The 115,343-nt window shown below is 52.3% G+C and carries 106 protein-coding genes and 1 pseudogene (1 of these 107 running past the window's edge); 67 read left to right on the top strand and 40 right to left on the bottom strand.

Annotated elements, in window-relative coordinates:
• On the bottom strand, positions 1 to 158 hold the 5' portion of the coding sequence (locus AC07NP_RS11760) for a YciN family protein (protein WP_162383544.1). 94 nt of this gene lie to the left of the window's left edge; only the first 158 of its 252 coding nucleotides appear in the window; it begins with the start codon at positions 156 to 158; its stop codon lies off the left edge, out of view.
• A gap of 394 nt (positions 159 to 552) precedes the next feature.
• Here AC07NP_RS11760 and topA point away from each other — a divergent pair, with 394 nt between their 5' ends.
• From topA to acnA, 6 genes are all read left to right on the top strand, one after another.
• Entirely contained in the window at positions 553 to 3,150 is a 2,598-nt protein-coding gene (gene topA / locus AC07NP_RS11755) for a type I DNA topoisomerase (protein ID WP_203361026.1), read from the top strand.
• Positions 3,151 to 3,359: 209 nt separating this feature from the next.
• Positions 3,360 to 4,334: an HTH-type transcriptional regulator CysB gene (cysB, locus tag AC07NP_RS11750; protein WP_192612388.1), complete on the top strand. Its 975-nt coding sequence runs from the start codon at positions 3,360 to 3,362 to the stop codon at positions 4,332 to 4,334.
• A gap of 307 nt (positions 4,335 to 4,641) precedes the next feature.
• Positions 4,642 to 4,800: a YmiA family putative membrane protein gene (locus AC07NP_RS11745; protein ID WP_494660598.1), complete on the top strand. Its 159-nt coding sequence runs from the start codon at positions 4,642 to 4,644 to the stop codon at positions 4,798 to 4,800.
• A complete protein-coding gene (locus AC07NP_RS11740; protein ID WP_494660580.1) occupies positions 4,801 to 4,974 on the top strand; it encodes a YciX family protein in 174 nt (57 codons plus the stop codon).
• Between the two features lie 255 nt (positions 4,975 to 5,229).
• Positions 5,230 to 5,325, top strand: a complete 96-nt coding sequence (locus AC07NP_RS11735) for a hypothetical protein (RefSeq protein WP_238929220.1) — start codon at positions 5,230 to 5,232, stop codon at positions 5,323 to 5,325.
• A 190-nt stretch (positions 5,326 to 5,515) separates the two neighbouring features.
• Complete coding sequence (acnA, locus tag AC07NP_RS11730) at positions 5,516 to 8,191, top strand: aconitate hydratase AcnA (RefSeq protein WP_494660579.1); 2,676 nt, start codon at positions 5,516 to 5,518, stop codon at positions 8,189 to 8,191.
• Between the two features lie 81 nt (positions 8,192 to 8,272).
• Here acnA and ribA read toward each other — a convergent pair whose 3' ends face one another.
• A complete protein-coding gene (ribA, locus tag AC07NP_RS11725; protein ID WP_490470718.1) occupies positions 8,273 to 8,863 on the bottom strand; it encodes a GTP cyclohydrolase II in 591 nt (196 codons plus the stop codon).
• Between the two features lie 195 nt (positions 8,864 to 9,058).
• On the opposite strand from ribA, the gene pgpB reads away from it, so the two are divergent.
• The 5 genes from pgpB (at position 9,059) to yciH (ending at position 12,709) form a co-directional block, all read left to right on the top strand.
• On the top strand, positions 9,059 to 9,823 hold the full coding sequence (gene pgpB, locus AC07NP_RS11720; RefSeq protein ID WP_494660578.1) for a phosphatidylglycerophosphatase B: 765 nt from the start codon (positions 9,059 to 9,061) through the stop codon (positions 9,821 to 9,823).
• Between the two features lie 150 nt (positions 9,824 to 9,973).
• Positions 9,974 to 10,282 (top strand): lipopolysaccharide assembly protein LapA, encoded by a 309-nt coding sequence (gene lapA / locus AC07NP_RS11715; protein ID WP_203361031.1) that lies wholly within the window; start codon positions 9,974 to 9,976, stop codon positions 10,280 to 10,282.
• A gap of 6 nt (positions 10,283 to 10,288) precedes the next feature.
• On the top strand, positions 10,289 to 11,458 hold the full coding sequence (lapB, locus tag AC07NP_RS11710) for a lipopolysaccharide assembly protein LapB (protein ID WP_203361032.1): 1,170 nt from the start codon (positions 10,289 to 10,291) through the stop codon (positions 11,456 to 11,458).
• Between the two features lie 187 nt (positions 11,459 to 11,645).
• Positions 11,646 to 12,383, top strand: a complete 738-nt coding sequence (pyrF, locus tag AC07NP_RS11705) for an orotidine-5'-phosphate decarboxylase (protein WP_494660577.1) — start codon at positions 11,646 to 11,648, stop codon at positions 12,381 to 12,383.
• A complete protein-coding gene (yciH, locus tag AC07NP_RS11700) occupies positions 12,383 to 12,709 on the top strand; it encodes a stress response translation initiation inhibitor YciH (protein WP_203361034.1) in 327 nt (108 codons plus the stop codon). Before pyrF ends, yciH begins: the two co-directional genes overlap by 1 nt.
• Positions 12,710 to 12,819: 110 nt before the next feature.
• Here yciH and osmB read toward each other — a convergent pair whose 3' ends face one another.
• The 9 genes from osmB to AC07NP_RS11655 form a co-directional block, all read right to left on the bottom strand.
• Positions 12,820 to 13,038 carry an osmotically-inducible lipoprotein OsmB gene (gene osmB, locus AC07NP_RS11695; RefSeq protein WP_162383533.1) on the bottom strand — a complete coding sequence of 73 codons (219 nt, stop codon included), beginning with the start codon at positions 13,036 to 13,038 and terminating at the stop codon, positions 12,820 to 12,822.
• Positions 13,039 to 13,306: 268 nt separating this feature from the next.
• On the bottom strand, positions 13,307 to 14,059 hold the full coding sequence (yciT, locus tag AC07NP_RS11690; RefSeq protein WP_494660576.1) for a DNA-binding transcriptional regulator YciT: 753 nt from the start codon (positions 14,057 to 14,059) through the stop codon (positions 13,307 to 13,309).
• A 97-nt stretch (positions 14,060 to 14,156) separates the two neighbouring features.
• A complete protein-coding gene (locus AC07NP_RS11685) occupies positions 14,157 to 14,348 on the bottom strand; it encodes a YciZ family protein (RefSeq protein ID WP_192612377.1) in 192 nt (63 codons plus the stop codon).
• A gap of 177 nt (positions 14,349 to 14,525) precedes the next feature.
• A complete protein-coding gene (pdeR, locus tag AC07NP_RS11680) occupies positions 14,526 to 16,517 on the bottom strand; it encodes a cyclic di-GMP phosphodiesterase (RefSeq protein ID WP_494660597.1) in 1,992 nt (663 codons plus the stop codon).
• Positions 16,518 to 16,800: 283 nt separating this feature from the next.
• Positions 16,801 to 18,735 carry an exoribonuclease II gene (locus AC07NP_RS11675; RefSeq protein WP_203361038.1) on the bottom strand — a complete coding sequence of 645 codons (1,935 nt, stop codon included), beginning with the start codon at positions 18,733 to 18,735 and terminating at the stop codon, positions 16,801 to 16,803.
• 89 nt (positions 18,736 to 18,824) lie between these two features.
• Positions 18,825 to 19,979 carry a CMD domain-containing protein gene (locus AC07NP_RS11670; RefSeq protein ID WP_494660575.1) on the bottom strand — a complete coding sequence of 385 codons (1,155 nt, stop codon included), beginning with the start codon at positions 19,977 to 19,979 and terminating at the stop codon, positions 18,825 to 18,827.
• 223 nt (positions 19,980 to 20,202) lie between these two features.
• Positions 20,203 to 20,991: an enoyl-ACP reductase FabI gene (fabI, locus tag AC07NP_RS11665; RefSeq protein ID WP_203361040.1), complete on the bottom strand. Its 789-nt coding sequence runs from the start codon at positions 20,989 to 20,991 to the stop codon at positions 20,203 to 20,205.
• Positions 20,992 to 21,214: 223 nt separating this feature from the next.
• A complete protein-coding gene (locus tag AC07NP_RS11660; protein ID WP_494660574.1) occupies positions 21,215 to 21,841 on the bottom strand; it encodes a winged helix-turn-helix transcriptional regulator in 627 nt (208 codons plus the stop codon).
• Positions 21,842 to 21,933: 92 nt separating this feature from the next.
• The gene (locus AC07NP_RS11655) at positions 21,934 to 22,581 is read right to left on the bottom strand and encodes a helix-turn-helix domain-containing protein (RefSeq protein WP_494660573.1); all 648 of its coding nucleotides are present in this window, start codon (positions 22,579 to 22,581) and stop codon (positions 21,934 to 21,936) included.
• 438 nt (positions 22,582 to 23,019) lie between these two features.
• On the opposite strand from AC07NP_RS11655, the gene AC07NP_RS11650 reads away from it, so the two are divergent.
• From AC07NP_RS11650 to AC07NP_RS11635, 4 genes are all read left to right on the top strand, one after another.
• Positions 23,020 to 23,592: a fimbrial protein gene (locus AC07NP_RS11650; protein WP_494660572.1), complete on the top strand. Its 573-nt coding sequence runs from the start codon at positions 23,020 to 23,022 to the stop codon at positions 23,590 to 23,592.
• A gap of 24 nt (positions 23,593 to 23,616) precedes the next feature.
• Positions 23,617 to 24,363, top strand: a complete 747-nt coding sequence (locus AC07NP_RS11645; RefSeq protein ID WP_494660571.1) for a fimbrial biogenesis chaperone — start codon at positions 23,617 to 23,619, stop codon at positions 24,361 to 24,363.
• A gap of 29 nt (positions 24,364 to 24,392) precedes the next feature.
• Positions 24,393 to 26,930: a fimbria/pilus outer membrane usher protein gene (locus AC07NP_RS11640; RefSeq protein ID WP_494660570.1), complete on the top strand. Its 2,538-nt coding sequence runs from the start codon at positions 24,393 to 24,395 to the stop codon at positions 26,928 to 26,930.
• A 256-nt stretch (positions 26,931 to 27,186) separates the two neighbouring features.
• Complete coding sequence (locus AC07NP_RS11635) at positions 27,187 to 28,191, top strand: fimbrial protein (protein WP_494660569.1); 1,005 nt, start codon at positions 27,187 to 27,189, stop codon at positions 28,189 to 28,191.
• Between the two features lie 146 nt (positions 28,192 to 28,337).
• On the opposite strand, the gene sapF is transcribed toward AC07NP_RS11635, so the two are convergent.
• From sapF to pspF, 6 genes are all read right to left on the bottom strand, one after another.
• Positions 28,338 to 29,144 carry a peptide ABC transporter ATP-binding protein SapF gene (gene sapF / locus AC07NP_RS11630; protein ID WP_192612366.1) on the bottom strand — a complete coding sequence of 269 codons (807 nt, stop codon included), beginning with the start codon at positions 29,142 to 29,144 and terminating at the stop codon, positions 28,338 to 28,340.
• A gap of 1 nt (position 29,145) precedes the next feature.
• Positions 29,146 to 30,138 (bottom strand): peptide ABC transporter ATP-binding protein SapD, encoded by a 993-nt coding sequence (sapD, locus tag AC07NP_RS11625; protein WP_203361048.1) that lies wholly within the window; start codon positions 30,136 to 30,138, stop codon positions 29,146 to 29,148.
• A complete protein-coding gene (sapC, locus tag AC07NP_RS11620) occupies positions 30,138 to 31,028 on the bottom strand; it encodes a peptide ABC transporter permease SapC (protein WP_203361049.1) in 891 nt (296 codons plus the stop codon). Before sapC ends, sapD begins: the two co-directional genes overlap by 1 nt.
• Positions 31,015 to 31,980 carry a peptide ABC transporter permease SapB gene (sapB, locus tag AC07NP_RS11615; RefSeq protein WP_203361050.1) on the bottom strand — a complete coding sequence of 322 codons (966 nt, stop codon included), beginning with the start codon at positions 31,978 to 31,980 and terminating at the stop codon, positions 31,015 to 31,017. The genes sapC and sapB overlap by 14 nt, the downstream gene beginning before the upstream one ends.
• Positions 31,977 to 33,620 (bottom strand): ABC transporter substrate-binding protein SapA, encoded by a 1,644-nt coding sequence (gene sapA / locus AC07NP_RS11610; RefSeq protein WP_203361051.1) that lies wholly within the window; start codon positions 33,618 to 33,620, stop codon positions 31,977 to 31,979. The genes sapB and sapA overlap by 4 nt, the downstream gene beginning before the upstream one ends.
• Positions 33,621 to 33,732: 112 nt before the next feature.
• Positions 33,733 to 34,707, bottom strand: a complete 975-nt coding sequence (pspF, locus tag AC07NP_RS11605; RefSeq protein ID WP_494660568.1) for a phage shock protein operon transcriptional activator — start codon at positions 34,705 to 34,707, stop codon at positions 33,733 to 33,735.
• 169 nt (positions 34,708 to 34,876) lie between these two features.
• Here pspF and pspA point away from each other — a divergent pair, with 169 nt between their 5' ends.
• The 15 genes from pspA (at position 34,877) to AC07NP_RS11530 (ending at position 49,419) form a co-directional block, all read left to right on the top strand.
• Complete coding sequence (gene pspA / locus AC07NP_RS11600; protein ID WP_203361053.1) at positions 34,877 to 35,545, top strand: phage shock protein PspA; 669 nt, start codon at positions 34,877 to 34,879, stop codon at positions 35,543 to 35,545.
• A gap of 54 nt (positions 35,546 to 35,599) precedes the next feature.
• Positions 35,600 to 35,824: an envelope stress response membrane protein PspB gene (gene pspB, locus AC07NP_RS11595; protein ID WP_203361054.1), complete on the top strand. Its 225-nt coding sequence runs from the start codon at positions 35,600 to 35,602 to the stop codon at positions 35,822 to 35,824.
• A complete protein-coding gene (pspC, locus tag AC07NP_RS11590) occupies positions 35,824 to 36,183 on the top strand; it encodes an envelope stress response membrane protein PspC (RefSeq protein ID WP_192612358.1) in 360 nt (119 codons plus the stop codon). Before pspB ends, pspC begins: the two co-directional genes overlap by 1 nt.
• A 17-nt stretch (positions 36,184 to 36,200) precedes the next feature.
• Positions 36,201 to 36,431: a phage shock protein PspD gene (gene pspD / locus AC07NP_RS11585; protein WP_494660567.1), complete on the top strand. Its 231-nt coding sequence runs from the start codon at positions 36,201 to 36,203 to the stop codon at positions 36,429 to 36,431.
• Between the two features lie 164 nt (positions 36,432 to 36,595).
• Positions 36,596 to 38,305 carry a sugar phosphorylase gene (locus tag AC07NP_RS11580; RefSeq protein ID WP_494660566.1) on the top strand — a complete coding sequence of 570 codons (1,710 nt, stop codon included), beginning with the start codon at positions 36,596 to 36,598 and terminating at the stop codon, positions 38,303 to 38,305.
• A 13-nt stretch (positions 38,306 to 38,318) separates the two neighbouring features.
• Positions 38,319 to 39,611 carry an ABC transporter substrate-binding protein gene (locus AC07NP_RS11575; RefSeq protein WP_203361057.1) on the top strand — a complete coding sequence of 431 codons (1,293 nt, stop codon included), beginning with the start codon at positions 38,319 to 38,321 and terminating at the stop codon, positions 39,609 to 39,611.
• Positions 39,612 to 39,631: 20 nt separating this feature from the next.
• Positions 39,632 to 40,513 carry a carbohydrate ABC transporter permease gene (locus AC07NP_RS11570; protein WP_203361058.1) on the top strand — a complete coding sequence of 294 codons (882 nt, stop codon included), beginning with the start codon at positions 39,632 to 39,634 and terminating at the stop codon, positions 40,511 to 40,513.
• Positions 40,500 to 41,342 carry a carbohydrate ABC transporter permease gene (locus AC07NP_RS11565; RefSeq protein WP_203361059.1) on the top strand — a complete coding sequence of 281 codons (843 nt, stop codon included), beginning with the start codon at positions 40,500 to 40,502 and terminating at the stop codon, positions 41,340 to 41,342. The genes AC07NP_RS11570 and AC07NP_RS11565 overlap by 14 nt, the downstream gene beginning before the upstream one ends.
• A gap of 28 nt (positions 41,343 to 41,370) precedes the next feature.
• Positions 41,371 to 42,423, top strand: a complete 1,053-nt coding sequence (gene ycjQ, locus AC07NP_RS11560; protein WP_494660565.1) for a D-guloside 3-dehydrogenase — start codon at positions 41,371 to 41,373, stop codon at positions 42,421 to 42,423.
• A gap of 20 nt (positions 42,424 to 42,443) precedes the next feature.
• Complete coding sequence (gene ycjR, locus AC07NP_RS11555) at positions 42,444 to 43,232, top strand: 3-dehydro-D-guloside 4-epimerase (protein WP_276295000.1); 789 nt, start codon at positions 42,444 to 42,446, stop codon at positions 43,230 to 43,232.
• A 10-nt stretch (positions 43,233 to 43,242) separates the two neighbouring features.
• A complete protein-coding gene (gene ycjS / locus AC07NP_RS11550) occupies positions 43,243 to 44,298 on the top strand; it encodes a D-glucoside 3-dehydrogenase (RefSeq protein WP_494660564.1) in 1,056 nt (351 codons plus the stop codon).
• Positions 44,295 to 46,565: a glycoside hydrolase family 65 protein gene (locus AC07NP_RS11545; RefSeq protein WP_494660563.1), complete on the top strand. Its 2,271-nt coding sequence runs from the start codon at positions 44,295 to 44,297 to the stop codon at positions 46,563 to 46,565. The genes ycjS and AC07NP_RS11545 overlap by 4 nt, the downstream gene beginning before the upstream one ends.
• Complete coding sequence (gene pgmB, locus AC07NP_RS11540; protein ID WP_203361064.1) at positions 46,562 to 47,224, top strand: beta-phosphoglucomutase; 663 nt, start codon at positions 46,562 to 46,564, stop codon at positions 47,222 to 47,224. The genes AC07NP_RS11545 and pgmB overlap by 4 nt, the downstream gene beginning before the upstream one ends.
• 10 nt (positions 47,225 to 47,234) lie before the next feature.
• Positions 47,235 to 48,317 carry an ABC transporter ATP-binding protein gene (locus AC07NP_RS11535; RefSeq protein WP_192612347.1) on the top strand — a complete coding sequence of 361 codons (1,083 nt, stop codon included), beginning with the start codon at positions 47,235 to 47,237 and terminating at the stop codon, positions 48,315 to 48,317.
• A 190-nt stretch (positions 48,318 to 48,507) separates the two neighbouring features.
• Positions 48,508 to 49,419 carry an OmpG family monomeric porin gene (locus AC07NP_RS11530; RefSeq protein WP_494660562.1) on the top strand — a complete coding sequence of 304 codons (912 nt, stop codon included), beginning with the start codon at positions 48,508 to 48,510 and terminating at the stop codon, positions 49,417 to 49,419.
• Between the two features lie 31 nt (positions 49,420 to 49,450).
• Here AC07NP_RS11530 and AC07NP_RS11525 read toward each other — a convergent pair whose 3' ends face one another.
• On the bottom strand, positions 49,451 to 50,461 hold the full coding sequence (locus AC07NP_RS11525; protein ID WP_494660561.1) for a LacI family DNA-binding transcriptional regulator: 1,011 nt from the start codon (positions 50,459 to 50,461) through the stop codon (positions 49,451 to 49,453).
• 152 nt (positions 50,462 to 50,613) lie between these two features.
• Between AC07NP_RS11525 and AC07NP_RS11520 the strand changes: the two genes are divergently transcribed.
• The 3 genes from AC07NP_RS11520 (at position 50,614) to tyrR (ending at position 54,758) form a co-directional block, all read left to right on the top strand.
• Entirely contained in the window at positions 50,614 to 52,011 is a 1,398-nt protein-coding gene (locus AC07NP_RS11520) for a YcjX family GTP-binding protein (protein WP_494660560.1), read from the top strand.
• Complete coding sequence (locus AC07NP_RS11515; RefSeq protein ID WP_494660559.1) at positions 52,008 to 53,069, top strand: TIGR01620 family protein; 1,062 nt, start codon at positions 52,008 to 52,010, stop codon at positions 53,067 to 53,069. Before AC07NP_RS11520 ends, AC07NP_RS11515 begins: the two co-directional genes overlap by 4 nt.
• A gap of 147 nt (positions 53,070 to 53,216) precedes the next feature.
• Entirely contained in the window at positions 53,217 to 54,758 is a 1,542-nt protein-coding gene (gene tyrR, locus AC07NP_RS11510; RefSeq protein ID WP_203361069.1) for a transcriptional regulator TyrR, read from the top strand.
• A gap of 53 nt (positions 54,759 to 54,811) precedes the next feature.
• Here the strand turns inward: tyrR and tpx are convergent, their stop codons facing one another.
• On the bottom strand, positions 54,812 to 55,318 hold the full coding sequence (tpx, locus tag AC07NP_RS11505) for a thiol peroxidase (RefSeq protein ID WP_203361070.1): 507 nt from the start codon (positions 55,316 to 55,318) through the stop codon (positions 54,812 to 54,814).
• Positions 55,319 to 55,433: 115 nt separating this feature from the next.
• On the opposite strand from tpx, the gene ycjG reads away from it, so the two are divergent.
• Positions 55,434 to 56,399: an L-Ala-D/L-Glu epimerase gene (ycjG, locus tag AC07NP_RS11500; protein ID WP_494660558.1), complete on the top strand. Its 966-nt coding sequence runs from the start codon at positions 55,434 to 55,436 to the stop codon at positions 56,397 to 56,399.
• On the opposite strand, the gene mpaA is transcribed toward ycjG, so the two are convergent.
• On the bottom strand, positions 56,374 to 57,102 hold the full coding sequence (gene mpaA, locus AC07NP_RS11495) for a murein tripeptide amidase MpaA (protein WP_494660557.1): 729 nt from the start codon (positions 57,100 to 57,102) through the stop codon (positions 56,374 to 56,376). The two genes, ycjG and mpaA, sit on opposite strands and share 26 nt — an antisense overlap.
• 193 nt (positions 57,103 to 57,295) lie before the next feature.
• Between mpaA and AC07NP_RS11490 the strand changes: the two genes are divergently transcribed.
• Positions 57,296 to 58,909 carry a peptide ABC transporter substrate-binding protein gene (locus AC07NP_RS11490; protein ID WP_494660556.1) on the top strand — a complete coding sequence of 538 codons (1,614 nt, stop codon included), beginning with the start codon at positions 57,296 to 57,298 and terminating at the stop codon, positions 58,907 to 58,909.
• A 72-nt stretch (positions 58,910 to 58,981) separates the two neighbouring features.
• On the opposite strand, the gene AC07NP_RS11485 is transcribed toward AC07NP_RS11490, so the two are convergent.
• Positions 58,982 to 59,545 carry a DJ-1/PfpI family protein gene (locus tag AC07NP_RS11485; RefSeq protein WP_494660555.1) on the bottom strand — a complete coding sequence of 188 codons (564 nt, stop codon included), beginning with the start codon at positions 59,543 to 59,545 and terminating at the stop codon, positions 58,982 to 58,984.
• A 149-nt stretch (positions 59,546 to 59,694) separates the two neighbouring features.
• Here AC07NP_RS11485 and AC07NP_RS11480 point away from each other — a divergent pair, with 149 nt between their 5' ends.
• Positions 59,695 to 60,732, top strand: coding sequence for a ParB N-terminal domain-containing protein (locus tag AC07NP_RS11480; RefSeq protein WP_494660554.1), 1,038 nt, complete (start codon positions 59,695 to 59,697; stop codon positions 60,730 to 60,732).
• Here AC07NP_RS11480 and AC07NP_RS11475 read toward each other — a convergent pair.
• Positions 60,722 to 61,747: a mechanosensitive ion channel family protein gene (locus tag AC07NP_RS11475; RefSeq protein ID WP_494660553.1), complete on the bottom strand. Its 1,026-nt coding sequence runs from the start codon at positions 61,745 to 61,747 to the stop codon at positions 60,722 to 60,724. The genes AC07NP_RS11480 and AC07NP_RS11475 overlap by 11 nt on opposite strands.
• A gap of 244 nt (positions 61,748 to 61,991) precedes the next feature.
• Between AC07NP_RS11475 and AC07NP_RS11470 the strand changes: the two genes are divergently transcribed.
• Positions 61,992 to 62,252, top strand: coding sequence for a DUF2534 family protein (locus AC07NP_RS11470; RefSeq protein ID WP_192612335.1), 261 nt, complete (start codon positions 61,992 to 61,994; stop codon positions 62,250 to 62,252).
• 87 nt (positions 62,253 to 62,339) lie between these two features.
• Here AC07NP_RS11470 and uspE read toward each other — a convergent pair whose 3' ends face one another.
• The 3 genes from uspE to ogt all read right to left on the bottom strand — a co-directional run bounded on the left by uspE (position 62,340) and on the right by ogt (position 64,904).
• Positions 62,340 to 63,290, bottom strand: a complete 951-nt coding sequence (gene uspE, locus AC07NP_RS11465; protein WP_494660552.1) for a universal stress protein UspE — start codon at positions 63,288 to 63,290, stop codon at positions 62,340 to 62,342.
• 151 nt (positions 63,291 to 63,441) lie between these two features.
• Positions 63,442 to 64,194: a fumarate/nitrate reduction transcriptional regulator Fnr gene (gene fnr / locus AC07NP_RS11460; protein WP_015964308.1), complete on the bottom strand. Its 753-nt coding sequence runs from the start codon at positions 64,192 to 64,194 to the stop codon at positions 63,442 to 63,444.
• A 194-nt stretch (positions 64,195 to 64,388) separates the two neighbouring features.
• Positions 64,389 to 64,904, bottom strand: coding sequence for a methylated-DNA--[protein]-cysteine S-methyltransferase (gene ogt, locus AC07NP_RS11455; RefSeq protein WP_203361078.1), 516 nt, complete (start codon positions 64,902 to 64,904; stop codon positions 64,389 to 64,391).
• A 225-nt stretch (positions 64,905 to 65,129) separates the two neighbouring features.
• Between ogt and smrA the strand changes: the two genes are divergently transcribed.
• A complete protein-coding gene (gene smrA / locus AC07NP_RS11450) occupies positions 65,130 to 65,693 on the top strand; it encodes a DNA endonuclease SmrA (protein WP_494660551.1) in 564 nt (187 codons plus the stop codon).
• Between the two features lie 102 nt (positions 65,694 to 65,795).
• Here smrA and AC07NP_RS11445 read toward each other — a convergent pair whose 3' ends face one another.
• Positions 65,796 to 67,028, bottom strand: coding sequence for a GGDEF domain-containing protein (locus AC07NP_RS11445; RefSeq protein ID WP_494660550.1), 1,233 nt, complete (start codon positions 67,026 to 67,028; stop codon positions 65,796 to 65,798).
• Between the two features lie 67 nt (positions 67,029 to 67,095).
• The gene (locus tag AC07NP_RS11440; protein WP_494660549.1) at positions 67,096 to 69,210 is read right to left on the bottom strand and encodes a putative bifunctional diguanylate cyclase/phosphodiesterase; all 2,115 of its coding nucleotides are present in this window, start codon (positions 69,208 to 69,210) and stop codon (positions 67,096 to 67,098) included.
• A gap of 287 nt (positions 69,211 to 69,497) precedes the next feature.
• Here AC07NP_RS11440 and zntB point away from each other — a divergent pair, with 287 nt between their 5' ends.
• From zntB to dbpA, 3 genes are all read left to right on the top strand, one after another.
• A complete protein-coding gene (zntB, locus tag AC07NP_RS11435) occupies positions 69,498 to 70,481 on the top strand; it encodes a zinc transporter ZntB (protein WP_494660548.1) in 984 nt (327 codons plus the stop codon).
• Positions 70,482 to 70,747: 266 nt separating this feature from the next.
• Positions 70,748 to 70,930, top strand: a complete 183-nt coding sequence (gene ynaL, locus AC07NP_RS11430; protein ID WP_203361083.1) for a proline-rich small protein YnaL — start codon at positions 70,748 to 70,750, stop codon at positions 70,928 to 70,930.
• 29 nt (positions 70,931 to 70,959) lie between these two features.
• Positions 70,960 to 72,333 carry an ATP-dependent RNA helicase DbpA gene (gene dbpA, locus AC07NP_RS11425; protein WP_203361084.1) on the top strand — a complete coding sequence of 458 codons (1,374 nt, stop codon included), beginning with the start codon at positions 70,960 to 70,962 and terminating at the stop codon, positions 72,331 to 72,333.
• Between the two features lie 45 nt (positions 72,334 to 72,378).
• Here the strand turns inward: dbpA and ttcA are convergent, their stop codons facing one another.
• Both ttcA and AC07NP_RS11415 read right to left on the bottom strand, forming a co-directional pair.
• Positions 72,379 to 73,314, bottom strand: a complete 936-nt coding sequence (ttcA, locus tag AC07NP_RS11420) for a tRNA 2-thiocytidine(32) synthetase TtcA (protein ID WP_203361085.1) — start codon at positions 73,312 to 73,314, stop codon at positions 72,379 to 72,381.
• A 40-nt stretch (positions 73,315 to 73,354) separates the two neighbouring features.
• A pseudogene (locus AC07NP_RS11415) lies at positions 73,355 to 73,519 on the bottom strand (site-specific integrase); the annotation flags it as partial.
• Positions 73,520 to 73,659: 140 nt separating this feature from the next.
• Here AC07NP_RS11415 and AC07NP_RS11410 point away from each other — a divergent pair.
• On the top strand, positions 73,660 to 75,177 hold the full coding sequence (locus AC07NP_RS11410; RefSeq protein WP_494660547.1) for an EAL domain-containing protein: 1,518 nt from the start codon (positions 73,660 to 73,662) through the stop codon (positions 75,175 to 75,177).
• Positions 75,178 to 75,222: 45 nt separating this feature from the next.
• On the opposite strand, the gene uspF is transcribed toward AC07NP_RS11410, so the two are convergent.
• From uspF to nifJ, 4 genes are all read right to left on the bottom strand, one after another.
• Positions 75,223 to 75,657, bottom strand: coding sequence for a universal stress protein UspF (gene uspF / locus AC07NP_RS11405; RefSeq protein WP_192612324.1), 435 nt, complete (start codon positions 75,655 to 75,657; stop codon positions 75,223 to 75,225).
• Positions 75,658 to 75,737: 80 nt separating this feature from the next.
• Positions 75,738 to 75,953, bottom strand: a complete 216-nt coding sequence (locus AC07NP_RS11400; protein ID WP_494660546.1) for a KTSC domain-containing protein — start codon at positions 75,951 to 75,953, stop codon at positions 75,738 to 75,740.
• Between the two features lie 153 nt (positions 75,954 to 76,106).
• Positions 76,107 to 77,240 carry a porin OmpC gene (gene ompC, locus AC07NP_RS11395; protein ID WP_494660545.1) on the bottom strand — a complete coding sequence of 378 codons (1,134 nt, stop codon included), beginning with the start codon at positions 77,238 to 77,240 and terminating at the stop codon, positions 76,107 to 76,109.
• Positions 77,241 to 77,607: 367 nt separating this feature from the next.
• Complete coding sequence (nifJ, locus tag AC07NP_RS11390; protein WP_494660544.1) at positions 77,608 to 81,132, bottom strand: pyruvate:ferredoxin (flavodoxin) oxidoreductase; 3,525 nt, start codon at positions 81,130 to 81,132, stop codon at positions 77,608 to 77,610.
• 276 nt (positions 81,133 to 81,408) lie between these two features.
• Between nifJ and AC07NP_RS11385 the strand changes: the two genes are divergently transcribed.
• Positions 81,409 to 81,675: a putative hemolysin gene (locus tag AC07NP_RS11385; RefSeq protein ID WP_203361091.1), complete on the top strand. Its 267-nt coding sequence runs from the start codon at positions 81,409 to 81,411 to the stop codon at positions 81,673 to 81,675.
• Between the two features lie 11 nt (positions 81,676 to 81,686).
• On the opposite strand, the gene hslJ is transcribed toward AC07NP_RS11385, so the two are convergent.
• The 3 genes from hslJ to AC07NP_RS11370 all read right to left on the bottom strand — a co-directional run bounded on the left by hslJ (position 81,687) and on the right by AC07NP_RS11370 (position 84,842).
• Positions 81,687 to 82,109, bottom strand: coding sequence for a heat shock protein HslJ (gene hslJ / locus AC07NP_RS11380; protein ID WP_192612319.1), 423 nt, complete (start codon positions 82,107 to 82,109; stop codon positions 81,687 to 81,689).
• Between the two features lie 112 nt (positions 82,110 to 82,221).
• Positions 82,222 to 83,211, bottom strand: coding sequence for a 2-hydroxyacid dehydrogenase (locus AC07NP_RS11375; RefSeq protein WP_203361092.1), 990 nt, complete (start codon positions 83,209 to 83,211; stop codon positions 82,222 to 82,224).
• Positions 83,212 to 83,477: 266 nt separating this feature from the next.
• The gene (locus AC07NP_RS11370; protein WP_494660543.1) at positions 83,478 to 84,842 is read right to left on the bottom strand and encodes a sensor domain-containing diguanylate cyclase; all 1,365 of its coding nucleotides are present in this window, start codon (positions 84,840 to 84,842) and stop codon (positions 83,478 to 83,480) included.
• A 730-nt stretch (positions 84,843 to 85,572) separates the two neighbouring features.
• Here AC07NP_RS11370 and AC07NP_RS11365 point away from each other — a divergent pair.
• From AC07NP_RS11365 to AC07NP_RS11355, 3 genes are read left to right on the top strand one after another with little or no spacing between them, the layout of a single operon-like run.
• A complete protein-coding gene (locus AC07NP_RS11365) occupies positions 85,573 to 88,212 on the top strand; it encodes a YdbH family protein (RefSeq protein WP_494660542.1) in 2,640 nt (879 codons plus the stop codon).
• Complete coding sequence (locus tag AC07NP_RS11360; RefSeq protein WP_203361095.1) at positions 88,209 to 88,400, top strand: YnbE family lipoprotein; 192 nt, start codon at positions 88,209 to 88,211, stop codon at positions 88,398 to 88,400. Before AC07NP_RS11365 ends, AC07NP_RS11360 begins: the two co-directional genes overlap by 4 nt.
• A gap of 7 nt (positions 88,401 to 88,407) precedes the next feature.
• Positions 88,408 to 88,731, top strand: coding sequence for a YdbL family probable chaperone protein (locus tag AC07NP_RS11355; protein ID WP_494660541.1), 324 nt, complete (start codon positions 88,408 to 88,410; stop codon positions 88,729 to 88,731).
• On the opposite strand, the gene feaR is transcribed toward AC07NP_RS11355, so the two are convergent.
• Positions 88,732 to 89,640 (bottom strand): transcriptional regulator FeaR, encoded by a 909-nt coding sequence (gene feaR / locus AC07NP_RS11350; RefSeq protein WP_494660540.1) that lies wholly within the window; start codon positions 89,638 to 89,640, stop codon positions 88,732 to 88,734.
• A gap of 235 nt (positions 89,641 to 89,875) precedes the next feature.
• Between feaR and AC07NP_RS11345 the strand changes: the two genes are divergently transcribed.
• Positions 89,876 to 91,375 (top strand): aldehyde dehydrogenase family protein, encoded by a 1,500-nt coding sequence (locus AC07NP_RS11345; protein ID WP_494660539.1) that lies wholly within the window; start codon positions 89,876 to 89,878, stop codon positions 91,373 to 91,375.
• Positions 91,376 to 91,416: 41 nt separating this feature from the next.
• Here the strand turns inward: AC07NP_RS11345 and AC07NP_RS11340 are convergent, their stop codons facing one another.
• Positions 91,417 to 92,313 carry a LysR family transcriptional regulator gene (locus AC07NP_RS11340; RefSeq protein ID WP_494660538.1) on the bottom strand — a complete coding sequence of 299 codons (897 nt, stop codon included), beginning with the start codon at positions 92,311 to 92,313 and terminating at the stop codon, positions 91,417 to 91,419.
• A gap of 160 nt (positions 92,314 to 92,473) precedes the next feature.
• Here AC07NP_RS11340 and AC07NP_RS11335 point away from each other — a divergent pair, with 160 nt between their 5' ends.
• Positions 92,474 to 93,184 carry an HAD family hydrolase gene (locus AC07NP_RS11335; RefSeq protein WP_494660537.1) on the top strand — a complete coding sequence of 237 codons (711 nt, stop codon included), beginning with the start codon at positions 92,474 to 92,476 and terminating at the stop codon, positions 93,182 to 93,184.
• Positions 93,185 to 93,333: 149 nt separating this feature from the next.
• On the opposite strand, the gene tynA is transcribed toward AC07NP_RS11335, so the two are convergent.
• Complete coding sequence (gene tynA / locus AC07NP_RS11330) at positions 93,334 to 95,592, bottom strand: primary-amine oxidase (protein WP_494660536.1); 2,259 nt, start codon at positions 95,590 to 95,592, stop codon at positions 93,334 to 93,336.
• 293 nt (positions 95,593 to 95,885) lie between these two features.
• On the opposite strand from tynA, the gene AC07NP_RS11325 reads away from it, so the two are divergent.
• The 6 genes from AC07NP_RS11325 to AC07NP_RS11300 are packed head-to-tail and all read left to right on the top strand — an operon-like array spanning position 95,886 to position 101,469.
• Positions 95,886 to 96,491, top strand: a complete 606-nt coding sequence (locus tag AC07NP_RS11325; protein WP_494660535.1) for a CDP-alcohol phosphatidyltransferase family protein — start codon at positions 95,886 to 95,888, stop codon at positions 96,489 to 96,491.
• Positions 96,488 to 97,405, top strand: a complete 918-nt coding sequence (locus AC07NP_RS11320) for a phosphatidate cytidylyltransferase (protein ID WP_494660534.1) — start codon at positions 96,488 to 96,490, stop codon at positions 97,403 to 97,405. Before AC07NP_RS11325 ends, AC07NP_RS11320 begins: the two co-directional genes overlap by 4 nt.
• 6 nt (positions 97,406 to 97,411) lie before the next feature.
• Complete coding sequence (locus AC07NP_RS11315; protein WP_494660596.1) at positions 97,412 to 98,068, top strand: lysophospholipid acyltransferase family protein; 657 nt, start codon at positions 97,412 to 97,414, stop codon at positions 98,066 to 98,068.
• Positions 98,043 to 99,803 (top strand): bifunctional alpha/beta hydrolase/class I SAM-dependent methyltransferase, encoded by a 1,761-nt coding sequence (locus tag AC07NP_RS11310; RefSeq protein ID WP_494660533.1) that lies wholly within the window; start codon positions 98,043 to 98,045, stop codon positions 99,801 to 99,803. Before AC07NP_RS11315 ends, AC07NP_RS11310 begins: the two co-directional genes overlap by 26 nt.
• A complete protein-coding gene (locus tag AC07NP_RS11305) occupies positions 99,800 to 101,086 on the top strand; it encodes a phosphatase PAP2/dual specificity phosphatase family protein (RefSeq protein ID WP_494660532.1) in 1,287 nt (428 codons plus the stop codon). Before AC07NP_RS11310 ends, AC07NP_RS11305 begins: the two co-directional genes overlap by 4 nt.
• Positions 101,062 to 101,469: a hypothetical protein gene (locus AC07NP_RS11300; protein ID WP_494660531.1), complete on the top strand. Its 408-nt coding sequence runs from the start codon at positions 101,062 to 101,064 to the stop codon at positions 101,467 to 101,469. The genes AC07NP_RS11305 and AC07NP_RS11300 overlap by 25 nt, the downstream gene beginning before the upstream one ends.
• Positions 101,470 to 101,512: 43 nt before the next feature.
• Here the strand turns inward: AC07NP_RS11300 and paaZ are convergent, their stop codons facing one another.
• Positions 101,513 to 103,558 carry a phenylacetic acid degradation bifunctional protein PaaZ gene (gene paaZ / locus AC07NP_RS11295; protein ID WP_494660530.1) on the bottom strand — a complete coding sequence of 682 codons (2,046 nt, stop codon included), beginning with the start codon at positions 103,556 to 103,558 and terminating at the stop codon, positions 101,513 to 101,515.
• 284 nt (positions 103,559 to 103,842) lie between these two features.
• Here paaZ and paaA point away from each other — a divergent pair, with 284 nt between their 5' ends.
• The 13 genes from paaA (at position 103,843) to paaY (ending at position 115,034) form a co-directional block, all read left to right on the top strand.
• Positions 103,843 to 104,772: a 1,2-phenylacetyl-CoA epoxidase subunit PaaA gene (gene paaA / locus AC07NP_RS11290; RefSeq protein WP_203361106.1), complete on the top strand. Its 930-nt coding sequence runs from the start codon at positions 103,843 to 103,845 to the stop codon at positions 104,770 to 104,772.
• Between the two features lie 11 nt (positions 104,773 to 104,783).
• Positions 104,784 to 105,071, top strand: a complete 288-nt coding sequence (gene paaB / locus AC07NP_RS11285; RefSeq protein WP_162382198.1) for a 1,2-phenylacetyl-CoA epoxidase subunit PaaB — start codon at positions 104,784 to 104,786, stop codon at positions 105,069 to 105,071.
• 8 nt (positions 105,072 to 105,079) lie between these two features.
• Positions 105,080 to 105,826: a 1,2-phenylacetyl-CoA epoxidase subunit PaaC gene (gene paaC, locus AC07NP_RS11280; RefSeq protein WP_192612302.1), complete on the top strand. Its 747-nt coding sequence runs from the start codon at positions 105,080 to 105,082 to the stop codon at positions 105,824 to 105,826.
• Between the two features lie 13 nt (positions 105,827 to 105,839).
• Positions 105,840 to 106,337 carry a 1,2-phenylacetyl-CoA epoxidase subunit PaaD gene (gene paaD / locus AC07NP_RS11275; RefSeq protein ID WP_494660529.1) on the top strand — a complete coding sequence of 166 codons (498 nt, stop codon included), beginning with the start codon at positions 105,840 to 105,842 and terminating at the stop codon, positions 106,335 to 106,337.
• A gap of 7 nt (positions 106,338 to 106,344) precedes the next feature.
• A complete protein-coding gene (paaE, locus tag AC07NP_RS11270) occupies positions 106,345 to 107,415 on the top strand; it encodes a 1,2-phenylacetyl-CoA epoxidase subunit PaaE (protein ID WP_494660528.1) in 1,071 nt (356 codons plus the stop codon).
• Positions 107,412 to 108,179, top strand: a complete 768-nt coding sequence (gene paaF, locus AC07NP_RS11265; RefSeq protein WP_494660527.1) for a 2,3-dehydroadipyl-CoA hydratase PaaF — start codon at positions 107,412 to 107,414, stop codon at positions 108,177 to 108,179. Before paaE ends, paaF begins: the two co-directional genes overlap by 4 nt.
• A complete protein-coding gene (gene paaG / locus AC07NP_RS11260; RefSeq protein ID WP_203361270.1) occupies positions 108,179 to 108,967 on the top strand; it encodes a 2-(1,2-epoxy-1,2-dihydrophenyl)acetyl-CoA isomerase PaaG in 789 nt (262 codons plus the stop codon). The genes paaF and paaG overlap by 1 nt, the downstream gene beginning before the upstream one ends.
• A gap of 1 nt (position 108,968) precedes the next feature.
• Complete coding sequence (gene paaH, locus AC07NP_RS11255) at positions 108,969 to 110,396, top strand: 3-hydroxyacyl-CoA dehydrogenase PaaH (protein ID WP_494660526.1); 1,428 nt, start codon at positions 108,969 to 108,971, stop codon at positions 110,394 to 110,396.
• Positions 110,386 to 110,808 carry a hydroxyphenylacetyl-CoA thioesterase PaaI gene (gene paaI, locus AC07NP_RS11250; protein WP_494660525.1) on the top strand — a complete coding sequence of 141 codons (423 nt, stop codon included), beginning with the start codon at positions 110,386 to 110,388 and terminating at the stop codon, positions 110,806 to 110,808. The genes paaH and paaI overlap by 11 nt, the downstream gene beginning before the upstream one ends.
• Entirely contained in the window at positions 110,808 to 112,013 is a 1,206-nt protein-coding gene (gene pcaF / locus AC07NP_RS11245) for a 3-oxoadipyl-CoA thiolase (RefSeq protein ID WP_494660524.1), read from the top strand. The genes paaI and pcaF overlap by 1 nt, the downstream gene beginning before the upstream one ends.
• Positions 112,014 to 112,039: 26 nt before the next feature.
• Complete coding sequence (gene paaK, locus AC07NP_RS11240; protein WP_203361114.1) at positions 112,040 to 113,359, top strand: phenylacetate--CoA ligase PaaK; 1,320 nt, start codon at positions 112,040 to 112,042, stop codon at positions 113,357 to 113,359.
• Positions 113,360 to 113,502: 143 nt separating this feature from the next.
• The gene (paaX, locus tag AC07NP_RS11235; RefSeq protein ID WP_203361115.1) at positions 113,503 to 114,456 is read left to right on the top strand and encodes a phenylacetic acid degradation operon negative regulatory protein PaaX; all 954 of its coding nucleotides are present in this window, start codon (positions 113,503 to 113,505) and stop codon (positions 114,454 to 114,456) included.
• Positions 114,438 to 115,034: a phenylacetic acid degradation protein PaaY gene (paaY, locus tag AC07NP_RS11230; RefSeq protein ID WP_276295055.1), complete on the top strand. Its 597-nt coding sequence runs from the start codon at positions 114,438 to 114,440 to the stop codon at positions 115,032 to 115,034. Before paaX ends, paaY begins: the two co-directional genes overlap by 19 nt.
• Positions 115,035 to 115,343: the final 309 nt, after the last annotated feature.

The following is a 115,343-nucleotide window of genomic DNA, read 5'->3' as shown; positions in this document are numbered from 1 at the left end:
TCGTCTAAAAAGTAATCGCCACTGAAGACCAGTACGCCGTTTCGCTGTGTCACACCGGTGGCTACAATCCCCGCCAGCGTGTCCTCATGCTCACGAATGATTTTGTTGGCTTCTTTCAGCAGTGTTTCACGATCGATGGGTTGAGTGTCTTTGTGCATTTTTTACTCCTTAAACAAGGACATTAGTCTACGCCGAGCGCCGCTTATGGGCAAATATTCCATGAGGAAACCGAGGGCTTTATGACAAGGGCGTCACTGGCGAGATTTGTTTTTGCATGCTAATAAAGTTGCGTAACGGATTTTATCAGGTACAGTGTGACGCTTTCGTCAATCTGGCAACAGAATTGCTTGACATTCAACCACAATTCCGTCGTGCTATAGCGCTTGTGTGCTAAAAAGCCTGTTAACTCAGTCTCCTGACTATTTCGTGCACACAGTCAGTTTAAGGGGTTGATATCCGTCGTCGCAGAGACCATATCGGTGTCTCGTCGCCAGCGGAAGGTGAATCAACGTGCGACGCATTCTGGAAGAATCAAATTAGGTAAAGGTGAATATGGGTAAAGCTCTTGTCATCGTTGAGTCCCCGGCAAAAGCCAAAACGATCAACAAGTATCTGGGTAATGACTACGTGGTGAAATCCAGCGTGGGTCATATCCGTGATTTGCCGACCAGTGGCTCAGCAGCTAAAAAGAGCGCCGACTCTACCTCCACCAAAACGGCCAAAAAGCCCAAAAAGGATGAACGTGGCGCGCTCGTCAATCGTATGGGGGTTGACCCGTGGCATGACTGGGATGCGCACTACGAAGTGCTGCCCGGCAAAGAGAAGGTTGTCTCTGAACTAAAACAGTTGGCTGAAAAAGCTGACCACATCTATCTCGCAACCGACCTTGACCGCGAAGGGGAAGCCATTGCCTGGCACCTGCGGGAAGTGATCGGGGGTGACGACACACGCTACAGTCGTGTGGTGTTTAACGAAATTACCAAAAACGCGATTCGTCAGGCATTTGAAAAGCCCGGCGAACTGAACATTGACCGTGTTAATGCACAACAGGCGCGTCGTTTTATGGACCGCGTTGTGGGCTATATGGTCTCTCCGCTGTTATGGAAAAAGATTGCGCGTGGTCTCTCTGCCGGTCGTGTTCAGTCCGTTGCGGTGCGCCTGGTCGTTGAGCGCGAGCGCGAGATCAAAGCGTTTGTTCCTGAAGAGTTCTGGGAAATTGATGCCAGCACGACCACGCCGTCCGGCGATGCGTTACCGCTGGAGGTCACGCACCAGAACGATAAGCCGTTCCGTCCGGTTAACCGCGAGCAAACGCTGGCGGCGGTGAGTCTGCTGGAGAAAGCGCGCTATAGCGTGCTGGAACGTGAAGATAAACCGACCAGCAGCAAGCCGGGCGCGCCGTTTATCACCTCCACGCTACAGCAGGCGGCCAGCACGCGTCTGGGCTTTGGCGTTAAGAAAACCATGATGATGGCGCAGCGCTTGTATGAAGCGGGTTACATCACTTACATGCGTACTGACTCAACAAACCTGAGTCAGGATGCAGTATCCATGGTGCGTGATTACATCGGCGACAACTTCGGTAAGAAATATCTCCCGGAGAACGCCAATCAGTACGCGAGCAAAGAAAACTCGCAGGAAGCGCACGAAGCGATTCGTCCCTCTGATGTTTCCGTCCTGGCGGAAGTCCTGAAGGATATGGAAGCCGATGCACAGAAACTGTATCAACTGATCTGGCGTCAGTTTGTCGCCTGTCAGATGACCCCGGCACAGTACGATTCCACCACGCTGACCGTTGGCGCAGGGGATTTCCGTCTGAAAGCGCGTGGCCGTATCCTGCGTTTTGACGGCTGGACAAAAGTGATGCCCGCGCTGCGTAAGGGTGATGAAGACCGCACGTTGCCAGCTGTGAATAAAGGCGATGCGCTGACGCTGGTCGAACTGACCCCGGCGCAGCACTTCACCAAACCACCGGCACGCTTTAGTGAAGCGTCACTGGTGAAAGAGCTTGAAAAACGCGGTATCGGTCGTCCGTCAACCTATGCGTCGATCATCTCTACGATCCAGGATCGCGGTTATGTGCGCGTTGAGAACCGTCGTTTCTATGCAGAAAAAATGGGCGAAATCGTCACCGACCGTCTGGAAGAGAACTTCCGCGAGCTGATGAACTACGATTTTACCGCGCAAATGGAAAACAGCCTTGACCAGGTGGCGAATCACGAAGCCGAATGGAAAGGGGTGCTCGACAACTTCTTCAGTGATTTTACTCAGCAGCTGGATAAAGCCGAGAAAGATCCTGAAGAGGGCGGTATGCGTCCGAATCAGATGGTGCTGACCAGTATCGACTGCCCAACCTGTAGTCGTCAGATGGGGATCCGTACCGCCAGCACAGGTGTATTCCTCGGTTGCTCCGGTTATGCCCTGTCGCCGAAAGAGCGCTGCAAAACCACCATCAACCTGGTGCCGGAAAACGAAGTCCTGAACGTGCTCGAAGGCGATGATGCGGAAACCAACGCCTTGCGTGCTAAACGTCGCTGCCAGAAATGCGGCACGGCGATGGACAGCTATCTGATCGATCCAAAACGTAAGCTTCACGTGTGCGGTAACAACCCGACGTGTGACGGTTACGAAATCGAAGAGGGCGAGTTCCGCATCAAGGGGTATGACGGCCCGATCGTTGAGTGTGAGAAATGTGGCTCTGAAATGCATCTGAAAATGGGGCGTTTTGGTAAATACATGGCCTGCACCAACGACGAGTGCAAAAACACCCGTAAGATTTTGCGTAACGGCGAAGTGGCTCCTCCGAAGGAAGATCCAGTTCCGCTGCCTGAACTGCCGTGTGAAAAATCCGATGCTTACTTCGTCTTGCGTGACGGGGCGGCAGGTATCTTCCTGGCGGCGAATACGTTCCCGAAATCACGTGAAACACGTGCGCCGTTAGTGGAAGAGCTGTACCGCTTCCGCGATCGTCTGCCGGAAAAACTGCGTTATCTGGCCGACGCGCCACAGCAGGACGCCGACGGTAACAAGACCCTGGTGCGCTTCAGTCGTAAAACGAAACAGCAATATGTTGCTGCGGAAAAAGACGGAAAAGCCACCGGCTGGTCAGCCTTCTTTGTGGACGGCAAGTGGGTGGAAGGTAAGAAATAACCGTTAACTGACAGTTATTTGGTGTAAAAAGGTCGCGAAAGCGGCCTTTTTTATGGGCGGCTTATTATTTTTTCGCCACGTCTATACACTACAAATATAAATGATATAGTGGTTATAGTTATCGACTTTCTTATTATTAAATCGTATTAGCAACTCGGCGGAGTTTGCTCTCAAACGATGATCTGATGGCACAAATCTGGATGGCTAACATGAAATTACAGCAGCTTCGCTATATTGTTGAGGTGGTTAATCACAACCTTAATGTCTCCTCAACAGCAGAAGGACTTTACACCTCCCAGCCGGGCATCAGTAAACAAGTTCGTATGCTGGAAGATGAGCTTGGTATCCAGATTTTTGCCCGCAGCGGGAAACATCTTACGCAAGTCACTCCGGCAGGGCAGGAAATTATTCGCATCGCGCGTGAGGTGTTGTCAAAGGTTGATGCGATTAAGTCGGTCGCCGGGGAGCATACATGGCCCGATAAAGGCTCGCTGTATATCGCCACCACGCATACTCAGGCACGCTACGCACTGCCAAATGTCATCAAAGGATTTATCGAGCGCTATCCACGCGTGTCGTTGCATATGCATCAGGGGTCACCAACCCAAATTGCGGAAGCGGTTTCCAAAGGCAATGCGGATTTCGCCATAGCCACCGAGGCGCTGCATCTGTACGACGATTTGGTCATGCTGCCGTGCTATCACTGGAACCGGTCTATTGTTGTGACTCCGGAGCATCCGCTGGCGGCGAAATCATCGGTCTCGATTGAAGAGCTGGCGCAGTATCCGCTGGTGACTTACACCTTCGGTTTTACCGGGCGTTCTGAGCTGGACACCGCGTTTACTCGTGCCGGCTTAACCCCGCGTATTGTCTTTACTGCAACGGATGCGGACGTTATCAAAACCTACGTCAGGCTGGGGCTTGGGGTTGGGGTGATTGCCAGTATGGCGGTGGACCCTATTGCCGATCCTGACCTTGTTCGTGTTGATGCGCATGATATTTTCAGCCACAGCACCACTAAGATCGGTTTTCGTCGTAGCACATTCTTACGCAGTTATATGTATGATTTTATTCAGCGTTTCGCACCGCATTTGACGCGTGATGTGGTAGATACCGCAGTGGCATTACGTTCTAATGAGGAAATCGAAGCCATGTTTAACGATATTAAACTGCCTGAGAAGTAATCGCGAAGGTGCTGTTTTTGGTATCTCCTGTTAGTGGGGGATACCAAAATAATGCCGGATATATCGGCCTGGAAATTGAATCAACGATCCTGAAAATAGTAACCGCATAATATTCAAGGTAATGAGGTCGTAAAGTAGTTATAAATTCCCTGCCTCGCAAATTTCACCCTTCAAATATTTATTTCGTGTCAAAAGATTGATTTATTCACTGGAAACGATGCGTAAATTCGCTGGATTTCTGACTAAAGTTTCTTTAGGATTTGTCTCATCTGATGATTAGTTGCATCAATCGTTTGGTGCTAAAACAATAAGTGATGTCGATTGTATGAGGTTAGCAATGCCGTCTGGAAACCAGGAACCACGCCGAGACCCTGAGCTGAAACGCAAAGCCTGGCTCGTGGTTTTTGTTGGCTCAGCACTGTTCTGGGTTGCGGTTGCGCTGTTGATCTGGAAAGTGTGGGGATAAATGATGGTCACACAAGAACAGCAGTCAGCCTTGTCAAAACAACTTCCGCATTGTGATGACGAGAAAGAAACAGCAACGGGATGCGTGACGCAAATTCCGGAGTCCTGGAATCTGACGCAACAGCAGCAGGCATTTATTGATTCATTTGCGGATGATGAGCAACAGAAAAAATAATCGATAAAATTCTTATTCTCACTTTTTAGTTCAGATTATTAATAGCCTGAGCTGTCATTATTTCTGCACCACAGCAATATCGCGCTGGGAGAATCTCAGTTAATTTTACCGGGTTCGAATTACCGTATCGCGGCAGATGAGAGAAGCCCTGGGGTTTACTACCGTCGGTGTCTGAGGTGGGTAAACGCGGTCGCAGCGCAGGTCGCTTGAAGTACGACGAGCATATTATTCTCTGAACAAATGCAGGTGTCGCTTATGCAAACAGGCAGTGTTAAATATTGGTCATGGCTAAGCACGTTCTTCGTCTCACTATTATTCTGGGCCTCATTGTTGGGGTTCGTGATCCGTTAATTTCCTTCTTCTCAATGCCCGATAGCGCCATGCTGTCGGGCATTATCTTGTGTTGACTCCCTCTTGCAACGTTCTTCCTCTTTTATCAATTCGGGTTGTTATCAAAACGTTACATTTTGTTTGTGTTATCTTTAATACTAACCCTGAGGAGAATCAGAGGTATCGCAAACCCTGTCATTAAGGAGGAGCTATGTCGTCAACCCTACGAGAGGCCAGTAAGGACACGCTACAGGTCAAAGACAAAACGTTGCATTACTACAGCCTGCCGCTGGCAGCTAAATCTTTGGGTGATATCACCCGTTTACCCAAATCATTAAAAGTTCTGCTCGAAAACCTCCTGCGCTGGCAGGATGGAGACTCGGTCACGGAAGAGGATATCCGGGCGCTGGCGGGCTGGTTGAAAAACGCCCATGCTGACCGTGAAATTGCCTATCGTCCGGCCCGTGTTCTGATGCAGGATTTTACCGGTGTGCCGGCGGTGGTCGATCTCGCCGCTATGCGCGAGGCGGTCAAACGTCTGGGAGGTGATACGGCCAAAGTAAACCCGTTGTCTCCCGTTGATCTGGTGATTGACCATTCGGTCACGGTCGATCATTTTGGCGATGAGGGCGCGTTTGAAGAAAACGTTCGACTGGAGATGGAGCGTAACCACGAACGCTATGTCTTCTTGCGCTGGGGGCAGCAGGCATTTAGCCGCTTCAGCGTAGTCCCCCCAGGAACCGGAATTTGCCATCAGGTGAACCTGGAATATCTGGGTAAAGCGGTCTGGAGTGAGTTACAGGATGGCGAGTGGGTGGCGTATCCGGATACGCTGGTGGGAACGGATTCACATACCACCATGATTAATGGACTGGGGGTATTAGGTTGGGGTGTCGGAGGGATCGAAGCGGAAGCGGCGATGCTGGGCCAGCCCGTGTCGATGCTGATCCCTGATGTGGTGGGATTCAAACTGACCGGTAAATTGCAGGAAGGTATTACCGCCACTGATCTGGTGCTGACGGTCACGCAAATGTTGCGTAAGCATGGTGTGGTGGGCAAATTCGTTGAATTCTACGGCGATGGGCTGGATTCGTTGCCGCTGGCCGATCGGGCAACTATCGCCAATATGTCGCCTGAATATGGGGCAACGTGTGGCTTCTTCCCGATTGATGCCGTCACCCTGGATTACATGAAATTAAGCGGACGTAGCGACGAACAGGTGGCGCTGGTGGAAGCCTATGCGAAAGCGCAAGGCATGTGGCGCAACACGGGCGATGAACCGGTGTTCACCAGTTCGCTGGAATTAGACATGGGCGAGGTTGAAGCGAGCCTGGCGGGACCGAAACGTCCGCAGGACCGGGTCGCTCTGGGCGATGTACCGAAAGCCTTTGCCGCCAGTAGCGCACTGGAACTGAACACGGCGCAGAAAGACCGGCAGCCTGTTGATTATGCTCTGAACGGTCATCAATATCAGTTGCCGGATGGCGCGGTCGTGATTGCCGCCATCACCTCCTGTACCAATACCTCAAACCCTAGCGTATTGATGGCCGCAGGGTTACTGGCGAAAAAAGCGGTGACGCTGGGACTGAAACGCCAACCCTGGGTTAAAGCCTCGCTGGCGCCCGGTTCAAAAGTGGTCTCCGACTATCTGGCAAAGGCGAAGCTTACGCCGTATCTCGACGAGCTTGGATTCAACCTGGTGGGCTATGGCTGCACCACCTGTATCGGTAACTCCGGCCCGTTGCCCGATCCTATCGAAACCGCCATTAAAAAAGGGGATTTGACCGTTGGGGCAGTGCTTTCAGGCAACCGCAACTTTGAAGGTCGAATCCATCCGCTGGTGAAAACCAACTGGCTGGCGTCACCGCCGCTGGTGGTAGCCTATGCGCTGGCCGGGAATATGAACCTTAATCTGGTGAAAGATCCGCTGGGTCATGACAAAAAAGGCGATCCGGTCTATCTGAAAGATATCTGGCCGTCGGCACAAGAAATTGCCCGCGCCGTTGCACAGGTCTCAACGGAGATGTTCCGCAAAGAGTACGCGGAAGTCTTTGAAGGCACGCCGGAATGGAAAGCCATTGAGGTTGAGCGCTCAGACACCTATGGCTGGCAGGAGGATTCGACGTATATTCGCCTGTCGCCCTTCTTTGACGAGATGCAGGCACAACCTGATCCGGTTGAAGATATTCATGGGGCGCGTATTCTCGCCATGCTGGGCGATTCTGTCACTACCGACCACATTTCCCCCGCCGGGAGCATCAAACCGGATAGCCCGGCAGGGCGCTATCTGCAAGGGCGTGGCGTAGAACGTAAAGACTTTAACTCCTACGGTTCGCGGCGTGGCAACCATGAAGTGATGATGCGAGGCACATTTGCCAATATTCGTATTCGTAACGAAATGGTGCCAGGAGTCGAAGGCGGCATGACGCGTCATTTACCGGGCTCCGACGTTGTGGCGATCTACGATGCGGCGATGCAGTATCAACAGGAGAAAACCCCGCTGGCGATTATCGCCGGGAAGGAGTACGGCTCAGGATCTAGTCGTGACTGGGCGGCAAAAGGGCCACGGTTACTGGGGATCCGCGTGGTGATTGCGGAGTCCTTCGAGCGTATCCACCGTTCGAACCTGATTGGGATGGGGATTTTGCCTCTGGAGTTCCCGCAAGGCGTGAGCCGTAAAACGCTTGGGCTAACCGGTGAGGAAATCATCGATATTGCGGATCTGCAAAAGCTGAAACCAGGCGCGACGATTCCGGTCACCCTGACCCGGACGGATGGCAGCACAGAGGTGGTTGCTTGTCGATGCCGCATTGATACGGCGACCGAGTTAACGTATTACCAGAATGATGGCATTCTGCACTACGTGATTCGTAATATGCTGCACTAAACGATCAAAAAAGCCTGCGTGAGCAGGCTTTTTCCCCCGGTAAGAGGGCGTTTTACTTACCGGACCGCGCAAGGCGGGCATTTACTCATCCAGCAAATGGCCCATTTTGGCGGCTTTGGTATCCAGATAGTGCGCATTTTTCGGGTTACGCCCGACAATCAACGGCACACGCTCAACGATATTGATGCCGGCTTCGGTCAGGATTTCGACTTTCTTCGGATTGTTGGTGAGCAGGCGAACTTCATCCACCCCCAGCAGCTTGAACATATCCGCACAGAGGGTAAAGTCACGCTCATCTGCAGCAAAACCTAACTGGTGGTTGGCTTCAACCGTGTCATAGCCTTGATCCTGCAACGCATACGCGCGAATTTTATTGAGCAGACCGATATTACGTCCTTCCTGGCGGTGATACATCAGGATACCGCGACCTTCTTCCGCAATGTGCGAAAGCGCGGCTTCGAGCTGAAATCCGCAATCACAGCGCAGGCTAAACAGCGCGTCACCCGTTAAACATTCAGAATGGACTCGTGCCAGGACCGGTGTATTCCCTGAAGTATCGCCATAGACCAGCGCGACGTGATCGTGTCCGGTTGCCAGTTCTTCAAATCCCACCATCAGGAAATCGCCCCATGGGGTTGGCAGTTTGGCTTCTGCCACACGTTTAAGCTGCATGTATTTCTCCAGATTATGCTGGCACCTGACGTGCCGTCGCCTGTTGGCTTCTGTATCGGTCTATTTTGCCATAAGCCGACGGACTTCACCTAATCACTGTCGTGTGTTCGAATTTGGAATGGCACAAATTTGTCAATTTCCCCGACCTGCGTCATTTTCGGTTATGATTGCGAGACTTATCAAAGGGGAGAGTTCATGCTTTCTATCGCCAAACGTACCACTGTCGGTGCCGCATTGTTACTTGCCATGCCTGTTACCGTATGGATATCGGGCTGGACCTGGCAACCGGGACACAATGTCTGGTGGTTAAAAGCCCTATACTGGGTAACTGAAACAGTCACTCAGCCCTGGGGAATTATCACCCATGTGATTCTGTGCGTCTGGTTTCTTTGGTGTTTACGCTTTCGCCTCAAAGCGGCCATTATGCTATTTGCGATCCTTGCGGCGGCGATTATGCTGGGGCAGGGAATAAAATCCTGGGTCAAAGAACGCGTACAGGAACCCCGTCCGTTTGTCATTTGGCTGGAAAAAACGCACCATATTCCTGTTGATGAGTTCTACACTTTAAAGCGTAAAGAACGTGGTAACTTAGTGAAAGAACAGCTGTCCGGACAGCATGATATTCCGAGCTTTTTACGCAAACACTGGCAAAAAGAGACGGGTTTCGCATTTCCTTCCGGACACACGATGTTTGCGGCCAGTTGGGCATTGCTGGCCGTGGGGCTGTTATGGCCCCGCAGACGAACCCTGACGATTGCGCTGTTATTGGTTTGGGCGACTGGCGTGATGGGGAGCCGGATGGTATTGGGGATGCACTGGCCTCGCGATTTAGTGGTGGCGACCGTGATATCCTGGCTTCTGGTTACGCTGGCGACCTGGCTGGCGCAACGGTTGTGCGGGCCTTTAACGCCGCCAGTGGAAGAGGTTCGTGAGATAGCTGAACGTGAACAAGAAGACTGATCGTGGTTGATTTTCCGTAATTTGCCCTTAAATCATTTGTTGGCAGGGCGCTTTTCCATTTCGCACTCGTCGTGAAAATGGTAATTTAACAGGATGAATGCGGTAAGTTGAACACGATTTATTCGCTCAAACCACATAACGGGAAGTAATGTGAAATATTTACTCATTTTCTTACTGGTGTTGGCGATTTTTGTTATTTCGGTAACATTGGGTGCGCAAAACGATCAACAGGTGACGTTTAATTATCTGTTGGCTCAGGGCGAGTATCGTATCTCTACCTTGCTTGCCGTCTTATTTGCCGCAGGTTTTGCCATTGGTTGGCTGATTTGCGGTCTGTTCTGGCTGCGTGTTCGCGTTTCGCTGACGCGTGCAGAACGTAAAATTAAACGACTGGAAAACCAGCTTGCACCTGCGACCGACGTTGCGGTAACTCCCGATTCGTCGGTTGCGAAGGAATAATCATTTATGTTGGAGTTGTTGTTTCTGCTTTTACCTGTAGCGGCAGCGTATGGCTGGTATATGGGTCGCAGAAGTGCGCAACAAACAAAGCAGGATGAAGCTAACCGCTTGTCTCGCGATTATGTCGCTGGGGTTAACTTCCTCCTGAGTAACCAACAGGACAAAGCGGTGGACCTGTTCCTCGATATGCTAAAAGAGGATACCGGCACCGTTGAGGCTCATCTCACCCTCGGAAACCTGTTTCGCTCACGTGGCGAAGTCGACAGGGCTATTCGTATTCACCAAACCTTGATGGAAAGCGCATCGCTAAGCTATGAACAGCGTCTGCTGGCGATTCAACAGCTTGGCCGTGATTACATGGCGGCAGGGCTGTACGATCGTGCTGAAGACATGTTCACCCAACTGATAGATGAGACCGACTTTCGTATCAGCGCGTTGCAGCAGTTGCTGCAAATCTACCAGGCGACCAGCGACTGGCAAAAAGCGATCGACGTGGCGGAACGGTTGGTGAAACTTGGCAAGGATAAACAGCGTATTGAGATTGCCCATTTCTACTGCGAGTTAGCACTGCAACAGATGGGCAGTGACGATATGGATCGTGCTATGGCGCTGTTAAAGAAAGGTGCCGCGGCAGACAAAAATAGCGCCAGAGTCTCGATTATGATGGGGCGGGTCTACATGGCAAATGGCGACTATGCCAAAGCGGTTGAGTGCCTGCAGCGCGTCATCTCTCAGGATAAAGAGTTGGTAAGCGAAACGCTGGAAATGCTGCAAACCTGCTACCAGCAGCTCGGGAAGAATGACGAATGGGCTGAGTTTTTACGTCGGGCAGTAGAAGAGAACACCGGCGCCGCTGCGGAATTAATGCTGGCTGATATTCTGGAAGGGCGCGAAGGCAATGATGTCGCTCAGGTCTATATCACCCGTCAGTTGCAGCGTCATCCTACGATGCGCGTATTCCACAAACTGATGGATTACCACCTAAATGAAGCAGAAGAAGGGCGCGCCAAAGAGAGTCTGATGGTGCTGCGCGATATGGTCGGCGAACAGGTGCGCAGTAAACCCCGTTATCGCTGCCAGAAGTGCGGCTTCACGGCGTATACGCTGTACTGGCACTGTCCTTCCTGCCGTGCGTGGTCGACCATCAAGCCTATTCGCGGTCTTGACGGCCAGTAGTTTTAAAAAAAATCTCATTTTAGTTACAACATCCTTGTTGTTTTTCATCCCGCAACCTCCGGCAATCGTGCAACGGGGTCTGGCAGGAGCGTAAACGAGTCTGTTAATTTGAGCCTCTCGCGGGTAGAATGCACGCCGTTTACCTATTTCGCGCCACCCCCGGCGCCCATCATAAGAAGGTCTGGTCATGACGTTTACTGCTTCATCTTCTTCTCGCGCTGCTACTGATTCTCCTGTCGTTGTTGCCCTGGATTATAATAATCGTGATAAAGCGCTGGCTTTCGTCGACAAAATCGATCCCCGTGATTGCCGCCTGAAAGTGGGCAAGGAGATGTTCACGCTCTTCGGGCCGCAACTCGTTCGTGACTTGCAACAGCGTGGGTTTGATATCTTTCTCGACCTGAAATTTCACGATATTCCCAATACCACCGCCCATGCGGTTGCTGCCGCAGCAGAACTTGGCGTGTGGATGGTCAATGTGCACGCTTCGGGTGGGGCGCGAATGATGACCGCCGCACGTGAGGCATTAACACCTTTTGGCAAAGACGCGCCATTGCTGATTGCGGTAACCGTGTTGACCAGTATGGAAGCGAGCGACTTGCTTGATCTCGGCGTGACGTTGTCACCTGCAGAGCATGCAGAACGGCTGGCGCGTTTAACGCAAAACTGTGGTCTGGACGGTGTAGTCTGTTCAGCGCAGGAAGCCGTACGCTTCAAGCAGGCGTTTGGTCAAGCGTTTAAACTGGTGACGCCGGGTATCCGTCCTCAGGGGAGTGATGCTGGCGATCAGCGTCGTATTATGACCCCGGAACAGGCGATGTCTGCGGGTGTGGATTATATGGTGATTGGCCGTCCGGTGACGCAGTCAGAAGACCCTGCGCAAACCCTGAAAGCCATCAACGCGTCTCTGAAACGAGGAGCATAATGAACGATTCCAACAGTCGTCTGGTGTATTCAACAGACACTGGCCGTATTAATGAGCCAGAGGTGGCGCCTGAGCGTCCTAAAGGTGATGGCATTGTCCGTATTCAGCGTCAGACCAGCGGTCGTAAAGGTAAAGGCGTTTGCCTGATTACCGGTATTGATATGGATGATGCTGAGCTGACAAAACTGGCCGCTGAACTGAAGAAAAAATGTGGTTGCGGCGGTGCGGTGAAAGAGGGTGTCATTGAAATTCAGGGTGATAAGCGCGACCTGATTAAATCGTTGCTGGAAGCCAAAGGAATGAAAGTCAAATTGGCTGGCGGCTAAAGAAAAAAGCCACGGTATTTTCCGTGGCTTCAAATGCAGCGGTAAATATTATTTTAAGTCAGACCAGGTCAGAAATAGTGTATTTTTGTATCGAGCCGGTCAACCGTAAATTACTTACCCACCTGGTGGCCGATAATACCACCCACAGCAGCACCACCCAGCGTACCCAGCGCGCTGCCGTCAGTTAAGACCGCGCCGCCGACTGCACCAGCGCCTGCACCAATTGCCGTGCTGCGGTCTTGTTTTGACCAGTTAGAACATGCGCTCAGAGACATCGCAAGGGTAATTGCCAGAACCGCGGCGGTCATTTTTTTGCTCGTTGCAAACATAATACTTTCTCCTGAATTAATGATTCACGGAAGCAAGTCTCTTTAACTATAGCTAAAATAGAGGCCATCAAAGAAGCATTCCGTAAAACCGTGTTGCGCAGGTGTGTAGTCTATTATCACGCAGGTGATAGTCACTTCCTGTTATATCGCTAACATTAATTTTACGACTTTGATTCATTTACTAAAGGTAAATAGTCTTAATTGGCTGATCGGAAAAATCTCAGAGAGAGGCGATGATTTGCCGGGCGGCAAATCATCTGAAAAGCGGTCAGGCCTGGGATTCAATGATGTTCACCGTCAACCCGGCGAGCTCCAGTTCCTGTTGGTCGGTAGCGCTGATTTTTGAATCAGTAATCACACGGTTGAACCTGGATAATGGGCCGAGCGTATACGGGTGTACGGTGCCAAATTTAGAACTGTCGGTCAGCACAATGGCCTCTGCCCCTTTTTCGAGAACCGCATTGACCACATCAGAACGCATCATATCCCGTCCCGTAAATCCGGTTTCAGGCTGCCAGCCATCAATCCCGATGAACGCCTTACTGAAGTGAACCTGTTGGATGAACTGTCGGGTTAAGGGGCCGACCATACTTTCACTTTTTTTCTGATAGATCCCACCCAGCAGGATCACTTCGCAGTCCGTTTCCTTCAGCAAATGTGCAATGTAGCTGCTGACGGTAATAATCGTAACGTCTTTTTGTTCAGCCAGCGTTCTGGCCAGCAGCGCGTTACTGCTGCCGTTTTCAATAAAGACCGATTCTCCCGGGTTGACCAGAGAAGCCGCAAACTCGGCGAGCTGATGTTTGAGGGTGTAGTTAGTCATCATGCGCGTTTCAACATCTTCACTGTCCAGTGAAACGGCAAAACCATGAGCGCGGCGCAGATAGCTCTGTTTCTCGAGCGTGTTGAGATCCTGTCGAATCGTCACTTCAGAAACACCGGTGATTTTTGCCAGCTCGGCCACACTCATGCGGCCTTTATCAATCACCATTTGTAAAATAGATTGTTGTCGGGAATTCATAGCTTTAATTTTTATAATGGTATCCATACCGTGGAGTAAAAGAATGCTACGTAGTCTGAGTCAGGTTATGCCCGACGTCAGATGGAGCCCTGTATTGTTAGATCTCCCAAGGAGACCTGGGGTGTTTTGACGACGATTCCACATCGTCTTTCACCTGGCTTAACAACTCAGCCTTCAGTATTTCAAGGTTATGAATGGCAGAGTGGTAATCGCCAGCGACAAGGATATCCAGCACGGTATCAATTCGCTCAGCGACACGTTGTGCGTCGATATCAGACATGGTTGTCATCCTTACGTCGGAATGTATTTGATTTTAATGATGCAGAAAATCATCGCAAAAGAGAAGGGAAAAATAGGATTACTCGCAACCCGTGAGAGATATCATATCTTCTGTCATTACAGACAGATAGGTTTGCGCTGAAATGACCTTTATTCTGTACGGTCAACGTCTCCTTGAGCGCCAACGCTAGCGTCTTTTTTTGTTCAGATACCGTTTATACCAGCGTTCAAATGCGGCGGCGGGCATCGGTTTGGCAAACAGAAAACCTTGCCGTTCGTTGATGCCATTCTTGGTTAAGAACGCATCTTCCTTCGTGCTTTCAACCCCTTCAGCAATCACCTGCAGATTCAGTGCCTGCGCCACTGCAACGATGGCGCGGACCAGCGATTGCGAGATGGACTGCTTGTGTATGTCTTTGACGAAGGTGTGATCAAGTTTGATGGCGTCAATCGGGAATCGGGCAAGCTGCGACAGGGAGGAGTACCCGGTCCCAAAATCATCCAGATGTATTTGCGCGCCCAGTTGGCTAAATTGTTGGATGACGGATAACGCAAGTTCTTCATTTTCAATCAAACAACTTTCCGTCAATTCGACATCAATGGGGCAATACTCAAAGTTAAGCTTATTAAGAACCTGCTTCAGGTCAGTAAAAATCGTCTGATCGGCGAGCTGTCGGGCAGAAATGTTAACCGCGACACGCAGATGAATCCCTTTATCGCGCCATTCGGCAACCTGTCGGACGACCTCGAGGATCACCCAGCGCCCCAGCGGAACAATTAAGCCAGACTCTTCAGCATACGAGATAAATTCACTGGGAGGGATCAGCCCGCGCTCGGGGGATTGCCAGCGCACCAGCGCTTCCAGGCTGCGAACTTCGCCTCGCCAGGTCAGTTTGGGCTGGTAGTGAATCAGCAGTTGATCGCTTTCGAGGGCTTTACGCAGATGGGTATCCAGCCACAGATATTCGAAAACCCGTTGGTTCATTTCGGGGGAGAAAACGCAAAACTGACCGCGTCCGCCTTCTTTGGCGGTGTACATTGCCGTGTCAGCGTTGCGGATCACGCTTTCGCTGTCGTGGCCGTGCTGAGGGGCCATCGCAATGCCAATAGAGCATCCGGTATGCACTTCGATCAGGCCGATACGGAAGGGCTGGCGTAAACGCGTTAAAATGCGGGAAGCAACGGCCTCAAGTGAACCCTGAGAAGTGTGGGTGGCAAGAATGATAAATTCATCACCGCCCAGGCGGGCCAGTAGCTGATTCTCCTCCAGACAACTGAGGATCGCCAGTGACACGGCCTGCAATAACTGATCGCCAAACATATGTCCGTAGGCGTCGTTCACTTTTTTGAAATTATCCAGATCGAGATAAACAATACCGACCTGACTTTCCCCGGTGCTATCAATGGCGTCATCGATCAGCTCATGAATGGCATTACGATTGGGGAGTCCGGTAATCGTGTCGGTATTGGCTAGCACCCGCAGGCGTTCCTGTGCGCGGCGTTCTTCGGTGATGTCGGTCCCTGAGCAGATCAGATAGATTTCATTTTTTCCGCTACCGCTATGAACAAACTTATTACGAAACAGAAACAGGCGTTGGCCTTTCCGGGTCTTTACCCAGCGCTCAATTTCGTAAGAGTTACCGTTACGGAAAAAACCGTCAATGTTACGCCGTGAGGCGGCGGCTTCGCGGCGGCTCATAAATAACTTAAAAATGCTTTGCCCGATGACTTCGTGCTCTTTCAGGCCGGTATACTCTTCGCAGAGACGGTTAAAGCGCTGAATATTGCCCCGGCTATCGAGGATCACAATGGCGGAATTGGCTTCGGAGACGACCTGTTCGGCAAAGGATAATCCTTGCACCAGATCGCGGGCGACGGAAGGGGTATCGTGCCAGGCGGATGCGCTGCCTGCCCATTTACGTTTATTGATTTTTCGACCCACCAGATGCACTGACAGATCGTAATCGTCGATGGGCAGCGTCATCATCAGGCTGGAGGTAATCACGGTCATTTCCCGAATGCGGTTGGCTTGTTCGGGCGTGAGTTCGACGGACTGATCCGACTGTGCCGTCTCGGTGACCGATAAGTGCAGGATGTTGCAATCTTCCGACAAGTGCCAGTAAGGGCTGTGCGTCCCCAGGTAGCTAAACAAAGTGACCTGTCCCTGAATGTTTTTCATCATGCATACCGTCCCGTTTAAAACACTACAGCCTTCAGGCGAAAGGTTAGCCATGAATCCTGTATGGTAACTATGGCTGAACATCTTGTTTTATTTATATTTTAATTTGTAATCCAGATTTAGAAAAATGCATACTCATTACAGTGAAATAACCAAAAAAACGTAATGAATATTTAAAGTGTAGTGTGCGTGGGCGGTTCAGACGGGAAAAAGAAAACGGCCTTTCCTTATCGGGAAAGACCGTTCTCGTTGTCATACTTCACGTTGCAGGTACGGTGGTACGTTATGCGACCGGGCGAGCAATGACGCTACGGGTTTCCATGCGCACTTCGGCAATCGTTACGTCGATAACGTCAGTCACTTTATAAACCACTTCGCCTTTAATCTGTACGGTTCCGTTTTCCTGGCTACAGACCATTTCGTCACGAACTGCATGCAGGAACGGCGCAGGGATAAAAGCAACGGCGCCGTTATCGACCAGACGAACACGCATTCCACCACGGCTGATATCAATGATTTCTGCCGCGAAACGCGTATCTGTACCGGCTTTGTCACTCAGGAAACGTGCGTACAGCCAGTCGCCGACATCACGTTCCGCCATACGGTTCAGGCGACGGCGCTCTGCCATTTGCAGGGTCGTTTCATCCTGCGGACGCGCAACGGACTCACCCTTGATGATAGCTTTCAACAGGCGGTGGTTGATCATGTCGCCATATTTACGGATAGGCGACGTCCAGGTGGCGTAGGCCTCCAGACCAAGACCAAAGTGCGGGCCTGGTTCGGTGCTGATTTCGGCGAACGACTGGAAGCGACGAATTCGACTGTCCAGGAAGCCAGAAGGTTGCGCATCCAGCTCCCGACGGAGTTTGCAAAAACCCTCCAGCGTCAGGACTTCTTCGGCATTAACGTGCATACCGTGCGATGACAGCAGCGCCGCCAGGGCGTCGACGTTCGCCGGATCGAAGCCCATATGGACGTTATAAATACCAAAACCTAATTTGTCGCGGAGTACGCGAGCGGCGCAAATATTTGCGGCGATCATGGACTCTTCCACAATACGGTTGGCAATGCGACGAGGTTCCGCAACGATATCGAGGACTTCGCCTTTCTCACCCAGGACAAAACGGTAATCCGGACGGTCTTTGAACACCAGCGCGTGGTTGTGACGCCATTCGCCACGGCTCAGGCAAATACGTTGCAGCAGTCGGATTTGCTGGGCAATGGCTTCGCTCTCTGGCTGCCAGGTTCCGGTGTTTTCCAGCCAATCGGAGACATTGTCATAGGCCAGTTTTGCTTTTGAAATGATGGTCGCGGCGAAGAACGTGATGTCGTCTTCAAGGGTTCCATCAGCAGCAATGGTCATCCGGCAGGCGAGAACAGGGCGAACTTCCTGCGCGCGCAAGGAGCACAGATCGTCAGAGAGTTCACGCGGCAGCATTGGGATATTGAAACCCGGCAGATAGTTGGTAAACGCACGGACTTTCGCCGAGTTATCCAGCTTGCTACCTTCGGCAATCCAGGCGGTAGGATCGGCAATGGCGACGGTGAGTTGCAGTTTACCGTCTGCCAATTCTTGTGCGTATAACGCATCGTCCATATCTTCGGTGCTGGCACTGTCGATCGTGACAAAATCCAGCGCCGTCAGATCCTGACGTTCAAGGCCTTCATCCAGCATTTCAGTAGCGACGCCGTTAGGGGCTTCTTTTTCGAGGTTATGACGCGCCAGTGTGACCCACCATGGCACGAAGTGATCGTCGCCAAAGGTGATGAACTGGGTTAATTCGGCGTAAAACGTACGATCGCCTTTCAGGGGATGACGGCGCATCTCAGCGACTGCCCAGTCACCCTCTTTAAATTCATGTTCCACACCACGCGCCGCGCGGCACGGGATGGCGTCTTTCAGCAACGGATGATCCGGCACGATGGACAGACGATCGTTCTTGCCCTGAACTTTGCCCACGAAACGGGTCAGGAAGGGTTCAATCAGTTCTTCTGGTTCAGCAGATTCGCGTTCTTTTTCCGTGTGGATTACCGCGACAATGCGGTCACCGTGCATCACTTTTTTCATCTGCGGTGGCGGGATGAAATAACTTTTTTGCGCGTCGACTTCCAGGAAGCCAAAGCCTTTTTCCGTGGCTTTTACCACCCCTTCAGCGCGTGGCGTCTGGGAATGCAGTTGCTGTTTAAGCTGCGCTAGCAGCGGGTTGTCCTGAAGCATAATTGTCTATTTTCGTGGCCAAAAGAGCGGCTGACAGTTTTACGCGATTCTGCCTGACGCTTCAAGCGCTCTTTAAGCAAATGGATGGGTTAGTGGGTCTCACCCAGCGCGATTTTTAGGCGGTTTAACCATCCGCACAATCCGCTCCAACTGAGTAAGTTGATCGCCTGTTCAGAGGAAAAATCGAGCCCGGATAACGCGCTGAACTGGACGTCGCTAAAACGATCGGGCGCCCTCGTGAGCCATTGTATCGCTTGCAACGTAATGCGCTCAACCGGATGTCGCCGTTCCCACTGCTGTATTTCGCGTTCGTCCTGACGAAGTGCATCAATGAACGCGGCATATTCCGGGGAACGTTGCGCCTGCTCATTAAAGCAAGCGACGCTGCCATTAATACGAGCAGAGAGCAAGGTGGCAAGTCCAAAGGCGTTCTGCGGCACCTCTGTGCGTAATGCGCTTGTTATCAGAGCGGAAAGGAGTGAGAGCAGCGCGGGTTCGTGCGCCAGTACGGGCGCCAGCCGCTGTAACTCTGCGACTGGCGGGTGGGACAAACACGCCTGTTGTTCGGCGTTAGCCAGATGGAACGCAACGGCGACATGCGCCGGAGACCATGTCGCCGCGACGGCCGCAAAAGGGAGGGCCGGGGCGAACGGCTGCATGTCGAGTCCGGGCACCCAACGCACCGGCTGGCCGAGAAAAGCCTGGAAGACGGCGACCACCCGCGCCTGAAAACCGACAAAGCCCACGATCTGGCTTATCAGAACACTGTCCCACACCGTCAGCCCAACATCATCCAGATGTTGCCGGGCGCGGGCATCAATCACCGCAGGAGAACTGGCTAACTGACGGGCATACTGGGTTATTTGTGCAAGCCGATGGTTACTTTCCCGGGAGGAGTCCGGGCCAGGGAGCGGCGCCAGACGAGCCGCATAGTGGTTGCACAACCGCTGAACGCCACAGACCTGCGCGACAGTCAATGCGGTGCTCATGCGTTCATAGGCGCTGAACGTATTCATATGATTTTGTTGAACATGAGCGGGAAACAGAAGGTGAGCAAGTTGACGGGCAGGGTGCAACCAGGACTGAAAGGGGAAAATCGCGTCTTCAGGAATCGGCAGATCGAGTAGAAAACGGTCCTCTACGTGCGCCGCCTCGGGCACCAGCGGCAGGACATCTTGTGTCCAGGCGTTGGACTGTGTTTCATGATACCAGTGGCTTTTGCCTGCAATTCGGCGTTGTTCCATGGGCGTTCCTTGATCTAAAAGTGGCGACCCGGACACGTCGTCGAAACACAGCGGGTCGTTTTCGCTGCATTATCCTGACGTAAGCAAGAGGTGGGATGAAAGATTGTTACGTGATAATAAATATCGGAAAGCTATATGCTGCGCGGGAAATGCATAAGGAGAGGGGAAAGCAGGCCGAGATCGATGGGCGACGAACGCCGCCCATACCAGGATCCTGAAACGATTATTTCAGTTCCAGCTCGTTCATTGCAGCGATGCTAAAACCGCCGTCAACGTGAACCACTTCACCAGAAATACCGGCAGACAGATCGGAGCACAGGAAGGCTGCAGAGTTGCCGACATCTTCAATGGTAACGGTACGACGAATCGGAGTAACCGCTTCACAGTGAGCCAGCATCTTACGGAAATCTTTGATGCCAGATGCAGCCAGCGTACGGATTGGGCCAGCGGAGATACCGTTGACGCGCACGCCTTCCGGACCCATCGCATTCGCCATATAACGCACGTTGGCTTCCAGAGACGCTTTCGCCAGACCCATGACGTTGTAGTTCGGAATTGCGCGCTCTGCGCCCAGGTAGGAGAGCGTCAGCAGCGCAGAACCTGGGTTCAGCATGGAACGGCATGCTTTCGCCATCGCAACGAAGCTGTAGGAGCTGATGTCGTGAGCGATTTTAAAGCCTTCGCGGGTGACTGCATTCACGTAGTCGCCGTCCAACTGGTCGCCAGGTGCGAAACCGATGGAGTGTACGAAACCATCGAATTTCGGCCATACGTTACCCAGCTCAGCGAACATTGCGTCGATGCTGGCATCTTCAGCCACATCGCACGGCAATACGATGCTGGAATCCAGTTGAGCGGCAAATTCTTCCACACGGCCTTTCAGTTTGTCGTTCTGGTAGGTGAACGCCAGTTCAGCACCTTCGCGGCGCATAGCTTGCGCGATACCGTAGGCGATGGACAGTTTGCTGGCAACGCCAGTCACCAGAATGCGCTTACCGGAAAGAAAACCCATAGCTTTAATCCTTATGTCATTGCTTATTTTTGGCTTTATATTCATTTATTTACAACGAACGGAGCCAGAATAATAGAGATAGCAGGCCGAAATTATAGCCCACTATACGCATGAATTGTCACGTGATTTTTACATAGCGCAGAAAGTGGCGAGCGCCAATGAGTAGAAAACCAACACTTTTCTATTATACCAGCAGCCGCGGTCTGTACTGATCCAACCTCATTCAATACTTTTGCGGTAAATGATGGATAGCAACAAGCCGTCCATTTTCGATGCTGATATAACCGCCCGTTTTGAGATCGGCAAGGATTTTCATGATGCTGCTGCGGGACAGATGGGTTCTGTCACGAATGAAGCGTTCAGCGGACAGCGTCTCACGCAAGGATTCGGACTCATGCATCAGCTCAATCAGTTGACTGCAAATCACTTCATAGGCGGTGGGCGCGCTCAATTGTCGACTGTAAGAAAACAGTTTACTGCTCACCACGACCATATGTTTAGCCAGTACTTCCCACAACCCCAGTTCCTGAATGTGCTGATGCACCTCCGCTAAAGGAAGGGTCGCGATCTTGCAGGGTTCTGCGGTAACAATATAGCTGCCGCTGACGCCCAGGCCCAGGATAGTAAAAGATGGGGCTCGAACCACGAGCAGATGGTCTGCGATACGATGCACCTCAACAGAGCCGCTGATAATTAATCGACAAACCGGGGTGTCAGCTTCAAGAAAATCAAGCCGAATCCCCTTTCGATATGACTGAGGCGTGGCGAAGGGCAATAATGCCTCGACCAACGTTTTTGACCATGGGTGGGGGGTGTTGAGTGCCGGTGGAGTTAATGCTTTTTCATCCATAAAACAGTTATACCGAATGACATGTCTCTTTGATAAGTATAGACAAAGAGTTGCAAAACGTCACAACAAAGCTCACCAGATCATGCTTAAGCTCAAAACTTTGTCGGTAAATAATTGATTGAAAGTAATTTCCCGTTGCTTATTTCAATGTAGTTCCCCCGGCGTAAGGTTGAAAGGACCGCCATAATCCCGCTGCGAGACAAGAAACAACGGCTTTGGATGTAATTCACCACCGATTCCGATTTTCTGAACTCTTCTGACTCCAGCGAAAGTTCAAACAGCAGATAGCGTATGGCGCCGTAAGCCCCAGGCTGGGACAAACGCGTGCAATGCGTAAAAATGCGAGACGAAATATGTACCATCACATGGGAAAGCGGCTCCCAGAGTGCGTGCTGCTGGATAAGATCCATGGCCAGGCCAAGCGGAAGTCGGCTCACGACCGCATCTGCTGACGTGCATAATGTTAACCGGCAAGGATTGTTGCTCAACATGCTAAAACCAAAGATAAAAGGCGCGGTTTCAGAGTTTAACGACAACCCATCAATTGTGCGGTTGATCACCACATGCCCTTTATGTAGCAAATAACAGTAATTTATCTCATCGGTTGCATACGGTAGTAGCGTTCCCTTGCGTGTCAGTAGGGGAATAGCCTGAGTATTCAGTGCAGTGAGCAATTGCCGGAAGGATTGTTCAGGCTTATTTTCACGCAAGAAAATGTCAATGGTCGGTGAATCTGACATGGTGAGGCTGAATCCTGGTAATGAAAATGAAATAGAATAACGTCGGAATTATGACGTATTCGAGTCTGTAACTGGATCCAGAATAAGTGTCTAAAATTACACCGCGGAGTTATTGCAATTTGTAATTAAATGGCGTGAGGGGGTGTGTAATTTTGGATTACGGCTATATTGCGTTTAATTGTTCCTATAAATACAATCTTCCTTGTCATTGAATAGCCAGGTTTTTGTGATAGACATTTTCACTCATGTTTTCTATTAAAACCGTATAGGCGATATAGAGGTTAAATGAGATGGTTATTAATTATTGATGGAAGGAATGGTTCACAGCGGTGAATATAACGCCATTGTATTTCCCCTTCTTTTTATAATTAAATAAAGCTATCTCAGAAACAACTATGGACTTGCAGTCAGGGCATCATTCTATTTTTAGGAACGAAAATGAAACTATCTGTGTTTTGTAAAGTGGGGCTTATTGCATCCGCGTCTGTGGGTATGGTGAATGCCGCCTATGCCGCTGGAGCATCAAGCGGCACAATTACCTTTGAGGGTAAAATTACCGCCTCTACCTGTGAGGCGACAGTCAATGGTGTTGCTGCCGACGGGACCGTAACATTGCCGCCCGTTGCCATCTCTGCGTTTCATACTGAGACCGCCGGGCGCACACCATTTACCATTGAACTGGCGAACTGTGAGCTGGATGATCCTGATACTAAGGTTGGGGCTTATTTTGAACCCAACGGTGTCTGGGTGGATGCCGATACGGGGCATCTGAATAATATTGCAGCAGGAGGTGCAACCGGGGTAAGCCTGCAATTGTTAGATGCTGCGGATAACAAAGCCATTCTTGTTGGCGATGCGGGGCAGTCAGGCGTTGCGCAATATGTGGTGCCTGACACCACGAGTAAGACGGGGACCCTTTCTTACTTTGTGGAGTATTACAAAGTCTCAGGCGGCACTCTTGCCGCCGGTGCGGTACAAAGCAAAGTCACTTACGACCTTATTTACAAATAACCTACTTAAGAGTGTTATGACCAAATGTTTATTCCTATGATTCTGTCCAGACGTAACGTAAAGTTTTTATTAGTAGCGCTATCAGGGATGACGGCATCATGTTATAGCACTCTTTCTTGTGCTGGTATTGTATTAAGCGGAACTCGCGTTATTTATCCTGCGGAGCAAAATGAAGTCACCGTGAACATGAAAAATTCCGGTAAAGCCCCCGTGCTGGCACAAAGCTGGATTGATGATGGTAATCAATCCGCAACGCCGGATAAAATCACATCTCCGTTTGTTTTAACGCCGCCCATTAATCGGGTAGATGCCGGAAAGGGGCAGACGTTAAGGGTCAGTCTGGTTGATGGTAAGGGGATTCCGACAAATAAAGAATCCGTTTTTTATCTGAACGTACTGGAAATCCCTGCAAAGTCAAAAAATGCCGCTGAGAATAACCATCTTAGTATCGCGTTTAGAACCCGGATAAAGCTATTTTATCGTCCGCAAGGTTTAAGCGGAAGTGCGGGTGAAGCACCAGACGCATTGCAGTGGTCAATCAGTAACGGTGGTGTAAAAGCCACAAATCCTACGCCTTATTATATTACTCTCGGGACAGTGACCTATACCCAGGGTGGAAGTAAACATGTTGAAGATGGAAAAATGATCGCACCTGGAAGCAGTGCTGACTTTCATTTTAAAAATGTAAGTGCGATTAGTGATATTCACGCAATTACTTTTACGTCAATTAATGACTATGGCGCTGCGGTCAAACATAACCAGGGCAAATAGTCTTAAGCTCTGCCTCTGGTGGAAATATAATGATTATCTTGTTTCCCATTATTTTATTTTTGATATTAAACATTCTCATTGTGCAATGTTCGGTGGCTGCCACGGTGGATATGCCGACTCCACCGGCAGAGGATCAAGTGGAGTTTGATTCTGACTTTGTGAAACAGCCAGCGGGACAGTCCGTAGATTTAGCCCGTTTCTCCAACGGGGCTAACGTGCTGCCGGGTGTTTATAAAATCGCTGTAGCGTTGAATCAGCAAACGCTGACAGTGACGGAAGTTGAATTTAAGGCGGCAGATAACAAAAATGTCATCCCTTGCATTCCGCTGAGTGTACTCAATTTGATTAATTTCAAAAAAGATCAAATTAATTTCACTCAGTGGGATTCCCTCACTGAAAATACGGAATGTATCAACCTTAAGGCGATCATTCCTGAAGCGGAGCTGGATTTTGACAACCAGGATCAGCAGTTAAACATTTCTATACCGCAAATTTATATCAATAAGCAGCCACGAGGGTCAGTGCCTGCCTCTATGTGGGACAGCGGTATTCCGGCGATGATGTTGAGCTACAACATGAACGCGTATCAATCTAAAAGTAATGGCTATGATTCAAAGTCGTTTTATACCGCGATTAACAGCGGATTGAATATTGGCTCCTGGTATTTACGTCATAATGGTTCGTATAACTGGGCTGATACGACTGGTGGGCGTTACAGCGTCCTGAATACTTACGTTCAGCACGATTTACCGCGCATTTCCGGCCGTCTGGTGATGGGGCAGACCAACACCAGCGGTCAGCTGTTCGATACTGTACCGTTAACCGGCGTTCAGGTCGCCAGCGACGAGCGTATGCTGCCGGAATCACAGCGTGGTTATGCGCCTGAAATTCGCGGCATAGCGAAAACCAATGCGAAAGTCACGGTGAAACAAAGCGGGCAAACCATTTATGAAACCACTGTTTCGCCTGGCGCTTTCGTCATCAACGATCTTTATCCCACCGGTTACGGCGGTAACCTGGATGTCACCATTGAAGAGGCCGATGGTTCGCAGCAGAATTTTTCGATTCCTTATGCATCAGTGACCCAGCTATTACGCCCTGGCAGTCAGCGTTACAGCCTGAGCTTAGGTAAGTTGCGTAGTGACAGTGTTTCCAGCGATCCGAAATTGGTCGAAGCGACTTTCCAACGCGGTTTCTCTAACCTGATTACCGGCTATGCCGGTTTGCAGGCGAATAAAGATTACCAGGCGGTAAAAGTGGGGACCGCACTGGGGTTGCAAATTGGCGCGATCGCTTTTGATGTCACCCAATCGAAGACGCATTTACCGTCGCCAGATGTGCAGGATATCTCCGGACAAAGCTATCAGGTCAGCTACAGCAAGCTGATTAATGAAACCAACAGTAATATTACCCTGGCGGCATACCGTTTTTCGAGCAGCGGTTATATGGATTACATGACCGCAATGGAAAGTATTCAGGCGGTTAAAGACGGTGAAGACAGAAACACCATTCAGCGCGAAAAAAACCGGTTTACGGTCACGATAAGCCAGGGACTGGCTGACGACTGGGGACAGCTCTATCTCAGTGGTTCTTTGCAGGACTACTGGGGACAAGATAATTATGAACGCCAGTATCAGTTTGGTTACTCGAATCACTATAAACAGCTGAACTACAGCATCAACGTAACCCGTAGTCAGGATGCCTGGGGCGAATCGCAGACCAGCTACTATCTGAATCTGTCATTCCCGCTGTGGGAGAACCACGACAGCAACTATGCGCCACAGATGAGTCTGAGCTACAACCAGGACACTAATGGTCGTTCGGGTGAGCAGGCGATGATTTCAGGGAGTGCGGGAGAGGACAACCAACTGTCCTGGAACGCCAGCGGTATGCATGACAGTGAGGCAGGGACGTCCGCGAGCTTTGGCGGTTCGTATCGGGGCAGTGTGGCACAGATGTCAGGCAGTTACAGCCAGGGGCCGGACTATCACAGCACGTCTCTGAGCATGTCCGGTGCGATGGTTGCCCACTCTGGCGGCCTGACCCTCTCACCGTATAACAGCGACACCTTCACGCTGGTGGAAGCGAAAGGTGCGGAAGGGGCGACAGTACCGTCATATCCGGGGATTAAGATCGATAGATTTGGTTATGCGTTGTTGCCGGCTTCCAGTCCGTATCAGCTGAACGATGTCTCGATCGATCCAAAAGGCACATCCCGGAATGTTGAGTTAGATAATACGTCGCAAAAAGTAGTCCCTCGTTTTGGCGCAGTCGTGAAAGTGAAGTTCAATGCTGAGAAGGGCACGCCGATTTTAATTGCCTCGTCTTACTCAGGCAACGCGCTGCCGTTTGGTGCTGAGGTGTATGACGAAAAAGACCATAGCGTCGGTACGGTTGCGCAGGGAAGCACGATCTATGCCCGTGTCGCGGAACCGAAAGGAACGTTGAAGGTGAAATGGGGTGAGGATGGCGCATCACAATGTTCTGTCAGCTATATGCTTGCGCCAGGTATCGAAAACGACACTCAGCAAACGGCTATTCAGCGGTTTAGTAATGAATGTCGTTAGTCACAAATTATTAATTAAGCGTTTCTCTTTTATTCACGGTTTGGTAATGCCTCCAATTAGTAGAACATGTATTTTTCAATAAAGGCTCCGATAATTCATGACAATTCAACTAATTGGAAGCGTTACTCAAGTTTTGTCTATTTTTACACCCGTAATAAATATGCGCATAGCATAATAGATATTATAATCCCCCCAGTTCAAACCGTGACAGATTCAAACACTCACCCCCTACTAACAATATCTTAACAGCGAGATTATGAAAGAAAAAAATATTATTTTCATACTGATCAGCATCTTTATTTCACTGTTGACACTCACCGGCTCAGCGCATGCCAGTTGTTCAGGTACCACCGGGGTTATGAATATTGACATCGGCACGATCACTATTCCAGGTGATGCGGATAACAGCACCAGCATTGAATATAAAGATTTACTTGGAACCAAGGCTGATGCCAAGACCGCAGCAGCGATATCCTGCTCGGGTTATTTTACTTACGTAGGGAAAATAACCAATCCCGTACCGGGCACCAACAATCTTGAAAAAGCGCTGTTATCGGATGGTTCCTGGAGTGGTCTTGGTTTTAAGTTTTATACCAGAGCCTATGACGGCTGGTATGAATCATTGCACAATGCCTCGCCTCCGGTCACGATTGCCGCCTCATGGAATAAATTCTGTATGCAATCTGAATGCTGGAACCCACAAAGTCACCAAGGCATTATTATGATAGGTGCCCTTAGTGTATACGGCGGCGGTGTCCCGGCAATGCCTGGTATCATTAATACAACCGTTACACCTTTCACTACGGATGGCTATTCCGCCATCACCTACCATATTACCGGTACCGTGGTTGTCCCCAGCTGTAGTGTCGATGCTGCCACGCCTTCACGTGTTTTGCTCAAACCGGTCAGTGCCAACGACCTCTCCCATAAGGGAAGTACGGCTGAGGATACGCCGTTTGAGATTTCACTGAAGTGCAATAGTAACGTCTCTGTCAATTTGCTGCTTGATGGCACCGAGGACACTGACGCACAGGACGATGGTGTGCTGGCTTTAAATGGCAACTCAACGGCCTCGGGGGTCGGTGTCCAGCTGTTGGTCAATAATAACCCGGCGAAACTGAATGAAACCTTTAAGGTAGGCGATGCCGTTGCAGGAAATACCGCCATAACCATGACGGCTCGTTATTACCGAACCAGCAATGCGGCAGTTAAAGCGGGCTCCGTTTCTGCCACCGTAGTTTATAATGTAACGTATAAATAATAATTTCGCCGGAAGTGAAACATTATTTTTCAGATGATGGTTTCCGTGTGTAAAATCTGTGATGACGTATAATTTAACCTATAAATAAAAACATTATGTGTCGTCACGGGGTTAAGAAAAGGCAGAATAATTTCTGCCTTTTCTCTTTACCGGTCCTTCCGCCACGCATCTGCCGTTAACGCCTCACCAAAATGCCCGGCAATCAGCCGTTTGGTCAGCTCATGCAACGGCGAGGCAAGCACGTCGGAGGTGCTGCCGCGCTCGACGACTTCGCCCTGGTGCATAACTAAAACCTGATCGCTGATATGTTTCATCATCCCAATATGCTGAGTGACATAAATATAAGAGATACCCTGTTTCTCTTGTAATTCCAGCATCAGATTAATGAGCTGCGAACGCATCGACATATCCAGCGACGCCAGCGCTTCGTCTGCGATGATCACCTTCGGGCGCAAAATCAGCGCACGGGCCAACCCCAGACGTTGTTTTTGCCCTGGCGCCAGCATGTGCGGGTAATAACTGACATGATCGGGCAGCAAACCGACCATCCGCATGGTTTCCACAATTTGCTTCTGGCGCTGCTCAGGCTCGAGATCCGTGTTCAGACGCAGCGGAAAATCGAGGATCTGCGAGATACGCTGGCGTGGATTGAGCGACGTCGACGGGTCCTGAAAAATCATTCGAATACACTGGCTACGAAACGAATAATCGCCGTAGTGCAGTGGATGATCGTCAATCAGCAGCTCGCCGCTGGTGGGTTCAATCATGCCCGCCAGCATTTTCGCCAGCGTTGATTTGCCGGAACCATTCTCGCCAATAATGGCGAGGGTTTGCTTTTCGCGCAGGGTAAAACTCAGTGGTTTTACCGCCTCAACGGTCTGACGGCGAAACCAGCCTGTACGATAGCGAAAGGTTTTGCTCAGATTGCGGACTTCAAGCAGCGTTTCCACCATGTCACTCTTTCTCCATATTCAGCGGGAAATGACAGGCGTAGAGATGATTCTTTACCCCGGTCAGGCGCGGGGTTTCAATACATTCTCGTTGAGCATACGGGCAGCGAGGCCCCAGACGACAACCTATCGGTAATTGTTCAAGCAAGGGGATCGCCCCAGGCATCGTATTCAGGCGGCTTTTATGCGGCATGGCGCTGCCAAAGTCGGGGATCGCGCGGATCAACGCCTGGGTATACGGATGGTGCGGGGTCGTCACCAAATCTTTGCTGAGCGCGGTTTCCACCGTTTGCCCGCAGTACATCACGTTGATTTTGTCTGCCCACTGACTCAACATCTGCAGGTCGTGGCTGATCAGCAAAATCGTGGTGTTGCTGTTCTGATTCAAACGGGTCAGCAGGCGAAAAATTTGCGCCTGCGTGGTGGGCTCCATCGCGTTCGTCGGTTCGTCGGCAATCAACAAACGCGGCTGGTTAGCCAGCGCGATGGCGATCATCACTTTCTGGCACTCACCGTCGGTCAGCTCATAGGGAAAACTGCGCATCGCATCTTTGTGATCTTTAATGCCGACACGGTGCAACAATTCAATGGCGCGGCGTTTGCGCCAGCCAATCCGCTGCCACCAGCGTCCTTTGTAGGTCCAGGCCGGAATATTTTGCATCAACTGGCGACCCACGCGCTCGGACGGATCAAGACAGGACTGTGGCTCCTGAAAGATCATCGACACGTTGTGGCCGACCAGCTTACGGCGCTCACGTGAGGAGAGACGCAACAGGTCGATGTCATCAAAGCGCATACGGTCGGCGGTGACGCGCCAGTTATCTTTCGCGACCCCGCAAATCGCTTTGGCGATCAAACTTTTTCCAGACCCTGATTCACCCACCAGACCACGGATTTCGCCTTCGTTTAAGGTCATGCTGATCCGATCGACGGCTTTTACCCATCCTTCGTCGGTTCTGAATTCAATGGTGAGGTTACGAATATCCAGTAATGGCATTATTCCACCCCCGCAATAATCGCCCGGCGCAGGCCATCGCCAAGCAGGTTAACCAGCAGCACACTGATCATAATGGCACCGCCGGGCAGCATTACGGTCCACGGCGCAACATAAATCAGCTCCAGCGCGTCTCCGAGCATGGCTCCCCACTCGGGAGAGGGCAGCTGCGCGCCAAGATCCAGAAAACCCAACGCCGCAATGTCGAGGATCGCCATCGAAAGCGCACGGGTGATTTCGGTGATCAAACCGGCCGTGATGTTGGGCAGGATGGCAAACCAGAGAATATTCAGCGTGGTGGCGCCATCCAGACGAGCGGCGATCACGTACTCTTTTTCCAGTTCATCATGCACCATGCTGTAGACAGAACGCACCATACGCGGCAGTAACGCCAGCCAGACCGCAAACATCGCATGGCTTAAATGCGGACCCGCAAACGCCACCACGATAATCGCCAGCAGCAGCGACGGAATAGAGAGCAGCGTATCCAGAATGTGATTCAGTACGGCGGAGCGTAAGCCGTGGGTCGCCCCGGCAACCACCCCAAGCACCAGACCGCAAATCGTGGCGGCGAGCGTCACCACAAATGCGCCGCCGACGGTGGGCGCTGCGCCACTCAGCAATCGGCTTAAGACGTCGCGCCCCAGATCGTCGGTGCCGAGAAAGAACGACACTTCGCCGTAGCGAGACCAGGAAGGCGGCAAAAGCTGATAGCCGAGGAACTGTTGATCAATACCGTAGGGGGCAAACCAGCTGCCAAAAATGCACAATAGCACCAGTCCCGCGCAGCCATACAGGCCGACCATCGCAGTGGTATCGCCATAAAATTTCCGCCAGGCCGTGCGTAGCGTACCCGGTGGGCGTTTTTCGCTGTATACGCTATCGTAGGGCATACCATTCCTTATGTTTCAGCGGGTTAGCCATGGCACCCAAAATATCAGATAACACATTGACGATGATGACCAACGAACCAATTACCATCACGCCAGCGGAAATGGCGGCATAGTCTTGTTGGCGAATGGCGTTGATCAACCAGCGGCCGAGTCCTGGCCAGCTAAAGACCATCTCGGTGATCATTGCCAGCGTTAACATGGTCGAAAATTGCAAACCAAGACGGGGGATCACCGGAGGCAGCGCGTTGTGCAGCACGTGACGGCGCAGAATTGTCAGACGTGATAAGCCTCGGGTGGCCGCCGCTTTCACATAGTTCTGGTCGTACACGTCAATCGTGCTGATCCGCATTAAGCGAATCACCTCTGTGGTAGGCGCGACCGCCAGCGTCAGGACCGGTAATACCATGTGGCGCAATGCGCTCATCACCATCTCGTCACGCCAGGGCGAGTCAGAAATCCACGCATCGATAATAGCGAATCCAGTGACGGGTTTGACTTCATAAAGCAGATCAAATCGACCAGACACCGGCAGCCAGCCGAGCGTCAGCGAAAAGAACAACGTCAGCAGCAGTGCCAGCCAAAACACGGGAATAGAAAATCCCAGCAAGGCGAGGGCGCTGATAACGCGATCGGGCCATTTATTGCGCGTTACGCCAGCCACCATTCCGATCGGGATGCCGACCATCAGGGCAAAGCCGAAGGCGAGAATACACAGCTCCATGGTGGCGGGAAACACCTCTTTAAGCTGCTCAGAGATTAACTGACCATTAATGCTGGAAACGCCGAAATCCCAGTGGATCAGGCCATTGAACCAGAATACCCAGGCATTCCACAACGAGGCGCCCTGAAGCGGCGCGTGCGGCGTAAAGTAACTCAGACTGAAGCCGATAAACGTCAGGAAAAAGAGCGTGACCAGCAACAGCAAAAAACGACGCAGGGTGAAGATAATCATGGTTTTTTCACCTCTTTGGCTTTTTCCCGCGAGACACCCGCAAAAGAGGCGTTGCCAAACGGACTGAGCACTAACCCTTTGATGTCATAGCGATAAGCCTGCAGACGTAACGATGACGCCAGCGGCAGGATCGGCAACTCTGTCGCCAGGATATTTTGCGCTTCATCATACGCGTCAATGCGCGAGGCAAGCTGCTGAGAAGAAAGCGCTTTACGCAGAACGTTGTCAAACTCGGGATGACACCAGTGGGCGAAGTTCGTTTGCGAGTTAATGGCGGCGCAACTTAACAGCGGACGGAAAAAACTGTCCGGATCGTTACTGTCCGTTGCCCAGCCGGACAACGTCAAATCATGGTTCATGTCCATCAACCGCGCCTCCTGGAAACGTCCCTCTACCGGAACAATCACCACTTTTACCCCCACCTGCGCCATATCCGCCTGGATCAGTTCAGCCGTTTTCAGCGGGCTTGGGTTCCATGCCTGAGAACTGGTTGGCACCCACAACTTCAGGGTTAAATTCTCCAGCCCCAGCGCTTTTAACTGCTCGCGGGATTTGGCGGGATTGTATTCTGTAATTTTAGCCTCGTTGTCATAGGCCCACGAGGCGCGAGGTAAAATAGAGGCGGCGGTTTCCGCCGTGCCGTAGTAGATCGACTGCATCAGACGCTGGTTGTTGATGGCCAGCGCCAGCGCATGCCGCACTGCGGGGTTATTCAGCGGGGGCTTATTGGTATTAAACGCCAGATAGGCGATGTTCATTCCCGGGCGTAGCGTGAGTCGCAGGCGAGGATCGTCGCGTAAAATCGTTAACTGGCTGGCGGCAGGCCAGGCCAATACGTCACACTCGCCGGTCAGCAGTTTAGATAACCGTCCGGTACCGCCAGACCCTAAATCGACGACAACCTGAGGCATCAGCGGCGTACCCCGCCAGAATTCGCCATGCCGTTGTAGACGAATGTATTGTCCTGAACGGTATTCAGAAAGCTGGAAAGGACCGGTACCGACAGGCTGACGATCCAGTAATTCCTGGTGATCCTGTTTGGCCAGGTTCGCCGCATATTCTGCAGACATCACCGAGGCGTAATGCGTCGCCAGATGCCATAGGAATGATGCATCAGGCTGCGTCAGACGGAACTCGACGGTGTAATTGTCCAGTTTGCGCACGCTTTCTACGTTATCGGCAAACTGCAGGCTGTCGAAGTAGGGGAAATTTCCGCCATTGACGTAATGCCACGGATGATGACGGTCAAAAATACGCTCGAAGGTGAACACCACGTCATCCGCATTCAGTTTACGGGTGGGGGTAAACCAGGCCGTTTTTTGAAACGGAACGTCCCGGCGTAGGTTAAAACGGTAGGTTGCTCCGTTGTCGAGCACCTCCCAGCTTTCCGCCAGCTCAGGCATCAGGCGATAGGTATAAGGATCCACATCCAACAGCCGGTCGTACAGCTGGGCGGCAAGCGTGTCGACAATCAGACCGCTGCTCGCCTTTTGCGGATTAAAGGTGTTGACCTGCCCGCTGACACAGTAGACAAAGCCGCTCTCGCGAATATCAGCACGCGGGGGCTGTTCAGGCGCAGCTGCAGCCTGACCACTGAGAAGTCCAGCTATCACTACCAGAGACGATAAAACCAGGCGCATAATTTTTAAGGTTTTTAGATTCGATCTACAAAGTGTATCGCACTACGACCCACCAGGTAAAAATGTCTGCGGGTAACTGGTGCAAATGTCATCAATTCTGGTGAAGGAATCACTAAATCTGATGTTTTTTGAGCAATGCACGCAGTTGATGGTAGGTCAGACCCAATAATTCAGCGGCGCGTTTCTGATTAAATTTTGCCTGCTGCAGACTGCGTTGCAGTAAATCTCTCTCCTGCTGTTGCTGAAATTCACGTAAATCCACCGGCAGTGCAGGGGAAGCAGCAGGAGATTCCGTGTTCTCAACGGCAACGGTATGTCGCTTAAACGGATTGAGAATGATCTCGTCGAGCGGGTAATCGCTGGTGCCGTGCCGGTACACTGAACGTTCAACCACATTTTTCAGCTCACGAATATTGCCTGGCCAGCGGTAGTGCAGCAGGGCCTCTTTTGCACGCTCGCTAAATCCGGGGAAAAGCGGTAGACGGATTTCACGGCACATCTGAATCGCAAAATGTTCCGCCATTAACATGATATCGGTCTGGCGCTCACGAAGCGGTGGGAGCTGCACCACATCGAAAGCCAGCCTGTCCAGCAGGTCGGCACGAAACGTCCCTTCATCAACCATCCGGGGCAGATCGGCGTTGGTGGCGCAAACCAGGCGCACATTGACCTGCAGCGGCTGACTGCCGCCTACGCGATCCAGCTCACCGTATTCGATGACCCGCAGCAGTTTTTCCTGCACCAGCATGGGGGCCGTCGCCAACTCATCGAGAAACAACGTGCCGCCATCGGCGCGCTCAAAACGGCCTGGATGGCGCTTTTGTGCGCCGGTAAATGCACCCGCTTCATGGCCAAATAATTCCGTGTCGAGCAGGTTTTCATTAAGCGCGGCGCAGTTCAGCGAAATAAACGGTCCCTGCCAGCGAGAAGAGAGAAAGTGCAGGCGGTTGGCGATGAGCTCTTTCCCCGTCCCGCGTTCACCAATAATCAGCACCGGTTTATCCAGCGGCGCCAGATGAGAAACCTGCTCCAGCACTTCAATAAAACTGTTGGCTTCACCGAGAAGGTTATCTTTGTATTCTGTCATGATGAAATTCACCACTTGTTAGCGTTATTCACCACTTTAACCTGAATTGCCTCCGAGGTAAAATTATACATATTATTATTAATCAATAGCTTAAAAAGTTGGCACGTGAATTGTATTAGAGCTACAGCAGGGCATAGCCCGACATCAGAAAAATTGTGAGGATTGAATTATGGGTATTTTTTCTCGTTTTGCCGACATCGTGAACGCCAACATTAACGCGCTGTTGGAAAAGGCTGAAGATCCGCAGAAACTGGTGCGACTGATGATTCAGGAAATGGAAGACACCCTGGTTGAAGTGCGTTCCAACTCTGCGCGGGCACTGGCAGAAAAGAAACAGTTGTCCCGTCGCATTGAGCAGGCCGTAGCCCAGCAGACAGAGTGGCAGGAGAAAGCGGAACTGGCGCTGCGTAAAGAGAAAGACGATCTGGCGCGCGCCGCGTTAATTGAAAAGCAGAAACTGACCGATCTGATCGCCACCCTCGAACATGAAGTGACGTTGGTGGACGACACGCTGACGCGCATGAAGAAAGAGATTGGCGAACTGGAGAACAAGCTCAGTGAAACTCGTGCCCGTCAGCAGGCGCTGATGTTACGTCACCAGGCCGCAAGCTCCTCCCGTGATGTGCGCCGTCAACTGGACAGCGGCAAGCTGGACGAAGCCATGGCCCGCTTTGAATCGTTTGAGCGTCGTATTGATCAGATGGAAGCGGAAGCGGAAAGCCATAACTTTGGCAAACAGAGAACGCTGGATCAGCAGTTTGCCGACCTGAAAGCAGATGATGAAATCGGCGAGCAACTGGCGCAGTTGAAAGCCAAAATGAAGCAAGATAATCAATAATAACCGCAGGCGGCGTCTGAGTACGCCGCCGCTCATCACCTGTAAGGAGTACTCATGAGCGCGCTATTTCTGGCCATTCCGTTAACCATTTTTGTGTTGTTTGTGTTGCCGATTTGGTTATGGCTGCATTACAGCAACCGTTCCAGTCGTGGGGAACTGTCGCAAAGTGAGCAGCAACGTTTGGCGCAATTAACCGACGACGCGCAACGAATGCGCGAACGCATTCAGACGCTGGAAGACATTCTTGATGCTGAACATCCGAACTGGAGGGATCGCTAATGGGAGGGATTAATTTGAATAAAAAGCTCTGGCGCATTCCGCAGCAGGGCATGGTGCGTGGCGTCTGCGCCGGGATCGCAAACTACCTTGATGTGCCGGTGAAACTGGTGCGGATCCTGGTGGTGCTGTCGATTTTCTTCGGGCTGGCGTTCTTTACGCTGGTCGCGTATATCATTTTGACGTTTGTGCTTGATCCACTGCCGGACAACATGACCACGGGCGAGCAATCCCCCTCAAGCGGTGAATTGCTGGATGCCGTCGACAGGGAACTGGCCGCGGGCGAAAAGCGTCTGCGTGAAATGGAGCGCTATGTTACGTCCGACACCTTCACGCTGCGTAGCCGTTTCCGTCAGTTGTAATGAAGAGAGCTCATAAGATGAATACACGCTGGCAACGCGCCGGGCAAAAGGTGAAGCCGGGCTTTAAACTCGCAGGGAAACTGGTTCTGCTGACCGCGTTACGCTATGGCCCGGCCGGTGTGGCAGGGTGGGCTATTAAATCCGTCGCTCGTCGCCCGCTGAAAATGTTGCTGGCGTTGGCGCTGGAACCCCTGTTAAGACGCGCGGCGGCAAAAATCTCCCGCCGCTATGGTGGCAGCCATTCCTGATCACAGGACTGCACATAAAAACAAACAATTTATTCACAATCGACTGGCGAATTTGCGGCAGCTCACAAATACGATTTTTGGGCTGCTGAAATCCTTTTTTTTACCCCCTCCAAACCCCCTTGCTTGATTGACAGCTTATTTTCTGCAAGGTAGTCTCCCTATCCATGGGACCGCTACCACGGAAAATGAAAGTGAACCAAAAAATCAAACATTACCTGACAGAAGTTTACGGAGATACATTTACATCCCGTCACTATGGTGTGTTGTCTGACCGCATTAAACGATCGCAATCATTAATTAAAAAAACACGTAAACCACACTGGGATGAGAACGATGTGGTTCTCATTACTTATGCCGATCAGTTTCACAGTTCTTCAGCAAAACCGCTTCCAACGTTTAACCAATTTTATCATTACCGGTTAAAAACAATTTTTTCCCATGTTCATTTATTACCTTTTTATCCCTGGTCTTCTGACGACGGTTTTTCCGTTATCGATTATCACCAGGTTGCGAAAGAAACAGGGGAGTGGACAGATATTGCTGAACTGGGTCAAGCCAGCCAATTAATGTTTGATTTTGTCTGCAATCATATGTCGGCGAAAAGTGAATGGTTTAAAAACTATTTACAGCAAACGCCTGGCTTTGAAAATTTCTTTGTTGAAATGGACCCGAATACCGATCTTTCGGCAGTAACACGCCCGCGGGCTTTACCGTTACTGACGCCATTTACCCTGTCGGATAATTCGGTTCGCCATTTATGGACAACGTTTAGCGATGACCAGGTCGATCTTAATTACAGCAACCCGGATGTTCTGCTGGCGATGGTCGATGTTTTGCTAAATTACCTTGAGCAAGGCGCGGATTATGTGCGTTTAGACGCCGTGGGTTTTATGTGGAAGGAGCCTGGCACGTCATGTATTCATCTGGAGAAAACACATACTCTGATCAAACTGTTTCGTGCGATTACGGATGAAGCGGCGCCGGGCACCGCGATGATTACTGAGACCAATGTTCCGCATAAAGACAATATTTCCTATTTCGGTGATGGGCATGATGAAGCCCATATGGTCTATCAGTTCTCGCTGCCACCGCTGGTGCTGCATGCCATTAAACGCCAGGATGCCTCCGCCCTGTGCCAGTGGGCGCAGTCGTTGGCATTGCCTTCGGAAAAAACGACCTGGTTCAACTTCCTGGCGTCGCACGACGGCATTGGTCTGAACCCGTTACGTGGGCTCTTGCCAGAAGAGGAGATCTTAGCGCTGGTCTCTGAGCTGCAGCAAGAGGGCGCACTGGTCAACTGGAAGAACAATCCTGATGGCAGCCGCAGTCCTTATGAAATCAACGTCACGTACATGGATGCGTTGAGTACGCGTGATAGCAGCAACCAGGAACGGCTTGCCCGATTTACGCTGGCGCATGCCATTTTATTAAGTTTTCCGGGTGTACCCGCTATTTATATTCAGAGCATTCTGGGTTCACGTAATGACTATGACGGCGTTGAAAAATTAGGTTACAACCGGGCTATTAACCGTAAAAAATATGATATTGATGAGATTGAAGCGGAATTAAGTTCGACGGAGACGTTACGCTATGACGTTTATCGCGCGCTGTCACGCCTGATTAAATTGAGACGCGAACATTGCGCTTTCCATCCCGACAGCTGTTTTGACATCGGTAATATCACGCCATCTGTAATGCAAATTACCCGTACGGCTGAGAATGGCGAGGTCATTATTGCGCTATTTAATATTAGCGAAAAATGTCAGACGATATCCGATGATGCAGTGACCGGTTTTGATTTGATTTCTGAAAAAGAAATCAATACGAAAGAATTAACCCTGGATCCATGGCAGGTTATGTGGATTAAAAAATAAAAAGGAGCATCTAATGCTTAAATCAAAAATTGTGCTGTTATCAGCACTGGTTTCCTGCGCCCTGATTTCCGGATGCAAAGAAGATAAAAAAGAAAACGTCTCCATTGAATTTATGCATTCTTCTGTGGAACAGGAACGCCAGGCCGTTATTTCAGCGCTCATTGCTCGCTTTGAAAAAGAAAACCCTGGCATTACGGTTAAACAAGTGCCGGTTGAAGAAGACGCCTATAACACGAAGGTGATTACCCTGGCGAGAAGTGGTTCTTTACCTGAGGTTATTGAGACCAGCCATGACTACGCCAAAGTGATGGATAAAGAACAACTTATCGACCGCAAGGCGGTGGCGAATGTTATCCAGGCGGTAGGTGAGAACGCGTTTTATGACGGCGTGTTGCGTATTGTTCGTACGGAAGATGGTTCAGGATGGACCGGCGTGCCCGTCAGCGCGTGGATCGGCGGTATCTGGTATCGCAAGGATGTGCTGGCAAAGGCCGGGCTGGCAGAGCCGACAAACTGGCAGCAATTGCTGGTGGTCGCCAAAACGCTCAACGATCCGGCGCACAAAAAATATGGCATTGCGTTGCCAACGGCTGAAAGCGTGCTGACGGAACAGTCCTACTCGCAGTTTGCGCTGTCGAACAAAGCGAACGTCTTTGATGCCCAGGGGAAAATCACGCTGGATACGCCAGAAATGGCGCAAGCGCTGGACTATTACCGTGAGCTGGCGGCGTACACCATGCCCGGCTCCAACGACATTATGGAAGTCAAAGACGCCTTTATGAATGGCACGGCACCAATGGCGATCTACTCGACGTACATTCTTCCGGCGGTCATTAAAGAGGGCGACCCGCAAAATGTTGGGTTTATGGTGCCAACAGAACAAACGTCGGCGGTGTACGGCATGCTGACCTCTCTGACTCTGACCTCGGGTCAGAAAGAGGAAGAAACCCAGGCGGCAGAGAAGTTTGTCACCTTTATGGAGCAGGCGGACAACATCGCGGATTGGGTCATGATGTCGCCCGGTGCGGCACTCCCGGTGAATAAAGCGGTTGTGAACACGGCAACATGGAAAGACAACAGCGTTATCAAGGCGCTGGGGGAATTGCCGAACCAGCTCATTGCCGAACTGCCGAATATTCAGGTGTTTGGTGCGGTAGGGGATAAAAACTTTACCCGCATGGGTGATGTCACCGGTTCAGGCGTGGTGAGTACGATGGTACACAACGTCACGGTAGGCAAAGCCGATCTCTCTTCAACAATCAAGGAAAGCCAGAAACAACTGGATACCCTGGTTGAGCAGCGTTAATGCGGATGTGGAAAGCAGTTATGAATAGGTTTTTTTCCGGTCGTTCCGACATGCCCTTTGCCATGCTGCTCCTGGCGCCCAGCTTGTTGCTGCTGGGCGGTCTGGTCGCCTGGCCGATGATATCGAATATCGAAATCAGCTTCCTGCGGTTACCGCTGAACCCGCGCATTGAGTCTACCTTTGTCGGACTTGAGAACTACATGCGTATCCTGACCGACCCGGGTTTTTGGCATTCGCTCTGGATGACGGTCTGGTATACCACGCTGGTGGTGGCGGGGAGTACGGCGCTGGGACTTGGCGTGGCGATGTTCTTTAACCGCGAATTTCGCCTGCGTAAGACCGCGCGCTCGCTGGTGATCCTCTCGTACGTGACGCCATCGATCTCGCTGGTCTTTGCATGGAAGTACATGTTCAACAATGGCTACGGCATTGTGAACTACCTGGGTGTCGATTTACTCCATCTCTACGACCAGGCGCCGCTGTGGTTTGACAACCCCGGAAGCAGCTTTGTTTTAGTGGTGCTGTTCGCCATCTGGCGTTACTTCCCTTACGCATTTATTTCGTTTTTAGCCATTTTGCAGACCATTGATAAATCGCTGTATGAAGCGGCAGAGATGGACGGCGCTAATGCCTGGCAACGTTTTCGTATCGTCACATTGCCCGCCATTATGCCCGTGCTGGCGACGGTCATTACGTTACGCACCATCTGGATGTTTTACATGTTCGCCGACGTTTATCTGCTGACGACCAAGGTGGATATCCTCGGGGTGTATCTCTACAAAACAGCATTTGCATTTAATGACTTAGGTAAAGCAGCCGCAATCTCTGTGGTGCTCTTTATCATCATCTTTGCCGTCATTTTGCTGACCAGAAAACGGGTGAATCTCAATGGCAACAAATAAACGCATACTGGGTCGTATCGGCTTTTACTGCGGCCTGGCGCTGTTCCTTATCATCACGCTGTTTCCTTTCTTCGTGATGCTGATGACGTCGTTCAAGAGCGCGAAAGAAGCCATCTCCCTGCACCCGACGCTGCTGCCGCAGCAGTGGACGCTGGAGCACTACGTCGACATTTTTAACCCGCTCATCTTTCCGTTCGTGGATTACTTCCGCAACAGTCTGGTGGTGTCGGTGACGTCATCCGTCGTAGCGGTCTTTTTGGGGACGCTGGGGGCGTATGCCTTGTCGCGCCTGCGTTTTAAAGGGCGTATGACCATCAACGCCAGCTTTTATACGGTGTACATGTTCTCCGGGATTTTGCTGGTTGTTCCGCTGTTCAAGATCATCACGGCGCTCGGTGTTTATGACACAGAGATGGCGCTGATCATCACCATGGTGACGCAAACGCTGCCGACCGCCGTCTTCATGCTGAAAAGCTACTTCGACACCATTCCGGATGAAATTGAAGAAGCGGCGATGATGGACGGGCTGAACCGTCTGCAAATCATCTTCCGCATCACGGTGCCGCTGGCGATATCGGGGCTGGTGTCGGTATTTGTTTACTGCTTTATGGTGGCCTGGAACGACTATCTGTTCGCATCTATTTTCCTCTCCAGCGCCAGCAATTTCACACTTCCGGTGGGGCTGAACACCTTGTTTAGCACGCCTGACTATATCTGGGGACGCATGATGGCCGCCTCGCTGGTTACGGCATTGCCTGTCGTCATCATGTACGCGCTCTCCGAACGTTTTATTAAGAGTGGTTTGACCGCGGGTGGCGTGAAGGGCTAAAGCGGCCAGTTCAATAAAGGAGTTGTAAATGAAAAAGTTAATTGCCACTGAACCGCGCGTTGCGGCGCTTGTGGAGTATGAAGACCGTCCGGTTTTGGCGAACGAAGTGAAAATCCGGGTGTTGTTCGGCGCGCCGAAGCATGGCACTGAAGTGGTCGATTTCCGCGCCGCCAGTCCGTTCATTGATGAAGATTTCAATGCCGAGTGGCAAATGTTTATGCCGCGTCCGGAAGGCGCGCCACGCGGTATCGAATTCGGCAAATTCCAGCTCGGCAATATGGTGGTGGGCGACATTATTGAATGTGGCAGCGACGTGAGCGATTACGCAGTGGGTGACCGCGTCTGTGGATACGGTCCGCTCAGTGAGACCGTCATTATCAATGCCGTGAATAACTATAAGTTACGCAAGATGCCGGAAGGCAGTTCCTGGAAAAATGCGGTCTGCTATGACCCTGCGCAATTTGCCATGAGCGGCGTGCGTGATGCCAACGTGCGTGTGGGTGATTTTGTGGTGGTTGTCGGCTTGGGGGCGATTGGCCAGATTGCCGTTCAGTTAGCGAAGAAAGCCGGGGCCTCGGTGGTGATTGGTGTTGATCCTATCGCTCACCGCTGCGATATCGCGCTGCGTCATGGCGCCGATTTCTGTCTGAATCCTCTGGGCACCGACGTGGGCATGGAAATTAAAAAGCTCACAGGGAAGCAGGGTGCTGACGTGATCATCGAAACCAGCGGTTACGCCGATGCGCTGCAGTCCGCGCTGCGTGGCCTGGCGTACGGCGGCACGATCTCCTATGTGGCATTTGCTAAACCGTTCGCAGAAGGGTTTAACCTCGGCCGCGAAGCGCATTTCAACAACGCCAAAATTGTCTTTTCTCGCGCCTGCAGCGAACCGAACCCGGATTACCCGCGCTGGAGCCGCAAACGTATTGAAGAGACCTGCTGGGAATTACTGATGAACGGTTATCTCGATTGTGAAGAGCTGATCGACCCGGTTGTCACCTTTGCCAACAGCCCGGAAAGCTACATGCAGTATGTAGACCGTCACCCGGAGCAGAGCATCAAAATGGGCGTCACGTTTTAATTCGAAAGGAATGTAAAAAGATGAAAATCGGAACACAGAATCAGGCGTTCTTCCCGGAAAATATTCTGGAAAAATTTCGTTATATCAAAGAAATGGGATTTGATGGCTTCGAAATTGACGGCAAATTACTGGTCAATAACCTTGAAGAAGTCAAAGCGGCGATTAAAGAAACCGGCCTGCCGGTGACGACCGCCTGCGGTGGATATGATGGCTGGATTGGCGATTTTATCGAAGAGCGCCGCCTGAACGGACTAAAGCAGATCGAGCGCATTCTGGAAGCGCTGGCAGAGGTCGGCGGTAAAGGCATTATCGTCCCGGCGGCGTGGGGCATGTTCACCTTCCGTCTGCCGCCGATGACCTCTCCGCGCAGCCTGGAAGGCGATCGCAACGCGGTGAGCGACTCGTTACGGGTACTTGACAAGGTTGCGCAACGCACCGGCACCGTGGTGTATCTGGAGCCGCTCAACCGCTATCAGGATCACATGATCAACACGCTCGCGGATGCCCGCCGTTATATCGTTGAAAACGATCTGAAACATGTACAGATCATCGGCGATTTCTATCACATGAATATCGAAGAAGACGATATGGCGAAGGCGTTGCATGACAACCGCGATCTTCTCGGTCATGTGCATATCGCGGACAACCATCGTTATCAGCCGGGTTCCGGCACCCTGAACTTTGGCGCGCTGTTCGATCAACTGCGTCAGGATAATTATCAGGGCTACATCGTGTATGAAGGTCGGGTCAGGGCAGACAACTTGCCGGAAGCCTACCGTCAGTCATTGGCCTGGCTGCGTACGTGCTAAGAGGATCTCTGTGAAGAGTGCAACGACAAACTCGCCCCTGCGTGTCGCCATTATCGGCGCCGGTCAGGTGGCGGATAAAGTTCATGCGTCGTACTACTGCACCCGTGCTGATCTTGAACTGGTGGCTGTCTGTGACAGCCACCTGTCTCAGGCGCAGATGCTGGCAGAAAAGTACGGTAATGCGCAGGTATGGGACAACCCGCAGGCCATGCTCGATCAGGTCAAGCCCGATGTTGTCAGTATCTGCTCACCAAACCGTTTTCATTATGAGCACACCATGATGGCGCTCAACGCCGGTTGCCACGTGATGTGCGAAAAGCCGCCGGCCATGACACCGGAAGAAGCGGAGGAGATGTGCAGAACTGCCCGTCGAATGGGTAAGGTGCTGGCTTATGACTTCCACCACCGATTTGCACTCGATACCCAAATGCTCCGTGAACAGGTGACGGCCGGGGTATTAGGTGAAATTTATGTGACCAACGTTAAAGCGCTGCGTCGCTGCGGTGTGCCGGGGTGGGGCGTCTTTACAAACAAAGAATTACAGGGCGGCGGCCCGCTGATTGATATCGGTATTCATATGCTGGATGCCGCGATGTATGTACTGGGGTTTCCGGCGGTCAAACGCGTCCATGCCCACAGTTTTCAAAAGATTGGCACCCGCAAAAATAGCGGCCAGTTCGGTGAATGGGACCCGAGTACGTACACCGTTGAAGATGCGCTGTTTGGCACCGTTGAATTCCACAATGGGGGCATTTTGCGGCTCGAAACGTCCTTTGCGCTCAATATTGTCGAACAGTCGGTGATGAACGTGAATTTCTGCGGCGATAAAGCTGGCGCGACGCTGTTTCCTGCGCAGGTTTATAACGATCAGAACGGGGAATTAAACATTCTGTTTAAGCGCGAGCTTGCGGATGACAATCGACATTTTCGCAGTATGGACGCGTTTGTGAATCACGTTCAGGGGGCGCCAGTCATGATTGCTGATGCTGAGCAAGGATTTGTGATTCAACAACTGGTCGCTGCGTTATACCAATCCGCCGAAACAGGAAAAAGCGTGGAATTATGACTAAGCCTGTAATGCTAACTGACGGCGCATTTTGCCTGCACAGCCTGAATAAATACGCATCGTTGATGACGACAGGCAATGGTTACATGGGGATCCGTGCCACCCATGAAGAAGATTACACGGTTCAAACCCGCGGTATGTACCTTGCCGGGATTTATCATCGTGCGGGGAAAGGCGAGATCAACGAACTGGTCAATCTTCCCGATGTTGTCGGGGTACACATAACGCTGAATGGCGAGATTTTTTCTCTGCAAAGCGGTGTGGTTGAAGACTGGCAGCGTGAACTTGATCTCGCCAGCGGGGAGTTGCGTCGCTCTCTCCTCTGGCATGCGCCAAAGGGCGGACGTTTTCGTATTGAAAGTCGTCGTTTTGTCTCGACGGAGTCATTACCTCTGTTCGCGATGGAGCTCTCGATTACCCCGCTGGACGGTGACGCCGCGATCACGCTGTCAACAGGCATTGATGCCACGGTCACCAATCATGGTCGCCAGCATCTGGATGAAACACAAGTCCGGGTATTCGGTCAGAATCTGCTGCAAGGGGTTTACACCACCCAGGATGGCCGTACCGATATTGTGATTTCTGCGGCCTGTCGTGTGGATGGCGAGGTGCAGCGCTGCTTCACGGCGAAAGACCGCCGCCTGATGCAACACAACAGCGTGCAGGCGAGCGCAGGACAGCGTATCACGCTGGAAAAACTGGTCTGGATTGAATGGACCAGCGAGCGCAGCACCTCGATTGAAAATTGGGCAAGCCAGTCGCTGAATCAACTGGAAAGCTGTGCCGGACAGGGCTACGCGGCGTTGAAAGCGCATTCAGATACAAACTGGCGCAACTGGTGGCAGCGTCACCGCGTCGTGCTTGAAAGCACAAATGAGGAGGATCAGCGCGCGCTGGACTTTGCCCTCTATCACTTGCGCATTATGACGCCGTCGCACGATGAGCGTAGCAGCATTGGCGCGAAAGGCATGACCGGCGAAGGTTACAAAGGCCACGTATTCTGGGATACCGAAGTCTTTTTGCTGCCATTCCATCTGTTTACCGATCCGGCAATCGCCCGTGGGTTGCTGCGATATCGTTGGCACAATTTACCAGGCGCGAAAGAAAAAGCCCGTCGAAATGGTTGGCAGGGCGCGCTGTTTCCCTGGGAAAGCGCACGCAGCGGTGAAGAAGAGACACCGGAATTCGCGGCGATCAACATTCGTACCGGTCTGCGGCAAAAAGTGGCCTCCGCGCAGGCAGAGCACCACCTGGTGGCGGATATCGCGTGGGCCGTTGTGGGCTACTGGCAGGTGACAGGCGACATCGATTTCATGAAGCGTGAAGGGATGACGCTGTTGCTGGAAACCGCAAAATTCTGGTTAAGCCGCGCCACCGAGATTAATGGTCGGCTGGAAATCCATGATGTGATCGGGCCCGATGAGTATACCGAGCATGTGAATAACAATGCCTTCACCAGTTATATGGCCTATTACAACGTCGAACAGGCGCTCCATTTTGCCCGTATGTTCGGTAGTGCTGATGAAGCCTTTCTTCACCGTGCTGAGAACTTCTTGCAACGGTTGTGGCGTCCGGAAGTTCAGGAAGATGGTGTGCTCGCACAAGATGATACCTTCCTCAGCAAGCCGTGTATTGAACTCAGCAAGTATAAGGTAAAGGCAGGAAAACAAACGATTTTACTCGACTATTCGCGTGCCGAAGTCAATGAGATGCAGATTCTCAAGCAGGCGGATGTGGTGATGCTGACCTATATGTTGCCTGAACTTTTCAGCCCACAGTCATGTCTGGCAAACCTGCGTTTTTACGAACCGCGAACCATCCATGACTCCTCTCTGAGCAAAGCGATACATGGCATTGTGGCTGCTCGCTGCGGCGACCCGGCGCTGGGCTACCGCTTCTGGCAAGAGGGAACGCAGATCGATTTGGGCGAGGATCCGCACAGCTGTGATGACGGTATTCATGCTGCGGCGACGGGAGCTATCTGGTTAGGGGCGATACAGGGATTTGCCGGTTTAAGCCTGTATCAGGGGGCATTGCATCTCGCGCCGCGTTTACCTTCCGGCTGGAAACGCCTCTCTTTCCCGCTCATTTGGCAGGGCAGCGAAATGCACTTTTCCATCACCGCGGATGAAGTCAGCGTCACCAGTGCGACTGCCGTTCAGTTCTGGCTTAACGGACATTTGATGACGGTACAGGGCCAGCACATTTTGAAATTAAATGATTTTATTGCACCCAAATTTGGGACCGCTACCATGGAGGCGGAATGAAACCTCAAGCTATCATCTTTGACCTGGACGGTGTGATTACCGATACCGCGCATCTCCACTTTCTGGCCTGGAAGCAGATTGCTGATGAAATCGGGATTCAGATCGATGAGGTTTTTAACGACAGCTTAAAAGGCATTAGCCGGATGGATTCGTTGCGACGCATTCTCCAGCACGGCGGCAAAGAAGGGGCGTTCAGCCCTGAGGAATGTGTTGCACTGGCGACCCGTAAAAATGCGCTTTACGTTGACTCCCTGCGCGAGTTGACCTCCCGCTCAGTGTTGCCGGGGATCCGGGAACTGTTGGGTGAGTTGCGCACGCAAGGGATCCCGATTGGTCTGGCATCGGTATCGCTGAATGCGCCGGTCATTTTGCAGGCTCTGGACATTGAGCACTATTTTGATTTCTGCGCGGATGCCGCAAAAATTACCTTATCAAAGCCGGACCCTGAGATTTTTATCGCAGCGTGCCGTGGATTAGGTGTCACTCCCGCAGAGTGTATTGGCATTGAGGACGCTCAGGCTGGCATTGATGCGATCAACGCCAGCGGTATGCGCTCCATCGGCATTGGTTCTGGCTTAACCGGCGCTGGAATGCTACTTCCTTCAACGCAATATTTGACGTGGCCGTGCTTATCGGCTTTCTGGCAAAACGAAAAGTAAGGGAATCAACATGGCACAGCTTTCGTTGAAACATATTCAAAAGATTTACGATAACCAGGTCCATGTGGTTAAAGACTTCAACCTGGAAATCGAAGATAAAGAGTTCATTGTCTTTGTCGGGCCATCAGGCTGCGGCAAATCGACCACACTGCGCATGATCGCCGGACTGGAAGAGATCAGCGGTGGAGAACTGCTGATCGACGGCAAACGCATGAACGACGTTCCGGCCAAAGCGCGCAATATTGCCATGGTTTTCCAGAACTATGCGTTGTATCCGCATATGAGCGTGTACGACAACATGGCGTTCGGGCTGAAAATGCAGAAAATTGACCCAGGTGTTATTGATGAACGTGTGAACTGGGCAGCGCAAATACTGGGTTTACGTGACTATCTGAAGCGCAAACCGGGGGCGTTGTCCGGCGGTCAGCGCCAGCGTGTGGCGCTGGGGCGTGCGATTGTCCGTGAGGCAGGGGTGTTCCTGATGGATGAACCGCTCTCTAACCTTGATGCCAAACTGCGTGTTCAGATGCGAGCCGAAATCAGCAAGCTTCATCAAAAACTGAACACCACGATGATCTACGTAACCCATGATCAGACTGAAGCGATGACCATGGCGACCCGCATTGTCATTATGAAAGACGGGATTGTTCAGCAGGTTGGCGCCCCCAAAACGGTATATAACCATCCTGCCAATATGTTTGTGGCCGGATTTATTGGTTCACCGTCAATGAATTTTATTCGTGGCGCGATTGATGGGGATAAATTTGTTACTGAAACGCTAAAGTTAACCATCCCAGAAGACAAACTCAGCATTTTGAAAAAACAGGGGTATGACCATAAAGCCGTTGTCATGGGGATTCGTCCTGAAGATATCCAGCCTGATGCATTATCTGATAATAATGTTGCGGCGCGGGTAAGCGTGGCGGAATTAACCGGGGCTGAATTTATGCTTTATACCACGGTAGGGGGGCACGAAATGGTGGTACGTGCTGGCGCAATGAATGACTATTCGGCAGGAGATAATATCACCATACATTTTGATATGGCTAAATGCCATTTCTTTGATGATGAAACGGAAATTGCGATCCAATAAAGCTCACAAAATAATTTGAATGGCGATAGTGCTGAAAGTGCATTAATCCAGAGGGGATGCCGATGGTATTCCCTTTGGAGACATTAACTGCCAGAAGTCGTCTCAATTTAAAAATGACGAGTTTACATATATCGGGGGATTCCTCCCGGTTGTAATTGCTTTTTTGTTAGACTTTTAACAAGGAACATAAATGAAAACCTTACTGTCCTCTACAGCGCTGCTGATGTGCGCCGGGATGGCCTGCGCGCAGGCTGCTGAAAACGATGACTGGCATTTCAATGTGGGTGCCATGTATGAAATAGAAAACGTAGAAGGCCATGCCGAAGATATGGACGGTTTATCAGAACCGTCAGTCTGGTTTAATGCCTCGAATGGTCCGTGGGAAATCTCACTGGCTTATTATCAGGAAGGTCCTGTTGATTACAGTAGCGGTTCTCGTGGTACCTGGTTTGATCGTCCTGAATTAGATATTCGTTATCAGATTACTGAAAGTGATGATTTCTCTTTTGGTCTGACGGGCGGATTACGTAATTATGGTTATCATTTTGAAGATGATCATGGCGGCGATGCAGGTACAGCAAATATGCAACGCTGGAAAATACAGCCCGACTGGGATGTTAAACTGAATGATGACTGGCGCTTCAGCGGCTGGTTCTCTATGTACAAGTTTGTCAACGATCTGGATGAAACGGGTTATTCGGATAGTCGCGTGGAAACAGAAACCGGTTTAACGTACAGAATCAATGATACCTTTTCTGTTGTGGCCAACTACTATTTAGAGCGTGGCTTTAATATGGACAGTTCGCGCAATAATGGTGAATTCTCCACGCAGGAAATCCGTGCATATTTACCTATTTCATTAGGTAATACCACGCTGACGCCGTATACCCGTATCGGTCTCGACCGCTGGTCTAACTGGGACTGGCAGGATGACATCGCACGCGAAGGGCATGATTTCAATCGTCTTGGTATGCTCTACGGCTATGATTTCCAGAATGGACTGTCAGTGTCGCTGGAGTATGCGTTCGAGTGGGAAGATCATGATGAAGGTGAAAGCGATAAATTCCATTATGCTGGCGTAGGATTCAATTACGCCTTCTAATGGGGAAGGGGCATGAAAATGCCCCTTTTTTTTATTTAATTGTCTTTGGCAACGATATTTGTGTGGCAACCGTGATATTTTGTAATTGTTTTTGACCAGCGATCAATTTAAACAGGAGATCGCAACTTTTTTCACCCAACGCTTGTGTAGGTACATCAATACCGACCGGCGGTGGGGTCAAAATAAACGAAAGCATTTCATTGCTGTAACCCACAACGGCCAGTTTATCCGGAATGACAATATTTTTTTCTGCAGCTACGCGATAGATGCTCATCAGTTTAAGACTGTCTGTGGCGAATACCGCATCCGGAAGCGACTCTTGACTTAATAATTCCCGTGCGGCAGTTAATGCACTCTCGTGGGTATATCCACCATCGACGATCCATTCTGGTCGGGTAGGGAGTGCATGTGCTTGCAGACTGTATTTATATCCGTTAACGCGATCAATGGAAACATGATAATCAAGCGGGGCGTGCAGACAGGCAATATTTTTATGACCGCTTTCAATGAGGCTATTCGTCAGCGCAACACTATCCTGAAAGTTATCCGTATCAACGGAATAAACATGCGAATACTGCCCTTCAACTTTCCCAATGACCACTACCGGGATTTCGTATTTATTCAGGCGAGCAAAGAAGGTTTCATCTGCCGGAGAACTCAGCATGATAATCCCTTTGATCATTTTTTGTTTTATCTTGCTTTCACATTTTTGTAAATCATCTTCGGTATTTCTTGATGTTTGTAAGATGACATCAAAACCTTCCTCTTCGGCACTGGCCGTGATCACGTGCAGTACTTCAGAGAAAAAGGGGTTTCCGGCGGTGGTTTTAGCAGAACGGGTTGAAATAACCATTATTGCATCAAACCCGGAAGAGGTTAGAGCACGCGCAAGTTTATTTGGCTGATACTGCAGTTCATCAATGGCGCGTAATACTTTCTCTCGCGCCTCTGGTGAGATATTGGTTTGCTTATTGAGAACGCGTGACACTGTTGATTTTGAAACGCCAGCGACACGCGCAATATCATATATGGTAGGAGACATGTACCCCGAGCCCGTCCGAGAGTTAATGACGCACATCTTATGGAGTTAACTGGCGAATGACAACACAAGGCAGTTGATTATCAACAGCCTGACCCCACATTAATACGAATACGTTATAATTTTTTCGGGTCTTCAGGCACAACGGGATGGCGATGAAGCGATTTAAAAACGAATTCAATGCGCTGGTCAATCGTGGGGTCGACAGACATCTGCGCCTGGCGGTGACCGGACTGAGCCGCAGTGGCAAAACGGCGTTTATCACGGCGATGGTGAACCAACTGCTGAATGTGCATACCGGCGCTCGCCTGCCACTGCTCAGCGCCGTGCGGGAAGAACGCCTGCTCGGGGTAAAGCGGGTGCCGCAACGTGATTTTGGTATTCCGCGTTTTACCTATGATGAGGGGCTGGCCCAGCTTTATGCTCAGCCGCCTGGCTGGCCGACGCCGACGCGCGGCGTAAGTGAAATTCGCCTCGCGTTACGTTACAAATCTAATGATTCCCTTCTGCGCCATTTCAAAGATACGTCCACCCTGTATCTGGAGATTGTGGACTATCCCGGCGAATGGCTGCTCGATTTACCGATGCTGGCACAGGATTACCTGAGCTGGTCACGGCAAATGACAGGGCTGCTACAGGGCAAACGGGGCGAGTGGTCAACCAAATGGCGTCAGTTATGCCAGGGCCTGGATCCGCTGGCGCCCGCCGATGAAAACCGTCTGGCTGACATTGCGGCTGCGTGGACTGATTATCTGCATCAATGCAAACAAGAAGGTTTGCATTTCATTCAACCGGGACGCTTTGTGTTACCGGGGGATATGGCGGGGGCACCGGCCCTGCAATTTTTCCCGTGGCCGGATGTGGATGCGTTTGGCGAATCGAAACTGGCGCAGGCCGACAAACACACTAATGCTGGAATGCTGCGCGAGCGCTTTAATTACTACTGCGAAAAAGTGGTAAAGGGGTTCTACAAAAACCACTTCCTGCGCTTTGATCGTCAGATCGTATTGGTGGACTGTTTGCAGCCGCTCAACAGCGGGCCGCAGGCGTTTAATGATATGCGTCTGGCCTTGACGCAACTGATGCAGAGCTTTCATTACGGTCAGCGTACGTTGTTCCGGCGGCTTTTTTCGCCCGTTATCGACAAACTGCTGTTTGCCGCCACCAAAGCGGATCACGTGACCGTCGATCAACACGCCAATATGGTTTCTTTGCTCCAGCAACTGATCCAGGATGCCTGGCAAAATGCCGCCTTTGAGGGGATCAGTATGGATTGTCTGGGGCTGGCGTCCGTACAGGCGACGACCAGCGGGCTAATTGATGTGAATGGCGAAAAAATCCCTGCGTTGCGTGGAAATCGTCTCAACGACGGTAAACCCCTGACCGTCTATCCTGGGGAGGTGCCCGCGCGTCTGCCCGGACAGGCGTTTTGGGACAGCCAGGGGTTTCAGTTTGAAGCGTTTCGCCCCCAGGTGATGGATGTCGACAAACCGCTGCCACACATTCGTCTGGATGCCGCGCTGGAGTTTTTGATAGGAGATAAATTGCGATGACCGAACCGTTGAAACCGCGTATCGATTTCGCCGGGCCGCTGGAAGCAGAAGTACGTCCGACCTTTAAGTCGCAACAGTCCTTCAGCGAAACAGAGGCGCAGACCTTCGCGCCAGCGAAGACAGAAGAGCCGCTGGAGGACGAAGGACAAGCAGAAGCGGTCATTGATGCCGCATTACGCCCGAAACGCAGTCTGTGGCGCAAAATGGTGATGGGCGGCCTGGCGCTGTTTGGCGTGAGCGTCGTCGGTCAGGGCGTTCAGTGGACAATGAATGCCTGGCAAACCCAGGACTGGGCCGCGCTTGGCGGCTGTGCGGCAGGTATGTTGATTATCGGCGCGGGCGTTGGGTCGGTGTCGACCGAGTGGCGGCGGCTGTGGCGGTTACGCCAGCGCGCGCATGAGCGTGATGAAGCGCGTGAGCTGTTACACAGTGTCGGTACCGGTAAAGGGCGCGCGTTTTGCGAGAAACTGGCGCAGCAGGCGGGTATTGATCAGTCACATCCGGCGTTACAACGCTGGTACGCGTCGATTCATGAGACGCAAAATGATCGTGAAGTGGTCAGCCTGTATGCCCATCTGGTGCAACCCGTGCTGGACGCGCAGGCCCGGCGAGAAATCAGCCGCTCGGCGGCGGAATCGACCCTGATGATTGCCGTCAGCCCGTTAGCGCTGGTGGATATGGCCTTTATTGCCTGGCGTAATTTACGCCTGATCAACCGCATCGCCACGTTGTACGGCATTGAACTGGGCTATTACAGCCGCTTGCGGTTATTCCGCCTGGTACTGCTGAACATTGCGTTTGCGGGTGCCAGTGAACTGGTGCGTGAAGTCGGAATGGACTGGATGTCGCAGGATCTGGCGGCACGTCTGTCCACCCGCGCCGCGCAGGGGATAGGCGCCGGGTTGTTGACGGCTCGCCTGGGGATTAAAGCCATGGAGCTTTGCCGTCCTTTGCCGTGGATTGATGATGATAAACCGCGGCTGGGGGATTTTCGGCGCCAGTTGGTGGGTCAGCTCAAAGAGACGTTGCAAAAAAACAAATCTTCCCGCGAAAGTTAAACCTGATCAGGGTGCTGACCGTACAGCTTTACGCGTCAGCGCCCAAATTTCCACCATGCTGTCAATATTTGTTGACAGACTCCTTCCTGCTAACCGAATAGTGGCTTATCATCTGTTTAATAGTTCATTGATTAGGTGAAGGTTCCCATGCGTCTGGAAGTCTTTTGTGAAGATCGTCTAGGTCTGACCCGTGAATTGCTGGATTTACTGGTACTTCGCAGCATTGATTTACGTGGTATTGAGATTGACCCCATTGGGCGGATTTACCTTAATTTTGCTGAACTGGAGTTCACCAACTTCAGCAGCCTGATGGCGGAGATTCGTCGCATCGCGGGCGTCACTGATGTGCGCACCGTGCCGTGGATGCCGTCCGAGCGCGAGCATCTGGCGCTTAGCGCCTTGCTTGAGGCGCTCCCGGAGCCGGTTCTGTCGCTGGACATGAAAAGCAAAGTGGAGATGGCGAACCCCGCGAGCTGTCAGCTTTTCGCGCAAAACCCGGAGCGCATGCGCAATCACACGGCGGCGCAATTGATCAATGGTTTCAACTTCCAGCGCTGGCTGGAGGGCAATCCGCAAGGCTCCCACAACGAACATGTGGTGATCAACGGTCAGAATTTCCTGATGGAAATTACGCCGGTCCATCTTCAGGGCGAGAACGACGAACATATGCTGACAGGCGCGGTGGTGATGCTGCGTTCCACCCTGCGGATGGGGCGTCAGTTGCAGAACCTCAACACCCAGGATCTGAGCGCCTTTAGCCAGGTGATTGCCGTTAGCGCCAAAATGAAACATGTGGTTGAGCAGGCTCGTAAGCTGGCAATGTTGAGCGCGCCGCTGTTGATCACCGGGGATACCGGGACAGGGAAAGATCTCTTTGCACATGCCTGTCATCTGGCGAGCCCGCGCGCAGCAAAACCGTATCTGGCGCTGAACTGCGCGTCCATCCCGGAGGATGCGGTTGAAAGTGAGCTCTTTGGCCACGCGCCGGAAGGCAAAAAAGGGTTCTTCGAACAGGCGAACGGCGGCTCGGTGTTGCTGGATGAAATTGGCGAGATGTCGCCGCGTATGCAGACGAAACTGCTGCGCTTTCTCAATGACGGTACGTTCCGTCGGGTGGGCGAAGATCAAGAAGTTCACGTGGATGTTCGGGTGATTTGCGCCACCCAGAAGAACCTGGTGGAACTGGTGCAAAAAGGACTGTTCCGCGAAGATCTCTATTACCGCCTGAATGTTCTGACGCTCAACCTGCCGCCGCTGCGCGATTGTCCGCAGGACATTATGCCGCTCACCGAGCTGTTCGTGGCGCGTTTTGCCGATGAGCAGGGTGTGCCAAGGCCTAAACTGGCGGCCGATCTTGGAACGGTACTCACCCGTTACGGTTGGCCCGGCAACGTGCGTCAGCTCAAAAACGCCATTTACCGTGCGTTGACTCAACTGGAAGGTTACGAGCTGCGCCCACAGGATATTTTATTGCCGGATTACGATGCCGCGACCGTTGCTGTCGGAGAAGATGCGATGGAAGGGTCACTGGATGATATTACCAGTCGTTTTGAGCGTTCCGTATTGACGCAGCTTTATCGCAATTATCCCAGCACGCGTAAGCTGGCGAAACGGCTGGGGGTGTCACACACCGCGATTGCCAATAAATTGCGTGAATATGGCTTGAGTCAGAAGAAGAACGACGAGTAACCGCAAAAATGAAAATGCCTCCAAATCTGGAGGCATTTTTGTATCCGCGACGATTACGCTTTCAGGACGTCCAGCGCGGCGGTGTAGTCAGGTTCGTTGGTGATTTCATTCACCAGCTGGCTGAAAATGACGTTGTCGTTTTCATCGACCACCACCACGGCGCGTGCCGCCAGGCCCTTCAGAGGACCTTCGGTGATTTCCACACCGTAGTTTTTCAGAAAATCACTGTTACGCAGCGTGGAGAGGGTGATAACGTTGCTCAGGCCTTCCGCGCCGCAGAAACGAGACTGGGCAAACGGCAGGTCGGCAGAAATGCACAGCACCACGGTGTTGTCGATTTCTGTCGCGAGTTGGTTAAACTTACGTACCGATGCCGCACATACGCCGGTATCAATACTCGGGAAAATATTCAGCACTTTACGTTTGCCAGCAAACTGAGTCAGTGCGACGTCAGACAGGTCTTTTGCCACGAGGGTAAAAGCCTGCGCTTTGCTACCAGCCTGAGGAATGGAGTTGGCGACTGCAACGGGGTTGCCCTGGAAATGAACGGTTTGTGACATGGTTATCTTCCTGTTTACATATAGTTAACGTCGCGGTTAGTTTATGCCATCAGTAGTTAACACAGCAAACGCTATTTGTGGTGAATCGCACACCGCCGCAACATAAGGAGCACGAATGAGATCGGTGAAGGTGTATGAGGAAGCCTGGCCACTGCATACCCCCTTTGTTATTGCGCGAGGGAGTCGGAGCGAAGCGCATGTGGTGGTTGTGGAGCTGGAAGAAAACGGTGTGAAGGGGACGGGCGAGTGTACGCCTTACCCACGATATGGCGAAAGCGATGCCTCGGTGCTCGCGCAGGTCATGAGCATTGCCCCGCAACTGGAAAAAGGGTTAACCCGCGAAACCTTACAGCAGTTGTTACCTGCTGGCGCGGCACGTAACGCGGTAGATTGTGCATTGTGGGATTTAAGCGCCCGTCAACAGCAGCAAACACTGATCGAGTTCGTTGGTATCGAGTTGGATTCACCGGTGATTACGGCGCAAACCGTGGTGATTGGAACGCCAGAACAAATGGCGGCCAGCGCGGCGGCCCTGTGGGAAAACGGGGCGACACTTCTGAAAGTGAAGCTCGATGATCATCTGATCAGCGAACGTATGGTGGCGATTCGTTCGGCGGTTCCTGAGGCGACGCTGATTGTCGATGCCAATGAGTCCTGGCATGCGAGTGGTCTGGCGGCCCGCTGTCAGCTACTGGCCGATTTGGGTGTGGCGATGTTGGAGCAGCCATTACCGGCGCACGATGATGCCGCGCTGGAGAATTTCGTTCACCCGTTGCCCATTTGCGCAGATGAGAGTTGCCATACCCGTAGCAGCCTGAAATCGCTGCAAGGGCGCTATGAGATGGTCAACATTAAGCTGGACAAAACCGGAGGGCTGACGGAAGCATTAGCATTAGCAACCGAAGCCAAAGCGCAAGGTTTCGGTTTAATGCTGGGCTGCATGTTATGCACGTCGCGTGCGATCAGCGCAGCGCTACCGCTGACGACGCAGGTGAGTTTCGCCGATCTTGATGGCCCGACCTGGCTGGCGGTGGATGTCGAGCCAGCACTGCATTTTACGACCGGAAAACTCCATCTTTAGGATGCCAGCGAAGCAGATTCGACATTGCCAGCAGATACGTCTCGCTGGCTTCGTCGGAAGAAATAGGCGGAAACTCAGCGGTGATGCAGTGCAGGTTGAGATCGGCACACCAACTGCCAAAGGATCCTGGCGTCTCGTAACCTACGCTTGTCACCAGTGGCAATTCGAACATCTGCGCCAGCCACGCACCCAATTCACTGTTTTTTGGATCTTCAATGCAGGCCAGCGGATCGTGGAATGACACGACCCAGGCAGGGTGAATACGGTGTATGAGCTGGCACAACGCCTGGGTTTCCGGCTCCGACCCCGAATGTTCTCCGGTAAGTAACACAACATCGCGCTCTTCTGCGGCGCTGTTCCAGCGATACACCGTTTCGCCCGCCCTCCAGTTTGCCGCCGGAAAGTTACGATTTAAATCGACACCGTTGGCATTGGCGCGCAGCCCGAGCTGGCAACCATCCGGATTGACGGCCAGCACCACATGATGACGACGTAAAGACGGGGTGAGGGTGCGCAGCGCGCAGGAGAGCGTGACCATCGATGAATTTTCATCACCGTGGGTGCCCGCTAAAATCAGACCGCTTTCACGATCGGCGGCAGGAGCCGGGAACCAGATCAACGGCGCCCCTAAGAGTGAACGTCCATAGTGTTCTGTGCCAGGCGGAAATGCGCCGCGTTCGGCGCGAGGGCGAGTAACGGTCATAAGCGTCTCTGAATGCTGGAGTTATTATTCGCAGTGTTGTGCAAATTTCGCGGATAATCAAATCGTTTTCATAGACTTCTTATTCTCGTTGTAATATCAATTTTGTGTGGGAAGTTATTTGCTTTTCCCATAGTTAAAACAAATAATTACGCCGTCATTTTATTCAGGATTAACTTATCGATTGGGGTACCTTATGAAGCTCTCTGTTTCAGTAACCTGTTGTGCGCTGTTGGTTAGCAGCATTTTTCAGACACATGCTGCCGATGTTCCCAACGGAACGGTCCTGGCAGAAAAACAAGAGCTGGTGCGCCATATCAAAGATGAGCCTGCGTCGCTTGATCCGGCTAAAGCCGTTGGATTACCAGAAATTCAGGTGATTCGTGACCTGTTTGAAGGCCTGGTCAATCAAAACGACAAAGGTGAAATTATTCCGGGTGTCGCCACCCAGTGGAAGAGCAATGACAACCGTGTCTGGACGTTTACCCTGCGCGACAACGCCAAATGGGCCGACGGAAGCCCGGTTACGGCACAGGATTTTGTCTATAGCTGGCAGCGTCTGGTGGATCCGAAGACACTGTCACCGTTCGCCTGGTTTGCAGCGCTGGCGGGAATTAATAATGCGCAGGCCATTATCGATGGGAAAGCCACGCCCGATAAACTGGGCGTCATCGCCGTTGATTCGCGAACGTTAAAAGTCCAGCTGGATAAACCGTTACCCTGGTTTGCGAATCTGACCGCCAACTTTGCCTTTTATCCGGTGCAGAAAGCCAACGTAGAGAGTGGAAAGGACTGGACTAAGCCAGGCCATTTGATCGGCAACGGCGCTTACGTTTTAAAAGATCGCGTGGTCAATGAAAAGTTGGTCGTCGAGCCGAATACGCAGTACTGGGATAATGCGAAAACCGTCATCCAAAAAGTGACGTTCCTGCCCATCAACCAGGAATCATCCGCGACCAAACGCTATCTGGCAGGTGATATTGATATCACGGAGTCCTTCCCGAAAAATCTGTATCAGAAATTGATGAAGGATATTCCCGGCCAGGTTTATACCCCGCCGCAGCTGGGGACGTATTATTATGCCTTCAACACACAAAAAGGACCTACTGCGGATTCTCGTGTGCGCCTGGCATTAAGCATGACCATCGACCGACGTATTATGGCTGAAAAAGTGTTGGGCACCGGGGAAAAACCGGCCTGGCATTTTACCCCGGATGTGACGGCCGGATTTACACCTGAACCTTCACCGTTTGAGCAAATGAGTCAGGAAGAACTGAATGCGCAGGCCAAAACGTTACTGCGGGCGGCAGGCTATGGTCCGAATCGTCCGTTAAATCTGACGCTGCTGTATAATACGTCTGAAAATCATCAGAAAATTGCGATTGCCGTGGCATCGATGTGGAAGAAAAACCTCGGTGTGGATGTGAAACTGCAAAACCAGGAATGGAAAACCTATATTGATAGCCGTAATACCGGTAATTTTGATGTGATTCGTGCTTCCTGGGTCGGGGATTACAACGAACCGTCTACTTTCCTCTCGCTGCTGACCTCAACGCATTCCGGTAATATTTCTCGTTTCAACAACCCGGCATACGATAAGGTTCTGACTCAGGCAACCCTGGAAAATACCGCGCAGGCACGTAATGCGGATTACAATGCCGCGGAAAAAATCCTGATGGAGCAGGCGCCGATTGCGCCAATTTATCAGTACACCAACGGCCGTTTAATTAAACCGTGGCTTAAAGGTTATCCCATCACCAACCCGGAAGACGTGGCCTACAGCCGGACCATGTATATTGTGAAACACTGATATACCGTCAACAATAAACCCAACGCTGGCGCGATTATAGCGCCAGCGTCTCTTTATCCGTTCAACCTTTGACTACTGTAATAGTTCGGCAAATTTTGCTAACCATTGTGGATGTGCAGGCCAGGCGGGGGCGGTGACCAGATTGCCGTCAACATGTGCCTGGTCAATGCCGATGTCAGCATACTGCCCGCCGCTGAGCCGGACTTCCGGCGCACAGGCCGGGTAGGCACTGCAGGTGCGTCCTTTGAGTATTCCGGCGGCCGCCAGCAATTGGGCACCGTGGCAAACGGCGGCAATAGGTTTACCCGCCGCGTCAAACGCCTGCACCAGTTTGATGGCTTTATCATTTAAGCGCAGATATTCCGGCGCCCGCCCACCGGGGATCAACAGCGCGTCATAATTCTTTTCTTCCGCCGCCGCAAAGTCGGCGTTGAGCGTAAAACGGTGACCGGGTTTCTCGCTGTAGGTTTGGGCACCATCAAAATCATGAATCGCCGTCATGATATAGTCGCCTCTGGTTTTGTCAGGGCAGACCGCATCAACCTGATGACCAATCATCTGCAATGCCTGAAACGGTACCATGGTTTCGTAATCTTCAGCGTAATCACCCACCAGCATTAGAATTTTCTTGCCCATCCTCACCACCCCTGTATGAATAAAGATGTCTAAGATATAGCCTGGAGGACGCGGGAATGCGAACCTTCACCGCTTCTCAGGGCTGGTGTTAGCGCCTATGTTTAACTTATCATCCAGGCTGTATCGCCGGGCTTTCAGGGAAGAGGGAAATGACAGGATATTGGTGGAAAGACCTTGTTGACCGAAATAACCACTGGCAGGGTTTAACGCTGACGGTGCGGGAAGATTCGCGGGCAGTACAGGCAGTCGAAATACTTAGTGGTCATCATGGCCGGATAGCGTTCACCCTTTATGGTGAGACACTGTTCTGGGCCGCCATGCTCAAAGATCATTCTGGCGTTTGGGTGATATTGAATACCGATTACGCCGGACGGCGGGATTTATTACCTCCTGTGGCATCGGAAGATGTCGAGTTCATCAAACGCAAGCCGCAGGAGAACTGGACTGGCGAGTGGTGTCGCTATTTTGCCCGTCAGTTGATGAATACGCCTGTTCCACTCCTGTCGCCACGTCGTTGGTTGCTAAGGCCAATGTCAGCCGCCAGATGCACAGCGCCTTATTCCCGTCAGCAACCCGTATCAGTGAAAGACTGGCGATTTGACTCGCCGGAGAGTAGCGGGAATTTCGGCTGTCAGTGGCGTCTTTACGGTGACGATTTTCCCGATCTGGCCAATCCCAACCGCGTCACATTGGTCGACTGGTGGTGGGGCGGTAATTTGCTGCTCGGACGTTATCCCCTAAAACCCGCTGCCGGGCGCCTGAAATGGTGGCGTAAAAAGTGCCGTGAGGGGACATTGCCGCCGATATTGGTCTGGTACATTGCAGGGTTGGGATCGTATGTGATCCTCGATGGCCATTATCGCCTGCAGGCTGCCATTGAAGAGGGGATGCCTCCCGACTTTCTGGTACTCAGTGAGCTTAATGAGCGGGAATTGTCATCGGCTCCTGAAGAGCGAACGCGTATTGTTCGGGCACTGGAAAAACAGCAGCAAAACCCGGGCTGTAATACAGAAGGGATAAATCAGACGCTGATTAATCTGTACGATACCCGGTATCTGTACGCGGCAACCCACAGCCGTGCGATTCTCGGGGAAGGTGCCGCGTGGGCAAAAGAGCTGGAAGACTATTTACGTAGGCATAAGCTCGACGCGTATCTGGCGAAAATAACAGACCGGGTTAATGACTGATTTTTTCTGGCTCGTCAATATAAAGCGTCTGGCTGGGAAACGCGAAATCAGCGCCGTGGCTCTGCACGATATCAATAATGTTCAAATAAACATCTTGCTGGACTGCGAGCCATTCTTTCCATACCGTGGTTTTGCTAAAACAATAGACCAGAATATTCAGTGATGAATCGCCGAACTCGTTGAGATACACCAACAGCGTCTGCTTTTGGTCAATATCTGGATGGTGTTGAAGCATGCTTCTAACCGCCCCAACAATATCGCGGACTTTCCCGGCATCCTCATAACGTAACCCGATCACCGTTTTGATGCGTCTGTTAGTCATTCTGCCCGGATTTTCTACGCTAATTGAAGAGAATATCGAGTTCGGAACGTACAGTGGACGGTGGTCGAAAGTATTAATTTTGGTGATCCGCCAGCCAATTTCAGCCACTGTGCCTTCGATGTTTCTGTCGGGAGAACGGATCCAGTCGCCGATGCTAAACGGTCTGTCGAAATAAAGCATGATGCCTGAAAAGAAGTTACTCAGAATATCTTTACCCGCCATCCCGACAGCGATACCGCCGATCCCACCAAAGGTGAGCAGACCGGATAAACTCATGCCAAAATGTTCGCCGTACAGTAAAACGATCGAAATAATAATTGTGATCTTGATAATACGCGACACGATTCGGGCGCTGGTCAAATCCCGGCCTTTATCGATCTGCGCTTTCTCAAATTGGTTGATCACTAAAAACAGTTTGGTCGTCAGGATCAGCGCAATCAGCGAGGTGCAGATAAAGTCGATCACGCTGGCTGAAATGAACGTCAGCCTGTAGCTCTCGATGGCGTTATTGATGATGCAACCCACCGTGCCGATGATGATCGCGCAAATAAAGAATTGGGCAGCATGAAAAATAAACCCTTTCTGCCATTTTAATTTACGGCAAAGCCAAAATCGCATCATTACCAGTGCGGCGCTACAACTGAAAATCACTGCCAGATTGAATGAATTTTTTAAAATGAGATCCGCAGTCATAGGTATCGTTGTTGTTCCTGGAGGAGTATTTATGCATTACGGCTAACCTGAAGGGATGATATTTTATCCAGCACAGACGCATAGTGGATAATGGAATGGGCGAAAAAAATAGCGCATTTGGCTACAATTTCAGAAGAGCGCCGTTAATGTGAACGTAATGTCACGGTTTCTCGGGCAGACAATCGTGTATTGTCATGGTATTGTTACGCGCAAGTAACGGATTCATCTGCAAAAGGACGATACTATGATCATGACAACGCTGAAGACAGCAAAGGGGAAGAAGTTTCTGTTGTGCCTGCTGGGGGTATTTATCATCGCGGCGTCAGTGGTGACGCGAGCGACCATCGGAGGGGTGATAGAGCAATACGATATCCCGCTGTCTGACTGGACGACGTCAATGTATGCCATTCAATCTTCGATGATTTTCGTCTACAGCCTGGTCTTTACGATCTTGCTGGCGATTCCGTTGGGGATCTATTTCCTGGGCGGTGAGGATAAACACTGAGCAGAAAAAGGCCCGACGCATCGGCCGGGCCTTGATAGCAGGCCGGAAAGGGTGTTTACACCGCCATCCGGCATTTTCATTAGCTAATTAATCGTCTTCTTCGTCGTCCAGCTCAACCGGCGTCTGATACTGATCGGGTTTGATGACCAGCAGGTCACAGCGCAAATGGTCGATGACCTGTTCCGCCGTATTACCGAGGAACGCTGCGGAGAGCCCCGTGCGTCCGACCGTACCCAATACCACAATCCCCGCTTGCAGATGTTCTGCTAAATCAGGAATCACTTCTTCCGGCAGGCCTTTTTCAACGTGCGTGACATCCTCATTAATACTGAATTTCTGACGCAGCGCCTTCATCGCCAGCAGGTGCTGTCCGCGGATCGCATCGTTATAAACGCTCGGATCAAATTCAGGCAATTCAATGGCAATATTGATAGGCGTAACAGGATAAGCGCCAACCAAATGCACTTCGGTATGGTTGACCTGCGCTGCGAGTTGTATCGTCTCTTTGACCAGTTTTTCGTTCAACGCATTATGGTACGGTTCTTCACTTGCCAGATTTACCGCAACCAGTGCCTTGCCACCTTCTGGCCAGGGCTGATCTTTCACCATCCAGACCGGACTTGGACATTTCCGTAACAGATGCCAGTCAGTAGGGGTAAAGATGACGGCTTCCAGTCGGTCGTGCTGGTGCGCCATTTTCAGAACCAGGTCGTGCTTGTTACTGACGACTTCCTGGATAATCGCCTCAAAGGGACGGTTGTGCCAGACCACTTTAATATCAACAGGAATGCCTGCATCAATATAGTATTTTGCTTGTTCACGTATCCATGCTGTTCGCTGGCTGATGACGCCCTGACGCATTGCCGTGCGCTCATCAGGCGACAGCAGGGTAGTCATCTCATAGGAAAAGTCATAGATCGGCAGAAAGGCTTTGATTGTTCCACCAATCCGTTGATGCAAATAAACAGCTCGCCGTAATGCTGGTTGATCGTCCTGGTTCGGATCGATGACCACCAGCATGTTTTGATACATAGCCATACAGGGTCTCCTTACAACTGTCACCGCAGTTTGTATTTAAAAGAGTAACCCATATATGCTAATTGAAACAGGGAAGAACCTTCTGCCAGATCAATAAATCGGGGAAATCTACCGATTTGACAGAAGGATAACTGACACGTTTGCGAAATGATTAGGCAACGTTACGCGTATGACCCGCCAGAACTGCCAGCGCATCGCTGTTTTCGATCGTAATGTATTTACCTTTGACCGCCAGCATGCCGCTTTTCTGAAAACGCCCCAGCAGACGGCTAATGGTTTCAACCGTTAACCCAAGGTAATTACCGATATCGCCACGCGTCATGGTCAGGCGGAATTCACGCGGTGAGAAGCCACGTTGCGCAAACCGGCGAGACAGATTGTAGATAAAGGCCGCCAGACGTTCTTCCGCATTTTTCTTCGACAATAACAGGATCATGTCCTGATCGCCTTTGATCTCGCCACTCATCAGACGCATCATCTGTTGACGCAGATTCGGCATTTTTCCCGACAGGTCATCCAGCGTCTCGAACGGGATTTCGCATACCATTGAGGTTTCCAGCGCCTGAGCGAAACTCGGGTGATGACCGGTACCAATGGCGTCAAAACCGACCAGATCCCCTGCAAGATGAAAACCGGTGATCTGCTCATCGCCTTGCTCGGTGATGGTGTAGCTTTTAATTGTGCCGGAACGGATAGCATAGAGTGACTTCAGCTCATCACCTGCTTTGAACAGCGTCTGGCCTTTTTGAATAGGCTTTTTACGCTCGATGATATTATCAAGCTGGTCAAGCTCATGCTCGTTAAGTGTGAACGGGATGCAAAGCTGGCTGATGCTGCAATCCTGGCAATGGATAGCACAACCGCCAGACTGAATGCGCCGTATAATTCGCTTTTCCGGGATCATAGGTCTGCTCAAGCCGTAATTGATATTTGTCAATTTTAACATCTTTTTGGTGAGCACGTAAGTCTGCGCTACTCCCAATAGGGGATAATTCAGACATAAGTGGAGTGAATATTTATATCTCTTTGAAAAACCTTAAAATATCTGCAGTTACTTTACAGTAAACTGTGAAGTAGATGGCACGAATTGCCTGGATTTTAAAGTAGCAGGTAACCTTCATGGCGCAGTAGCCACTCTTTTCGCTGCACGCCGCCGGCATACCCGGTCATCGTGCCATTACGTCCAATGACGCGGTGGCAGGGCACAACAATGCTGACGGGATTCGCGCCATTGGCGGCACCGACAGCGCGTGCGGCGCCAGGACGACCTAACTGTTCGGCTAACTGACCGTAATGCATGACATGTCCGCACGGAATGGACCGTAGCGCCCGCCACACCTCACGTTGAAAATCGGTGCCGCCGGTGGCGGTTTCCAGCGTATCGATAATGCTGAGATTGCCCTCAAAATAGTCAGCGAGTTTATCGCTCAGGCCGCCGGGATTTTTGGCGACAACACGCTCGTACCCTTCGCTGCGGTAGTGAATATCCAGCAATTGCTCCATACGCTCGCTGTGCTGCTCCCACTCGATAGCGCGCAGGCGAAATTGTTCATCGCAAATCACCCACAGCGGCCCCAGCGGGGTCGCAATGTTGTCTTGAAGTAATTTCAGCATCCGTTTCCCTTATTCTGAACGGGGATATCACCGACACGGTCGGTAAAAAAGACAAGATATCATGCGACGATGATCGCCATCTATACCCTAAAAAGAGAAGGTGGGGTCGCTCTGCGCCCCACACTGCGGTGCATCCAGACCTGTTATTGGAAACAACTGTAAAGCGTTGTCGGCATAATACCGTGCGGTTATGATAGTACAGAGGCTAAAGCTGGAGGATGAATCATGAACCTTGACGACACATCGCTATTTCTTGACGCCATGGAGGATGTCCAGCCGCTAAAGAGTTGCACGGATATACACTGGCAGCCCACGCGTAATCAGCGCGCCCCGCAGCGTCTGGATACGCTCCAGCTTGATAATTTTCTCACCACCGGTTTTTTGGATGTTATCCCGCTCAGTCAGCCACTGGAATTTCGCCGGGAAGGTTTGCAGCAAGGGGTAACCGACAAACTGCGTTTAGGTAAGTACAGCCAGCAGGCGAGTCTGAATTTGTTGCGCCAACCGGTTGAAGAGTGCCGCAAGATGCTGTTCAGTTTCATTTTACAGGCACTGCAGGACGGCTTACGTAATGTACTGATTATCCACGGTAAAGGACGGGAAGACAGTTCACATGCTAATGTTGTTCGCAGCTATGTCGCCCGATGGCTGACAGAATTCGACGATGTACAGGCCTATTGTTCGGCGTTACCGCATCATGGCGGTAGCGGTGCATGCTATGTTGCGCTGCGCAAAACCGCGCAGGCGAAACAAGAAAACTGGGAACGTCACGCCAAACGCAGTCGCTAGCGATATCACGGTAAAAATGCGCCTGCGCCGCCAGGGGCGGGCCGCAACGTCAGGACAGAATAACCAGCGTCTTCCATGACGCGTCAACAGTTTCACGCGACGTCAGGCGGCGAGTACCCTGTTACGTCCGTCATTTTTAGCTTTATATAGCGCATCGTCCACGCGTTTAAACAGCTCATCGATACTTTCATTCTGTTCATGTCGCGCCACACCAATACTGACCGTAAAACGCGGTAAGCCAGCGATACTGATTTTGGCGACACTGGCGCGCAGGGTTTCGGCGATGGTCATTGCCGTATCCAGTGGTGTTCGCGGCAACAGCAACACAAACTCCTCGCCCCCCCAGCGAAAAACCAGATCGCCTTTACGGGCGTGGGCTTCAAGCGTGCGTGAAAGGGCACACAACACCTCATCGCCTTTCAGATGGCCATAAAGATCGTTAATGCTCTTAAAGCGATCGGTGTCGATCAGCAGCAAGCTGTAATCCTGCGTCAGCGCTAAATGGGGGGTCTGGCTCTGCTCGGTAAGCTGGTAAAATTGCCTTCGGTTCAATAAACCGGTGAGCTCGTCATGCATTGCAGCGCGTTCAAGCTCCTGCTCAAGCCGCTTTTGTTCGGTGATGTCGTGGATGATGCACAACATCAGCCGTTCGCCGTAGATTTCGATTGGGCCGGCATACGTTTGTACATGACGGGTGGAGCCGTCAGCCAGTTTGTGCACGAAATTGAGCGGCTTATGCCCTCCGGGCAGGCGCGCGACTTCATGCATAACAGGCAACACATGACGGCCTAATTCATTAATTTCCCACGTATGCTTTTGGCATATCACCTCGTGGCTGTAGCCGTAGAAGTTCATGGCCGCCAGGTTAGCATCCACAATCAGCCCCTCACGTGAAGGATCGATAAGCAGCATGGGCGCGGTGTTCGTCTGGAAAAAACGGGCATAGAAGCCCTGTTTCTTGCGTTGATAGTTTGCCGAACGGCTAGCCTTGAGTCCCTGAACCGCCTGCACTTCGAACCCCTCAAAGACAATCACATCGTCCTCAGTTGCGAGTGTTTTGATGGAAAGTCGGCAGGTCAGCGCATTTTCCTGACCATGAGAATTCACTGTCAGGATTTCGACAATATCCCGCTTATTTCGTAGGTCAGTGATATACATGGACAATTCAATTTGCGCATGTGCCGAAAATAACCCTTTTCGCAGTTGGCTGAATGTATTTTCCTGCATCAGTTCCCGCGCTGCGGTATTGGCAAATACCAGCGCTTCTTTATGTGGTGAGACAATCCAAACAGGAACGGTTAATAAATCAAGGGCATTGAATTCGTGTGCAATCATCGATAATCCTGTTATCTTCACATGCTGTGCAGCCAATTATTGGCAGATCATTTTTATCATCAATCTCTTACAGCGAAATAGTTTGCTGCGGAGTTAATGGGGACACAGCTTTCAACTGCTTTACGATACTGTCTCTTTGGATCAATTCTGGGATTCTATTCGCTGGAATCGGTTTTGCAAACAAAAAACCTTGCAGAACGCCGCAGCCCATGCGGGTTAACAGCATTTCTTGCTCAGGGGTCTCGATACCTTCAGCGACCACGCGCATATTCATGGAATGCGCAATGTCGATAATAGTAGACACTATTTTCATATTCTTGCTGTTTTCAGCGAGATCTTTAATAAATACCCTGTCAATTTTTAACTCACGGGCCGGAAGTGATTTTAACATCAACATATTTGAATAACCGGTCCCGAAATCATCAATAGAAACGATGATCCCTGCTTCAGAAAATGTATTCAATATTTCCACGCTGCGCGTTAAATTTTTAAAGGCAACACTTTCAGTGATTTCCAGCGTTAATTGCGTCGGCGAGAGGTGATAACGTTTCAGCGACTTAGAAACAATGTCGACGATATCATGTTGCTCAAATTGGGTAGGGGAAAGATTGATGGCCAGTGACCATTCTGGGTGCCCTTGTTGTTTCCACTGATGAAGCTGGAAACAGGCTTGCTGAATCACCCAGTTTCCTACCGGGATGATAAGCCCTGTATCTTCCAGCGCTTGCAGGAATACACCCGGCAACAGCAGTCCTTGTTCAGGATGCCGCCAGCGAAGTAGGGCCTCAAAACCGGTGAGAGCATGGTCCCCGGCCGTGTATTTAGGCTGAAACCACAACTCAAATTGCTGTTGCTCGAGCGCCAGAGGGAGGCCCTGCAGGATCCCTGCCGCGGAGGCCACAAGGGCCTCCATTTCAGGCGTATAAATCGCCCAGCCATTTCTGCCTTTCTGCTTAACATGATACATGGCCACGTCGGCTTTCACTTTGAGGTCGTGCAGCGTGGAACCATGTTCAGGATAAAAACTGCTCCCGGCGCTCAGCGAGACACGAATCATGTGCCCGGAGAGCGAGAAGGGGGTATTGATTTCCCCGGCAATCCGCGTCAGTAAGGAGGATAGCGATGCTTTCGTGCTCCCCGGCACGAGCAGAATAAACTCGTCCCCACCCAGTCGGGCTAGCGTCATCGTGTCGTCGAGGCATTTTTGGATCCGCTGTGCACTGGCAATCAGTAGCTGATCGCCAATGTGATGGCCCCATGTATCATTCACCATTTTGAACCGGTCTAAATCGATAAACACCAGGGCAAAATGTTGCTGGTGCAGGGCACAATGGTGCAGACAATCTTGCAGGCACATATCGATTTGTGTGCGGTTAGCAAGACCGGTGAGGGCATCAAACTGGGTTTGGTATTCAAGACGGGAATTTAACTGATGTAAATTGTCTGCCAGTCGCGAGGTTCGCAACTGCGAATCGACCATCGAAATAATCAGCATAATACCCAGAATCATCAGCGTAATGGCAGAAACCCAGACCGACAACTCGACCGTATTGATGCCGGTGTGCTGTGTATGCGCATAATGCGTAAATGTGGCTGCCCCCATGCCTGTGTAATGCATCGCACAAATCGCCAGCGCCATCACCAGCGCGGCGATAAGACGATTGATGAGTACTCTGCGGGAATGTTGTCGTAGATGAAATGCCAGCCATAATCCGGCGCCGGAGGCGAGCACGGCAATCACGACGGAGAGCAAAATGAGGCTCGCATCCCAGATAATCGCGGAATGCTCCTGAATGGCGGCCATCCCGACATAATGCATACTCACCACGCCAGAACTCAAAATTCCTGTCGCCACCACGAGCCTTTTCCCTGAAAGCGTATCGCCGGAAATGGCGATAGTGATAGCCAGCGTGGCGGCCACCAGGGCGATCAGCAACGATAACGCGGTGAGGAGAAAATGATAATTCATTGGCATGCTCATTTTCATCGCCAGCATCCCGATGAAATGCATTGACCAGATGCCCATGCCAAGTGTCGCTCCACCAGAAAAACGCCAGAAAGCCGAACCACGACGACTGGAGATCGCCACTTTACCTGCACTGTCGAGGGCAACGAAAGAAGCGATAAAAGCGACTAAAAACGAAATGCCAATCAGAACGGGGTCCCAGGCAACGTGCAACATCTGGCTCTCCATTGAGAGAATATCGTGCAGATAAATCTAGCAGTAATTTGTGTCACCGACCTGGCAAAACACGCCACGAATAACATTTTTTTCACATAGAACAACCACATTACACTCACTAAACCGGTAGAAAACACGGATCCAGAGGGGATGCACAAGCGAAGGGATCCCTGCTGGCGAGTTGAGCGATATTTCTGAATCATTTCAGCACAATGGGATAATGAGATATTGCTTAACATGCGCCGAAGGCTAGACTATCGGTGAGAATGAATGACTGTGGAGGCGTTGTGGAAGCCATTAAGGGATCGGAAGTTAACGTACCGGATGCTGTCTTTGCCTGGCTGCTGGACGGCAATGGCGGCGTGAAGCCGTTAGAAGATAACGACATTATTGACAACGCACACCCCTGCTGGCTGCATCTTAATTATACCCATCCTGACAGCGCGCAGTGGCTGGCGACCACGCCGTTACTGCCCAATAGTGTGCGCAACGCGCTGGCGGGCGAAAGCATGCGTCCAAGAGTGAGCCGGATGGGGGAAGGGACGTTAATCACATTACGCTGCATCAACGGCAATACCGACGAACGCCCCGACCAACTGGTTGCGATGCGTCTCTATATGGATGAGCGTCTGATTGTCTCCACCCGGCAGCGTAAAGTTCTGGCGCTGGATGATGTGGTGAGCGATCTGCAGGAAGGCACTGGCCCAGAAGATTGCGGCCGCTGGCTGGTGGATGTTTGCGACGCATTAACCGACCACGCCAGCGAGTTCATTGAACAGCTTCACGATAAAATTATCGACCTGGAAGACAACCTTCTCGATCAGCAAATTCCACCACGAGGTTTTATGGCGTTGCTGCGTAAACAGCTGATTGTGATGCGCCGATACATGGCGCCGCAGCGAGACGTTTACGCGCGGTTATCCAGCGAACGCCTGCCGTGGATGAATGACGATCAGCGTCGTCGGATGCAGGACATTGCCGATCGCCTGGGAAGAGGGCTGGATGAGATTGACGCGTGCATCGCGCGCACAGGCATTATGGCCGATGAAATTGCGCAGGTGATGCAGGAATCACTGTCTCGCAGAACCTATACCATGTCATTGATGGCAATGGTTTTCTTGCCAAGCACATTTTTGACCGGTTTGTTCGGTGTTAACCTTGGCGGAATACCCGGAGGGGGGTGGCGATTTGGGTTTTCCCTGTTTTGCATTCTGTTAGTGGTGCTGATTAGCGGTGTTACTTTATGGTTGCATCGCAGTAAATGGTTGTAACATCAACGATTTTTTGCCCTGTGTGAGTGTAAAAACGCCGTATAGTTTGAGCGAAGTCAATAAACCATCTACCTATTCGGGGCAATATCTCTCTCGCAGGTGAATGCAACGTCAAGCGATGGGCGTTGCGCTCCATATTGTCTTACTTCCTTTTTTGAATTACTGCATAGCACAATTGATTCGTACGACGCCGACTTAGATTAGTCGGCTTTTTTTTGCCTGCGGGACTACCCTAAAAGTGTCAGCCTCAACGACCGGAGGGTAACATGAACCGCTTTTTAACCCTACTGCACCTACAAACGCGTCAGCCGGAACCCCTGCCAACCGATCCGATACCGATGCCCGATCCCATTCCTCGTCCGCAGCCCATGCCCGACCCGCCGCCAGATGAAGAACCGATTAAAATGTCGCATCGTAAGCTGAGATCTGCGAGGATACGCGCCTGCTGATTACCAGCCATTTACGACGAGATTTTATTGTGACCGCTTTTTCAACCCTGAATGTTTTGCCTACCGCCCAACTCGAGAATCTTAACGAGTTGGGTTACCTTGAGATGACGCCGGTACAGGCTGCCGCGCTGCCAGCCATTCTGTCCGGGCGTGATGTCCGCGTGCAGGCAAAAACCGGCAGTGGTAAGACGGCCGCATTTGGCCTTGGGCTTTTGCAGCATATTGATGCGGGTCTGTTCCAGACGCAATCCCTGGTGCTTTGCCCCACCCGCGAACTGGCCGATCAGGTCGCGGGAGAGTTGCGTCGTCTGGCCCGTTTTCTGCCCAACACCAAAATTTTAACGCTCTGCGGTGGGCAGCCTTTCGGCGCTCAACGTGATTCTCTCCAGCATGCGCCGCATATCATTGTGGCAACGCCAGGGCGCTTACTCGATCACCTGCAAAAAGGTACCGTTTCACTGGATGCCCTGAATACACTGGTGATGGACGAAGCCGATCGTATGCTCGATATGGGATTCAGCGACGCCATTGACGAGGTGATCCGTTTTGCCCCCGCGTCGCGTCAGACATTGTTGTTTTCTGCCACCTGGCCTGACGCTATCGCCGCTATCAGCGGACGGGTTCAGCGGGATCCGCTCACCATCGAAATCGACAGTGTCGACGCGCTTCCGGCGATTGAACAGCAATTTTTTGAAACCTCTTCGCACGGCAAAATTGCGCTGCTGCAAAAATTGCTCAGCCAGCATCAGCCAGCATCCTGCGTGGTGTTCTGTAACACCAAAAAAGATTGCCAGTCAGTTTGCGATGCGCTGAATGCCGCAGGGCAAAGCGCGCTGGCATTGCACGGCGATCTTGAACAGCGCGATCGTGACCAGACGTTGGTTCGCTTTGCAAACGGCAGCGCCCGCGTGCTGGTAGCAACTGATGTCGCCGCCCGTGGTCTTGATATCAAATCGCTGGAACTGGTGGTCAACTTCGAACTGGCATGGGATCCGGAAGTTCACGTACACCGTATTGGTCGTACCGCCCGTGCGGGTAACAGCGGGCTGGCCATTAGCTTTTGCGCGCCGGAAGAAGCACAACGCGCGAATATTTTGTCCGAAATGCTACAGCTTAAACTCAACTGGCTGGTGACGCCGGGAAGCAGCCCGATTGTGCCCCTGGAGGCTGAGATGGCGACGCTGTGTATCGACGGCGGCAAAAAAGCCAAAATGCGTCCTGGCGATGTGCTGGGGGCGTTGACCGGTGATATGGGTCTGGATGGCGCCGACATTGGCAAGATTACCGTGCATCCGGCGCATGTCTACGTGGCGGTTCGCCAGTCGGTCGCGCACAAAGCGTGGAAACAATTGCAAAACGGCAAGATTAAAGGCAAGAATTGCCGGGTTCGTTTGTTGAAATAAGCGTTAAGAGGGCGTCTCAGGTATCACACCTGAGACGCTGAAAGATCACTTCACTTCGACGACATTCAGTCGTAATTCATCCAGTTGGTTTTCGTCTTCTTCTGGCTGCCAGCCTGCGGGTTGCAGCGGAATTTCTTCGCGGTCAAACGCCAGATCGCCACCGTCCACGACGTCGGAACCGTGCTTGATCCCTTTGAAGTCAAACAGATTGATATCGCTCAGGTGAGAAGGGACCACATTTTGCATTGCGCTGAACATGGTTTCAATTCGCCCTGGGTAACGTTTATCCCAGTCGCGCAGCATGTCGGCAATCACCTGACGTTGCAGATTAGGCTGTGAGCCGCAAAGGTTACACGGAATAATCGGGTAACCTTTGGCCTGCGCAAAACGTTCAATGTCTTTTTCGCGGCAATAGGCCAGCGGGCGAATGACAATGTGTTTACCATCATCGCTCATCAGCTTCGGTGGCATACCTTTCATTTTGCCGCCGTAGAACATATTCAAAAACAGTGTCTGCAGAATGTCGTCACGATGGTGACCAAGCGCAATCTTTGTCGCGCCAAGTTCAGTCGCCGTGCGATAAAGAATCCCGCGGCGCAGACGTGAGCAGAGGGAACAGGTCGTTTTACCTTCCGGGATTTTCTCTTTTACGATCCCGTAAGTGTTTTCTTCGACAATTTTATACTCTACACCTAACTGCTCGAGGTACTCCGGCAGAATATGCTCCGGGAAACCCGGTTGCTTCTGATCAAGGTTAACGGCAACCAGGGAAAAACTGATCGGCGCGCTTTGCTGCAAATTACGCAGAATTTCCAGCATGGTGTAGCTGTCTTTCCCGCCGGAAAGGCACACCATAATACGGTCGCCGTCTTCAATCATGTTGAAGTCAGCAATCGCTTCGCCCACGTTACGACGCAAACGTTTTTGTAATTTGTTCAGGTTGTATTGTTCTTTCTTTGTTACTTCTTGATTTTCTTGCATTATTTACTGTCTCAGACACCAAAAGCGGGCGCGTTATTATGCCCATCTGGTTAGTGATAAATGACGGGTTAGCTCCGGCTGGCAAAAGCCAACAGGCAAAAGTATGTCGCGTATGGTACGGATTACGGCGACGAATGTCAGCACGTTTTATAGCAACGTTCTATCTTGCACCAAGGCGACTGCGCGCCGTGTAGGGCTTTGCCTTTACCTGTGTTCTCAGCGCATCAAATATGCTGATAACGGGTCTTTTCAATATTTATTGATTAATCACACTTTTTTCCTGAAAGCAGGCTATTTTTACGATTCAGGAAAGCTATAAAAAATATCCCAAACTGGAAAGCCATTATGCGAGCAACGCTGGTCTCCTTACTCTGTGGTTTCGTGTTTTTTATTGTCGGTGTTACGGCGCTGAACTGGCAACTCTGGCGCGCGGCATATACAGACAGAGTACAGGAAGCAAAACTGTCGGTATCCCTGGCAGACAGTATGGTGGATGAGGCCATAAAAGCGGTTAGCGTTGTTCGTCCGCTGACGGCCGGTTCCTGTACTACCGATGCACAACGGATATTGAATCGCGAAGCGGCAATGGGACCACATTTACGTTATGTCGTTCTGATCCGTAATCACGAAGTATGGTGTTCCTCACTGCTGGGGAGTCAGACCCAAAAAATTCACGAAGATAAATCGACGGCGGCCAGTCTTACGCTCTATCCAGGCGATGAAATCACCGGGGGAACCCCAGTGCTCTTTTATCTGGCGCCGGGCATTTCTGGTTATGTGGGGGCGAGTATTGGGTTTGTACATCTCAACACCGCGCTGAAGACCGCGTCAAACCGAATACAGCTTACCCTCGTGGTAGGTAATAAAATGTTAGATTACAATGATGTTGTCAGACCTTTCACGTCAGTTCGGCAGGACAAGGCGCATCAGCAATCGTTGCGTTATCCTTTCAGAATTGAATACGACCCACCGCCATTTTTTAGTCTGGGACGTTTGATCTCCCAGGGCGGTTTTCTTACCGCTATCCTTGCGATCATGTCGCTAATCACCGGGTGGATACTCCATCGTTACCTGAGTAAATATACGACCCCTGAAGAGAACTTGCGCCGGGCCATCGACAAAGGAGAGATCGTCCCTTTTTATCAACCGGTGGTGAATGGGGCGAGTGGAAAAATTGACGGTTTCGAAATACTGGCTCGCTGGAAGCACCCTGAAGCGGGCTTTATACCGCCTGACGTTTTTATTCCTCTAGCAGAAAAGACCGGTCTGATTATCGAACTGACACATAAGCTCATGATGCGGGTTATTGAGGATCTTACTCCGGTGATGCCGCACTTACCGGAAGGTTTGCATATTGGTATCAATATCAGTGCGGCGCATGGGCAAAGCGAAGTGCTGGAGTATGACTGCTTGCATTTACTGGATGCATTGTCCGCCAAAAAAATCACGCTGGTACTGGAAGTGACAGAGCGGGAACCGATGGCCTTGACGCCGAAAACCCTCTCGATGTTTGCTCGTCTGCGTAGCCATGGTGTACTGGTGGCGCTGGATGATTTTGGTACCGGCTATTCTGGCATTTCTTATCTCAACGAATTTCCTGTTGATTTCATTAAGATTGATAAAAGCTTTGTGCGACGGATCAGCAACTCCCCGGATTCAACTCTGTTGGTTGACTGCGTTATTGATATGGCGAAAAAGCTGTCGTTAAAAATCATCGCAGAAGGCGTTGAAACGCAGCATCAGGCTGATTACCTGAATGCGAAAGGGATTCACTTTTTACAAGGGTATTATTTCTGGCGTCCGGTGCCTTTTTATCGACTGGCACCCGCGCTGTTATTTGGCTTTCACCGGATTTCTTTGTAACGAAAATCGCTTAAAAGCCCGCAACGCCGTTGCGGGCTGCCATATTTAGCGAACAACCAGCACGGAACACTCCGCGTGACGCACCACGGCGGCGGCGTTGGAGCCAAGCAGATACGTGGTGATATCCGGGCGATGTGAGGCAATAATCACCATCTCGGCCGGTAACTTTTTCGCCATTTCCAGAATCTTATCTTTCGGAGAGCCTTCTGCAACATGCAGGTGCACTCTGTCTCTGGGGATAGTGAACTTCCTGGTAATATCATCCAGCTGAGATTTTGCTTCGGCTTTCAGATCGTCCATCGCGGGTAACTCAGCCGAATAAGCCAGACCTAACGAGGCGTAGTAGGGCAGTGACGGGATCACGGTCAAAAAATGGACCTGTGCATCGTCAATTTTTGCCTCCGCTTCGACATGGGCAATTACGCGTTGAGTTAATTCTGAATCTGAAATATCGATAGGGACAAGAATCATTCTGCTCATAAAACCTCCTGTTTAAGTATCCGCCTGGATTCTACCCCCTAATGGCACTTTATGTATAATGACGGGAGTCACATTTTGTGTCATTTCAATTTCCGTTCCGGGAATTTTCCCTTAATAACGCCGTCATAAAATCGTCCTTTCGAGACAACGCTAAGAAAATGATGAAATATACGGGCGGGAACATCATGGTATTGCAGAACGGCATCAGTGTGATGAAAAAGAATTTCCAGCGTGCGGGATGTTTCATCATAACCGACGGATGCAATGCGCGATGATTTTACAGGATGATGGTGCATGGCAGGCGTCCTTTATGACAGGTTCTTATGCCAGCTATCATCTATCAGGCAGGGATTTTTACGCAACAGATATATTGTTTTAGCAGAAATAAAACAGTGTTATGAAGGGCAGGGAAGGGAGAGTAGCCCGCTGTTTCCAGCGGGCCGGTAGACTTAGAACTGGTAAATCAGACCCAGTGCTACGATGTCGTCAGTGGCGATGCCGTTGTCAGCATAGAAGCTGTCGTCTTCGTCCAGCAGGTTGATTTTGTAATCAATAAAGGTGGACATGTTTTTGTTGAAGTAGTAACTCAGGCCGATTTCAGCATAATTTACCAGATCCTGGTCACCGTCGGTGCCCAGATCCTTGCCTTTAGACATCAGGTAAGAAATGTTCGGACGCAGACCGAAGTCGAACTGGTACTGAGCAGTCACTTCAAAGTTCTGTGTTTTGTCGGCGATGGTGTTGTAGCTGTCACCATACGGGGTCATGTTACGGGTTTCGGAGTACATTGCAGCAAAATAGATGTTGTTCGCATCGTATTTACCACCGACAGTCCATGCGTCAGCTTTGTCGCCGCCTGCAGTAGAGAATTCAACCTGCTCGTTAGTACGGTCAGAAGAGGTATACGCCGCACCCAGCGTTACACCCATACCGAAGTCGTAAGAGGTGGAGATACCGAAACCGTCACCGTTGGAGTTTTTGATATTACGTTTGTCGTTACCGTTACCAGTACCTTCCTGGATCTCCTGGCCATTTTCGTCAGTAACCTGGCTTTCGTTAGCGCCCTGGAACTGCAATGCGAAGCTCAGGCCGTCAACCATACCGAACATGTTGTTGTTACGGTAAGTGGCAACGCCGTTGGCACGGCCGGTCATGAAGTTATCCGCTTTGGTGTAAGAGTCGCCACCGAATTCTGGCAGCATATCCACCCAGCCTTCTACGTCGTACATTACGCCGTAGTTACGGCCGTAGTCGAATGAACCGTAGTCACCGAATTTCAGACCCGCGAAACCCAGACGGGTGAAGTTGTTGCCGTGGTCGCTTTCAGTGGTGTTGGTGTTAACCTGGTATTCCCACTGACCGAAGCCGATCAGTTCGTCATTGATCTGAGTTTCGCCTTTGAAACCCATACGCATATAAGACTGATCGCCATCACTGCTGGCGTCGTCAGACATATAGTGCAGACCGACTACTTTACCGTAAAGATCTAATTTGTTGCCGTTGCTGTTATAAACTTCAGCGGCGTGGGTAGCACCTGCGGCTAACATGGCAGGAATAACGAGGGCCAGTACTTTTCTTTTCATCGAAATAATCCTTTAGTTTTTTTTAATTACCTGTGACTACCCATATGAGGGAGTGAAAGCATGCTAAATGAGAAGTTCCGTAAATCGATAAGTATGAATTGTTACGTGTTAAGTAAAATCTTAAATAAATAATTCAGCTGAAATGATGATAATTTCTATGAATGTATTGGGGTGATATATACAAAATAAAAATTATACAAGCGAAACTTGTTGCGATATTCTGCGCGGGTTATATGCCTTTATTGTCACTTTTTGCTTTTTTCGTTGGCCATTGCGATGGGTATTTATTTCCCAGCGAATAAATTGACAAGCCCGAACGATTGTTCGGGCTTTTTTTTATCTGAAAGCTAATTTTTTACTTTCAGGATCACTCCGTATCACTCTTTTCTGCCTTCCCGGCTAATTGGGCAAGGAAGTCATAGCGTTTTTGCAGATCCGCTGCGGCATCTTTCCACAACTGCTCGGCCACTTCCGGCTGTTGGGTATTCAGGCGACGGAAGCGCTGCTCGTTGAGCAACGTCTCGGCCAGCGCGTCTGACGGCGGGCGAGAATCCAACGCCAGCGGTCGTTTACCTTCATCGGCCCGACGTGGGTCAAAGCGATACAGTGGCCAGAAGCCGGTCGCGGTTAGCTGACGCATCTGCTCGTGACTTAACGCCAGGTCGTAGCCATGCTCTTCGCAGGGGCTGTAGGCAATGATCAGCGACGGTCCCGGATAAGATTCGGCTTCCTGAATCGCCTTCACCGTCTGGTTCAGTTGCGCGCCCAATGAAATCTGTGCGACATAAACATGACCGTACATCATCATACTGACGCCCAAATCTTTACGTGCCTTACGTTTCCCGTGCTCGCCAAATTTAGTCACTGCGCCCAGAGGTGTCGCTTTTGACGCTTGCCCACCGGTATTGGAGTAACACTGGGTATCCAGCACCAGAATATTGACGTTTTCGGTCAGGCTTAATACATGGTCAAGACCGCCAAAGCCAATATCATAGGCCCATCCGTCACCGCCGATAAGCCAGATTGATTTTTCTACCAGCGCATCGGCATCGGTTAACAGCTCACGCGCAGCGTCTACATCTTTAAGATGCAGGCGTAAAGCGGCGACCTGTTCGCGGCGCACTTCCGGCGTTGCATCGGCATGCAGCGCATCATTTAATTCTGCGGGGATCTGCTCTGCAAACTGTTCCAGCAGGCGCAAAACGCGTACCCGGTGTTGATCCACCGTCAGACGGAAGCCCAGGCCAAACTCGGCGTTGTCTTCAAACAATGAGTTCGCCCATGCAGGCCCGCGACCATGAATGTCGGTGGTGTAAGGCGTTGAGGGCAGGTTGCCGCCATAGATTGAAGAACAACCGGTGGCGTTGGCGATCAACATTCTGTCGCCGTACAACTGCGTCAGCAGTTTGATATACGGCGTCTCACCGCAGCCGGAACAGGCACCGGAATACTCGAACAGCGGCGTAATAAGCTGCGAGGTACGGATATCGATACGCTCCAGTTTGCTGCGATCAATCTCCGGCAGGCTGAGGAAGAAGTCATAATTTATTTTCTCCTCTTCAACGTGCTCAAGGCGCGACATCATGTTGATGGCCTTGATATCCGGATTTTGACGATCTTTCGCCGGGCAAACTTCAACACACAAATTACACCCGGTGCAGTCTTCAGGCGCAACCTGCAGAACGTATTTCTGACCGCGCATATCGCGTGATTTCACATCCAGCGAATGCAGACTGGCCGGCGCGTTTTCCAGGGCCTCAGGTGACACCACTTTGGCGCGGATGGCCGAGTGAGGGCAGGCGGCGACGCAGTGGTTACACTGTGTACACAGCTCTTCTTTCCAGATGGGGATCTCTTCAGCGATGTTGCGTTTTTCCCAACGGGTGGTGCCCATCGGCCAGGTGCCATCCGGCGGCAGCGCGGAAACGGGCAGGGCATCGCCAAGACCGGCGAGCATCGCGGCGGTGACGGTTTTAACAAAATCAGGCGCGGCATCGGAAACGACCGGAGGACGATTCGCACTGCGCGGATCCACCGCCTGCAGGGGAACTTCGGCGACCGACTCACGGGCCAGCGCCAGAGCCTGCCAGTTACGCTCGACCAAATCCTGGCCTTTACTGCTGTAGCTTTTCGCAATTGCGCCCTGCAATTCCGCCAGCGCACTGTCGCCCGGTAAAATTTGCGTCAGATGGAAGAACGCCATCTGCATGACGGTGTTGATACGCGCAGCCAGACCGCATTCACGGGCAATTTTGACGGCATTGATCACGTAAAAACGGGCTTTTTTCTGGTTAAGCACCGCCTGCACTTCCTGCGGTAGCCGCGACCATACCTCATCGGCGTGGTAGGGGGTGTTAAGCAGGAAAATACCGCCCGGTTTGAGACGCTCTGCCATTTGATATTTATCGATAAACTGCACCTGGTGACAGCCGACGAAATCCGCCTGGGACACCAGATACGCAGAGCGGATCGGCTGCTCGCTCACCCGCAGGTGAGAAACGGTCAGGCCACCCGCTTTTTTGGAGTCGTAGACAAAATACCCCTGCGCATACCACGGCGTTGAGTTACCGATAATCTTGATATTATTTTTGGTTGCTGAAACGCTACCGTCGCTGCCTAAACCATAAAACAGCGCTTCGAGTTTTGCGCTGCCGGGAAGGGTGTTCTCAGGCAAGTGAAGTGACAGATTGGTCACATCATCATAAATACCTACCGTAAAACGCGGTTTCGGTTTAGCGCTGTTCAGTTCGTTAAAGACAGCCAGTACACAGTCCGGGCCAAACTCTTTTGAAGAGAGACCATAACGACCACCGATGACGCGCGGTAAGGTTTCGCGCTCACCGGCATTGAAGGCTTCGGCCAGGGCCGTCATGACATCCAGATACAACGGTTCCGCCTGCGCGCCAGGTTCTTTGGTGCGATCCAGCACGGCAACGACACGTGCGGATTCCGGTAAAGCCTGCAGTAAATGGCGAGCGGAGAAGGGGCGATACAGGCGGACTTTCAGCACGCCGACTTTTTCGCCGCGTGTAAGCAACTCATCCACGACCTCTTCACAGGTGCCGATCGCGGAGCCCATCAGAATGATGACGCGTTCGGCCTGCGGGTGACCGTAGTACTCAAACGGTTTGTACTGACGCCCGGTGGCGGCGGCGAAGTCATCCATCGCCTGTTCAACGTGGTCGTAAACGGCGTTATACCACGGGTTGGTCGCCTCGCGAGACTGGAAATAAGTGTCCGGGTTGGCTGACGTACCACGGATCACCGGATGCTCCGGATTCAGTGCGCGGGCGCGGTGCGCATCAATTTCAGCCTGCGGCATCAGGTTGAGGATCGTGTCATCGGCCAGCGGGACAATTTTATTGATCTCATGTGAGGTACGGAAACCATCAAAGAAATGAATAAACGGCACGCGGCTTTTCAGGGTAGCAATGTGCGAAATCAGCGCAAAATCCTGGGCTTCCTGAACGCTGCTGGCACACAGCAGGGCGCAACCGGTCTGGCGAACGGCCATCACGTCGGAATGGTCGCCGAAAATAGACAGCGCGTGTGTGGCGAGGGTACGGGCAGCAACATGGAGGACAAACGGGGTAAGCTGACCCGCCAGCTTGTACAGCGTCGGGATCATCAGCAGCAGACCCTGCGAGGACGTAAACGAGGTAGACAATGCCCCGGTCTGTAATGCGCCGTGAACAGTGGCGATTGCGCCGCCTTCCGACTGCATTTCTACGACGCGCGGGGTGTCCCCCCACACGTTTTTAAGCCCGTCTCCGGCCCAGGCATCTGCCAGCTCAGCCATTGTTGAACTTGGCGTAATCGGGTAGATGGCGATAACTTCACTGGTACGGAATGCGACTGAAGCAACCGCGCCATTACCGTCAATAGTAATCATATGACACCCTTACATTGCGCAAAATAAAGAGACGCGCGAAACATCGGCGAGTCCTGTAGTTATCCTCTAATTTTAGCAAACTCCGTCGGGCCGCATTTTCGCTTTTGTGTCCATGCATTAAAAAGAATGAAGTGTTTGATCAAACAGACGCGAAAAAAATTGCCAGAAAATGTAACCAGGGCGCATAAATGCGCACATTGCCTCTCGACGCCGCAGATTCCGCTGCCTATTATTTATGGCGGTGTTGTCCTGGGTAAATTTTTAGAGGGGAGAGAAATGCGCGCAGCATTTTTGGTGGGGTGTGCCGCCTTATTATTGTCGGCCTGCAGTAGTGAACCTGTTCAGCAGGCAACGGCAGCGCATGTGACGCCCGGTTTAAGAGCGGCAATGTCCAGCTCTGGTGAGGCTAGTTGCGCCATGATTGGCGGTTCGCTCTCAGTAGCTCGCCAGCTTGATGGCTCGGCCATCGGCATGTGCGCATTACCCAACGGCAAACGCTGTAGTGAACAGTCGCTCGCCGCCGGGAGCTGCGGCAGCTATTAATTGCAGCCGATTTACTGCACTAAATCTGACAGTTTATACGTTAACGTCTGTTCCGCCGTCGCCAGTGTCAACTGGTTGGCGGTTAAGTCTACCTGCGCGCCTTTCCTGAGCATGGTGCTGATGGTGTTATCCAGTTCGTTTAACTGCGGATCGGCACACATCATGCGCGTCATCGCCATCTCTTTCACTTTCAGTTCGCCGTCAGACAGTTTGCCTTCGCCGGAGAAGCGATTACACATTTTTCCCGAAACCGTCATTTTTTCACCAAAACTGAGTTCCGGGGGATTTTTACTGGCGGGGAACGGCTTGCCGTTAACGCTCTCAAGAACAAAACGGTGGTGCTGAAGCTGATCGCTGTTAACGGACACTTTGCTGTTACTCACACAACCAGCCATTAGCATGCTGAGTGCAACCAGCGTGACGATTTTTTGCATGATGGTTCTCTACATTCGATAATGGGGAATATTTACCATAATAATAATATGGTCAGATAAATCATTGGTGATTATCTGAAAATGCTCCCCTGACGGCAGGGGAGCGAAAAGGTTAGAACAGTGCGTTCGGGCAGGTTTCGCCGTTGGAAAGTTGATTCAGGTTCTGTAACGTCGTTTCAGAAATGCTGATCAACGCTTCAGCCGTCAGGAAGGCCTGATGTCCCGTGAACAGCACGTTATGGCAGGCTGAAAGGCGACGGAAAACGTCATCCTGAATCACATCATTCGATTTGTCTTCAAAGAACAGATCGCGTTCGTTCTCGTAAACGTCCATCCCCAGTGAACCAATTTTCTGGTTTTTCAACGCGTCGATTGCCGCCTGGGAATCGATCAGCGCGCCACGACTGGTGTTAATGACCATCACGCCATTTTTCATTTGATCAAATGCAGCGTGGTTGAGCAAATGGTAGTTCTCCGGCGTTAACGGACAGTGCAGGGAGATCACGTCCGATTCGGCAAACAGCGTGGGCAGGTCGACGTACTCGACGCCCAGTTCAAGGGCTGCTGCGCTGGGATAGGGATCAAACGCCAGCAGACGCATGCCAAACCCTTTCAGAATACGCAGCGTGGCAACGCCAATTTTCCCCGTACCGATTACCCCGGCGGTTTTACCGTGCATCGTAAAACCGGTCAGACCTTCCAGAGAGAAGTTCGCATCACGGGTGCGCTGATAAGCGCGGTGGATACGACGGTTGAGCGTCATCATCATGCCTATCGCATGTTCAGCCACGGCTTCAGGAGAATAGGCCGGGACACGCACAACCTGCAGCCCCAGTTCTTTTGCCGCATCCAGATCCACATTATTGAACCCGGCACAACGCAAGGCGATGTACTTAACGCCATGCTTTTTTAGCTCTTCCAGCACCGGACGGCTGCCGTCATCGTTAACAAAAATACACACCGCTTCGCAGCCATACGCCGTTTTTGCTGTTTTTTCGGTCAGCAGAAAGTCAAAAAATTCAAGTTCAAAACCAAATTCCTCGTTAACCTGCTGCAAGTACTTCTTGTCGTACTGTTTAGTGCTATAGATAGCGAGTTTCATAAGACTTTCTCCAGTGATAATGGCTTCACATTAACATGATTAAAATTATCTTACAAAATCTAAAAAGTAATTGATAGACATAGACATAATGAATAATTCTAGAGCATCTGTAGTCCATGCACGTAGCTCATTAAAATCAGATCGCGTTCTTTACTTTCGACACCCAGAGAAAGCGCCACAGGCATTCGTTGATGTGATTCGGGTTGTTGACGGAGGGGGAAGGTGAGCCTCCATTCAGGAGAATGGAGGCTGTGGCAAATTAACTATCACACGGTGCTTTGCGACATCAGGGCCTGGGGAAAGACGACAGCCTGATTGCGCCCCTGGTTTTTTGCCATATAGAGTGCGCGATCTGCCCAATCAGCGAGTTGCTCGGCAGCCACCGCACAATCAACCGAAGAAACGATCCCCAGGCTGACAGTGATGGTTCGTGGGAAATCACCGTTCGTTGTTGCGGGGGTTGCCTGCTCTATCTGTTTTCGCATCCTTTCGGCAATATTTTGCGCACTTTCTGAATCACAGTCAGGGAGTAGAATCGCAAACTCCTCCCCCCCAATTCTGGCAACGATATCGCGCTCCCGAACCAGATTTACCATTAATTCTGCAAGTTTGATAATGACTCTGTCTCCCTGCAAATGCCCCCACGTATCATTCACTGATTTGAAATGATCAATATCGCAAAAAATGATACTGAGTGGCTTTTGTGGGTGAACACTTTTGATTTCATGGCTTAGCGAATTATAAAAAAATCCGCGATTAAACAGGCGGGTCATGGGATCGCGAACTGAATTCTCGTACGAAAGCTCATAGGCCTGGCGTGACGCTTTAAAGCGATGGAATATATCGGACATTAATACGGTCATCACCGCCATTGAACTCAGGCATTCCACTCCCCGGGCCAGATACCAGCCAGCTGAGTTCATATAGGAATATTTAAATAACGTAGTAAAAATCAGTAGGTTGCTCAACGCCACGAGAGACATGCTAAGCCAGAACTGGTTTTTTAGTTGAGTCAGGCTGAGGATAAAGTACACGATACCTACCCAAAGTGAGATAAAAAAGCAGATAACCAATCCGTGCCAGGGAAATAACCACTCGAAGGTGACAGGATCGATCAGTTGTAAAGACAGTGGCAGTGTATTGGTTGAGTAAAGAACAGCGACTGCCAGATGTAAAATGCACCAGAGAAAAACGGAACAAACAATAACTTTTTGATATTTTTGTTGGTTTTTTTCTTTTTTATATAAATATAGGGCGACGATAAACAAACCGGTGGTGAGCGTTGTTCGCAGAGTATGTAATATAGCAATGTCATTAAAAATGATACTCTTAGGAACTGAATCTGCGAAATAAATGTAGAGTGCAATAAATAAAAGTATCCCTGAACTATGAAACGCGCATGCCAGGGGCAGTAGATGTTTGTTTTTACGGTAGCTTAAATAATTCATTATCATAAAGCTACCTATCTGGATGTACAGGGCACCCGTAAAAGTTGCAATGATTGGGTAGAGAGAAAGCGCGTAATGGTTGTTGTTTAAAGGCGTGAGCCACAGAAGCAAGAATGCACTGATAGATAATAGTGAAAAAAGCGTTATATTATTTTTGTGTTTTGTTTGCAATGAAGTGATCATGATGATGCTCAATAAAAGATATCATAATATTATGTCAATTTTACATATTACATTTTTGATTAAATTTGCTTTTTTTTTCGGACTAAATTAAGTTTGCTATCTGTATAAAAAGATGCTGAGGCATCTGTGGATCGTTTGTTTGTTTTTTTGCCCTTATATATTAAAGCGATACTGAAACCAGACGTGTTCAGAATAACGCCTCCACCACTCGCCGTCGTAGCGTCTTAATCCGCCTTGTACGGTTTACTCCCTTCATAGCGAGTCGGGTAAAGATGAGAGATGGGCTACGTGGTACTCACAGGCAACCGATTCCGGAATGAATGATAAGCAGCCCAAAAAACTGATCGAAGAATACTCCTGCGGCTATATCGCTCAGTGTACATCCCGCGGCGCTTGCGTTGATGTTCACCGTCAATGAGAGAATTGGGGTTCTGGAAAGCGCTTCAGGAATCGCACTTATCTGGCGTCAGATATCCAGATTCTGGGGGTCTCTGGGGGGCTTGTGGGGTATTTGGCAGCAAAATTGCACACTATTGCCGCGAGGGCCTTAAGTGCTATGTACCTGATTAATTAGATATCTTTATGAAAAATCTGTATTCTATAAATACTACATATAATTCAAGAGCATCTATCCTTATTAGTGGCGCCTTGTTCAAGTGAACCATCAAACATGCCACAATACGGGCCTTAACCGGCTATATTTTTCGCTAAATCAGGACATTAACTACCCATGAAGGGTAAATATAAAGCCGTTCTCGCACTACTTCTATTATTGACCCTGATACCGCTGACGTTGATTATGACGCTGGGGTTATGGGTTCCCACACTGGCAGGGATCTGGCTGCCCGTGGGTACGCGTATCGCGTTGGATAAGAGTCCGCGTCTTACGCGTGATGGATTACACATTCCTGAACTGCGCTATCTGGTCGGCGACTGCCAGTTAGCGAAGGTGACCGAGGCCGGGCTTTCTCACCCGAGCCGCTGGCGGTTAAATGTTGGCGCAATCGAGCTTGATTCAGCCTGTCTGGCAAAACTCCCCGAGGCCACACAATCACCGGCTGCACCCAAAACGCTGGCTGAATGGCAGTCGATGCTGCCCAATACCTGGATTAATATCGACAAAATTATCCTTTCGCCCTGGCAGGAGTGGCAGGGGAAACTGTCGGTCTCTCTGACACCCACTCTCCAGCAATTCCGTTATCAGGGCGATAAAGTTACATTCCAGGGTCACCTGCGCGGGCAGACGCTCACCGTCAGTGAACTGGAAGTGTCCGCTTTCGAGCAACAGCCGCCGGTGAAACTGGTTGGGGAGTTCACTCTGCCGCTCGTGCCCGATGGGCTGCCCGTGAGCGGCCATGCCGTGACCACACTTAGTTTGCCGCAAGAACCCTCGTTGGTGGATGCCGAAATTGACTGGCAGGACAACGCCGGTCAACTGGTGGTGATGGCGCGCGATAATCCGGATCCGCTGCTGGATCTCCCCTGGGAAGTGACGCGTCAACAACTCACCATTAGCGATGGGCGCTGGGCGTGGCCGTATCAGGGTTTTCCGCTCAGCGGGCGGATGGGGCTCAAAATAGAGAACTGGCAGGCCGGCCCTGAAAATGCGCTCGTAAGCGGGCGGTTGAACGTGCTGACCCAGGGCGATGCGGGGAAAGGAAACGCGGTGCTGACGTTCGGACCGGGGAAACTCAGCATGGATAACAGTGAGATGCCATTGCAGGTCACCGGGGAAGCGAAACAGGGCGATCTGATTTTCTACGCCATTTTGCCTGCACAACTCACCGGGAGTCTGGCCGCGCCGCAACTGGACTTCGCGCCAGGCGCATTGCTGCGTTCCCGTGGTCGGGTCATCGATTCTCTGGATATTGATGAGATCCGCTGGCCGCTGGCGGGCGTGAAGGTGACGCCGCGTGGGGTCGATGGCCGTTTGCAGGCTATCTTGCGTGCACACGAAAACAAAATGGGCGACTTTGTCCTGCACCTGGATGGCATGGCGAATGACTTTCTTCCGGATGCGGGGCGTTGGCAGTGGCGTTACTGGGGAACGGGCAGTTTTACCCCGATGCATGCCCACTGGGACGTCGCCGGTCGGGGTGAATGGCATGACGAAACGATCACCCTCACCGATCTGTCTACCGGATTTGACCAACTGCAATACGGCACCATGAAGGTGGACAGCCCGCGTCTGATCCTTGAACACCCGGTTGTGTGGGTTCGCGACGCGAAGAAACCCGCCTTTAGCGGCGCATTGTCCTTTGATGCGGGGAAAACAACCTTTACCGGCGGCAGTGTGTTACCGCCTTCAGCGTTGAAATTCAGCGTCGAAGGTCGCGATCCTACTTTTTTCCAATATAAAGGCGATCTGCACGCGGGGGCGATTGGTCCGGTACGGGTGAACGGGCGCTGGGATGGCGTACGTCTGCGCGGGCAGGCCTGGTGGCCAAAGCAGTCACTGACGGTCTTTCAGCCGTTAATACCGCCTGAATGGAAGATGAAATTACGCGAAGGCGAGCTGTATGCGCAGATAGCGTTCTCCGCCGCGCAAGAGCAGGGTTTTGAAGCGGGCGGTCACGGCGTGCTGAAAGGCGGTAGTGCGTGGATGCCTGACAACGAAATCAATGGCGTGGATTTTGTGCTGCCGTTTCGTTTTAGCGCAGGCGTCTGGCAACTGGGTACGCGGGGGCCGGTGTCGTTGCGTATAGCAGAAGTCATCAACCAGGTGACGGCGAAAAATATTACGGCCGACCTGCAGGGGAATTATCCCTGGAGCGAAGAGGATCCTCTGCTGTTAAGCGATGTCAGCGTCGATGTGTTGGGCGGGAAAGTCACCATGCAGCAGTTGCGGATGCCACAGCACGAGCCGGCACTCCTGCGGGTACAGAATATCTCGTCAAGCGAGCTTATCAGCGCGGTCAATCCTAAACAGTTTGCCATGTCCGGTCCGGTGAGCGGTGCGTTACCGCTGTGGTTAAACAATGAAAAATGGATCATCAAAGATGGCTGGCTGACGAATCCTGGCCCCATGACTTTGCGAATTGATAAAGACACTGCCGATGCCGTGGTCAAAGACAATATGGCTGCGGGTGCCGCGATCAACTGGCTACGTTATATGGAAATTGCCCATTCCTGGACGAAAATCAATTTAGATAATCTGGGAGTATTAACCATGCAGGCGACGATTGCAGGCAGCAGTCGCGTTGATGGAAAAGTGGGACGGGTAAATCTGAACTACACCCATGAAGAAAATGTGTTTACGCTCTGGCGCAGTCTGCGTTTTGGCGACAATTTACAGGCATGGCTAGAACAAAATACAGCGTTGCCAGAAACCCATTGCCCGGAAGGCAAGGAATGTGAGGAACCACAATGAAAATGATGACTGCCATGCTGGCGCTGTGTGCCTCTGCGTTAGTGACCGGCTGTACGCCCCGTATTGAAGTTGCCGCGCCGAAGGAACCGATAACCATTAATATGAATGTCAAAATTGAACATGAAATTCATATCAAAGTGGATAAAGACGTGGAAAGCTTACTGAAGTCGCGCAGCGATTTATTCTGAGGTCATGATGAAAAAACAGCTAACACTGACGGTGCTTATTCTGAGTTTGCTGAGCGGCAATGTGATGGCGTTGACTCTCAACGATGCCCGAACCCAGGGGCGCGTCGGGGAAACGTTGAATGGCTATCTGGTCGCGCTGAAAAACGACGCGGAAACGCAAACGCTGGTGAAAAAGATCAATGAGGCGCGCAGCGCCAGCTACCAACAACTGGCCGAAACCAATCATATTCCGGTTGATCAAGTGGCGAAAATGGCAGGGCAAAAACTGGTCGACCGTGCGAAGCCCGGCGAGTATGTTCAGGGCATCAACGGGAAATGGTTGCAAAAATAATCAGCGATAGCGCTTACGGTATTCTCCCGGCGAAATGCCGAAGCGCTGCTTAAACGCCGTCGAAAAATGGCTATGATCTGTAAATCCCCAGGCATAGCCAATACCCGCCAGCTTCTCTTCTCCGTTGGCCGTACGCAGCATTTGGGCGCAAAGATCAAGACGGCGATTTTTAATGTATTGCGCCACCACCAGACCTTTATCCGCGAACATGCGGTATAAACTGCGTACCGACATACCACTCTCGGTGGCGACCCATTCCGGGCGTAGCGTCTCTGACTGAATATGCGCGTCGATCAGCGACAATACATTGCGAAACTGCCGCTCTTTACGCGGCTGCACGGTCTCCTGCTGTTGCAGGACCGGCCGTAACAGACACACTATCGCTTCCAGCGCCGCTTCGCTTTCTGTCTCGCTCATGCCCGTGTTGCTCATGCTTTCCTGCAAAAGTCGGTGACTCAGTTGCACGGTAGGCAGATCCCGCGAGAGCTTTTGCGCACAGCTGACTTCCTGAAAGCGAAAGTGTTGTTCGAGCATCTGCCGTGGCAGCAACAGTGAAACCTGACGGGCTTTTGCCGGCCAGTAAAAAGAGCAGGGGCGCGAGGCGTCAATGAGCGTAATGTCGCCGGTTTCAAGTTCAATCTGGCGATCGTCCTGTTCCATCACGGCCTTACCGTCGAGCTGGAACACGGTATAAAACCAGGCGTCATTGCTGTGCTTAATTTCCTGGCGGGTTCGGAACAGATTTACCCCTCCCACCGTGACCGTGCTTAACTTCAGATTGTTCGCAAAACTGGATTCCAGTTCGCCAACAAATTCTCCCGCCAATGGGCGGGCGGCAAAACTGCCGCAAACCTGATTGATCTGCGCCAGCCACTGTTCGTATTGGTCTTTCTCGCTCACACCAGCCATTTTTATCTCGCTGCCTTATGCATTGTTTTATTTCTGTTGCGTTAATGTTGCAAATAGCAAGGGCGTTGTGGGTGACTATAGGAAATAACGCTCGCCGGGCATAGCGTTTGTAAGGGTTATTCTTGGTATTTGCGGAGCCTGTCACAGCAAACAAAGCGATTGTCACAGAGCAAAAAGCCGGTTTCGTGAAGGCGGCATAGACTGTCTGGACAACCTGCAATACTAAGGAGAATGTATGTCTGATACACAGGTCACCGTCCTCGCAGCGGTACAACACTTTCTGGACAGGCAGCATGGGCTCTGGATTGATGGGCGCCAGACGCCCTCCGATGGCGATAAGCGGCTTAGTCTCTACAACCCGGCCACCGGTGAGGTAATCGGCTCAACGGCAGACGCCAGCATCGCCGATGTCGATCGCGCGGTGATGTCCGGCTGGCGTGCTTTTGTTTCTCGCACCTGGGCAGGAAAATTACCCGCTGAACGTGAGCGAATCCTGCTGCGTTTTGCCGATCTGGTCGAACAGCACAGCGAAGAGCTGGCGCAGCTCGAAACGCTGGAGCAGGGGAAATCGATCGCGATTGCCCGGGCCTTCGAAGTCGGTTGCACGCTGAACTGGATGCGCTATACCTCCGGGTTAACGACCAAAATTGCCGGTAAAACGCTGGACCTTTCGATTCCGCTGCCGCAGGGCGCGCGTTATCAGGCCTGGACGCGCAAAGAGCCGGTGGGGGTGGTCGCCGGGATTGTGCCGTGGAACTTCCCGCTGATGATCGGAATGTGGAAAGTGATGCCTGCGCTGGCGGCAGGATGCTCAATCGTTATCAAACCTTCTGAAACCACGCCGCTCACGTTGCTGCGCGTCGCGGAACTGGCGACAGAAGCGGGGATCCCGGATGGCGTCTTCAACGTGGTAACTGGCAGCGGCGCGGTGTGTGGCGCAGCGTTAACCACCCATCCGCATATCGCGAAAGTCAGCTTTACGGGTTCTACGGCGACGGGTAAAAACATCGCGCGTTCGGCGGCAGACCGGCTGACGGGCGTGACGCTGGAATTAGGCGGTAAAAACCCGGCGATTGTACTGAAAGATGCCGACCCGCAGTGGGTGATTGAAGGTCTGATGACCGGAAGCTTCCTGAATCAGGGACAAGTGTGTGCGGCCAGTTCGCGTATTTACATTGAAGCCCCGCTATTTGACACACTGGTGAGCGGCTTTGAGCAGGCCGTCAAATCGTTGACCATCGGGCCGGGAATGTCGCTACAGGCGCAGATTAACCCGCTGGTTTCCCGGGCGCACTGCGACAAAGTACAGACCTTCCTCGATGATGCCCGTGCCAACCACGCGGAACTTATCTCTGGCGCGACTGTACCGGACGCGAAAGGCTACTACGTGACGCCGACGCTGGTGGTGAACCCGGATGCGAAACTGCGCCTGACGCGAGAAGAAGTTTTCGGCCCGGTCGTTAACCTCGTACGCGTGGCGGATGGCGAAGAAGCGCTTCAACTGGCCAACGATACGGAATACGGTCTGACGGCGAGTGTCTGGACGCAAAATATCAGCAAAGCGCTGGAATACACTGACCGTTTACAGGCTGGAACGGTGTGGGTTAACAGCCATACGCTGATCGATGCCAACCTGCCGTTTGGCGGAATGAAACAGTCCGGTACCGGGCGTGATTTCGGCCCTGACTGGCTGGACGGCTGGTGTGAAACCAAGTCGGTGTGCGTACGTTATTAATCTCTGAACGGGTGCCCGGTAGCGTGTAGTTTACCGGGCACCTAACCCTTTTTGAAGCTGGTATATTCCTCTGCCATTACCATCCTGAGAAAGTCGTCCCGCCAGGTGTTTTTTATTTTTGCATTCCATGCAACGCCGATATGCCATCGAATTTGTTTTTCTGCAGGCTTAATAAGTTTTACTTCCGCTGGCAAAAAGTGCCGGACACTCTCAGGTAAAAAGGCGATTCCGTTCCCACCCGCAACCAATGCTAAAAGCGTCGTCATATCATCCGTTACCGGGACTGGATTCGCATTAAGCTGATTATTTTGCAGGAACAATGCGGTTTGCTCTGCAAGACAAGGACTGGTAGATGGATCTAACTGGAGCAACGAATATGTTGATAGGAGATCCTGAATATTCATAAATTCAATATTACTCTCTGACGGTACCGCGAGAGCGAGTATTTCTTCATGAATAATATGCGAAGACAGACCTTCAGTAACCGGCATTCGAACAAATCCGACATGGAGATTTCCTTCCAGCAGCATCTCCATCTGTACACTGGAGTGAAGTTGATTAATGACCACTTCACATTCAGGAAATTGTTGGCGAAATCGATTTATCCATACGGGAACCTTATGAAAGGACGAAATCCCAAACCCCATTAATAACTTTTCATTATTTTTTATAGTGATTTCTTTGGCATAACTCAGAAAATCAGCATGGGCTTGCAAAAGCGTATTCGCCCTGGGCAAAAGCTGTGTTCCGAATACGGTCAACGTTGCACCGTGGCGGCCGCGCAGGAAAAGCGGTCCACCAGTCAATGTTTCCAGCATCTGTATCTGCTTTGACAGCGCGGGTTGTGTAATAAAAAGTGCTTTCGCAGCATCACTGTAACGACCTTTATTCGCTAACGTAACAAAAGCACGCAACAGTTTTATATCTATTCCTTTCATTTATCGAATCCTGAAAAAATGGAATTATACCCGTACCCATAATGAGCACATGATATCAATCCAGGCTGATCAAGAAATCTGTTCTTTCGTCTCTGATTTTAACAACGTTGTCGCTACAGCCTTATAGAAATAAGTGATACTCCTAATAAGGGATTTATTCATGAATAATTATACAACCAGCATTGTAGCCGTACTATTTGATATGGATGGAGTGCTCATCGATTCAAATGCGGTTATAGAAAGAGCCTGGAGTGAAGCGGCTGAAATGTATGGGAAAACAATTTCCGCAGACGATATGGTCAAACATATTCACGGACAACCCGGTCCCCATACTCTTCAGACGCTTTTTAACGACCTGCCACTGAGCGATCGGCAAAAAGTTCAGGCTCATATTATTCATACTGAAAATACAGCAAACTACGACCCCATCCCTGGCGTGGCAAAACTCATTACAGCATTGCACGCGGCAGGAATTTGCGTTGGCATTGTGACCAGCGGCTGGAGAGAGAAAATTGATCGCGTGATGGACATGCTGCAGATTCAGTCCTGCATTTCAGTTATTGTCGAACGGGATGATGTCACACGGGGAAAGCCATTTCCTGAACCATATCTTCTCGCCGCTAAACGCCTCGCTATTCCAGCCGGGAAAACAATCGTATTTGAAGATTCCAGAAGTGGTGTAACTTCTGCTGTTTCAGCAGGCACTTTTTGCGTTGGAATCGGTAGCGAGGAACTAATTGCCTGCGGTGCCAAACTTGCGATACCTGATTTCACTGGGGTTGACGTCATACCACGACGGGAGGGTGACGTGGCTATTTCATTTTGTCAGGGGCATGTTTTGATAATGGAAAAATTAGCCGCACCGCGCTGAGGTCAAAAAAGGAAAATACAAATGAAAACAGTATTTCCTGTCACATCTTTTTTCTGTTGCCGATAGGGATATCATTTCAGGGCTGGCAGAGGGACATGAACCGCGTTGTTTTGAGTGAAGTGACCGCCGGGGCGGTCACTTCGCCTGACTTACTTCTCTTTCTTCGCCCCTAACGACGGCGTTTCGTCAAAGAAGTTCCACGGTTTCAACAGGGTATGAACCCACTCGGTTGGCATAATCGGCCACTCTTCCGCGCGGGCAACGTGGGTAGTGCCGGTTGTCATCCAGACCACGGTGTCGGTATTGTCCAGCGACTCGTTGTCTTTGGTGTACTCGCCAAGCCCCGTATCATGCGTTGAACGGTTCGGGTATTTGCCTTCCGGGAAACGTTCATCGGCATGGTAACGCGTGACCCACAGCTGTTTGTCCATAAAGCTCAGACGGTGGTAGATCCACTCATCCGGGGCGAATTTCGCGCCTGTCGCCACAGGGTGGGTACCGCCAGCGTAAGGAATGATCTGATAGGAGACCGGGTTGCCCATGCGGTTTTCTTTGTTGGTGTTACTCAGTAAACGGATGGTGCCTGGGTCAAACTTCTGCGCGGCATCTTTCTCATTACTGATATTGTACTGATCAATCTGCATGGTGCTGGTACGCGGCCCGCCAGCGGTGTTGGGTTTCACCACCGGATCCATGGCCACCAGGCTGTTATTCTCGCCATCGACGTCTAAGTCCAGGCGGAAGTTATAAATATGCTGATGGGTGGTACCGACAATATTGTGATCGATAAGCGTCCCGTAACGGGTATCGTCTTTCGCGCTCGGATCGTGCATCGTTTTCGCTTGTACGCCTTTCACCGCTTCAATCCCGGTGGCGCCAGCATCAATACCGATAGTGCCGTTCTGATGGAAAACCCAGTCAAAAATGTAGTCATAGTTGCCGACGGTACTGATCCAACGCACCACCAGTTCACGACGTTCAGTACTGACGTTAGGTTGCCCCATCTCCTGGTGCTTATATTCCGGGCCCGCGTAGCGCTCAAAAATAGCCACGGCGCGCGGGATCTCGGTCGGTTTACCGGTATAGTCCGCGATAGTTTCATTCAGCAGTACGGCGTTGCCTGGCGCATCTTTACCGCGCTCGATAGGCGAGGTCAGTGTCCCCATCCCGTAATCGCCGGAATCAAGATAGGCTTTAAAATACCAGCCAATGTCCGGGTCGCCGTAAGGCACGATCATGCCGCCGAGCGATCCTTCGTACATCACTTTGCGCTTCTTACCATTATCGTTAAACGTGACGGTTGAAATGATCGGTCCGACGCGCGAATTCAGGCGCAGGTGGAAGTCCCAGTTTTGCCAGTGGATCATGTCGCCAGTAATGGTGTAGTTCTTGCCTTCAGGTTCGACGATTTGCAGCGGTTTTACCGTCGGGGCATGGCGATCGCGACCGTCATACGCACGCGGCGTCAACGGAACCGGAATCACCGGGCCATCTTCAATTTTGATGATTTTCTTCTGCTCAAGATCGACCACGGCGACGAGGTTTTCAATTGGATGCGCCCAGTAGTTACCGTCGCCGACATCCAGGTAGCTGATCACTTTCAGTAAACGTGCATCCTGTTTTAAGCCATCTTTACCGTCAAAGTAGCCGACGGTCAGCGGGGTGGTGATCACTTTTTTCGGGTCGGTGATGCCGTGTTTTGCCAGCGCCTGGGCATACTCTTCGCTGCCATTAATCACGTTTTGTACGGTAGCGAAATCGTCCAGCAAGACCATGCCGTGGGCATCTTTGATGGGAGTCCAGGATTCAATCTTTTTGTCATCCAGGGAGACCACGCCTTCAATGATGTTTTTGCCATCCAGCATGATGACATCGGCCTTACGGGGCTGTTTCACCGGGGTTCCGTTCAGGGCGAAATCCCAGACTTCCTCTTTATTCGGCTCACGCAGTGAAATTTCGGTAAAGCGGGTATTCGGTTTGAAATCAGGCGAAGTTTTGACGATCTCGACGGCCTGTTTGATCTCGTCGGCGGTCAACGAGTTAAGCGGGTGGGGGCGCTTCTCGACCTGGAAGGTTTGATCCAGATCGGACTGAAAAACTTCATTAATGAAGCCGTCGGAGATCCAGGCTTTTTTATTCTTCATCACCACCGGAACCTGTAACGTCAGGGATTTACCATTGACGATGGCCGTTTTCGCTCCCGGCTTAACTTTAACGAAAGCGCCGTCTTTGCTGATGGTAAACATCTGCGCGTAGTCATCCCACTGCACATCTGCGCCAAAATCCTGCAGGGTTTTTGTCATTGGCAGCATATGTGCTTCACTGCCATGTGCGAATGCCTGCGACTGCCAGGAGCACAGCAGGGCGACAGCCAACGCCAGCGCTGTTTTGCGGGGAGTCAGGTCCATATATAACCTCGTCTTGTTGTGTTGTTCTGCGTTTGTGACCGCTTTTGTGCGCGGTTTATCTATCGCTAACATAGCAATATGGCTGTGGAAACGGTTTGCTTGCATTTGCCAGGTTATTTGTCAGATTTGCCAGATACCGGCCAACCGATGGCAGATGCGCGGTAATGACGCTCACTTGTTATCATTTTTTTGCGAGTCATTTCGGAAATACTCACCGCCAGGGTGAAAAGCGTTAGCCCATTGTTAATACTTGATACACTATAGGGAAGTCTATCAATTATCAGGGAAAGGTAATGACGCTTTATCAGATAAAACCCGCGTTTCAGGCACTTCTGCGTCCACTGATGTTCTGGCTGAACCGACGCCATGTGACGGCGAATCACGTTACTCTTGCCGCAATGGCGCTTTCCCTGGTCACCGGGGCGATATTGAGTTACTTCCCCGAGCCAAAACTGTTTTTCCTGCTGCCCGTTGTACTGTTTGTCCGCATGGCGCTCAACGCGCTGGACGGTATGCTGGCGCGAGAATGCCATCAACAATCTCGCCTGGGCGCTATTCTTAATGAAGTGGGCGATGTCGTGTCAGACATTGCACTTTACCTGCCGTTTCTGTTTCTGCCCGCCAGTTCGCTACCGCTGGTGTTGATGATGCTGTTCTGTGCAGCGATGACGGAATTCTGCGGCGTGCTGGTGCAAACCATTAACGGTGTTCGTAGTTACAGCGGCCCGTTGGGCAAAAGCGACAGGGCACTGGTCTTTGGCGCGTGGGGGCTGGCGCTGGCCATCTGGCCTCAGCTTGTACAGTGGAACAACCTTGTCTGGGCGCTGGCGATAGCGCTGCTGTTGTGGACGGTGGTGAACCGTTGCCGGAGCGCATTGCGTGAAGAGGGGGCGAAATGATGTTGCTGGAAAAATCACTGGCGGTCATTTTTGCTCTGTTATCGCTGGCAACGGTGGTGAACATGCTGCTGGTGTGGCTACGCCCCGGTAAAGACTGGCGCGAGCTTACGTTACGTATCCGCACCTGGTGGGTCATTATCATCCTGTTTTCGCTGGCGATGTTAAGCCCGCGCTGGCTGGCGCTGACCTTTTTCGCGATCGTCAGTTTTATGGCGTTAAAAGAGTTTTTGACGCTGGTGCCTTCGCGTCATTCCGATCGTATGCCGCTGTTGTGGATGTTTATCGCCATTCCCATCAACTACTGGCTCATCGGCATTGGCTGGTACGGCATGTTTGTGGTGTTTATTCCGGTGTATGTCTTTTTATTTTTACCGGCGCGGATGGTGATCGCCGGTGATACGCAGGGATTTTTGCGTACTGCTTCTCAGCTTCACTGGAGTCTGATGACGACTGTGTTCGCCTTCAGTCACGTCGCCTTTCTGCTGGTGCTGCCTGCTGACGACAAACAGACCGGCGCGCTACTGGTTCTCTTTCTGGTCGGTTTAACGGAGTTTAACGACATCGCCCAGTACCTGTGGGGGAAATCCATTGGGCGCATCAAGGTGACGCCGACGGTCAGCCCCAATAAAACGCTGGCAGGTTTACTGGGCGGTGTGGCGACTACGGCGCTGGCGGCGCTGTTGCTCGGGCCATTACTCACGCCGTTAAGCTGGCCGATGGCGCTGCTTGCCGGGGTGATCATTGGAGTGACCGGATTCTGTGGCGATGTGGTGATGTCGGCTATCAAGCGTGATATCGGCGTGAAAGACAGCGGGACGTTATTGCCCGGCCATGGTGGGATCCTCGACCGACTGGACTCGCTGATCTTCACGGCGCCGGTCTTTTTCCATTTTATTCGTTATTTTTGTTACTAACCTATGATGACAAAACTGCTTAGAACGTTGTTTTCATTGTGCATCGTCTGGCCGGTGATTTGGTTGTGGCTGGGGCTGCGGGTTAAACATCGTCAACGCTTACCGCAAAACGGACCGGCGATCATCGTGGCGAATCACAACAGCCATATGGATGTGTTTGCACTGTTGTCGCTGTTTCCGTTACGCCGTCAGGCGCAGATCCATCCGGTCGCGGCTGCCGACTATTTTCTGCGCAACAAATGGTTGGCCTGGTTTGCGCTCAATATCATCAATATTATCCCCATCACTCGCCAGGGGGGCGAAGCCAATCCGCTGGCACAGTGTGAACAGGCGCTTCGCGACAACAAAATACTGATTATCTTTCCGGAAGGGACGCGGGGCGAGCCAGGTAAACTGTCGCCGCTGAAATCCGGGCTGTGGCATCTGAGTCAACGGGTGCCGGACGTTCCGATTATTCCTGTCTGGCTGCGCGGAACAGAACAGGTGATGGCACGGGGAAATCGTATTCCTCTCCCGCTTTTTATTGACGTCTGTGTGGGTGAGGCGCTGCCTTGTCACCCGGAAAAAAACGTGTTTATGGATGAACTGAAGCAACAACTGTTGGCGCTTCAGCAACAAACAACAGGAAACAACGCTCATGAACCCACATCGCACGCCGGATGAACGGCATTTTCTGACCAGCGACAACTGCGAACTGTTTTACCGCCACTGGCCAGCACAGACGGAAGGGACAGCCGCCAAAGTGATTGTCCTGTTTCATCGTGGACACGAGCATTCCGGGCGTCTGCAGCATATTGTCGACGAACTGGCGATGCCAGACACCGCGTTTTATGCCTGGGATGCACGGGGGCATGGGCGTTCACCCGGCGTGCGAGGATACAGTCCGTCGCTGGCGCGTTCGGTGAAGGATGTCGATGAATTTGTGCGTTTTGCCGCTGCCGACAGCCAGGCGGCGCTGGAAGAGGTGGTGGTCGTCGCGCAAAGCGTTGGCGCGGTGATGGCGGCGACCTGGGCGCATGACTATGCCCCGCGCATTCGCGGGATGGTGCTGGCATCTCCGGCGTTTAAGGTGAAGTTGTACGTCCCGTTTGCCCGCCAGGGGCTTGCGCTGATGCACCGCCTGCGCGGACTTTTCTTCGTAAATTCCTATGTCAAAGGCAAGTATCTGACGCACGATCACGAGCGGGTGGCGAGTTTCAATCAGGACCCGCTGATTACCCGCCCGATTGCCGTCAATATCCTGCTCGATCTCTACAAAACGGCGGAACGTATTGTCAGCGACGCTGGCGCGATTACGTTGCCGGTACAACTGCTGGTCTCCGGCGAAGATTTCGTCGTGCACCGTCAACCCCAGATCGATTTTTATCAGCGTCTGCGCAATCCGCTCAAAGAATTGCATGTGTTACCCGGTTTTTATCACGACACGCTGGGCGAAAAAGAGCGTCATCTGGCCTTTGACAAAATGCGCGATTTTATCGATACGCTCTACACCAGGCCGCCACAATTCTTCGACTATCGTCACGAAGACCGCTGGAGTCCTGGCGCTGACAACTGGCGGATATTAAGCGGCGGGCCAGAACCGTTCTCCGTCGACGATCTCGCGTACCGCAGTTTGCGCTACGGCATGAAGATGCTGGGCACGCAATCTGCGGGCGTTCGGGTGGGGTTTGAAACCGGTTTTGACTCGGGCAGTACACTGGACTACGTCTATCGTAATCAGCCGCAGGGCAGCAGTGCGCTGGGGCGTCTGATTGATAAAAATTACCTCAACAGCGTCGGCTGGAAAGGCATCCGCCAGCGTAAAGCCCATCTTCAGATGTTGATCCAACAGGCAGTCGCGCAACTGAACGCGCAGGGAACGCCCGTGCGGGTGGTTGATATCGCCGCCGGTCACGGCCGCTACGTGCTCGATGCGCTGCAAGGCGAAACGGCGGTGAGCGAAATATTACTGCGCGACTACAGCGAGCTGAACGTGCTGAAAGGTCAGGAGATGATTGCGCAGCGCGGGATGGCTGGAAGAGCGCGTTTTGAACGGGGAGATGCCTTTAACCGTACGGAACTGGCCTCGCTTGAGCCGCGTCCGACGCTGGGAATTGTCTCCGGTCTGTACGAACTGTTTCCAGACAACACGCTGGTGCGAAACTCGCTTGCCGGACTGGCGGACGCCATAGAACCGGGCGGCATTTTGATCTACACCGGACAGCCCTGGCATCCGCAGTTAAAAACCATCGCCTGGTCGCTCACCAGCCACAAAGACGGTAAAGCGTGGGTGATGCGCGTGCGCACCCAGGGGGAAATGGATGCGCTGGTACACGAGGCAGGGTTCGATAAATGCGCCCAGTTGATCGATGAGTGGGGCATTTTCACTGTCTCAATGGCGGTGCGTCGCGCATCATGACGGTTCAACGCCCCATTTTTGTTCAGGGTTTCGGCTGGCTGCTGTTGCTCGCGCCGTTTTTCTTTCTGACCTACGGGCAGGTCAATCAATTCACCGCCGGACGAGACGGCATTGGCAGCATTGTTTTTGACTGGGAGCGGCATATTCCGTTTGTGCCGTTCACCATCATTCCCTACTGGAGTCTGGACCTACTGTACGGCCTGTCGCTGTTTATTTGCACTTCGCTGAATGAACAACGCCGTCTGGTCGGGCGACTGGCGCTGGCGTCGCTTATCGCCTGCGCCGGTTTCCTGCTGTTTCCACTGCGTTTTACCTTTGTCAGACCGGAAATTAACGGTCTGGCGGGCTGGTTATTCGGCCAGCTTGAACAGTTTGATTTGCCCTACAACCAGTCGCCCTCACTGCATATTATTTTATGCTGGCTGCTGTGGCGGCATTTCAACCGTCATCTGAGCGGCGGCTGGCGGGCGCTAAGCACCGGCTGGTTTTTGCTGATCGCGGTTTCTGTGCTGACGACCTGGCAGCATCACGCCATTGATGTGCTAACGGGTCTGGCGGTCGGTATGCTGATTGACTGGCTGACCCCCGTGCAGAGCAAATGGCGCTGGCAATGGGCTGGTGGAAAACATCTTACCCTGGCAGGACGCTATTTCGCGGGCGCGCTGGTCTGTCTGGCGGGAACCCTGGTGACGTACTGGCTGTGGTGGCCCGCGATTGCCTTGCTGATTGTTTCACTCGCGTATAGCGTTTTGGGCGTCGACGCGCTGCAAAAAGATGAAAAAGGGAGGTTAAGCGGCGCGACCTGGTGGCTGCTGTTGCCCTGGCGCGCGGGCATGTGGCTTTCCATGCGCCTCTACACCCGCCGTTTACCCACCATCAGCCCGCTTGCGGACGGGGTCTCGCTGGGCGTGTACCCGCGAACGCCGCCAGCGCCGCGCGCGGTACTGGATCTGACCAGCGAGTTTCCGCGTTCACGCGCCGTGCGCGATCATGCTTACCAGTGCGTCCCCCTGTTGGATCTGGTGAACCCGGACCCGGCAACGCTGCGTCTGGCGGTAAATACGCTTGAAGCGTTACGTGCCGCGCACGGAAGCGTGCTTGTCCACTGCGCTCTTGGGCTTTCGCGTAGCGCACTGGTGGCCGCGGCATGGTTGCTGTGGCGCGACCCGACACTGCACGTCGCACACGCGGTAGCACGTGTGCGCGAAGCCCGTCCGCAGGTGGTCTTCACCCCTGAACATCTGGAGTTACTGGAACAATGGAAAACAAATGTGACAGTGTAACCAGTGGAGACGATGTAGCGTCGCCCCTGCTGCAACACACCCTGTCGAGCTGGCGATTCTTGCTGCTTTTTATCCTCCCGCCGCTGATGTGGGTGGTGTTTGTCGGGCTGGCCGGGATATTCCGCGCGGTGATCGCATTGCTGTGCGGATTCGCTTTCTTTGGCTGTTGGCGAGTCTGGCTGGATGCACATTATTTAGCGGTGATCAATCAAGAGAATAATGAACAGGCGGGGGCTGCGCTCTTTTTCATCTGGCGGCGCGAACGGCTGCAAAGCTTAACGCTAAACGAGCGGCGTCAGGGGGCGCTTAAACAGTTTCGCAAGGCTTTGGGGTGGATTGCGCTGCTGTGGGCAGCCTGGCTGATTGCGCTGCTGTTTTACTAAAAAGAACCGGGCAGCCCGCAACAGGCCGCCCGGTTAACCATTATCAGGACGCGAAATCCCCGTGCTGACGTGCGACCAGCGTCAGAATAGAGTAGAGCGCGACCGGTGTCTGGTGCTGGTTAAAGACTTCGACCGCCCATTCGACGACGCCCGTCGGTTTCTCTTCCGCTGAACGCTGTTTTTTGAGCGTTTTGCGTTTGCAGGTCAGACGAACCTGAATTGTATCGCCAGGTTTCACCGGCTCGATAAAGCGCAGGTTCTCCAGCCCGTAGTTGGCGATAACCGGCCCGACGCCAGCGTCGACAAACAGCCCTGCAGCGGCAGAAAGCACAAAGTAACCGTGTACGACGCGCTCGCCAAAAATGGATTCTGCCGCGCCGATTTTGTCCATGTGCGCATAGAAGTGATCGCCACTCAGACAGGCAAAATTAACGATGTCTGCTTCGGTCATGGTGCGACGTGGCGTCAGCAAACTGTCGCCCGCCTGCAACTCTTCGAAGTATTTGCGGAAAGGGTGGATCCGGTCTTCAAGAACCTGCGCGCCACGGACCCACTGTTTGCCGATGGCGGCAAGCATGGTTGGGCTGCCCTGAATTGCGGTGCGTTGCAGGTAATGTTTCACTGCACGCAGACCGCCCAGCTCTTCACCACCGCCTGCACGTCCTGGACCGCCGTGAACCAGTTGCGGCAGCGGCGAACCGTGGCCGGTAGATTCTTTGGCGGATTCTTCATTGAGGATCTGAATACGGCCGTGGGCGCGGGCGGCACCGGCAATAAACTGACGTGCCAGCGCAGGATCTGCCGTCACCAGTGTTCCCGCCAGACTGCCGCCGCCTGCACGCGCCAGCGCCATTGCGTGGTCGGCGTGTTGATACGGCATCAGCGTTGCGACAGGACCGAAGGCTTCTGTGGCATGTACCGCCGGGGTTTCATCCGGCTGAGGGCAGAACAGCAGCGTCGGCGGGAAATACGCACCCGGCGCGGTTAAATCCGCCTGGCCGCCAAGACGCACTTCACAGCCTGCCTCGACAAGCAGGTTCACTTTTTCCTGAACGTCGGCACGCTGTTCGGCGTTGACCAGCGCCCCCATTTTGACCCCTTCCTGAGCCGGGTCGCCCACCACCACTTTACCGAGACGGGCGATTAACGCATCGCTGACCGCTTCAACCTGTGAATTTGGCACGATGATACGGCGAATGGCCGTACATTTTTGCCCGGCTTTGGCGGTCATTTCACGGACCACTTCACGGATGAACAGCGCAAATTCCGGGCTTTCTGGCGTCACGTCTTCACCGAGGACGCAGCAGTTCAGCGAGTCGGCTTCCATGGTGAAGGGGATCGAGTTTGCCACGATGTTCGGGTGAACTCGCAATGACTGACCGGTTGAGGCGGAACCGGTGAAGGTGACCACATCCTGGCTGTCGAGCTGGTCGAGTAGATCGCCTGCGCCGCCGCAAATCAGGCTAATAGCGCCGTCGGGCACCAGACCACTATCAACAATCGATTTCACCATCGCCTGTGTCACCTGGGCGGTGGCGGTTGCCGGTTTAATGATTGCCGGCATCCCGGCCAGCCAGGTAGGCGCCAGTTTTTCGAGCATGCCCCAGCACGGGAAGTTAAAGGCGTTGATGTGGACTGCCACGCCTGATTTTGACGTCAGCACATGACGCGCGGCGAAACCGCCTTCTTTGGAAAGGGGGATCAGTTCATCTTCTGGCCAGAGGGTATCGTCCGGCAGTTCACGGCTGCCCATGCTGGCATAGGCAAACAGCGTACCAATACCCCCTTCAATATCGACCCAGCTGTCTGCCCGGGTAGCGCCGGTTTGTGCGGAGAGCGCATAGAAGGTCTCTTTTTCGCCGAGCAAATGTTTGGCAACGGCTTTCAACAGGGCGGCACGTTCAATAAAGGTCATGGCCTGAAGCGCATTTCCCCCTTTATCAATGGCATACCGGCGAGCTGCGGCCATATCGAGGCCCTCGCTGGTGACTTCCCATAAGGCTTCGCCGTGGATGGCGTGATGAATCGTACGGGCGCGGCCCCGGCCAGATTGCCAGGCACCGGACAAGAAGCTGGCTAGCTGCTGCATCTCTTCTCTCCAAATGTTACGTGATCTCGCTGTGAATAGTTGATTTATGAATCATAAAAATCAAGCCTTGTTTTAATATTTTATTAACAATGTGATCGCGGAGCATTATGCGCAAACCTTTATAAGCCTGAATATAAAGGGAAATGATAAATCACCTGCGAATCGCGTCACAAATTACACAAACAAACCTTGGGGTTTTAATTAACTATTGTGTAACGTTTGTAAAACAACGTGATTCATTTTTTGTTTTAAATCACGAAAACTGGAATCGTAAAGGTGATGACGTGACCGAAGAACAACGCTTTGAGCAACGCATAGCGCAGGAGACGGCAATCGAGCCCCAGGATTGGATGCCCGAGGCCTACCGTAAAACGCTGATCCGCCAGATAGGTCAGCATGCGCATTCCGAAATTGTCGGTATGTTGCCGGAAGGCAACTGGATCACCCGCGCGCCGACGCTGCGTCGTAAAGCCATTTTACTGGCGAAGGTGCAGGACGAAGCCGGGCACGGTCTGTATCTCTATAGCGCGGCGGAAACCCTGGGCTGCGCCCGGGAAGACATCTATCAGAAGATGCTCGATGGGCGCATGAAATACTCCTCCATCTTTAATTATCCCACCCTGAGCTGGGCGGACATCGGCGTGATCGGCTGGCTGGTTGACGGCGCCGCGATTGTGAATCAGGTGGCGCTGTGCCGTACCTCCTACGGACCGTACGCCCGGGCGATGGTGAAAATCTGTAAAGAGGAAAGCTTTCACCAGCGTCAGGGATTCGAAGCCTGTATGGCTCTGGCACAGGGGAGCGAGGATCAGCGTCAGATGCTACAGGACGCCATCAATCGTTTCTGGTGGCCGGCGTTGATGATGTTTGGACCGAACGACGATAACTCGCCGAACAGCGCCCAAAGCCTGGCGTGGAAAATCAAACGTTTTGGTAACGACGAACTGCGTCAGCGTTTTGTCGACAACACCGTCCCGCAGGTTGAAATGCTGGGCATGACCGTACCGGATGCGGATCTGCGCTTTGACGCTGAAAGCGGCCACTACCGCTTTGGCGAGATCGACTGGCAGGAGTTCAACGAGGTGATCAACGGCCGCGGCGTGTGTAACCAGGAACGTCTGGATGCCAAACGCAAAGCGTGGGAAGAGGGGGCGTGGGTGCGCGAAGCCGCACTGGCACATGCGCAAAAACAACACGCCTGCAAGGTCGCTTAAGGGGAAACACAATGAGCAAAGTTTACTGGCCGTTATATGAAGTTTTTGTTCGCGGTAAGCAGGGATTATCGCACCGCCACGTGGGTAGCCTGCACGCAGCCGACGATCGGATGGCGCTGGAGAATGCGCGTGACGCCTACACCCGCCGCAGCGAAGGGTGTTCGATTTGGGTAGTGAAGGCGAGCGAAATCGTCGCCTCCCAGCCGGAAGAGCGTGGTGAGTTCTTCGACCCGTCGGAAAGTAAGGTATATCGCCATCCGACGTTTTACACCATCCCCGATGGCATTGAGCACATGTGAGGCAGGGAATGAAAACGTTAACCGCTTATACCCTGCGTCTGGGTGACAACTGCCTGATTCTGTCGCAACGCCTTGGCGCGTGGTGTGGACATGCGCCGGAGCTGGAGATTGATCTCGCGCTCGCCAACATTGGTCTGGATTTGCTGGGCCAGGCGCGCAACTTCTTAAGTTATGCCGCCGAACTGGAAGGCGCGGGCGATGAAGATACGCTCGCCTTTGGCCGCGATGAGCGCCAGTTTCGCAACTTACTGCTGGTCGAACAGCCAAACGGCAACTTTGCCGACACCCTCGTGCGTCAGTATTTCATTGATGCCTGGCACGTGGCGCTGTTCACCCGTCTCACACTCAGCCGCGATCAGCAGCTTGCTGCCATCGCCGCCAAAGCGATTAAAGAAGCGCGTTATCACCTGCGTTTTAGCCGCGGCTGGCTGGAGCGTCTGGGCAACGGTACTGACGTGTCAGCGCAAAAAATGCAGCAGGCGGTCAACAATCTCTGGCGCTTTACCGCCGAATTGTTCGACGCCGATGAGATTGATATCGCCCTGAGCGACGCCGGTATTGCCGTTCATCCCGCGCAGTTACGTGCGGAATGGGAAGCGGAAGTGTTCGCCGGGTTGCGTGAAGCAACGCTCACGACGCCAGAAGAAGCGGCTTACCGCACAGGCGGTAAAAAAGGGCTGCACACCGAACATCTGGGACCGATGCTGGCGGAAATGCAGTACCTCCAGCGCGCTTATCCTGGTCAGCAGTGGTAACGGAGGAGTCGTCATGCAACGTCTGGCAGAGATAGCCCCGGCACAAATACGCGAAATCTGGAATCTGCTTAGCGCGATCCCGGACCCGGAAATTCCGGTGCTGACCATTACCGATCTCGGCATGGTGCGCAGCGTCGCACAGCAGGGAGACGGTTGGGTCATCGGCTTTACGCCAACCTATTCCGGCTGCCCGGCGACGGAACATCTGATAGGCGCTATCCGCGAGGCGATGACGACGCACGGTTTTACGCCCGTTCACATTGTACTGCGCCTCGATCCTGCCTGGACTACCGACTGGATGACGCCGGATGCCCGTGAACGCCTGCGCCAGTACGGCATCAGCCCGCCGGTCGGACACAGTTGCCATGCGCATCTTCCGGCCGAGGTGAGTTGCCCGCGCTGCGGCAGCGTTCACACGTCGCTTATCAGTGAATTTGGTTCAACGGCCTGCAAGGCGCTCTGGCGCTGCGACAGCTGCCGTGAACCCTTCGATTATTTCAAATGTATTTGAGGTTGCCATGACAACGTTTCATTCCTTAACGGTGGCAAAAGTAGAACCCGAAACCCGCGATGCGGTGACCATCACCTTTGCGGTGCCGCCCGCGTTACAGGACGCGTATCGCTTTCGTCCAGGTCAACACCTGACGCTGAAAGCGCAGCTGGCAGGGACGGAGCTACGCCGCTGCTACTCCATCTGTCGTAGCCTGAATCCGGGCGAGATAAGCGTGGCAGTTAAAGCTATCGAGGGCGGACGTTTCTCCCGCTATGCCCGCGACGAGATCAAACAAGGTATGACGCTGGACGTGATGGTACCGCAGGGCCATTTCGGCTATCAGCCGCAAGCCCAGCGCAGCGGACGCTATCTGGCGATTGCCGCAGGTTCCGGCATTACGCCGATGCTGGCGATTTTGTCTGCCACCCTGCAAACCGAAACCGCCAGCGAGTTCACGCTGATTTACGGTAACCGCAGCAGCCAGAGCATGATGTTTCGCCAGGCGCTGGCCGACCTGAAAGACAAATATCCGCAGCGTCTGCAACTGGTCTGCGTCTTCAGTCAGGAGACGATGGACAGCGATTTGCTGCACGGGCGTATTGACGGTGAGAAATTGACGGCGCTGGCCACTCATCTGGTCGATTACAGCCAGTTCGACGCGGCCTTCATCTGTGGCCCGGCGGCGATGATGGACGAGGCGGAAGTCACGCTTAAAGCGCTCGGGATGCCGGAAAAGGCCATTCATCTGGAGCGGTTCAACACCCCAGGTTCTGCGGTAAAACGCACGACCAGCGTCCAGACGGAAGGGCAGAAAGTGACCGTTCGTCAGGATGGCCGTGACCGTGAAATCACGCTGTCTGCTGATGACGAAAGCATTCTTGATGCGGCGCTGCGTCAGGGCGCTGACTTACCGTACGCCTGTAAAGGCGGGGTATGCGCCACCTGTAAATGCAAAGTGGTGCGTGGAAAAGTGGACATGGTCACCAACTACAGCCTGGAGCCGGACGAACTGGCGGCGGGTTATGTTCTGAGCTGTCAGGCGCTGCCGCTGACCAGCGATGTGGTTGTCGACTTTGACGCGAAGGGGATGGCATGAACGAACTTATTGTCACCCGTCACGACCGCGTATTGCAGCTGACGCTGAACCGTCCGGCGGCGCGTAATGCCCTGAACAATGCTCTGCTGGCGCAACTGGCGAGCGAACTGGAAGCCGCCGCGAGCGACAGCAGTATTTCTGTCTGCGTCATCACCGGCAACGAACGTTTTTTTGCCGCCGGTGCCGATCTCAATGAAATGGCGGAAAAAGATCTGCCCGCCACGCTCAACGACGCGCGTGTCCATCTGTGGGTCCGCATCAACGCTTTTAATAAGCCGTTGATCGCCGCAGTCAACGGTTACGCGCTGGGCGCCGGTTGTGAGCTGGCGCTGCTGTGCGATGTGGTGATTGCCGGGGATAACGCCCGTTTTGGTCTGCCGGAGATTACGCTGGGCATTATGCCAGGCGCCGGTGGAACGCAGCGTCTGATTCGCAGCGTCGGGAAATCGCTCGCCAACAAAATGGTGCTGACCGGTGAGAGCATTACCGCGCAGCAGGCGTTGCAGTCGGGGCTGGTCAGCGATGTCTACCCGGCAGCGCTGACGCTGGAGTATGCGTTAAAACAGGCGGCGCTGATGGCGCGCCATTCGCCGCTGGCGCTGCAGGCGGCAAAGCAGGCGCTACGCCAGTCGCAGGAAGTCCCCCTCCAGGCAGGACTGGCGCAAGAACGCCAGCTCTTTACGCTGCTTTCGGCAACGGAAGATCGCCGGGAAGGGATCGACGCATTTTTGCAAAAACGCTCACCGGTTTTTAAAGGACGCTAATCATGGATTTCATTCTGAGTCATGTAGAACAGGGCGTGATGACGATTACGCTCAACCGCCCGGAGCGTCTGAACAGTTTCAATGACGTGATGCACCAGCAATTGTCCGAGTGCCTGAAACAGGCCGAGCGCGATGACACCATCCGCTGTCTGCTGGTGACCGGGGCCGGGCGCGGTTTTTGCGCCGGACAGGATCTTAACGATCGTAACGTCGACCCTAATGGACCCGCGCCCGACCTGGGCATGTCGGTGGAACGTTTCTATAACCCGCTGGTGCGCCGCCTGGCAAAACTGCCTAAACCGGTCATCTGCGCGGTGAACGGTGTCGCGGCAGGCGCCGGGGCAACGCTGGCGCTGGGTTGCGATATCGTCATCGCTGCCCGCTCGGCAAATTTTGTGATGGCGTTCAGCAAATTAGGGTTAGTGCCTGATTGTGGCGGCACCTGGCTGTTGCCGCGCGTAGCGGGGCGAGCGCGTGCGATGGGACTGGCGCTGCTGGGCGACAAGCTGAGCGCAGAGCAGGCGCACAGCTGGGGCATGATCTGGCAGGTGGTGGACGATGAAAAACTCTCCGACACCGCACAGCAACTGGCACTTCATCTGGCGGCGCAGCCCACCTTTGGGCTGGGATTGATCAAACAGGCTCTCAACCACGCAGAAACCAGCACGCTGGATGCACAGCTCGATCTGGAGCGCGATTATCAGCGTCTGGCGGGCCGAAGTGCCGATTACCGGGAAGGCGTCAGCGCATTTCTCGCCAAACGTTCGCCGCAGTTCACGGGGAAATAAGATGATGACACGTGTACAGACCGTCGCGGTGATTGGCAGTGGCACGATGGGGGCGGGCATTGCAGAAGTTGCCGCCAGCCACGGTCATCAGGTGCTGCTGTATGACATTTCGGCAGCCGCCGTTTCTCGCGGTGTTGACGGTATTCGCCGTCGCCTCGAATCTCGCGTGGCGCGCGGCAAATTAACGGCGGCAGCCTGTGAGACGACGCTGGCGCGACTGGTTCCGGTGACCGATATCGACTCGCTGGCGGCGGCGGATCTGGTGATTGAAGCGGCGTCAGAACGCCTTGAGATCAAACAGGCGCTGTTTTCCCAGCTGGCGGAAATTTGCCAGCCTCACACGCTACTGACCAGCAATACCTCGTCGATCTCCATTACGGCGATTGCCGCAAGCGTAAGCCATCCTGAGCGTGTCGCCGGACTGCACTTTTTCAATCCCGCACCGGTGATGAAACTGGTTGAAGTCGTCAGCGGATTAGCGACCTCAGAGGCGGTGGTGGAGCAACTGTGCAATCTGGCGATGAGCTGGGGGAAACAGCCCGTCCGCTGCCAGTCTACGCCTGGATTTATCGTCAATCGGGTGGCTCGCCCGTTCTATTCGGAAGCCTGGCGCGCGCTGGAAGAACAGGTTGCAGCGCCGGAGGTCATTGATGCCGCGCTGCGTGGCGGCGGTGGTTTCCCGATGGGACCGCTGGAATTGACCGACCTGATCGGTCAGGACGTCAACTTTGCGGTGACCTGCTCGGTGTTTAACGCGTTCTGGCAGGAACGCCGTTTTCTGCCTTCGCTGGTTCAACAAGAACTGGTGATGGCGGGGCGTCTGGGCAAAAAAAGCGGTCACGGCGTCTATGACTGGCGTACCGAACGTGCGCCCGCTGAGGTTGTCGGGGCGGTGAGTGCGAGCTACGGCCCGGTGAAGATTGAAAAGAGAAGTGACGGTGTCACTGAGCTTGACGATGTACTGCTGATTGAAACGCAGGGCGAAACCGCCCAGGCGCTGGCCTTGCGCACCGGGCGCGCGGTGGTGGTGGTGGATCGCATGGAAGGCGATGTGGCGATTGTCGCCGCCGCCGACAGCAATCCACGCTCAGCGACGCAAAAAGCGATTTATTACCTGCAGCAGCAGGGGAAAAACGTTCTGCACATCGCGGACTATCCGGGGTTACTGGTCTGGCGTACCGTCGCGATGATCGTGAACGAAGCGCTGGATACGCTGCAAAAAGGGGTCGCCAGCGAACAGGATATCGATACCGCCATGCGGCTTGGCGTTAATTATCCGTACGGGCCTCTCGCATGGGGGGAACGTCTCGGCTGGCAACGCCTGCTGATTCTGCTGGAAAACCTGCAACGCCATTACGGTGAAGAACGTTATCGCCCTTGCTCACTGCTGCGCCAGCGTGCGCTTCTGGAGTCTGGTTATGAGTCATAACGCCTGGCAAAACGCCCACGCTATGTACGAAAACGACGCCTGCGCAAAAGCGCTGGGGATCAACATTACTGAGATGGGTGACGGCTTTGCTGTGTTGACGATGACCGTCACGCCGCAAATGTTGAATGGGCATCAGAGCTGCCACGGCGGGCAACTGTTTTCCCTGGCGGATACCGCGTTCGCCTACGCCTGCAACAGTCAGGGTCTGGCGGCGGTGGCCTCGGCCTGCACCATTGATTTTTTACGCCCGGGATTTGTGGGCGATGTTCTGACGGCGACCGCGCAGGTTCGCCATCAGGGCAAAAAAACCGGTGTTTACGATATCGAAATTGTTAACCAACAGCAGAAAACGGTCGCGCTGTTTCGCGGTAAATCTCACCGCACCGGCGGCACCATTACAGGAGAAGCCTGATGCGCGATGCATTTATTTGTGACGGAATCCGTACACCTATTGGTCGCTACGGCGGCGCGTTGTCTGGCATACGTGCTGATGATTTAGGGGCCATCCCACTGCGTGAACTGCTGGTGCGTAACCCGACGCTTGACGCGCAATGTATTGATGACGTGATTTTCGGCTGCGCCAACCAGGCGGGCGAAGATAACCGCAACGTGGCGCGTATGTCATCACTGTTGGCGGGGCTGCCGCAAACCGTTTCCGGTACCACCATCAACCGTTTGTGCGGTTCTGGTCTGGATGCGCTGGGCTTTGCCGCGCGAGCCATTAAATCGGGCGACAGCGATCTGCTGATCGCAGGCGGCGTGGAGTCAATGTCGCGTGCACCTTTCGTGATGGGCAAGGCGACCAGCGCATTTTCGCGTCAGGCAGAGATGTTTGATACCACCATTGGCTGGCGATTTGTGAACCCGCTCATGGAGCAGCAATTTGGTACTGACAGCATGCCGGAAACGGCAGAGAATGTAGCTGAGTTGTTAAGGGTAACGCGTGAGGATCAAGATGCCTTTGCGTTACGCAGTCAGCAACGGACGGCGAGAGCGCAAGAGATGGGGATCCTGGCGCAGGAAATCGTTCCGGTCGTGTTGAAGAATAAAAAAGGTGCCGTAACAGAAATACAACATGACGAGCACCCGCGTGCGGAAACGACCCTCGCGCAGCTCAACGCGCTAAAAGCCCCGTTTCGTCGTGATGGCGTCGTTACCGCAGGTAATGCGTCTGGCGTTAATGACGGTGCCGCAGCGCTGATTGTCGCCAGCGAACAGATGGCCATTGCGCAGGGACTGACGCCGCGGGCACGTATTGTCGCGATGGCAACAGCCGGGGTTGAGCCGCGCCTGATGGGACTGGGTCCGGTGCCTGCCACTCGCAAAGTGCTGGAGCGTGCCGGTCTGAGTATTCACGATATGGACGTTATCGAACTGAATGAAGCGTTTGCCGCCCAGGCGCTGGGTGTGCTACGTGAGCTGGGGCTGGCAGATGATGCCCCGCATGTTAACCCCAATGGTGGTGCGATTGCGTTAGGCCATCCGTTGGGGATGAGTGGTGCCCGGCTGGCGTTAGCCGCGACACACGAGCTGCATCGCCGCAACGGTCGTTACGCGTTGTGCACGATGTGTATCGGCGTGGGTCAGGGCATTGCCATGATTCTGGAACGTGTTTGAGCATAACAACCTGCGAGTACCCTACAATGACAACGAAAACAACAACACAACTGGATCCGATTGAAACCGCGTCTCTGGATGAATTACAGGCGCTGCAAACCCAGCGTCTGAAGTGGACGCTGAAACATGCTTACGACAACGTTCCAATGTATCGCCGCAAATTTGATGCCGCTGGCGTGCATCCTGACGATTTCAAAGAGCTGGCCGACCTGCGCAAATTCCCGTGTACCACCAAACAGGATCTGCGTGATAACTACCCGTTCGACACCTTTGCGGTGCCGATGGAGCAGGTGGTGCGTATCCATGCCTCTTCGGGCACTACCGGCAAGCCGACAGTCGTCGGCTATACCCAAAATGATATTGATACCTGGGCGAATATTGTCGCTCGCTCACTGCGCGCAGCAGGCGGCACCGCGAAAGATAAAATTCATGTCGCCTACGGTTACGGACTGTTCACCGGCGGGCTTGGCGCGCACTACGGCGCGGAGCGTTTAGGGGCCACGGTCATTCCGATGTCCGGCGGACAAACCGAAAAACAGGCGCAGCTGATCCGTGATTTCCAGCCCGATATGATTATGGTGACGCCGTCCTACTGCCTGAACTTAATTGAAGAACTGGAGCGCCAGATGGGTGGCGACGCCAGTCAGTGCTCTCTGCGTGTCGGCGTGTTTGGCGCGGAACCGTGGACGCAGGCGATGCGTAAAGAAATTGAGCGCCGTCTGGGGATAACCGCGCTGGATATTTATGGCTTGTCCGAAGTGATGGGACCTGGCGTGGCGATGGAGTGTATCGAAACGGCGGACGGTCCGACCATCTGGGAAGATCACTTCTACCCGGAAATCGTCAACCCGAATGATGGCACGCCGCTGGACGATGGCGAGCAGGGCGAATTACTGTTCACCACCCTGACCAAAGAGGCGTTGCCGGTGATTCGTTACCGTACCCGTGACCTGACGCGTTTGCTGCCGGGCACCGCCCGCACAATGCGCCGTATGGACCGCATCAGTGGCCGCAGCGACGACATGCTGATTATTCGCGGCGTGAACGTCTTCCCATCGCAACTTGAAGAAGAGATCGTCAAGCTCGAGCATCTGTCGCCGCATTACCAGCTTGAGGTGAACCGTCGCGGGCATCTGGATTCACTCTCCGTGAAGGTGGAACTGAAAGAGAGCAGCCTGACGCTGACCCATGAACAGCGCTGCCAGGTGTGCCATCAGTTGCGCCACCGCATCAAATCGATGGTCGGTATTTCGACTGACGTGATGATTGTGAACTGCGGCAGTATTCCGCGTTCAGAGGGGAAAGCCTGCCGCGTGTTCGATTTACGCAACATCGCCAACGTGTAAGTCTTGCCGGATGGCAGCGTAAACACCTTATCCGGCCTACAGGTTGACCGTAGGTCGGGTAAGCGTCGCGCCACCCGACAAAGTCCTCGCATAAACCTATGCTATGATGCGTAAATCTGAACAATAACAACAGAATGAGTCACATGAGTAAACTCGATACCTTCATCCAGCATGCGGTTAGCTCGGGCCACATCAGTGGAACCTCACTCATCTCTTCGCTTTATGGCGACTCGCTCTCTCATCGCGGCGGTGAAATCTGGCTCGGGAGTCTGGCTGCGTTGCTGGAAGGGCTGGGCTTTGGCGAGCGCTTTGTGCGTACCGCGCTGTTTCGACTCAATAAAGAGGGCTGGCTGAATGTTTCGCGTCTGGGCCGCCGTAGTTTCTACAGTCTGAGTGACAAAGGTCTGCGTTTAACCCGACGAGCAGAAAACAAAATCTATCGCGCGGAACAGCCCGCATGGGATGGCAAATGGCTGCTGCTGTTGTCTGAAGGGTTAGACAAAAACACCCTCGCGGATGTGAAAAAACAGCTGATCTGGCAGGGGTTTGGTACCCTGGCACCCAGTCTGATGGCGTCGCCGTCACAACAGCTTGCGGATGTGCAGTCGTTGTTGCACGAGGCCGGTGTCGCGGAGAACGTTATCTGCTTTGAGGCGCATTCTCCGCTGGCACTGTCGCGCGCGGCGCTGCGTGCCCGGGTTGAAGAGTGCTGGCAACTCACCGAGCAAAACGTCATGTATGAGTCGTTTATCGACGCATTTCGCCCGTTGCTGCCCCTGTTGAAAGAGGTGGGGCCAGACGAATTAACCCCGCAGCGCGCGTTTCATATTCAACTGCTGTTAATCCATTTTTATCGACGCGTGGTGCTCAAAGATCCGCTATTGCCCGAAGAGTTATTACCGGCGCATTGGGCAGGACAGACGGCGCGTCAGTTATGTATCAATATTTATCAACGTGTTGCCCCAGGCGCGCTGGCGTTTGTCAGTGAAAAAGGGGAAACCTCGGTAGGAGAATTGCCGTCGCCGGGCAGTCTCTGGTTCCAGCGTTTTGGCGGTCTGAGCGTAGATCAGGAGGCAGTATGCCAGTTTATCAAATAGATGGATTGACCCCGGTGGTGCCTGAAGAGAGTTATGTACATCCGACGGCCGTATTGATTGGCGATGTGATCCTGGGCAAAGGGGTCTATGTGGGGCCGAACGCCAGTCTGCGGGGAGATTTTGGGCGTATCGTCGTTAAAGATGGGGCGAACATTCAGGATAACTGCGTGATGCATGGTTTTCCTGAGCAGGACACCGTGGTGGAAGAGAACGGCCATATTGGGCACAGTGCGATTCTGCACGGCTGTACTATCCGTCGCAACGCGCTCGTTGGTATGAACGCGGTGGTGATGGACGGGGCGGTGATCGGTGAAAACAGCATCGTCGGTGCCGCCGCGTTTGTGAAAGCGAAAGCCGAAATGCCAGCGGACTACCTGATTATCGGTAGCCCGGCGAAAGCGATTCGTGCGCTGAGCGCACAGGAGATGGCGTGGAAGCAGCAGGGCACGCGTGAGTATCAGGTGCTGGTAGAGCGTTGCAAACTGACGATGCATCAGGTGGAGCCGCTGCGGGAAGAGGAATCGGGCCGTAAACGTCTGCAATTTGATGAGAATCTGCGGCCGAAGTCGGCCATTTAAGCGCTAGCCTTCTCGGGAAAGGGTGCTAATCGCGTCTGTAATGCTGATTAGAGAACCTGTCACTCTGGCGAAGGGTGACGTTCACCTTATGTTCATTGCTTCTCTGAAGCCACACTACCTGTGAACGTGCAAGGGAGGCTCACCGCCGCCTCCCTTGCAACCCTGGCTCCCGGCGGGAAAATCGTCGCTTCGCGATATATTCGCCTTATTCCGTCTGCCTTTCGGGTCGGGGTGAAGTGGTTTAATAGTTTTAGACACGCTCAGAGGTTATATATTACATAACTGATGAGGTGAAAAATGAATTCACGC

The organism is Citrobacter sp. GW821-FHT07H02 (assembly GCF_059418505.1).
Note: the sequence above shows the minus strand (reverse complement) of the source record. Positions and strands in the feature narration are given on the sequence as shown.

Excerpts from the sequence above, each read along its gene's own strand:
- pspA (WP_203361053.1), top strand. The coding sequence starts at position 34,877 with ATGGGTATTTTTTCTCGTTTTGCCGACATCGTGAACGCCAACATTAAC.
- pcaF (WP_494660524.1), top strand. The coding sequence starts at position 110,808 with ATGCGCGATGCATTTATTTGTGACGGAATCCGTACACCTATTGGTCGC.
- AC07NP_RS11440 (WP_494660549.1), bottom strand. The coding sequence starts at position 69,210 with ATGTTGCACGTTGCCTGGGACCCCGTTCTGATTGGCATTTCGTTTTTA.
- AC07NP_RS11480 (WP_494660554.1), top strand. The coding sequence starts at position 59,695 with ATGACAGGATATTGGTGGAAAGACCTTGTTGACCGAAATAACCACTGG.
- fabI (WP_203361040.1), bottom strand. The coding sequence starts at position 20,991 with ATGGGTTTTCTTTCCGGTAAGCGCATTCTGGTGACTGGCGTTGCCAGC.
- AC07NP_RS11645 (WP_494660571.1), top strand. The coding sequence starts at position 23,617 with ATGTTTATTCCTATGATTCTGTCCAGACGTAACGTAAAGTTTTTATTA.
- AC07NP_RS11670 (WP_494660575.1), bottom strand. The coding sequence starts at position 19,979 with ATGGAACAACGCCGAATTGCAGGCAAAAGCCACTGGTATCATGAAACA.
- AC07NP_RS11335 (WP_494660537.1), top strand. The coding sequence starts at position 92,474 with ATGAATAATTATACAACCAGCATTGTAGCCGTACTATTTGATATGGAT.
- paaC (WP_192612302.1), top strand. The coding sequence starts at position 105,080 with ATGAAAACGTTAACCGCTTATACCCTGCGTCTGGGTGACAACTGCCTG.
- ycjR (WP_276295000.1), top strand. The coding sequence starts at position 42,444 with ATGAAAATCGGAACACAGAATCAGGCGTTCTTCCCGGAAAATATTCTG.
- mpaA (WP_494660557.1), bottom strand. The coding sequence starts at position 57,102 with ATGACCGTTACTCGCCCTCGCGCCGAACGCGGCGCATTTCCGCCTGGC.
- AC07NP_RS11650 (WP_494660572.1), top strand. The coding sequence starts at position 23,020 with ATGAAACTATCTGTGTTTTGTAAAGTGGGGCTTATTGCATCCGCGTCT.
- AC07NP_RS11470 (WP_192612335.1), top strand. The coding sequence starts at position 61,992 with ATGATCATGACAACGCTGAAGACAGCAAAGGGGAAGAAGTTTCTGTTG.
- AC07NP_RS11305 (WP_494660532.1), top strand. The coding sequence starts at position 99,800 with ATGACGGTTCAACGCCCCATTTTTGTTCAGGGTTTCGGCTGGCTGCTG.
- topA (WP_203361026.1), top strand. The coding sequence starts at position 553 with ATGGGTAAAGCTCTTGTCATCGTTGAGTCCCCGGCAAAAGCCAAAACG.
- pspF (WP_494660568.1), bottom strand. The coding sequence starts at position 34,707 with ATGACAGAATACAAAGATAACCTTCTCGGTGAAGCCAACAGTTTTATT.
- AC07NP_RS11345 (WP_494660539.1), top strand. The coding sequence starts at position 89,876 with ATGTCTGATACACAGGTCACCGTCCTCGCAGCGGTACAACACTTTCTG.
- sapA (WP_203361051.1), bottom strand. The coding sequence starts at position 33,620 with ATGCGCCTGGTTTTATCGTCTCTGGTAGTGATAGCTGGACTTCTCAGT.
- AC07NP_RS11535 (WP_192612347.1), top strand. The coding sequence starts at position 47,235 with ATGGCACAGCTTTCGTTGAAACATATTCAAAAGATTTACGATAACCAG.
- sapF (WP_192612366.1), bottom strand. The coding sequence starts at position 29,144 with ATGGTGGAAACGCTGCTTGAAGTCCGCAATCTGAGCAAAACCTTTCGC.
- AC07NP_RS11370 (WP_494660543.1), bottom strand. The coding sequence starts at position 84,842 with ATGATCACTTCATTGCAAACAAAACACAAAAATAATATAACGCTTTTT.
- tynA (WP_494660536.1), bottom strand. The coding sequence starts at position 95,592 with ATGGACCTGACTCCCCGCAAAACAGCGCTGGCGTTGGCTGTCGCCCTG.
- AC07NP_RS11565 (WP_203361059.1), top strand. The coding sequence starts at position 40,500 with ATGGCAACAAATAAACGCATACTGGGTCGTATCGGCTTTTACTGCGGC.
- osmB (WP_162383533.1), bottom strand. The coding sequence starts at position 13,038 with ATGTTTGCAACGAGCAAAAAAATGACCGCCGCGGTTCTGGCAATTACC.
- sapC (WP_203361049.1), bottom strand. The coding sequence starts at position 31,028 with ATGCCCTACGATAGCGTATACAGCGAAAAACGCCCACCGGGTACGCTA.
- acnA (WP_494660579.1), top strand. The coding sequence starts at position 5,516 with ATGTCGTCAACCCTACGAGAGGCCAGTAAGGACACGCTACAGGTCAAA.
- ompC (WP_494660545.1), bottom strand. The coding sequence starts at position 77,240 with ATGAAAAGAAAAGTACTGGCCCTCGTTATTCCTGCCATGTTAGCCGCA.
- paaD (WP_494660529.1), top strand. The coding sequence starts at position 105,840 with ATGCAACGTCTGGCAGAGATAGCCCCGGCACAAATACGCGAAATCTGG.
- AC07NP_RS11485 (WP_494660555.1), bottom strand. The coding sequence starts at position 59,545 with ATGGGCAAGAAAATTCTAATGCTGGTGGGTGATTACGCTGAAGATTAC.
- uspE (WP_494660552.1), bottom strand. The coding sequence starts at position 63,290 with ATGGCTATGTATCAAAACATGCTGGTGGTCATCGATCCGAACCAGGAC.
- AC07NP_RS11300 (WP_494660531.1), top strand. The coding sequence starts at position 101,062 with ATGGAAAACAAATGTGACAGTGTAACCAGTGGAGACGATGTAGCGTCG.
- uspF (WP_192612324.1), bottom strand. The coding sequence starts at position 75,657 with ATGAGCAGAATGATTCTTGTCCCTATCGATATTTCAGATTCAGAATTA.
- AC07NP_RS11515 (WP_494660559.1), top strand. The coding sequence starts at position 52,008 with ATGACCGAACCGTTGAAACCGCGTATCGATTTCGCCGGGCCGCTGGAA.
- AC07NP_RS11735 (WP_238929220.1), top strand. The coding sequence starts at position 5,230 with ATGCAAACAGGCAGTGTTAAATATTGGTCATGGCTAAGCACGTTCTTC.
- paaH (WP_494660526.1), top strand. The coding sequence starts at position 108,969 with ATGATGACACGTGTACAGACCGTCGCGGTGATTGGCAGTGGCACGATG.
- smrA (WP_494660551.1), top strand. The coding sequence starts at position 65,130 with ATGAACCTTGACGACACATCGCTATTTCTTGACGCCATGGAGGATGTC.
- ribA (WP_490470718.1), bottom strand. The coding sequence starts at position 8,863 with ATGCAGCTTAAACGTGTGGCAGAAGCCAAACTGCCAACCCCATGGGGC.
- AC07NP_RS11320 (WP_494660534.1), top strand. The coding sequence starts at position 96,488 with ATGATGTTGCTGGAAAAATCACTGGCGGTCATTTTTGCTCTGTTATCG.
- hslJ (WP_192612319.1), bottom strand. The coding sequence starts at position 82,109 with ATGCAAAAAATCGTCACGCTGGTTGCACTCAGCATGCTAATGGCTGGT.
- paaB (WP_162382198.1), top strand. The coding sequence starts at position 104,784 with ATGAGCAAAGTTTACTGGCCGTTATATGAAGTTTTTGTTCGCGGTAAG.
- paaF (WP_494660527.1), top strand. The coding sequence starts at position 107,412 with ATGAACGAACTTATTGTCACCCGTCACGACCGCGTATTGCAGCTGACG.
- AC07NP_RS11355 (WP_494660541.1), top strand. The coding sequence starts at position 88,408 with ATGAAAAAACAGCTAACACTGACGGTGCTTATTCTGAGTTTGCTGAGC.
- pyrF (WP_494660577.1), top strand. The coding sequence starts at position 11,646 with ATGACGTTTACTGCTTCATCTTCTTCTCGCGCTGCTACTGATTCTCCT.
- yciT (WP_494660576.1), bottom strand. The coding sequence starts at position 14,059 with ATGAATTCCCGACAACAATCTATTTTACAAATGGTGATTGATAAAGGC.
- fnr (WP_015964308.1), bottom strand. The coding sequence starts at position 64,194 with ATGATCCCGGAAAAGCGAATTATACGGCGCATTCAGTCTGGCGGTTGT.
- paaX (WP_203361115.1), top strand. The coding sequence starts at position 113,503 with ATGAGTAAACTCGATACCTTCATCCAGCATGCGGTTAGCTCGGGCCAC.
- AC07NP_RS11740 (WP_494660580.1), top strand. The coding sequence starts at position 4,801 with ATGATGGTCACACAAGAACAGCAGTCAGCCTTGTCAAAACAACTTCCG.
- AC07NP_RS11400 (WP_494660546.1), bottom strand. The coding sequence starts at position 75,953 with ATGCACCATCATCCTGTAAAATCATCGCGCATTGCATCCGTCGGTTAT.
- tpx (WP_203361070.1), bottom strand. The coding sequence starts at position 55,318 with ATGTCACAAACCGTTCATTTCCAGGGCAACCCCGTTGCAGTCGCCAAC.
- AC07NP_RS11325 (WP_494660535.1), top strand. The coding sequence starts at position 95,886 with ATGACGCTTTATCAGATAAAACCCGCGTTTCAGGCACTTCTGCGTCCA.
- AC07NP_RS11660 (WP_494660574.1), bottom strand. The coding sequence starts at position 21,841 with ATGGATGAAAAAGCATTAACTCCACCGGCACTCAACACCCCCCACCCA.
- cysB (WP_192612388.1), top strand. The coding sequence starts at position 3,360 with ATGAAATTACAGCAGCTTCGCTATATTGTTGAGGTGGTTAATCACAAC.
- sapD (WP_203361048.1), bottom strand. The coding sequence starts at position 30,138 with ATGCCATTACTGGATATTCGTAACCTCACCATTGAATTCAGAACCGAC.
- pspC (WP_192612358.1), top strand. The coding sequence starts at position 35,824 with ATGGGAGGGATTAATTTGAATAAAAAGCTCTGGCGCATTCCGCAGCAG.
- paaE (WP_494660528.1), top strand. The coding sequence starts at position 106,345 with ATGACAACGTTTCATTCCTTAACGGTGGCAAAAGTAGAACCCGAAACC.
- yciH (WP_203361034.1), top strand. The coding sequence starts at position 12,383 with ATGAACGATTCCAACAGTCGTCTGGTGTATTCAACAGACACTGGCCGT.
- lapB (WP_203361032.1), top strand. The coding sequence starts at position 10,289 with ATGTTGGAGTTGTTGTTTCTGCTTTTACCTGTAGCGGCAGCGTATGGC.
- ynaL (WP_203361083.1), top strand. The coding sequence starts at position 70,748 with ATGAACCGCTTTTTAACCCTACTGCACCTACAAACGCGTCAGCCGGAA.
- AC07NP_RS11365 (WP_494660542.1), top strand. The coding sequence starts at position 85,573 with ATGAAGGGTAAATATAAAGCCGTTCTCGCACTACTTCTATTATTGACC.
- AC07NP_RS11685 (WP_192612377.1), bottom strand. The coding sequence starts at position 14,348 with ATGACAACCATGTCTGATATCGACGCACAACGTGTCGCTGAGCGAATT.
- AC07NP_RS11310 (WP_494660533.1), top strand. The coding sequence starts at position 98,043 with ATGAACCCACATCGCACGCCGGATGAACGGCATTTTCTGACCAGCGAC.
- AC07NP_RS11570 (WP_203361058.1), top strand. The coding sequence starts at position 39,632 with ATGAATAGGTTTTTTTCCGGTCGTTCCGACATGCCCTTTGCCATGCTG.
- pspB (WP_203361054.1), top strand. The coding sequence starts at position 35,600 with ATGAGCGCGCTATTTCTGGCCATTCCGTTAACCATTTTTGTGTTGTTT.
- AC07NP_RS11675 (WP_203361038.1), bottom strand. The coding sequence starts at position 18,735 with ATGCTTCAGGACAACCCGCTGCTAGCGCAGCTTAAACAGCAACTGCAT.
- AC07NP_RS11520 (WP_494660560.1), top strand. The coding sequence starts at position 50,614 with ATGAAGCGATTTAAAAACGAATTCAATGCGCTGGTCAATCGTGGGGTC.
- AC07NP_RS11340 (WP_494660538.1), bottom strand. The coding sequence starts at position 92,313 with ATGAAAGGAATAGATATAAAACTGTTGCGTGCTTTTGTTACGTTAGCG.
- AC07NP_RS11575 (WP_203361057.1), top strand. The coding sequence starts at position 38,319 with ATGCTTAAATCAAAAATTGTGCTGTTATCAGCACTGGTTTCCTGCGCC.
- AC07NP_RS11410 (WP_494660547.1), top strand. The coding sequence starts at position 73,660 with ATGCGAGCAACGCTGGTCTCCTTACTCTGTGGTTTCGTGTTTTTTATT.
- feaR (WP_494660540.1), bottom strand. The coding sequence starts at position 89,640 with ATGGCTGGTGTGAGCGAGAAAGACCAATACGAACAGTGGCTGGCGCAG.
- paaI (WP_494660525.1), top strand. The coding sequence starts at position 110,386 with ATGAGTCATAACGCCTGGCAAAACGCCCACGCTATGTACGAAAACGAC.
- ttcA (WP_203361085.1), bottom strand. The coding sequence starts at position 73,314 with ATGCAAGAAAATCAAGAAGTAACAAAGAAAGAACAATACAACCTGAAC.
- AC07NP_RS11445 (WP_494660550.1), bottom strand. The coding sequence starts at position 67,028 with ATGATTGCACACGAATTCAATGCCCTTGATTTATTAACCGTTCCTGTT.
- AC07NP_RS11530 (WP_494660562.1), top strand. The coding sequence starts at position 48,508 with ATGAAAACCTTACTGTCCTCTACAGCGCTGCTGATGTGCGCCGGGATG.
- AC07NP_RS11525 (WP_494660561.1), bottom strand. The coding sequence starts at position 50,461 with ATGTCTCCTACCATATATGATATTGCGCGTGTCGCTGGCGTTTCAAAA.
- paaK (WP_203361114.1), top strand. The coding sequence starts at position 112,040 with ATGACAACGAAAACAACAACACAACTGGATCCGATTGAAACCGCGTCT.
- nifJ (WP_494660544.1), bottom strand. The coding sequence starts at position 81,132 with ATGATTACTATTGACGGTAATGGCGCGGTTGCTTCAGTCGCATTCCGT.
- paaY (WP_276295055.1), top strand. The coding sequence starts at position 114,438 with ATGCCAGTTTATCAAATAGATGGATTGACCCCGGTGGTGCCTGAAGAG.
- AC07NP_RS11475 (WP_494660553.1), bottom strand. The coding sequence starts at position 61,747 with ATGACTGCGGATCTCATTTTAAAAAATTCATTCAATCTGGCAGTGATT.
- AC07NP_RS11360 (WP_203361095.1), top strand. The coding sequence starts at position 88,209 with ATGAAAATGATGACTGCCATGCTGGCGCTGTGTGCCTCTGCGTTAGTG.
- AC07NP_RS11490 (WP_494660556.1), top strand. The coding sequence starts at position 57,296 with ATGAAGCTCTCTGTTTCAGTAACCTGTTGTGCGCTGTTGGTTAGCAGC.
- AC07NP_RS11655 (WP_494660573.1), bottom strand. The coding sequence starts at position 22,581 with ATGTCAGATTCACCGACCATTGACATTTTCTTGCGTGAAAATAAGCCT.
- pgpB (WP_494660578.1), top strand. The coding sequence starts at position 9,059 with ATGCTTTCTATCGCCAAACGTACCACTGTCGGTGCCGCATTGTTACTT.
- ycjG (WP_494660558.1), top strand. The coding sequence starts at position 55,434 with ATGAGATCGGTGAAGGTGTATGAGGAAGCCTGGCCACTGCATACCCCC.
- AC07NP_RS11545 (WP_494660563.1), top strand. The coding sequence starts at position 44,295 with ATGACTAAGCCTGTAATGCTAACTGACGGCGCATTTTGCCTGCACAGC.
- sapB (WP_203361050.1), bottom strand. The coding sequence starts at position 31,980 with ATGATTATCTTCACCCTGCGTCGTTTTTTGCTGTTGCTGGTCACGCTC.
- pspD (WP_494660567.1), top strand. The coding sequence starts at position 36,201 with ATGAATACACGCTGGCAACGCGCCGGGCAAAAGGTGAAGCCGGGCTTT.
- AC07NP_RS11635 (WP_494660569.1), top strand. The coding sequence starts at position 27,187 with ATGAAAGAAAAAAATATTATTTTCATACTGATCAGCATCTTTATTTCA.
- AC07NP_RS11375 (WP_203361092.1), bottom strand. The coding sequence starts at position 83,211 with ATGAAACTCGCTATCTATAGCACTAAACAGTACGACAAGAAGTACTTG.
- pdeR (WP_494660597.1), bottom strand. The coding sequence starts at position 16,517 with ATGAAAAACATTCAGGGACAGGTCACTTTGTTTAGCTACCTGGGGACG.
- ogt (WP_203361078.1), bottom strand. The coding sequence starts at position 64,904 with ATGCTGAAATTACTTCAAGACAACATTGCGACCCCGCTGGGGCCGCTG.
- AC07NP_RS11640 (WP_494660570.1), top strand. The coding sequence starts at position 24,393 with ATGATTATCTTGTTTCCCATTATTTTATTTTTGATATTAAACATTCTC.
- paaZ (WP_494660530.1), bottom strand. The coding sequence starts at position 103,558 with ATGCAGCAGCTAGCCAGCTTCTTGTCCGGTGCCTGGCAATCTGGCCGG.
- AC07NP_RS11315 (WP_494660596.1), top strand. The coding sequence starts at position 97,412 with ATGACAAAACTGCTTAGAACGTTGTTTTCATTGTGCATCGTCTGGCCG.
- AC07NP_RS11385 (WP_203361091.1), top strand. The coding sequence starts at position 81,409 with ATGCGCGCAGCATTTTTGGTGGGGTGTGCCGCCTTATTATTGTCGGCC.
- tyrR (WP_203361069.1), top strand. The coding sequence starts at position 53,217 with ATGCGTCTGGAAGTCTTTTGTGAAGATCGTCTAGGTCTGACCCGTGAA.
- ycjQ (WP_494660565.1), top strand. The coding sequence starts at position 41,371 with ATGAAAAAGTTAATTGCCACTGAACCGCGCGTTGCGGCGCTTGTGGAG.
- AC07NP_RS11580 (WP_494660566.1), top strand. The coding sequence starts at position 36,596 with ATGGGACCGCTACCACGGAAAATGAAAGTGAACCAAAAAATCAAACAT.
- pgmB (WP_203361064.1), top strand. The coding sequence starts at position 46,562 with ATGAAACCTCAAGCTATCATCTTTGACCTGGACGGTGTGATTACCGAT.